Annotated in this window: 72 protein-coding genes and 1 pseudogene; 21 read left to right on the top strand and 52 right to left on the bottom strand. The window is 73.2% G+C overall.

Annotated features, from left to right (window positions below; all coding sequences use genetic code 11):
* Positions 1–33: 33 nt before the first annotated feature.
* The 20 genes and pseudogenes from ACFV04_RS09445 to ACFV04_RS09350 all read right to left on the bottom strand — a co-directional run bounded on the left by ACFV04_RS09445 (position 34) and on the right by ACFV04_RS09350 (position 24,527).
* On the bottom strand, positions 34–1,089 hold the full coding sequence (locus ACFV04_RS09445) for a 2-oxoacid:ferredoxin oxidoreductase subunit beta (protein ID WP_380344530.1): 1,056 nt from the start codon (positions 1,087–1,089) through the stop codon (positions 34–36).
* A complete protein-coding gene (locus ACFV04_RS09440; protein ID WP_360257010.1) occupies positions 1,086–3,083 on the bottom strand; it encodes a 2-oxoacid:acceptor oxidoreductase subunit alpha in 1,998 nt (665 codons plus the stop codon). The genes ACFV04_RS09445 and ACFV04_RS09440 overlap by 4 nt, the downstream gene beginning before the upstream one ends.
* 313 nt (positions 3,084–3,396) lie before the next feature.
* On the bottom strand, positions 3,397–4,059 hold the full coding sequence (locus tag ACFV04_RS09435) for a response regulator transcription factor (protein ID WP_360257012.1): 663 nt from the start codon (positions 4,057–4,059) through the stop codon (positions 3,397–3,399).
* A gap of 235 nt (positions 4,060–4,294) precedes the next feature.
* Positions 4,295–5,305: a polyprenyl synthetase family protein gene (locus tag ACFV04_RS09430; RefSeq protein WP_380344533.1), complete on the bottom strand. Its 1,011-nt coding sequence runs from the start codon at positions 5,303–5,305 to the stop codon at positions 4,295–4,297.
* Between the two features lie 311 nt (positions 5,306–5,616).
* Positions 5,617–7,254, bottom strand: a complete 1,638-nt coding sequence (gene nuoN, locus ACFV04_RS09425; RefSeq protein WP_380527897.1) for an NADH-quinone oxidoreductase subunit NuoN — start codon at positions 7,252–7,254, stop codon at positions 5,617–5,619.
* The gene (locus ACFV04_RS09420; RefSeq protein WP_380344539.1) at positions 7,251–8,903 is read right to left on the bottom strand and encodes an NADH-quinone oxidoreductase subunit M; all 1,653 of its coding nucleotides are present in this window, start codon (positions 8,901–8,903) and stop codon (positions 7,251–7,253) included. Before ACFV04_RS09420 ends, nuoN begins: the two co-directional genes overlap by 4 nt.
* A 34-nt stretch (positions 8,904–8,937) precedes the next feature.
* Positions 8,938–10,833: an NADH-quinone oxidoreductase subunit L gene (gene nuoL, locus ACFV04_RS09415; RefSeq protein ID WP_380344542.1), complete on the bottom strand. Its 1,896-nt coding sequence runs from the start codon at positions 10,831–10,833 to the stop codon at positions 8,938–8,940.
* A 14-nt stretch (positions 10,834–10,847) separates the two neighbouring features.
* Complete coding sequence (nuoK, locus tag ACFV04_RS09410) at positions 10,848–11,147, bottom strand: NADH-quinone oxidoreductase subunit NuoK (protein WP_030235394.1); 300 nt, start codon at positions 11,145–11,147, stop codon at positions 10,848–10,850.
* Positions 11,144–12,082 carry an NADH-quinone oxidoreductase subunit J gene (locus ACFV04_RS09405; protein WP_380527906.1) on the bottom strand — a complete coding sequence of 313 codons (939 nt, stop codon included), beginning with the start codon at positions 12,080–12,082 and terminating at the stop codon, positions 11,144–11,146. The genes nuoK and ACFV04_RS09405 overlap by 4 nt, the downstream gene beginning before the upstream one ends.
* Entirely contained in the window at positions 12,082–12,711 is a 630-nt protein-coding gene (gene nuoI / locus ACFV04_RS09400) for an NADH-quinone oxidoreductase subunit NuoI (protein WP_380344547.1), read from the bottom strand. The genes ACFV04_RS09405 and nuoI overlap by 1 nt, the downstream gene beginning before the upstream one ends.
* Before the next feature lie 6 nt (positions 12,712–12,717).
* The gene (nuoH, locus tag ACFV04_RS09395) at positions 12,718–14,049 is read right to left on the bottom strand and encodes an NADH-quinone oxidoreductase subunit NuoH (RefSeq protein WP_380344549.1); all 1,332 of its coding nucleotides are present in this window, start codon (positions 14,047–14,049) and stop codon (positions 12,718–12,720) included.
* The gene (locus ACFV04_RS09390) at positions 14,046–16,559 is read right to left on the bottom strand and encodes an NADH-quinone oxidoreductase subunit G (protein ID WP_380527892.1); all 2,514 of its coding nucleotides are present in this window, start codon (positions 16,557–16,559) and stop codon (positions 14,046–14,048) included. Before ACFV04_RS09390 ends, nuoH begins: the two co-directional genes overlap by 4 nt.
* 2 nt (positions 16,560–16,561) lie before the next feature.
* Entirely contained in the window at positions 16,562–17,923 is a 1,362-nt protein-coding gene (nuoF, locus tag ACFV04_RS09385; protein WP_380344554.1) for an NADH-quinone oxidoreductase subunit NuoF, read from the bottom strand.
* Positions 17,923–18,783, bottom strand: coding sequence for an NADH-quinone oxidoreductase subunit NuoE (gene nuoE, locus ACFV04_RS09380; protein ID WP_380527889.1), 861 nt, complete (start codon positions 18,781–18,783; stop codon positions 17,923–17,925). The genes nuoF and nuoE overlap by 1 nt, the downstream gene beginning before the upstream one ends.
* Entirely contained in the window at positions 18,780–20,132 is a 1,353-nt protein-coding gene (locus tag ACFV04_RS09375) for an NADH-quinone oxidoreductase subunit D (RefSeq protein WP_380344559.1), read from the bottom strand. Before ACFV04_RS09375 ends, nuoE begins: the two co-directional genes overlap by 4 nt.
* Positions 20,132–20,938: pseudogene (locus ACFV04_RS09370) on the bottom strand (NADH-quinone oxidoreductase subunit C); the annotation flags it as partial. The pseudogene ACFV04_RS09370 and the gene ACFV04_RS09375, both read right to left, overlap by 1 nt.
* Entirely contained in the window at positions 20,842–21,396 is a 555-nt protein-coding gene (locus ACFV04_RS09365) for an NADH-quinone oxidoreductase subunit B family protein (protein ID WP_360257040.1), read from the bottom strand. The pseudogene ACFV04_RS09370 and the gene ACFV04_RS09365, both read right to left, overlap by 97 nt.
* Before the next feature lie 123 nt (positions 21,397–21,519).
* The gene (locus tag ACFV04_RS09360; protein ID WP_030060100.1) at positions 21,520–21,879 is read right to left on the bottom strand and encodes an NADH-quinone oxidoreductase subunit A; all 360 of its coding nucleotides are present in this window, start codon (positions 21,877–21,879) and stop codon (positions 21,520–21,522) included.
* 726 nt (positions 21,880–22,605) lie between these two features.
* The gene (locus tag ACFV04_RS09355; RefSeq protein ID WP_380527885.1) at positions 22,606–23,301 is read right to left on the bottom strand and encodes a response regulator; all 696 of its coding nucleotides are present in this window, start codon (positions 23,299–23,301) and stop codon (positions 22,606–22,608) included.
* Entirely contained in the window at positions 23,298–24,527 is a 1,230-nt protein-coding gene (locus tag ACFV04_RS09350; protein WP_380527882.1) for a sensor histidine kinase, read from the bottom strand. The genes ACFV04_RS09355 and ACFV04_RS09350 overlap by 4 nt, the downstream gene beginning before the upstream one ends.
* Positions 24,528–24,717: 190 nt before the next feature.
* Here ACFV04_RS09350 and ACFV04_RS09345 point away from each other — a divergent pair, with 190 nt between their 5' ends.
* Positions 24,718–25,308, top strand: coding sequence for a hypothetical protein (locus tag ACFV04_RS09345; protein ID WP_380344567.1), 591 nt, complete (start codon positions 24,718–24,720; stop codon positions 25,306–25,308).
* Positions 25,309–25,321: 13 nt separating this feature from the next.
* Here the strand turns inward: ACFV04_RS09345 and ACFV04_RS09340 are convergent, their stop codons facing one another.
* Positions 25,322–26,317 (bottom strand): DMT family transporter, encoded by a 996-nt coding sequence (locus ACFV04_RS09340; protein ID WP_380527878.1) that lies wholly within the window; start codon positions 26,315–26,317, stop codon positions 25,322–25,324.
* A gap of 174 nt (positions 26,318–26,491) precedes the next feature.
* On the bottom strand, positions 26,492–27,175 hold the full coding sequence (locus tag ACFV04_RS09335) for a CatB-related O-acetyltransferase (RefSeq protein WP_380527875.1): 684 nt from the start codon (positions 27,173–27,175) through the stop codon (positions 26,492–26,494).
* Positions 27,176–27,269: 94 nt separating this feature from the next.
* On the opposite strand from ACFV04_RS09335, the gene ACFV04_RS09330 reads away from it, so the two are divergent.
* The 3 genes from ACFV04_RS09330 to ACFV04_RS09320 all read left to right on the top strand — a co-directional run bounded on the left by ACFV04_RS09330 (position 27,270) and on the right by ACFV04_RS09320 (position 29,518).
* Positions 27,270–27,917: a TetR/AcrR family transcriptional regulator gene (locus ACFV04_RS09330; protein WP_380344576.1), complete on the top strand. Its 648-nt coding sequence runs from the start codon at positions 27,270–27,272 to the stop codon at positions 27,915–27,917.
* A 305-nt stretch (positions 27,918–28,222) separates the two neighbouring features.
* Positions 28,223–28,936, top strand: coding sequence for a peptidylprolyl isomerase (locus ACFV04_RS09325; protein WP_380527872.1), 714 nt, complete (start codon positions 28,223–28,225; stop codon positions 28,934–28,936).
* Positions 28,937–29,092: 156 nt separating this feature from the next.
* Positions 29,093–29,518 (top strand): MazG-like family protein, encoded by a 426-nt coding sequence (locus ACFV04_RS09320; RefSeq protein ID WP_380527869.1) that lies wholly within the window; start codon positions 29,093–29,095, stop codon positions 29,516–29,518.
* A 21-nt stretch (positions 29,519–29,539) separates the two neighbouring features.
* On the opposite strand, the gene ACFV04_RS09315 is transcribed toward ACFV04_RS09320, so the two are convergent.
* The 7 genes from ACFV04_RS09315 to ACFV04_RS09285 all read right to left on the bottom strand — a co-directional run bounded on the left by ACFV04_RS09315 (position 29,540) and on the right by ACFV04_RS09285 (position 38,121).
* On the bottom strand, positions 29,540–30,850 hold the full coding sequence (locus tag ACFV04_RS09315; RefSeq protein ID WP_360257061.1) for a geranylgeranyl reductase family protein: 1,311 nt from the start codon (positions 30,848–30,850) through the stop codon (positions 29,540–29,542).
* A 226-nt stretch (positions 30,851–31,076) separates the two neighbouring features.
* Positions 31,077–31,772: a demethylmenaquinone methyltransferase gene (locus ACFV04_RS09310; protein WP_360257063.1), complete on the bottom strand. Its 696-nt coding sequence runs from the start codon at positions 31,770–31,772 to the stop codon at positions 31,077–31,079.
* A gap of 217 nt (positions 31,773–31,989) precedes the next feature.
* Positions 31,990–32,577, bottom strand: coding sequence for a hypothetical protein (locus tag ACFV04_RS09305; RefSeq protein ID WP_380344587.1), 588 nt, complete (start codon positions 32,575–32,577; stop codon positions 31,990–31,992).
* 389 nt (positions 32,578–32,966) lie between these two features.
* Positions 32,967–33,728, bottom strand: a complete 762-nt coding sequence (locus ACFV04_RS09300; protein WP_380344590.1) for a hypothetical protein — start codon at positions 33,726–33,728, stop codon at positions 32,967–32,969.
* A 170-nt stretch (positions 33,729–33,898) separates the two neighbouring features.
* Positions 33,899–35,119 (bottom strand): cyclic dehypoxanthinyl futalosine synthase, encoded by a 1,221-nt coding sequence (gene mqnC, locus ACFV04_RS09295; protein ID WP_360257069.1) that lies wholly within the window; start codon positions 35,117–35,119, stop codon positions 33,899–33,901.
* A 73-nt stretch (positions 35,120–35,192) separates the two neighbouring features.
* A complete protein-coding gene (locus ACFV04_RS09290; protein WP_380527865.1) occupies positions 35,193–36,881 on the bottom strand; it encodes a serine/threonine-protein kinase in 1,689 nt (562 codons plus the stop codon).
* Positions 36,882–37,179: 298 nt separating this feature from the next.
* The gene (locus ACFV04_RS09285) at positions 37,180–38,121 is read right to left on the bottom strand and encodes a menaquinone biosynthetic enzyme MqnA/MqnD family protein (protein WP_380344597.1); all 942 of its coding nucleotides are present in this window, start codon (positions 38,119–38,121) and stop codon (positions 37,180–37,182) included.
* A gap of 374 nt (positions 38,122–38,495) precedes the next feature.
* Between ACFV04_RS09285 and ACFV04_RS09280 the strand changes: the two genes are divergently transcribed.
* Positions 38,496–38,699 (top strand): cold-shock protein, encoded by a 204-nt coding sequence (locus tag ACFV04_RS09280; protein ID WP_189920031.1) that lies wholly within the window; start codon positions 38,496–38,498, stop codon positions 38,697–38,699.
* Between the two features lie 218 nt (positions 38,700–38,917).
* On the opposite strand, the gene ACFV04_RS09275 is transcribed toward ACFV04_RS09280, so the two are convergent.
* Positions 38,918–40,258 carry a dicarboxylate/amino acid:cation symporter gene (locus tag ACFV04_RS09275; RefSeq protein ID WP_380527861.1) on the bottom strand — a complete coding sequence of 447 codons (1,341 nt, stop codon included), beginning with the start codon at positions 40,256–40,258 and terminating at the stop codon, positions 38,918–38,920.
* Between the two features lie 477 nt (positions 40,259–40,735).
* On the opposite strand from ACFV04_RS09275, the gene ACFV04_RS09270 reads away from it, so the two are divergent.
* Positions 40,736–41,947, top strand: coding sequence for an MFS transporter (locus tag ACFV04_RS09270; RefSeq protein ID WP_380527858.1), 1,212 nt, complete (start codon positions 40,736–40,738; stop codon positions 41,945–41,947).
* Positions 41,948–42,251: 304 nt separating this feature from the next.
* Here ACFV04_RS09270 and ACFV04_RS09265 read toward each other — a convergent pair whose 3' ends face one another.
* The 4 genes from ACFV04_RS09265 to ACFV04_RS09250 form a co-directional block, all read right to left on the bottom strand.
* Positions 42,252–43,427 (bottom strand): substrate-binding domain-containing protein, encoded by a 1,176-nt coding sequence (locus tag ACFV04_RS09265; RefSeq protein ID WP_380527855.1) that lies wholly within the window; start codon positions 43,425–43,427, stop codon positions 42,252–42,254.
* Between the two features lie 41 nt (positions 43,428–43,468).
* The gene (locus ACFV04_RS09260; RefSeq protein WP_360257080.1) at positions 43,469–43,813 is read right to left on the bottom strand and encodes a DUF4229 domain-containing protein; all 345 of its coding nucleotides are present in this window, start codon (positions 43,811–43,813) and stop codon (positions 43,469–43,471) included.
* Between the two features lie 149 nt (positions 43,814–43,962).
* Positions 43,963–44,487 (bottom strand): GNAT family N-acetyltransferase, encoded by a 525-nt coding sequence (locus ACFV04_RS09255; protein WP_380344606.1) that lies wholly within the window; start codon positions 44,485–44,487, stop codon positions 43,963–43,965.
* Positions 44,488–44,497: 10 nt separating this feature from the next.
* Positions 44,498–45,919: an MFS transporter gene (locus tag ACFV04_RS09250; protein WP_380527852.1), complete on the bottom strand. Its 1,422-nt coding sequence runs from the start codon at positions 45,917–45,919 to the stop codon at positions 44,498–44,500.
* Between the two features lie 119 nt (positions 45,920–46,038).
* Here ACFV04_RS09250 and ACFV04_RS09245 point away from each other — a divergent pair, with 119 nt between their 5' ends.
* The gene (locus tag ACFV04_RS09245; RefSeq protein ID WP_380344612.1) at positions 46,039–47,010 is read left to right on the top strand and encodes a GlxA family transcriptional regulator; all 972 of its coding nucleotides are present in this window, start codon (positions 46,039–46,041) and stop codon (positions 47,008–47,010) included.
* A 470-nt stretch (positions 47,011–47,480) separates the two neighbouring features.
* Here the strand turns inward: ACFV04_RS09245 and ACFV04_RS09240 are convergent, their stop codons facing one another.
* Complete coding sequence (locus tag ACFV04_RS09240; protein ID WP_360257091.1) at positions 47,481–47,957, bottom strand: ATP-binding protein; 477 nt, start codon at positions 47,955–47,957, stop codon at positions 47,481–47,483.
* Between the two features lie 600 nt (positions 47,958–48,557).
* Here ACFV04_RS09240 and ACFV04_RS09235 point away from each other — a divergent pair.
* Both ACFV04_RS09235 and ACFV04_RS09230 read left to right on the top strand, forming a co-directional pair.
* Entirely contained in the window at positions 48,558–49,133 is a 576-nt protein-coding gene (locus ACFV04_RS09235) for a sigma-70 family RNA polymerase sigma factor (RefSeq protein ID WP_380344615.1), read from the top strand.
* The gene (locus ACFV04_RS09230) at positions 49,130–50,359 is read left to right on the top strand and encodes a zf-HC2 domain-containing protein (protein ID WP_380527849.1); all 1,230 of its coding nucleotides are present in this window, start codon (positions 49,130–49,132) and stop codon (positions 50,357–50,359) included. The genes ACFV04_RS09235 and ACFV04_RS09230 overlap by 4 nt, the downstream gene beginning before the upstream one ends.
* A gap of 84 nt (positions 50,360–50,443) precedes the next feature.
* Here the strand turns inward: ACFV04_RS09230 and purU are convergent, their stop codons facing one another.
* Positions 50,444–51,310 carry a formyltetrahydrofolate deformylase gene (purU, locus tag ACFV04_RS09225; protein ID WP_380344621.1) on the bottom strand — a complete coding sequence of 289 codons (867 nt, stop codon included), beginning with the start codon at positions 51,308–51,310 and terminating at the stop codon, positions 50,444–50,446.
* Between the two features lie 127 nt (positions 51,311–51,437).
* Positions 51,438–51,953: a hypothetical protein gene (locus ACFV04_RS09220; RefSeq protein WP_380344624.1), complete on the bottom strand. Its 516-nt coding sequence runs from the start codon at positions 51,951–51,953 to the stop codon at positions 51,438–51,440.
* 174 nt (positions 51,954–52,127) lie between these two features.
* Between ACFV04_RS09220 and ACFV04_RS09215 the strand changes: the two genes are divergently transcribed.
* Positions 52,128–53,429: an ABC transporter substrate-binding protein gene (locus ACFV04_RS09215; RefSeq protein WP_380344627.1), complete on the top strand. Its 1,302-nt coding sequence runs from the start codon at positions 52,128–52,130 to the stop codon at positions 53,427–53,429.
* Positions 53,430–53,478: 49 nt separating this feature from the next.
* On the opposite strand, the gene ACFV04_RS09210 is transcribed toward ACFV04_RS09215, so the two are convergent.
* Both ACFV04_RS09210 and ACFV04_RS09205 read right to left on the bottom strand, forming a co-directional pair.
* On the bottom strand, positions 53,479–54,684 hold the full coding sequence (locus tag ACFV04_RS09210; RefSeq protein WP_380344630.1) for a hypothetical protein: 1,206 nt from the start codon (positions 54,682–54,684) through the stop codon (positions 53,479–53,481).
* Positions 54,685–54,861: 177 nt separating this feature from the next.
* Positions 54,862–56,238: a transcriptional regulator gene (locus tag ACFV04_RS09205; RefSeq protein WP_380344633.1), complete on the bottom strand. Its 1,377-nt coding sequence runs from the start codon at positions 56,236–56,238 to the stop codon at positions 54,862–54,864.
* 306 nt (positions 56,239–56,544) lie between these two features.
* Between ACFV04_RS09205 and ACFV04_RS09200 the strand changes: the two genes are divergently transcribed.
* Positions 56,545–57,258 carry a bifunctional DNA primase/polymerase gene (locus ACFV04_RS09200; RefSeq protein WP_380344636.1) on the top strand — a complete coding sequence of 238 codons (714 nt, stop codon included), beginning with the start codon at positions 56,545–56,547 and terminating at the stop codon, positions 57,256–57,258.
* Positions 57,259–57,749: 491 nt separating this feature from the next.
* Here ACFV04_RS09200 and ACFV04_RS09195 read toward each other — a convergent pair whose 3' ends face one another.
* Positions 57,750–58,442, bottom strand: coding sequence for a metal-dependent transcriptional regulator (locus ACFV04_RS09195; RefSeq protein ID WP_360257111.1), 693 nt, complete (start codon positions 58,440–58,442; stop codon positions 57,750–57,752).
* A gap of 221 nt (positions 58,443–58,663) precedes the next feature.
* Between ACFV04_RS09195 and ACFV04_RS09190 the strand changes: the two genes are divergently transcribed.
* From ACFV04_RS09190 to ACFV04_RS09180, 3 genes are all read left to right on the top strand, one after another.
* Positions 58,664–59,428 (top strand): sugar isomerase domain-containing protein, encoded by a 765-nt coding sequence (locus ACFV04_RS09190; protein WP_380344640.1) that lies wholly within the window; start codon positions 58,664–58,666, stop codon positions 59,426–59,428.
* A 267-nt stretch (positions 59,429–59,695) separates the two neighbouring features.
* Positions 59,696–60,685: a DUF4231 domain-containing protein gene (locus ACFV04_RS09185; RefSeq protein WP_380344643.1), complete on the top strand. Its 990-nt coding sequence runs from the start codon at positions 59,696–59,698 to the stop codon at positions 60,683–60,685.
* Positions 60,686–60,708: 23 nt separating this feature from the next.
* Positions 60,709–61,563 (top strand): alpha/beta fold hydrolase, encoded by an 855-nt coding sequence (locus ACFV04_RS09180; protein WP_380344681.1) that lies wholly within the window; start codon positions 60,709–60,711, stop codon positions 61,561–61,563.
* 4 nt (positions 61,564–61,567) lie between these two features.
* On the opposite strand, the gene ACFV04_RS09175 is transcribed toward ACFV04_RS09180, so the two are convergent.
* From ACFV04_RS09175 to ACFV04_RS09165, 3 genes are all read right to left on the bottom strand, one after another.
* Positions 61,568–62,560: a 2-hydroxyacid dehydrogenase gene (locus ACFV04_RS09175; protein WP_380527846.1), complete on the bottom strand. Its 993-nt coding sequence runs from the start codon at positions 62,558–62,560 to the stop codon at positions 61,568–61,570.
* 118 nt (positions 62,561–62,678) lie between these two features.
* Complete coding sequence (gene fxsT, locus ACFV04_RS09170) at positions 62,679–66,686, bottom strand: FxSxx-COOH system tetratricopeptide repeat protein (RefSeq protein ID WP_380344647.1); 4,008 nt, start codon at positions 66,684–66,686, stop codon at positions 62,679–62,681.
* Positions 66,683–68,209: a TIR-like protein FxsC gene (locus ACFV04_RS09165; protein WP_380344650.1), complete on the bottom strand. Its 1,527-nt coding sequence runs from the start codon at positions 68,207–68,209 to the stop codon at positions 66,683–66,685. Before ACFV04_RS09165 ends, fxsT (ACFV04_RS09170) begins: the two co-directional genes overlap by 4 nt.
* A gap of 198 nt (positions 68,210–68,407) precedes the next feature.
* Here ACFV04_RS09165 and ACFV04_RS09160 point away from each other — a divergent pair, with 198 nt between their 5' ends.
* The 4 genes from ACFV04_RS09160 to ACFV04_RS09145 all read left to right on the top strand — a co-directional run bounded on the left by ACFV04_RS09160 (position 68,408) and on the right by ACFV04_RS09145 (position 70,455).
* Complete coding sequence (locus ACFV04_RS09160) at positions 68,408–68,602, top strand: DUF397 domain-containing protein (RefSeq protein ID WP_380344653.1); 195 nt, start codon at positions 68,408–68,410, stop codon at positions 68,600–68,602.
* A 233-nt stretch (positions 68,603–68,835) separates the two neighbouring features.
* On the top strand, positions 68,836–69,498 hold the full coding sequence (locus tag ACFV04_RS09155; protein WP_380344656.1) for a DUF4097 family beta strand repeat-containing protein: 663 nt from the start codon (positions 68,836–68,838) through the stop codon (positions 69,496–69,498).
* A gap of 82 nt (positions 69,499–69,580) precedes the next feature.
* A complete protein-coding gene (locus tag ACFV04_RS09150; protein WP_380344659.1) occupies positions 69,581–69,751 on the top strand; it encodes a hypothetical protein in 171 nt (56 codons plus the stop codon).
* Between the two features lie 143 nt (positions 69,752–69,894).
* Positions 69,895–70,455 carry a GNAT family N-acetyltransferase gene (locus ACFV04_RS09145; RefSeq protein ID WP_380344662.1) on the top strand — a complete coding sequence of 187 codons (561 nt, stop codon included), beginning with the start codon at positions 69,895–69,897 and terminating at the stop codon, positions 70,453–70,455.
* Between the two features lie 153 nt (positions 70,456–70,608).
* Here ACFV04_RS09145 and ACFV04_RS09140 read toward each other — a convergent pair whose 3' ends face one another.
* The 7 genes from ACFV04_RS09140 to pdxH form a co-directional block, all read right to left on the bottom strand.
* On the bottom strand, positions 70,609–71,397 hold the full coding sequence (locus ACFV04_RS09140; protein ID WP_380344665.1) for an aminoglycoside N(3)-acetyltransferase: 789 nt from the start codon (positions 71,395–71,397) through the stop codon (positions 70,609–70,611).
* An 18-nt stretch (positions 71,398–71,415) separates the two neighbouring features.
* Entirely contained in the window at positions 71,416–73,884 is a 2,469-nt protein-coding gene (locus tag ACFV04_RS09135) for an FxsB family cyclophane-forming radical SAM/SPASM peptide maturase (RefSeq protein ID WP_380527902.1), read from the bottom strand.
* Between the two features lie 55 nt (positions 73,885–73,939).
* A complete protein-coding gene (gene fxsA / locus ACFV04_RS09130) occupies positions 73,940–74,125 on the bottom strand; it encodes an FxSxx-COOH cyclophane-containing RiPP peptide (RefSeq protein ID WP_380344668.1) in 186 nt (61 codons plus the stop codon).
* A 486-nt stretch (positions 74,126–74,611) separates the two neighbouring features.
* Complete coding sequence (gene fxsT / locus ACFV04_RS09125; RefSeq protein ID WP_380527841.1) at positions 74,612–78,544, bottom strand: FxSxx-COOH system tetratricopeptide repeat protein; 3,933 nt, start codon at positions 78,542–78,544, stop codon at positions 74,612–74,614.
* A complete protein-coding gene (locus ACFV04_RS09120) occupies positions 78,541–79,875 on the bottom strand; it encodes a TIR-like protein FxsC (protein WP_380527838.1) in 1,335 nt (444 codons plus the stop codon). The genes fxsT (ACFV04_RS09125) and ACFV04_RS09120 overlap by 4 nt, the downstream gene beginning before the upstream one ends.
* 116 nt (positions 79,876–79,991) lie before the next feature.
* Entirely contained in the window at positions 79,992–80,195 is a 204-nt protein-coding gene (locus ACFV04_RS09115; protein ID WP_380344676.1) for a hypothetical protein, read from the bottom strand.
* A 99-nt stretch (positions 80,196–80,294) separates the two neighbouring features.
* The gene (pdxH, locus tag ACFV04_RS09110) at positions 80,295–80,927 is read right to left on the bottom strand and encodes a pyridoxamine 5'-phosphate oxidase (protein ID WP_380344687.1); all 633 of its coding nucleotides are present in this window, start codon (positions 80,925–80,927) and stop codon (positions 80,295–80,297) included.
* Between the two features lie 418 nt (positions 80,928–81,345).
* On the opposite strand from pdxH, the gene ACFV04_RS09105 reads away from it, so the two are divergent.
* Together ACFV04_RS09105 and serC are read left to right on the top strand one after the other, a co-directional pair.
* Complete coding sequence (locus ACFV04_RS09105) at positions 81,346–82,446, top strand: citrate synthase 2 (RefSeq protein WP_360257136.1); 1,101 nt, start codon at positions 81,346–81,348, stop codon at positions 82,444–82,446.
* 150 nt (positions 82,447–82,596) lie between these two features.
* Positions 82,597–83,715, top strand: coding sequence for a phosphoserine transaminase (gene serC, locus ACFV04_RS09100; RefSeq protein ID WP_380527836.1), 1,119 nt, complete (start codon positions 82,597–82,599; stop codon positions 83,713–83,715).
* Positions 83,716–84,052: 337 nt separating this feature from the next.
* On the opposite strand, the gene thpR is transcribed toward serC, so the two are convergent.
* Positions 84,053–84,643 (bottom strand): RNA 2',3'-cyclic phosphodiesterase, encoded by a 591-nt coding sequence (gene thpR / locus ACFV04_RS09095; RefSeq protein ID WP_380527834.1) that lies wholly within the window; start codon positions 84,641–84,643, stop codon positions 84,053–84,055.
* A 183-nt stretch (positions 84,644–84,826) separates the two neighbouring features.
* Between thpR and ACFV04_RS09090 the strand changes: the two genes are divergently transcribed.
* Positions 84,827–85,363 carry a GNAT family N-acetyltransferase gene (locus ACFV04_RS09090; RefSeq protein ID WP_360257143.1) on the top strand — a complete coding sequence of 179 codons (537 nt, stop codon included), beginning with the start codon at positions 84,827–84,829 and terminating at the stop codon, positions 85,361–85,363.
* 44 nt (positions 85,364–85,407) lie between these two features.
* Here ACFV04_RS09090 and ACFV04_RS09085 read toward each other — a convergent pair whose 3' ends face one another.
* Positions 85,408–86,928, bottom strand: coding sequence for an MFS transporter (locus ACFV04_RS09085; protein ID WP_380347273.1), 1,521 nt, complete (start codon positions 86,926–86,928; stop codon positions 85,408–85,410).
* Between the last annotated feature and the right edge of the window lie 89 nt (positions 86,929–87,017).

Here is an 87,017-nt window from a genome sequence, read left to right as displayed (position 1 = left end):
GGACGAGGGGCGCCGACGCGCGTCGGGGGGCGGTCAGTCCACCGTCCAGGTGTCGTTGCCGGCCAGCAGCGCGGCCAGGTCGCCCGGGCCGCGCTCGGCGGTGGCGGCGGCCAGCTGTCCTGCCATCAGCTCGTCGTAGACGGGCCGCCGGACGCTGCGCAGCACACCGATCGGCGTGTGGTGCAGGGTGTCCGCGTCGGCGATCCGGGAGAGCGCGAAGGCGGTGGCCGGGCCGGCCGCGTGCGCGTCGTGGACCAGGACGTCCGCCTCGTTCTCCGGCGTGACGGGCGCGGTGGACAACTCTCCGTCCGGGCCCCGGAAGACGCCGTTGGCGGCCTCCGCGCCGAAGCGGATCGGCTGCCCGTGCTCCAGCCGGATCAGCGCCTCGTCCCGGGTGCCGGGCTCCTTCAGCACCTCGAAGGCGCCGTCGTTGAAGATGTTGCAGTTCTGGTAGATCTCCACCAGCGCCGTGCCCTCGTGCTCGGCGGCCGCGCGCAGTACCGACTGCAGGTGCTGGCGGTCGGAGTCGATGGTGCGGGCGACGAAGGTGGCCTCGGCGCCGAGTGCCAGCGACAGCGGGTTGAACGGCGCGTCGAGCGAGCCCATCGGCGTGGACTTGGTGATCTTGCCGACCTCGCTGGTGGGCGAGTACTGGCCCTTGGTGAGGCCGTAGATCCGGTTGTTGAACAGGAGGATCTTCAGATTGACGTTCCGCCGTAGGGCGTGGATCAGGTGATTGCCGCCGATCGACAGCGCGTCGCCGTCACCCGTCACCACCCACACGCTGAGGTCCTGCCGCGAGCCGGCCAGACCGGTCGCGATCGCCGGCGCCCGCCCGTGGATCGAGTGCACTCCATAGGTATTCATGTAGTACGGGAAACGCGAGGAGCAGCCGATGCCCGAGACGAAGACGGTGTTCTCCCGTCTGATGCCGAGCTCCGGCATGAAGGACTGCACCGCCGCCAGGATCGCGTAGTCCCCGCAGCCGGGGCACCAGCGCACCTCCTGGTCGGTCTTGAAGTCCCTTGTGCCCTGTGGCTCTTCGGCCTTGGGCACCAACCGCAGGGACGGGAAGCGGTGCTCGCTCATCGGTGGTCCTCCTCGTCCAGGGTGCCGATCGCGGCCCACAGCACGTCCGCCAACTGGGCCGCCTTGAAAGGCAGTCCGCGCACCTGGTTGTAGGACTCGGCGTCCACCAGGTACTTCGCCCGCAGCAGCAGGGCGAGCTGCCCGAGGTTCATCTCGGGCACGATGACCTTCTCGTAACTCCTCAGCACCGCGCCCAGGTTGGCCGGGAAGGGGTTGAGGTTGCGCAGGTGCGCCTGGGCGACCTCGCCGCCGTCCGCGCGCACCCGGCGCACCGCCGCGGTGATCGGACCGTAGGTCGAGCCCCAGCCGAGGACCAGCACCCGGGCGTCACCGGTCGGGTCGTCCACCTCGACCGGCTTGACGGTGATGCCGTCGACCTTGGCCTGCCGGGTGCGCACCATGAAGTCGTGGTTGGCCGGGTCGTAGGAGATGTTCCCGGTGCCGTCCTGCTTCTCGATGCCGCCGATCCGGTGCTCCAGGCCGGGTGTGCCGGGCACCGCCCAGGGCCGGGCGAGGGTGTGCGGGTCCCGCAGGTACGGCCAGAAGGCGCCGTCCTCGCGGTTCGGGCCGGTCGCGAACCGCGGGTCGATCTCCGGCAGTTCGTCGACGTCGGGGATCCGCCAGGGCTCCGAGCCGTTGGCCAGGTAGCCGTCCGAGAGCAGGAACACCGGGGTGCGGTAGGTGACCGCGATCCGGGCCGCCTCCAGGGCCGCGTCGAAGCACTCCGCGGGCGTGGCCGGGGCGACGATCGGCACCGGCGCCTCGCCGTTGCGGCCGAACATGGCCTGCAGCAGGTCCGCCTGCTCGGTCTTGGTCGGCAGGCCGGTGGAGGGGCCGCCGCGCTGGATGTCGACCACCAGCAGCGGCAGTTCGAGCGAGACCGCCAGGCCGATCGTCTCGCTCTTGAGCGCCACCCCGGGCCCGGAGGTGGTGGTCACGCCGAGCGCCCCGCCGAAGGCGGCGCCGAGCGCGGCGCCGATGCCGGCGATCTCGTCCTCCGCCTGGAAGGTGCGGACCCCGAAGTTCTTGTGCTTGCTCAGCTCGTGCAGGATGTCCGAGGCCGGGGTGATCGGGTACGAGCCCAGGTACAGCGGCAGGCCCGAGCGCTGCCCGGCGGCGATCAGCCCGTAGGAGAGGGCGAGGTTTCCGGAGATGTTGCGGTAGCGCCCGGCCGGGAGCTTGGCCGGCGGCACCTCGTAGGAGACCGCGAAGGTCTCGGTGGTCTCGCCGAAGTTCCAGCCCGCCCGGAAGGCGTGCACGTTCGCCTCGGCGATCTGCGGCTTCTTCGCGAACTTGCTGCGCAGGAACGACTCCGTGCCGTGCGTGGGCCGGTGGTACATCCAGGACAGCAGGCCCAGGGCGAACATGTTCTTCGCCCGCTCCGCGTCCTTGCGGGCCAGGCCGCTGTCCTTGAGCGCTTCCAGGGTCAGCGTGGTCAGCGGCACCTTGTGCAGGTGGAAGCCGTCCAGTGACCCGTCGGTCAGCGGGTCGGCCGCGTAACCGACCTTCGCCAGCGCGCGCTTGGTGAACTCGTCGGTGTTGACGATGATCTCCGCGCCGCGCGGCAGGTCCGGCAGGTTCGCCTTCAGCGCGGCCGGGTTCATCGCGACCAGCACGTTCGGGGCGTCGCCCGGGGTCAGGATGTCGTGGTCGGCGAAGTGCAGCTGGAAGGACGAGACGCCGGGCAGGGTGCCGGCGGGGGCGCGGATCTCGGCCGGGAAGTTCGGCAGCGTGGACAGGTCGTTGCCGAAGGACGCCGTCTCCGAGGTGAACCGGTCGCCGGTGAGCTGCATGCCGTCACCGGAGTCTCCGGCGAAACGGATGATCACCCGGTCGAGTCTGCGGATCGGCTTGGTGCGCCCGGGTGCCGGGCCGCCCGGGGAGGGTGGGCCGGCGGGCACGCCCGAACCGGGGCGCACGTCGCCGCTGCCGGCACGGGTCTCGTCGCCGTCCGAGCCGTCCACTGCCTCTGACTGATCGACCTGACTGGTCACTGCCGCGGACCTCCTAGGGCACACCACCGCGGGCGCGGCCCCGTGCCCCGTCCGCCTGGTGCACCTCCCGCATCCTATGCGGGTGGAGTCGGCCTGGGACGGAACTCCCGCGTGCGGCGGGAAATCACCGGCCCGCGCCCGTACCGCACACATGGACAACGTCCGGCCGCCGTAGATCATTCCGGATCCGGCGGCCGTTCCCGGCCCCGCGGCCGCGCCCGGGCCCTGCGGCCGCGCCCGTCCCCGGTGCGGCCGGCGCGTCGGCCGGGAGGCGGGCCGCGGGCCGTTCCGCGGGTCGGGCCGGGGGTGTCGGCTAGGAGTTGAGGTACGTCAGGACGGCCAGCACCCGGCGGTGGTCCTCCGGGCTCTGGGCCAGGCCCAACTTGAGGAATATGTTGCTGACGTGCTTCTCCACGGCGCCGTCGGAGACCACCAGCTGCTTGGCCACCGCCGCGTTGGTGCGGCCCTCGGCCATCAGTCCGAGCACCTCGCGCTCGCGGGGCGTGAGGTTGGCCAGAACGTCGCCCTTGCGGCTGCGGCTGAGCAGCTGCTGCACCACCTCGGGGTCGAGCGCGGTGCCGCCGTCGGCGACCCGGACGACCGCGTCGGCGAACTCCCGCACCTCGGCGACCCGGTCCTTCAGGAGATAGCCGACGCCGCGGGTGGATCCGGCCAACAGTTCAGAGGCGTAACGTTCCTCCACGAACTGCGACAGCACGAGCACGTTCAGCTGCGGGTAGTGGCCGCGCAGCTCGACGCAGGCGCGCAGGCCCTCGTCGGTGTGGCTCGGGGGCATCCGCACGTCGGACACCACGACGTCGGGCAGCGCGTCGGCCGCCGCCAGGTCGTGGATGGTCTTCACCAGGGCCTCACCGTCCCCGACACCCGCGACGACCTCCAGGCCGCGATCGGTGAGCAGCCGGGTCAGTCCCTCCCGCAGCAGTACGGAGTCCTCGGCGATGACGACGCGACGCATGGCGACCTTCCCGGCTGGGGCGAGCTGACGGAAGCCAGTCTCCCCCATCCCGGGGGCCGGTCGTCCCCGATGCGCGAACCGGCCGCCCCCGGACGCGGGTTCCGGGGCGGTCCGGCGCGAACCGGACCCGGAACGCGACCGGCCCGGGCCCGGTCGTACCGAGAGCCCGGGCCGGTCGTACCGGAAACCGCGTCAGGGGGTGCGGACGGCCGGCGCGCCGCGAACGGCCGGCGCGTCACATCGTGCGGATGGCCACCGCGTCGCACAGGCCCTCCAGGGCCGCCTTCGCCGCACAGTCCGGCAGCGGCGCGAGCAGCGCCCGGGCCTCCTCGGCGCGGCGCAGCGTCTCCGCGCGGGCGCGCTCCAGCGCGGGGTGGGCCCGCATCAGGCGCAGCGCCTCGGCGTGCAGCTCGTCGTCCACGAGGTCCTGGGCGAGCAGTTCGCGCAGCCGGGCGTCGTCCGGGTCCGCCGGGTCGGCCGGCATCTGCTGCAGCAGCAGGGTCGGCAGGGTGGGCACGCCCTCGCGCAGGTCGGTGCCGGGGGTCTTGCCGGACTCGTGGCCGTCGCTGGCGATGTCGAGCACGTCGTCGGCCAGCTGGAAGGCGATGCCGATCCGCTCGCCGAACTCGCCGAGGGTGTCCACCAGGGCGGGCTCGGCACCGGCCATCAGTGCTCCTATCCGGCAGGAGACCGCGATCAGCGAGCCGGTCTTGCCCTCCAGCACGTCCAGGTAGTGCAGCAGGGGGTCCGTCTCCGGGCCGGGGCCGCGGGTCTCCAGGATCTGACCGGTGACCAGCCGCTCGAAGGCCTCGGCCTGCATCCGCACGGCCTCCGGGCCGAGGTCGGCCAGCACCTGGGAGGCGCGGGAGAACAGGAAGTCGCCGGTGAGGATGGCGACCGAGTTGTCCCAGCGGGAGTTGGCACTCGGGGCGCCGCGGCGCACCGGGGCCTCGTCCATGACGTCGTCGTGGTACAGCGTGGCCAGGTGGGTCAGCTCGACGACGACGGCGGCCGGCACCACGCCGGGCGCCCCCTGGTCGCCGAACTGGGCGGCGAGCAGCAGGAGCAGCGGGCGGAAGCGCTTGCCGCCGGCTTCGAGGAGGTGACTGGCCGTGACGGTGATGAAGGGGACGTCGCTCTTGACGGCCTCGCCGAGCGCCGCCTCCACCGCCTCCAGTCCGGCCTGGACGTCCCGGGTCAGGTCGCGGTCCTGCACGCTGAGCCCGAAGGGTTCCACGACGGTCACGAAGACCACTCCTCTGTCCCTGGTCGATCTAGCGGCCTGGTCCCTGAGTGCCGCCGCTGGCCATACAGGCAGGGTATCCGGTCGCGAGTGGATCACTGCACGGGCGTGCGGATCCTGTCATGATCGGGCCGGATGCCCTGGTCAGGGCGGCTGCGCGGGCCATGCGGCGGTGGGGGCGAATTCGGCTGGAAATAAAGGCGGGAGAGCCGCCGGAACGCTCCGGCCCCGGCTGTCGACAAACACCCGTCCGGGCCGCGCGGACGGGGCGCGGCCCGGACGGGTGTTCGTCGGTTTTCGGTGGACGCGCCGGGTCAGCGCACGAACAGCGAGGCCTTCGACGCGAGGTCGAGGAAGTACTGCGGCAGCAGGCCGAGACCCAGCGTGACCAGCACCCCCACCCCGATCGCGGTCGCCGTGAAGGCGCTCGGGACGGCCACGGTGGGGCCGCCCGGCTGCGGGTCCGAGAAGAACATCAGCACGATGACCCTGATGTAGAAGAACGCGGCCACCGCCGAGCTCAGCACACCGACGATCACCAACGGTGTCGCCCCGCCGCTCGCCGCAGCCTGGAAGACCGCGAACTTCCCGGTGAAGCCGGAGGTCAGCGGGATGCCGGCGAAGGCCAGCAGGAACAGCGCGAACACCGCCGCGACCAGCGGGGACCGCCGCCCGAGCCCGGCCCAGCTGGACAGGTGGGTCGCCTCCCCCTTGGAGTCGCGCACCAGGGTGACCACGGCGAACGCGCCGAGCGTCACGAAGGAGTACGCCAGCAGGTAGAACAACACGGAGGAGATGCCCTGCTTGTTGACGGCGATCACGCCGGTCAGGATGAACCCGGCGTGCGCGATCGAGGAGTACGCCAGCAGCCGCTTGACGTCCTGCTGGGTCACCGCCAGCAGCGCGCCCACCACCATGGTCAGGATCGCCACGCCCCACATCACGGGCCGCCAGTCCAGCCGCAGGCCGGGGAAGGCCACGTAGAACAGCCGCAGGAAGGCCCCGAAGGCCGCGACCTTGGTCGCCGCCGCCATGAAGCCGGTCACCGGGGTCGGCGCGCCCTGGTAGACGTCCGGGGTCCAGGAGTGGAAGGGCACCGCCGCGACCTTGAACAGCAGGCCCACCGCCAGCAGCGCCAGGCCGGTCAGCACCAGCACGTCGCTCCGGGTGCTGCTGAGCTGCGCGGGGGTGGTCATCGCCTTGCCGGAGATGACGTCCCCGATGTCGCCGAGCTTCACGCTGCCCGCGTAGCCGTACAGCAGCGCGGTGCCGAACAGGAAGAACGCCGAGGCGAAGGCGCCGAGCAGGAAGTACTTGACCGCCGCCTCCTGGGACAGCAGCCGGCGGCGGCGGGCCAGGGCGCACAGCAGGTACAGCGGCAGGGAGAAGACCTCCAGCGCCACGAACATGGTCAGCAGGTCGTTGGCGGCGGGGAACAGCAGCATCCCGCCGACCGCGAACATGGTGAGCGGGAAGACCTCGGTGGTGGCGAAGCCGGCCCGGACCGCGGCCCGCTCCTGTTCGCCGCCGGGCGTGGCGGCGGCCTGGGCGGCGAAGGCGTCGGCGGGCAGGCCGCCGGCCTTGGGCTCCAGCCGCCGTTCGGCGTAGGTGAGCACCGCGACCACCGAGGCCAGCAGGATCACGCCCTGCAGGAACAGCGCCGGGCCGTCCAGCGCGACCGACTCCATGGCCAGCAGGTCGATCCGGGTGAAGCCGTGGCTCTGCACGGCGAGCACCACCACGGCGACGAAGGCGCCGACCAGGCCGGCCAGCGCGATCGTCACCTGCGTCCAGTGCCGGTACCGGCGGGGCACGAAGGCCTCCACCAGGACCCCGGCCACGGCGGCGCCGAACACCACCAGCATCGGGGAGAGTTGGCCGTACTCGATGTGCGGCGCCGGGATGCTGGGGGTGTTGCCGCCGGCGGCGGCGAGCACTGCGGTGGGGCTCACTTCTGCTCACCTCCTGAGGTGGCGGCGACCGGGTGGGCCGGCGCCGGGTCGGTCTCGTGGACCTGCGAGAGCGTCGCGTTCACCGAGGGGTTGACCAGGTCGGTGAGCGGCTTGGGGTAGACGCCGAGCAGGACGGTCAGCGCCACCAGCGGGGCGACCACGGCGAGTTCGCGCGCCTTGAGGTCGGGCATCGCGCGCACGCCCTCCTTCACCGGGCCGGTCATGGTGCGCTGGTACAGCAGCAGGGCGTACAGCGCGGCCAGCACGATGCCGAAGGTCGCGACGATCCCGATCGCCGGGTAGCGGGTGAAGGTGCCCACCAGCACCAGGAACTCGCTGACGAACGGGGCGAGCCCGGGCAGCGACAGGGTGGCCAGGCTGCCGATCAGGAACGTCCCGGCGAGCACCGGGGCGACCTTCTGCACGCCGCCGTAGTCGGCGATCAGGCGCGAGCCGCGGCGGGAGATCAGGAAGCCGGCCACCAGCATCCAGGCGGCGGTGGAGAGGCCGTGGTTGACCATGTAGAGGGTGGCGCCGCTCTGGCCCTGGCTGGTCAGGGCGAAGATGCCCATGATGATGAAGCCGAAGTGCGAGATCGAGGCGTAGGCGACCAGCCGCTTGATGTCCTTCTGGCCGATCGCCAGCAGCGCGCCGTAGACGATCCCGATCAGCGAGAGGACCAGGATCGCCGGGGCGAAGGTCTTCGAGGCGTGCGGGAACAGCCCGAGGCAGAAGCGCAGCATCGCGAAGGTGCCGACCTTGTCCACCACCGCGGTGATCAGCACCGCGGTGCCGGCGGTGGCCTCGCCCATCGCGTTCGGCAGCCAGGTGTGCAGCGGCCACAGCGGGGCCTTCACCGCGAAGGCGAAGAAGAAGCCCAGGAAGAGCGCCTTCTCGGCGGTGCCGGACAGCTGCAGCTTCCCGTCGGCGACCGCCGAGGTGAGCGTCGGCAGGTCGAAGGTGCCGAAGCCCTGGTCCTGCGCGATCACGTACAGGCTGATCACGGCGGCCAGCATGACCAGGCCGCCGAGCAGGTTGTACAGCAGGAACTTGACGGCCGCGTAGGAGCGCTGGCGCGCCGACTCCGGGCCGCCGGCCCGGTCGCCGAAGCCGCCGATCAGGAAGTACATCGGGATCAGCATGGCTTCGAAGAACACGTAGAAGAGGAAGACGTCAGTGGCGTAGAAGGAGACGACCACCATCGCCTCCACCGCCAGGATCAGGGCGAAGAAGCCCTGGGTCCGCCGCCGATTCTCGAACGTGCCGTCGGGCCGGGCCGGGCTGGGCCCCTCCTTCCCGTCGGCGGGCGAGGAGGGAGGATCGGCGTCGTGCCAGGAGGCGAGCATCACCACCGGCACCAGGACCGCGGTGAGCAGGGCGAGGACGGCGCCGATGCCGTCCACGCCCAGCGAGAAGCTGATGCCGAAGGAGCGGATCCAGCTGTACGACTCGGTCAGCTGGTAGCGGGCGCCGCCGGGCTCGAAGCGGACCGCCACCAGGACGGCCAGCACCAGGGTGACGGCCGAGACGCCCAGGGCGACGGACTTGGTGGTCCTGCGCCGGGCCTCGTTCGACCCGGCGGGCAGGGCGGCGGTCAGCACCGCGCCGGCCGCCGGGACGGCGCAGGTGACGGACAGCAGGGCGCTCATGCGCTCACCCCCCACGTGGAATCTGCGCGAGTCATCAGACGGACCTCATCAGGAGAGTCGTGGCGACCAGCACCAGCGTGCCGCCGAACATGGAGAGCGCGTACGTGCGGACGAAGCCGTTCTGGATCCGCCGCAGCCGGCTGGACAGGCCCCCGATCGCGGCGGCCAGGCCGTTGACGAAGCCGTCCAGGCCGCGGCTGTCGAAGTAGACCAGCGTCGCGGTGAGCGCCGAGCCCGGCCGCACCAGCACCGCATGGTTGAACTCGTCCTGGAGCAGGTCGCGGCGGGCGGCCCGGGTGAGCGGGGAGCCGACCGGCGGCACCACCGGGACCGGCGAGCGCCCGTACACCACGTACGCGAAGGCGACGCCCGCGACCATGCAGACCGTCGTCAGCAGGGTGACGGTCAGCGGGGCGAGCGGCGAGTCGCCCTCCGAGTACCCGGTGACCGGCTCCAGCCACTTCAGGAAGGAGTCGTTGTAGGCGAACACCCCGCCCACGAAGACCGAGCCCAGGGCCAGCAGGACCATCGGGATCGTCATGCTCTTCGGCGACTCGTGCGGGTGCGGGGGGTTGCCGTCGGCGTCTGGCTGCCAGCGCTTCTCGCCGAAGAAGGTCAGCAGCATCACCCGGGTCATGTAGAACGCGGTGACGGCGGCGCCGACCAGCGTGCACAGGCCGAGGATCCAGCCCTCGGTGCCGCCCTTGGCGAAGGCCGCCTCGATGATCTTGTCCTTGGAGAAGAAGCCGGACAGGCCGGGGAAGCCGATGATCGCCAGGTAGCCGAGGCCGAAGGTGACGAAGGTGACCGGCAAGTACTTGCGCAGGCCGCCGTAGTGACGCATGTTCACCTCGTCGTTCATGCCGTGCATGACCGACCCGGCGCCGAGGAACAGCCCGGCCTTGAAGAAGCCGTGCGTCACCAGGTGCATGATCGCGAAGACGTAGCCGATCGGGCCGAGCCCGGCCGCCAGCACCATGTAGCCGATCTGCGACATGGTCGAACCGGCCAGCGCCTTCTTGATGTCGTCCTTGGCGCAACCGACGATCGCACCGAACAGCAGCGTGACCGCGCCGACCACCACCACGGCGGTCTGCGCGTCCGGCGCCAGGTCGAAGATCGCCGAGGAGCGGGTGATCAGGTAGACGCCGGCCGTCACCATGGTGGCCGCGTGGATCAGCGCCGACACCGGGGTCGGGCCCTCCATGGCGTCCCCGAGCCAGGACTGCAGCGGCACCTGCGCCGACTTGCCGCAGGCCGCCAACAGCAGCATCAGGCCGATCGCCGTCAGCTTGCCCTCGCTCGCCTCGTGCGCGCCGCCGAAGACCGGGCCGAAGGAGAAGGAGCCGAACTCGGCGAACATCAGCATGATCGCGATCGACAGGCCCATGTCGCCGACCCGGTTGACGATGAACGCCTTCTTCGCCGCCGTCGCCGCGCTCGGCTTGTGCTGCCAGAAACCGATCAGCAGGTACGAGGCCAGGCCGACGCCCTCCCAGCCGAAGTACAGCAGCAGGTAGTTGTCGGCGAGCACCAGCAGCAGCATGGCGGCCAGGAACAGGTTCAGGTACGCGAAGAAGCGGCGTCGGCGCTCGTCGTGCGCCATGTAGCCGACCGAGTAGACGTGGATCAGCGTGCCGACGCCGGTGATCAGCAGGACGAAGGTCATCGACAGCTGGTCGAGCCGGAAGGACATGTCGGCCTGGAAGCCGTCCACCGGGATCCAGGTGTAGAGGTACTCGATGACGGTCCGGTGCTCGGCGTCCCGGCCGAGCAGGTCGGACAGGAGCGCCAGGCCGAAGCCGAACGAGAGCGCCGCGAGCGCCGTGGCCACCCAGTGGCCGAACCGGTCCAGCGCGCGGCCGCCGAGCAGCAGCAGGACGGCGCCGGCCAGTGGAGCCGCCACCAGCAGCGGAATGAGAGAGTTCACCGAAGGCCCTCCGCCTACAGCTTCATCAGATTGCTGTCGTCGACCGAAGCGGAATGCCTGGTCCGGAAGATGGAGACGATGATGGCGAGGCCGACCACGACCTCGGCCGCCGCGACCACCATCGTGAAGAACGCGATGATCTGACCGTCCAGGGTCCCGTGCATCCGGGAGAAGGTCACCAGCGCCAGGTTCGAGGCGTTGAGCATCAGCTCCACGCACATGAACAGCACGATCGCGTTCCGCCGGATCAGCACCCCGGAGGCGCCGATGGTGAACAACAAGGCTGACAGGTACAGGTAGTTGACCGGATTCACTGCGCGCCCTCCTCGCCGGCCGGGCCGTCCCCGCCGGCCTCGCCGTGCTCGCCGTGCTCGCCGTGCTCGCCGTTCGCGGGCACCGGCACCGGCTCCAGCGACTTGCGCGGACCGGTCACCGCCGGCCGCTCGGAGGACGGACGGCCCAGCCAGTCCGCCGTGCTGTTCTCCAGCTCCGCCATCCGCCGCAGCATCGCCTGGCTGACGTCCCGGACCTGGCCGCGCTCGCGCAGCGTCGCCATCACCGAGTCCTCGGCGACCGTGCCGTCCGGCAGCAGGCCCGGCACGTCCACCGCGTTGTGCCGCGCGTACACGCCCGGCGCCGGCAGCGGCGGCAGCTGGATGTTGTCCCTGACCCGCTGCGCCGCCAACTCGCGCTGGGTCCTCGGCGCCTTCACGTGCTCGCGGTGCGTCAGCACCATCGCGCCGATCGCCGCGGTGATCAGCAGCGCGCCGGTGACCTCGAAGGCCCACACGTACCGGGTGAAGATCAGCCGGGCCAGGCCGGGCACGTTGCCCTCGGCGTTCGCCTCGCCCAGCCCGGTGAAGTGGTCCAGCTTCGCGTTGGCGATCCCTGCGATCAGCAGCACGCCGAAGCCCAGGCCGCACAGCACCGCGGCGAACCGCTGCCCCTTCAGCTGCTCCTTCAGCGAGTCCTCGCTGGTGACGCCGACCAGCATCACCACGAACAGGAACAGCATCATGATCGCGCCGGTGTAGACCACGATCTGCACCACGCCCAGGAACACCGCGCCCTCGGCCATGTAACAGACCGCCAGCGCCATCATGGTGGCCGCCAGGCAGAGCGCGCTGTGCACGGCCTTGCGCATCAGCAGCATCCCGAGGGCGCCGCCGACCGCAATCACCGCGAGCACCCAGAACTGGACGGCCTCGCCGGTGGAGGTCGTCCCGGTCGCGGCCGCGAGTTGCCCGATCACTGCTGCACCTCCTTCTCCCGGTCGGTGCGCTCCTGCTGGACCGTCCCGGGCGCCGCCGCGGTGACCTCGCCCCGGTAGTACGCACCCTCGTCGGTGCCCGGGAAGATCGCGTGCGGGGTGTCGACCATGCCCTCGGACAGGCCCACCAGCAACTGCTCCTTGGTGAAGATCAGGTCCCGCCGGGAGGAGTCGGCCAGCTCGTACTCGTTGGTCATGGTCAGCGCCCGGGTCGGGCAGGCCTCGATGCACAGCCCGCACAGGATGCAGCGGGCGTAGTTGATCTGGTAGACCGCGCCGTAGCGCTCGCCCGGCGAGTAGCGCTCCTCCTCCCGGTTGTCCTCGCCCTCCACGTAGATCGCGTCGGCCGGGCACGCCCACGCGCACAGCTCGCAGCCGATGCACTTCTCCAGGCCGTCCGGATGCCGGTTCAGCTGGTGGCGGCCGTGGAAGCGCGGAGCAGTGGGCTTCTTCTGCTCCGGGTACTGCTCGGTGAGCCGCTTCTTGAACATGGCCCTGAAGGTCACGCCGAAGCCGGCGGCCGGGCCGAGGATCGACGGCCGGTCGGCCCGCTCGGGCCCGTCCGTGCGGTCGGACCGGTCGGACTGATCAGACTGGTCAGACGCCATCTCGGTTCAGCTCCCTTCGGAATGGTCGGCCCCGTTGAGGGCGTCCTGGAGTTGCTTCGGGGCGCGGCTGCGCCGGCGCGGCACCGGCGGGAGCACCTGACCCGGCAACGGCGGCACCGGGTAGCCGCCCTCCATCGGATCGAATTCGCCCTTCGGGGGCGCCTGTTCCTCCTCAGGCTGCTTCCTCAGGAAGTCCCGCACCAGCGCCAGCAGCAGCACCGCCCCGACCGGGGCACCCACGTACAGCACCACCTCGCCGAAGCCGTAGCCCTCGTTGCGCAGCGCCCGCACGCTCGCGATCAGCACCAGCCAGACCAGCGAGACCGGGATCAGCACCTTCCAGCCCAGCTTCATGAACTGGTCGTAGCGCAACCGGGGCAGCGTGCCGCGCAGCCAGATGAAGAAGAACAACAGCAGCTGGATCTTCAGGATGATCCACAGCATCGGCCACCAGCCGTGGTTGGCGCCCTCCCAGAAGGTCGACACCGGCCACGGGGCCCGCCAGCCGCCCAGGAAGAGCGTCGAGGCCACCGCCGAGACCGTCACCATGTTCACGTACTCGGCCAGCATGAACATCGCGAACTTCAGCGAGGAGTACTCGGTGTTGAAGCCGCCGACCAGCTCGCCCTCGGCCTCCGGGAGGTCGAACGGCGCCCGGTTGGTCTCCCCCACCATCGCGATGACGTAGACGATGAACGACACCGGCAGCAGCGCCGCGAACCAGGTCGGCTGCTGGTGCGCCACGATCTCCGAGGTCGACATCGAACCCGAGTAGATGAACACCGCCGCGAAGGACAGACCCATCGCGATCTCGTAGCTGATCATCTGCGCGGACGAACGCAGCCCGCCCAGCAGCGGGTACGTCGAACCGGAGGACCAGCCCGCCAGCACGATGCCGTAGATGCCCACCGAGGCCGTCGCCAGGATGTACAGCAGCGCCACCGGGAAGTCGGTCAGCTGCAGCGGCGTCCGGGTGCCGAAGATCGACACCTCGTCGCCCGCCGGGCCGAACGGGATCACCGCGAAGGCCATGAACGCCGGGATGGCACAGACGATCGGGGCCAGGATGTAGACCACCTTGTCCGAGCCCGTGACCACCAGGTCTTCCTTCAGCGCCAGCTTCACGCCGTCCGCCAGCGACTGCAGCAGGCCCCACGGCCCGTGCCGGTTCGGCCCGATGCGCAACTGCATCCAGGCCACCACCTTGCGCTCCCAGACGATCGCGATCAGCACCGTCAGGACCAGGAAGGCGAAGCAGAACACCGCCTTCAGCAGGACCAGCCACCACGGGTCCTGGCCGAAGAACTGGAGCGTCTCGTACGGCTGCGGAGTCGTCATCGGTCCTCCCCTACGGCCGCGGCCGCCTCGGCCGGGGCCTGCGCCGCCGGCTCGGGCGCGGCCTCGGCCGCGGCGATCGTGACCAGGTGGCCGACCGTGGTGCCGAGCGCGCGGTGGGCGCCGCCCGGCGTGGAATTGAACGGGATCCAGACCGTGCGGTCCGGGATCGAGTCGGTGACCTCCAGCGGCAGGGTCAGCGAGCCCGCCGGGCCGGTCAGCCGCAGCGCGGCAGCCGCCTCGGCGCCGACCTCCTTCGCCGTCTCGGCGGAGATCCGGGCCACCGCCGGGTGCCGGGTGCCCGCCAGGTGCGGATCACCCTGCTGCAGCACGCCGCCGTCCAGCAGCATGCGCCAACCCGCCAGCACCGCCTGGCCGGTGGCCGGTCGCGGCAACAGACCCGGGTGCGCCGCCGGGTCCACCGGGCGGTCGCCCTCCCAGGGGGTGAAGCCGTCCAGCTCCAGCCGCGCCGCCCGGACGTCGGGCAGGCCCAGCCGGTGGCCCAGCGCGTCCGCCAGCATGCTCAGCACCCGCAGGTCGGACTGCAGGTGACGGCCCATCTGCTGGTCCGGCTTGAGCGCCGACTCGAACATCCGCACCCGGCCCTCCCAGTCCAGGAAGGTGCCGGCCTTCTCCGCCACCGCCGCCACCGGCAGCACCACGTCCGCGCGCGCCGTCACCGCCGAGGGCCGCAGCTCCAGCGACACCACGAAGGGGACCGCCGCCAGCGCCTCGTCGGCCAGCGCCGGGTCCGGCAGGTCGTCCGGATCCACGCCGCCGACCAGCAGCGCCTCCAGCTCGCCCCGCGCGGCCGCCGCCAGGATCCCGTCGGTGTCCCGGCCCGGCCCGGACGGCAGCTCCGCCACCCCCCACGCCGCAGCCGCCTCGGCCCGCGCCGCCGCGGCGGCCACCGGACGGCCACCGGGCAGCAGCCCCGGCAGCGCGCCGGCCTCCACGGCTCCGCGCTCACCCGCCCGGCGCGGCACCCACGCCAGCCGGGCGCCGGTCGCGTGCGCCAGCCGCAGCACCGCCGTCAGCGCGCCCGGCACCGCGGCCAACCGCTCGCCCGCCAGGATCACCGCACCCGGCGTGCGCAGCAGCTCGGCCGCCCGGCCCGCCTCGTCGTTCAGCGGCTCGTCCGCCGCCAGCGCCGCGAACCACTCCGGCTCGGTGCCCGGCGCGGCCGGCAGCAGCACACCGCGCAGCTTCGCCAGGCCCCGGGAACCGAACGCGGCCACCGAGTACACCTTCTGGCCGCGGCCGCGGACCGCCTTGCGCAGCCGCAGGAAGACGATCGGCGACTCCTCCTCCGGCTCGAAACCCGCCAGCAGCACCGCCGGCGCCTGCTCCAGCCGCTCGTACGTCACGCCCGAGCCGTCCACGTCCACGCCGCGCCCGGCGACCGCCGCGGCCAGGAAGTCGGCCTCCTCGCCGCTGTGCGGGCGGGCCCGGAAGTCCACGTCGTTGGTGCCCAGCACCACCCGCGCGAACTTGGCGTACGCGTACGCGTCCTCGACCGTCACCCGGCCACCGGTCAGCACGCCCGTCCGGGACCCGCGCAGACCCCCGGCGGCCCTCGCCAGCGCCTCCGGCCAGGAGGCCGGCACCAGCTCACCGTCCACCCGCACCAGTGGGGTGGTCAGCCGGTCCCGCTGCTGGGCGTAGCGGAAGGCGAAGCGGCCCTTGTCGCAGTTCCACTCCTCGTTCACCGCCGGGTCCTCGCCCGCCAGCCGGCGCAGCACCTTGCCGCGCCGGTGGTCGGTGCGCTGCGCGCAGCCCGCCGCGCAGTGCTCGCACACGCTCGGCGAGGAGACCAGGTCGAAGGGGCGCGAGCGGAACCGGTAGGCCGCCGAGGTCAGCGCGCCCACCGGGCAGATCTGGATGGTGTTCCCGGAGAAGTACGACTCGAAGTCGTCCCCCTCACCGGTGCCGACCTGCTGCAGCGCCCCGCGCTCCACCAGGTCGATGAACGGGTCCCCCGCGATCTGCTGCGAGAAGCGGGTGCACCGCGCGCACAGCACGCAGCGCTCGCGGTCCAGCAGCACCTGGCTGCTGATCGGCACCGGCTTCTCGTAGGTGCGCTTCATCCCCTCGAAGCGGGAGTCGGCGGCGCCGTTGGACATCGCCTGGTTCTGCAGCGGGCACTCGCCGCCCTTGTCGCAGACCGGGCAGTCCAGCGGGTGGTTGATCAGCAGCAGCTCCATCACGCCGCGCTGCGCCTTCTCGGCCACCGGCGAGCTGAGCTGGGTGCGCACCACCATGCCCTCGGCCACCGGGATCGTGCAGGACGCGACCGGCTTGCGCTGGCCCTCGACCTCGACGATGCACTGGCGGCAGGCGCCGGCCGGGTCGAGCAGCGGGTGGTCGCAGAAGCGCGGGATCTGGGTGCCGACGACCTCGGCCGCGCGGATCACCAACGTCCCCTTGGGGACCTGCACTTCGACGCCGTCGATGGTGAGCGTGACCAGTTCGACCGCGGGCTTCTCTCCCGTGGAGGCGGTTGGCTCTGTCATCGTCACGCGTGCACCTCCCTTTCGGTGGCGGACTGGTGGCCGGGGCGGGGGCCGTCGGCCCAGACGGTGGAGGCTGCCGGGTCGAACGGGCAGCGGCGCTCGGCCAGGTGCTGCTCGTACTCGGCCCGGAAGTGCTGGAGCGAGGAGACGATCGGGCTCGCCGCACCGTCACCCAGCGCGCAGAAGGACTTGCCGTTGATGTTGTCGGCGATGTCGAGGAGCTTCTCCAGGTCCCCCTCGACGCCCTCGCCGGCCTCGACCCGCTGGAGCAGCTGGACCAGCCAGTAGGTGCCCTCCCGGCAGGGGGTGCACTTGCCGCAGGACTCGTGGGCGTAGAACTCCGTCCACCGGGTCACCGCCCGCACCACGCAGGTGGTCTCGTCGAAGACCTGGAGCGCCTTGGTGCCGAGCATCGAGCCGGCCGCGCCGACACCCTCGTAGTCCAGCGGGACGTCGAGGTGCTCGTCGGTGAACATCGGCGTGGAGGAGCCGCCCGGGGTCCAGAACTTCAGCCGGTGCCCGGCACGGATGCCGCCGCTGAGGTCGAGCAGCTGGCGCAGGGTGACGCCCAGCGGGGCCTCGTACTGGCCGGGGTTGGTGACGTGGCCGGAGAGCGAGTACAGCGTGAAGCCGGGGGACTTCTCGGTACCCAGGCCCTTGAACCACTCCTTGCCGCGGGCCAGGATCGGCGGCACCGAGGCGATCGACTCGACGTTGTTGACCACCGTCGGGCAGGCGTACAGGCCGGCGATCGCCGGGAACGGGGGCCGCAGTCGGGGCTGGCCGCGGCGGCCCTCCAACGAGTCCAGCAGCGCCGTCTCCTCGCCGCAGATGTACGCGCCGGCGCCGGCGTGCACCGTGATGTCGAGGTCGACGCCGGAACCGAGGATGTTCCGGCCGAGCAGACCCGCCTCGTAGGCCTCCGCCACGGCCGCGTGCAGCCGGCGCAGCACCGGGACGACCTCGCCGCGCAGGTAGACGAAGGCGTGGTCGCAGCGGATCGCGTAGGAGGCGATGATCATCCCCTCGATGAGGGAGTGCGGATTGGCGAACAGCAGCGGGATGTCCTTGCAGGTGCCCGGCTCGGACTCGTCCGCGTTGACCACCAGGTAGTGCGGCTTGCCGTCGTTCTGCGGGATGAACTGCCACTTCATGCCGGTGGGGAAGCCGGCGCCGCCGCGGCCGCGCAGACCGGAGTCCTTGACCAGGGCGATCACGTCGTCCGGGGGCATGGCGAGAGCCGCCTTGAGGCCCTCGTAGCCGTGGTGGCGGCGGTAGGTGTCGAGCGTCCAGGGACGGCTGTCGTCCCAGGGGTCGGACAGGACGGGGGTGAGCAGCTTCTCGGCCGGCTCGGCGGAGGTCATCACGCCTCGCTCCCTTCCTGGCCGGTGCCCTCGGTGCGGGGCGCTTCGGTCTGCGGTGCTTCGGCGCGGGGCGCTTCGGTCTGCGGTGCTTCGGCGCGGGCCGCGTCGTTGCGGGGCGGCTCGGGGCGGGGCGGCTCGGGGCGGGGTGAGACCACCCGGGCTCCGGGGGTGCCGGGCAGGGCCTCGCCGCGGGCCAGCCGCAGTCCGGCCAGGGAGGGCGCGCCGCCGGCACCGGACTCGTCGTTGGCGCCCGGGCGCTCGTCCGGGAAGCCGGCCAGGATCCGGGCGGTCTCCTTGAAGCCGCACAGCCGGGCACCCCGGGTGGGCCGGACCTCGCGGCCCGCGCGCAGGTCGTCGACCAGCTGCCGGGCGCTCTCCGGGGTCTGGTTGTCGAAGAACTCCCAGTTGACCATCACCACGGGCGCGTAGTCGCAGGCCGCGTTGCACTCGATGTGCTCGATCGAGACCTCGCCGTCCTCGGTGGTCTCGTTGTTGCGCACCCCCAGGTGTTCCTGGAGCTCGGCGAAGATCTGGTCACCGCCGAGCACCGCGCACAGGGTGTTGGTGCAGACCCCGACGTGGTACTTCCCGGCCGGGCGGCGCCGGTACATGGTGTAGAAGGTCGCGACGGCCGTGACCTCCGCGGTGGTGAGGTCCAACTGCTCGGCGCAGAACCGGATCCCGGTCGGGCTGACGAAGCCCTCCTCGGCCTGCACCAGGTGCAGCAGCGGCAGCAGGGCCGAACGGGCCTGCGGGTAGCGGGCGATCAGCTCGGCGGCGTCGGCGGCCAGCCGGGCGCGCACCTCCTCGGGGTACGGTGCGGCCGGCAGCGCCGGCAGTCCGAGTTCGACGTTGCTCACCGGTCCACGCCTCCCATCACCGGGTCGATCCCGGCCACCGCGACGATCACGTCGGCCACCTGGCCGCCCTCGCACATCGCCGCCATCGTCTGCAGATTGGTGAACGACGGGTCCCGGAAGTGGACCCGGTACGGGCGCGTCCCGCCGTCGCTGACCACGTGCACGCCCAGCTCGCCCTTGGGCGACTCGACCGCCGCGTACGCCTGGCCGACCGGGACCCGGAAGCCCTCGGTGACCAGCTTGAAGTGGTGGATCAGGGCCTCCATCGAGGTGCCCATGATCTTGCGGATGTGGTCGAGGGAGTTGCCCATCCCGTCCGGGCCGACGGCCAGCTGGGCGGGCCAGGCGATCTTCTTGTCGGCCACCATGACCGGGCCCGGGCGCAGCCGGTCCAGGCACTGCTCCACGATCCGCAGCGACTGCTTCATCTCCTCCAGCCGGATCAGGAACCGGCCGTAGGAGTCGGCACTGTCGGCGATCGCGACCTCGAAGTCGTAGTCCTCGTAGCCGCAGTACGGGTCCGACTTGCGCAGGTCGTGCGGCAGGCCGGTGGCCCGCAGGATCGGGCCGGTGGCGCCGAGGGCCAGGCAGCCGGGCAGGTCCAGGAAGCCGACGTCGACCAGACGGGCCTTGAACACCGGGTTCCCGGTGGCGAGTTTGTCGTACTCGTGCATCCGGGAGCGGAAGACCTTGACCGCCTCGCGGATCTGGTCGACGGCGCCGGGCGGCAGGTCCTGGGCGAGGCCGCCCGGACGCACGTACGCATGGTTCATGCGCAGGCCGGTGACCAGCTCGAAGACGTCCAGGATCAGCTCGCGGTCCCGGAAGCCGTAGATCATCAGGGTGGTGGAGCCGATCTCCATGCCGCCGGTGGCCAGGCAGACCAGGTGCGAGGCGATCCGGTTGAGCTCCATCATCATCACGCGGATGACGCCGGCCCGCTCCGGGACGTCGTCGGTGATGCCGAGCAGCTTCTCGACCGCGAGGCAGTAGGCGGTCTCGTTGAACAGCGGGGTCAGGTAGTCCATGCGGGTCACGAAGGTGGTGCCCTGGACCCAGCTGCGGAACTCCATGTTCTTCTCGATGCCGGTGTGGAGGTAGCCGATGCCGCAGCGGGCCTCCTTCACCGTCTCGCCGTCGATCTCCAGGATCAACCGCAGCACGCCGTGCGTGGACGGGTGCTGGGGACCCATGTTGACGATGATGCGCTCGTCGTCGGCCCGGCCGACCGCCTCGACCACCTCGCCCCAGTCGCCACCGGTGACGGTGAAGACCCGGCCCTCGGTGGTCTCGCGGGCGTCCGCCTCCGCGGCTTCCCCGCGGGCCTCCTCGTGGTGCTGAGTGTTCATCAGCTGTACGACCTCCGCTGGTCGGGAGCCGGGATCTGGGCGCCCTTGTACTCGACGGGGATGCCGCCGAGCGGGTAGTCCTTGCGCTGCGGGTGGCCCAGCCAGTCGTCCGGCATCATGATCCGGGTGAGCGCCGGGTGACCGTCGAAGACCAGGCCGAAGAAGTCGTAGGCCTCGCGCTCGTGCCAGTCGTTGGTCGGGTAGACGCTCACCACGGACGGGACGCGCGGGTCCGCGTCGGGCGCGGTGACCTCCAGCCGGACCAGCCGGCCGTGGGTGATCGAGCGCAGGTGGTAGACCGCGTGCAACTCGCGGCCCTTGTCGTCCGGGTAGTGCACGCCGCTCACGCCCAGGCACAGCTCGAAGCGCAGCGCCGGGTCGTCGCGCAGGACGCGGACGGTCCTCAACAGGTGGGCGCGGTCGACGTGGAAGGTGAGCTCGCCGCGATCGACCACGGTCTTCTCGATCACCTCCGCCGGGTCCAGGCCCTGCTCCTCCAGGGCGCCCTCCAGCTCGTCGGCGACCTCGTCGAACCAACCGCCGTAGGGCCGTTCGCTCGGACCGGGCAGCACCACCGGCGCCGCCAGACCGCCGAAGCCGGAGGTGTCACCGCTGCCCTTCGCGCCGAACATGCCCTGGCGGCGGCCGACCACCTCGACCGGGATCTCGCGGACCGGCCGCTCGCGGCGGGTCTCGGGAACCTGCTCGTTCATCGCAGCTGCCCCCGCATCTCGCTGATCGGGGTGGCCTGCAGGGCGAGCGCCTCGCCGAGCTCCTCGGCCCGGCGCCGGTTCACGCCCAGCGGCTCGTGCTGGATCTTGTCGTGCAGCTTCAGGATCGCGTCCATCAGCATCTCCGGACGGGGCGGACAGCCGGGCAGGTAGATGTCCACCGGGACGATGTGGTCGACGCCCTGCACGATCGCGTAGTTGTTGAACATCCCGCCGGAGGAGGCGCAGACGCCCATCGAGATCACCCACTTGGGGTTGGGCATCTGGTCGTACACCTGGCGCAGTACCGGTGCCATCTTCTGGCTCACCCGGCCCGCCACGATCATCAGGTCGGCCTGCCGGGGGGAGCCCCGGAAGACCTCCATGCCGAACCGGGCCAGGTCGTAGCGACCGGCACCGGTGGTCATCATCTCGATCGCGCAGCAGGCCAGACCGAAGGTGGCCGGGAAGAGTGACGACTTGCGCACCCAGCCGGCGGCCGTCTCCACGGTCGTGAGCAGAAAGCCGCTCGGCAGCTTCTCCTCGATTCCCATCAGATCCCTCTCAATGCCCTCAAGTCCTCTGGTACGTCCGGCCCGTTCGGGCTTGTCCGCTCGTTCACAAGGGCGGCGGCCACCCCGCGCTCAGTCCCGCTCCGGGGGTCGGTCCCGCTGGGCTCAGTCCCACTCCAGGCCGCCGCGGCGCCAGACGTAGGCGTACGCGACGAAGACGGTGGCGATGAAGAGCAGCATCTCGACCAACCCGAAGATCCCCAGGGCGTCGAAGGTCACCGCCCAGGGGTAGAGGAAGACGATCTCGATGTCGAAGACGATGAAGAGCATCGCCGTCAGGTAGTACTTGATCGGGAACCGACCGCCGCCCACGGGCTGCGGGGTCGGCTCGATGCCGCACTCGTACGCCTCCAACTTGGCCCGGTTGTAGCGCTTGGGGCCGGTCAGCGAGGCCATCACGACGGAGCCGACCGCGAACGCCGCCGCGATGGCACCGAGTACGAGGATCGGCGCGTAGGCATTCATAGCCCCCGCTCCCTCCGTCCAGTCGTCCTTGACTGCAGATCGGAACCGGCAGGTCACGCTGAGGTGAACCCGCGTTCCGGTTCCCGGGATCCACCTCATGTGAGGCAGTTCACAAAGCCTGGAACGAGCGCATCCTATGCCCGTCGGCTTGTGATCTGCGACACGCAGTTCACCGCGATCTTTGTGATCTACGACACCATGTGAATGGTGGCGAATGTGAACATGCCCAGTTTTGTCGACGCAAAGGAGTCAAATGATCACAACCAGTCGCATTTACTTGTGAAGCAGCTGGTCAGGGGCGTATTCCTATATCAACTATGCGTCGGAGCAAGCAAATTTCGAGGCGCCATGTTGACGTGTTATAGCGGCTCACCCGGAGGGGTGGCGGGGGTCCGAACGCTCGCTTGACCCTTCGTTCACAAGCGCGCGGGGTGGGTGTCGGCTGGGGTTCCGCTCCGGCTTCCCGACCGCCCTCCGACTCCCCCGTCGGGCTCCGGGCGTGCCTGCCCGTGCGTGCGTGGCTGTGCGTGCGTGCACGGCTGCGCGTGCGTGCACGGCTGTGCGTGCGCGGCTGTGCACGGACTCCTGCGCTTGCCCGCGCGCATGCCGGGGGCGAGGGCGAGGGCTGGGGCGAGGGCTGCGCTCGTGCGGCCGCTGCCCCGGGAGCTGTTCCCCTTAGTCCCGGTCGTGGGTGCGCAGCCCGGCCGTGGGTGCGCAGGGGGTCGACTACCGGTTGCCGGCCGCCTGCTCCCACACCCAGGCCGCGATGCCCACCCGGTTACGGGCACCGAGCTTGCGCTGGATGCTGGCGAGGTGGTTCTTCACCGTTCCCGGTGAGATGAAGAGGCCCGCGCCGATCTCGGCGTTGGTCGCCCCGTCGGCCACCTGCTCGGCGATCTCCCGTTCCCGCGCGGTCAGTTCCTCCACTGGCCCCGCGGTCAGCGGCCCCGACGTCTGTGCACCGGAGAGCGGCCCCGGCTTCGGCTCCGCCCCCGGAAGGGCCATGTGCCGAAGGAGCCGCACCGTGACCTGCGGGCTGATCAACGCGTCTCCGGCCATCGCCGCCCGGACCGCCTCGATCAGCAGCACCGGCCCCGAGCGCTTGAGCAGGAACCCCGCCGCACCGTGCCGCAGCGCCGTGTGCACGTACTCGTCCAGGTCGAAGGTGGTCACCACGATCACCTTGCACTGGCCGGACAGTTGCCTGGTGACCTCCAGACCGTCGAGCCTCGGCATCCGGATGTCCGCCAGCACCACGTCCGGCCGCAGCCTCCTCGCTTCCTCCACCGCCGCGGCGCCGTCCGCCGCCTCGGCCACCACCGTCATGTCCGGTTGGACGTCCAGGATCATCCGGAACGCACTGCGGACGTCCGCCTGGTCGTCCGCGATCAGGATCCGGACCGGGCCCGTACCACCGCTCATCCCTGCACCTCCCCCGTGCCGACCCGTGTCGGCTCCTCCGATCGTTCCCGGCCGGATCGCGCCGACTCGGCCCCCGGTGGTTCGGAACCCTGCGTCCCGGATCCTTGCGTCCCGGATCGCTGTGGCCCGGATCGCTGTGGCCCGGATCCTTGCGTCCCGGATTCCTGCGGCCCACCGGCGGCCGCGGCCAGCGGCAGCATCGCCATCACCCGCCAGCCCTCTCGCTCGTACGGACCGGCTTCCAACGAGCCGCCGAGGGCCTCCACCCGGGCCGCGAGCCCCGTGAGCCCGCTCCCGCCGCCCCGCCGCGGCCGCCCGCCCGAGGCCGGCGCCCCGCCGTCGTCGGTCACGGTCAACTCCAACTGTCCGCCGATGCGGCGGGCCCGGACCTCGACCGTCCGCGCGGCCGGAGCGTGCCGGCGGACGTTCGTCAGGCACTCGACCGCGATCCGGTGGACGGTGCCCCCCACCTCCCGCGGCACCGGCCCGTCCGGCAGCTCCAACCGGACCGCAGCGCCACCGGCGGCGGTGAACTGCTCGGCGACCTGTGCGAGTTCGGCGAGACCCGGCTGCGGACTGCGGTTCGCGGCCTCCTCACTGCGCAGCAGCTGCACGGTCCGGTCCAGCGAGGCCAGGGCCCGCTGCCCGGCCTGCTCTATCCGCTCGAACAGCTCGGCCGCCCGTGTCGGGTCGATGGAGGCCAGGTACGCCCCGGCCTGGGCCTGGGCGACCATGCCACTGACGTCGTGTGCCACGAAGTCGTGCAGGTCGTGGGCCAGTTCGAGCCGCTGGGTCCGACGGGCCTCGGCCACCGCGCGGGCCCTGCCGTCGTCCAGGCCCCTCAGGTAGAGCCCGATCAGCACGGTCGGCAGGGACAGGATCGATCCGAACCCGAAGAGGGTGAGCACGTCGGCGGGCCCGTCGAACCGGGACGGCCAGAGCGCGACCGCTCCGCAGGCCGTCCAGGCCGCCGCAGCGCTCCGCGGACCGTCCTCCGCACGCAGGCTGAGGACCACCGCCAGCAGCAGCGCGGCCAGTTCGACCAGACCGACCAGCCCCGTCCAGCGGGCCGCCTCCGTCCAGTGGCCGGCGAACCGGACGGCGAGCGAGACCGCCACCGACACCGCGCCGAGCCCGGTCGTCACGGCAACCGTCCCGTGCCGCCGACGGGCCGTCCAGGCCGGCAGCAGCAGGGCCGGGACCACCAGCGCCAGGACCTGAGTCATCGTCACCACCTCTCGTCGACTGCCGTCACATTACGACGCGGGAAGGACGGCGCGCCTGTGCCGATCGGCATATTTCACAAGCCGGTTGAGCAGCGGGAACAGCCCGATCGGCACTGCCGCGAGCCCCTGGTGGGCGTCCAGTCTTGAGCCATCGCACCGGCCGATGGGGCCGGGCCGAGAGGAGTCCACCGTGTCGAAGCTCATGATCAACGCCCGCACCACCGCCCACCGGGACGCGTCCGGGGCGGCGGGCACGACCGCCCCGGACGTCCCGCCGGCGCCGCGCTGGGCCCGGCTGGCCGCCAAGGCCGCGGCCCTGAGTACCGTCCCCTCGGGGGTGTGGCGGATCGCCTTCGGCTTCGGCGTCCCGGTCGGCTTCACCGGCGCGACGGCCGCGGCGTACGGCGCGCACCAGCCGGGGTGGGGCACCGTCTACTGCGTGGTGCTGAGCGCCCTGACCGAGGCGCTGGCCTTCCTGACCCTCGGCCTGGTCCGACCCTGGGGGCTGGTGGCGCCCCGCTGGATCCCGCTGATCGGCGGCCGCCGGGTCCGGCCGCTCGCCGCGGTCGTCCCGGCGCTGCTGGGCTCGGTGATACTCACCGCCCTCGGCACGGGGGCGCTGTTCGGCGGCTGGGCGCGCAACCTGGCCGAACCGGATTCGCCGCGCGGCTTCGCCGCCCTGGTGATGACCGGCGCCTACCTGCCGCTGGTTGCCTGGGGCCCGCTGCTCGGGGCGGTCACCATCGACTACGCCCGCCGGACACTGTGGCGGCGCCGGTGACGACACCGACGGATCACGCCGAGGCCGGTTCCCTCCGCTGCTCGCCGGCGCCCTGGTCCGCATCCACCGCAGCGTCCACCTCGTCCCCGTGCCCGTCCCCGGCCGGACGGGACACGGGAGCGGTACGGCGGCCCCACTCGGTCGCGACCAGCACCAGGGCCGCACCGAGCAGGGCGAGCGGGCCCATCCGGTTCCCGGCCAGGGCGATCCCGAAGACGGCGGCCCACAACGGCTCGGTGCCGAGCAGCAGGCTCACCCGCGAGGGCGAGGTCGCCCGCACCGCCCACATCTGGACGAAGAAGGCGAAGAGCGTGCAGAACAAGGACAAGTGCAGCAACCAGGCCCACTGGCCGGGCCCGTACGAGCGGGCGACGGTCCACGGCGCCGGCCCCACGGAGAGCGCGACGACGGCGAACACGCCGGTGGCCACCGCGAGTTGCACCCAGGTCACGGCCAGCATGTCGGTGTCGCGAAGGGCCCGGGTGCGGGCCACGGCGAGGACGTACGCGGAGCGTACGAGGGCGGCACCCAGCACCAGCAGGTCGCCGAGCGAGGGGGCCCGCAGTCCGCCGTCGCCGGTGAGCAGGGCGACGCCGAGAACGGCCAGGCCGGCGGCTGCCAGGAAGGCCCGCGGTGGCGCGGTCCGGCCGAGGGCGCTCTCGCCGAGCGGGGTGAGCACCATCGCGAGGCTGATGATCAGCCCGGCGTTGGTCGCGGAGGTGTGCACGGCGCCGTAGGTCTCCAGCAGGAAGATCCCGCTGAGCACCAGCCCCAGTGCGGCGCCGCCCAGCCACTCGGTGGGGCTCAGCCTCCGCAGCGCCCGCCAGGCGACCGCCCCGAGCAGCGGCAGCACCAACCCGAAGCGCAGAACGAGCATCGCCACGACCGTCCCCGGCTCGGCCACCCGTTGGACGGCGAGGAAGCTCGACCCCCACACCACTGCCACAAGCAGCACCGGGAGATCACGAAGGACCGACGAGGTCGAGTCCTTGGACAGGAAGGCGGGCATGACGAGGATCCCTCCGGGCGAACGGAACCTGCGGGCGTGAGGACCGTACGGCGTCGGACGGACCCGGGAGCCGGGCGGGAGGCCGGGCAGTGGACGGGGAGCGGCGTGGAACGAGGGGGCGCCATCCTCGCGCACCGACCGCCGGTGATCAATGCCGTTCCAGCCACCGGATGGTCAGCGGTCGAGCAGGCCGTTCGCGGCGGCGATCGACTCGATGTCGGCCGGGGTTCCGGACATGATCACCCGGACGTGTTCGGTGACGAGCTCGATCGGCCAGTCCCACCAGGCGGCGCGGAGCAGGCGCCCGGTGTCGGCCTCGTCGAAGCGGCGCCGGATCGGGCGGGCGGGGTTCCCTCCGACGACGGTGTAGGGCTCGACGTCGGAGGTGACCACCGCACCGGCCGCGATGATCGCGCCGTGGCCGATCCGGACGCCGGGCAGGACGGTCGCCCCGAAACCGAACCAGACGTCGCTGCCGATCACGGTGTCTCCCCGGCTGGGCAGGCCGGTGACGATGTCGAGAGTCCGGTCGGTCCAGCTGCCGCCGAACATCGTGAAGGGGAAGGTGGAGACACCGATGGTCGGGTGGGCCGCACCGGCCATCAGGAAGCGGGTCCCGGTGGCGATCGCACAGTACTTGCCGATCACCAGCCGCTCGGGGCCGTACGCGTAGAGGACGTTGCGCTCCTCGAAGCGGGTGGCACCCTCGGGGTCGTCGAAGTAGGTGTACTCGCCGACCTCGATCCGTGGATCGGTGACGAGCGACCGCAGCAGCACGACCCGGTCGTGGCCGGCCAGCGGGTGGAGCACGGTGGGGTCGGGAACGGCGGTGGGATCGGGAACGGCGGTGGCGGTCACAGGACTCCTCTCGAAATGCGACTGAAGTCGCATTATGATGAGCATGGCACGACCGCCACCCCTGCAGCAAGCCTTAATGCGACTGGAGTCGACTTTGACCGGAGCCACCTACCCCGAGCAGCCGCCTCGCACCCCGACCCCGCGACCCGGGGGCCGCAGCGCACGGGTCCGGGCGGACGTCGTCGCCGCCACGCTGGCCGAGGTCACCGAGAACGGCTACGACGGCCTCACCGTCGAGGCGGTCGCCATCCGCTCCGGCGTCCACAAGGCGACGCTCTACCGGCGCTGGGGCGGTGTGGACGGACTCGTCGCCGACGCCCTGACCGCCTCCGCCGATCAGCCGTGGCCCCTACCCGACACCGGCGACCTCCGACAGGACCTCCGCCGGATCACCCAGGAAGTCTTCGGCGTCTTCACCGACCCGGAGCTGGGGCCCACCCCCACTGCACTGATCTCCGCCGCCCAGCGCTCCGACGCCGGCGCGGCCGCCCTGCGCGACTTCTTCGCGGCCCGCCACCGACAGGCCGCCGAGGTTGCCGAACGGGCCATCAACCGGGGCGAGTTGCCAGTCGGAACGGACGGCGCCGAGGTGGTCCGAGCCGCCACCGCCCCGCTCTACTACCGCCTGTTCGTCTCCGGGGAACCACTGGACGCCCGCAGCGCCGAGCGGGCCGCCGACGCCGCTGCCCTGGCCGCCCGCGCCGGACTCTTCGCCCCCACCGAGGAGGACCCCATCGAGTAGTCCCATCACACCGGCAACTCGAGCCCCACCGGCAAACCGGCAACTTCAGCCGCACAGGCAACACTCGTAACACCGGCAACATCCGCAACACGAACGCAGCACGACACTGCCGAGCACAGCACCGCCGAGCGCAGTACCGCCGAGCACGACAGGACCGACAGGCAGGCGGGAACACCCGGACCGCCGACCCCACCCGAATCCCCTCCCCCGGGGCACATCTGACCGACCATCACGCACCCGCGCCCCGCGGGCCACGGCCGTCCCGCCCCCTATCGCATCCCCATCCGGCCGTGGATGATTCCTCCATGACAATCCAGCCGTCCACCACCCCCCGGAAGGCCCGTCACGTGAAGCGCACGCACTGGGCGCTGGTCGCCGCCGCCACCGTCCTCCCGCTCGTGGCGAGCACCGGCACCGCCGTCGCGGACACCTCCGCCCCCGCGGCAGCCACCCCCACCGCAAGCTGCACCTACACACCGGCCGTGCCGGCGGACAACTTCAAGGGCATCCCTGTCTTCGACGCCAAGAAGGCGGCCAAGCCCTACCGCGCGACGCTGCGGACCAGCCAGGGCGCGATCACCTTCGAGGCACTGACCGACAAGGCTCCCTGCACCACCTTCTCGTTCCGCTTCCTCGCCGAGCACGACTACTTCGACCGCAGCCACTGCCACCGCCTCACCACCCAGCGGATCTACGTCCTGCAGTGCGGCGACCCGACCGGGACGGGCAGCGGCGGGCCCGGCTACTCCTTCCCGGACGAGAACCTGACCGGCGCCACCTACCCGGCCGGCACCGTGGCCATGGCCAACGCCGGTCCGAACACCAACGGCAGCCAGTTCTTCTTCGTCTGGAAGGACACCAAGCTCTCCCCCGCCTACACCCCGTTCGGCCGGATCACGGCGGGCCTGGACGTCCTGCAGAAGATCGCCGCCGCCGGCGAGGACGACCAGAACAACCCCGGTGACGGCTTCCCCAACCTGCCCGTGAACATCCGCAACGTGAAGATCAGCACCCGCTGACCGACCGGGCCGGGCAGCCACGGCGACCCGGCCCACCAGCCAACCAGCCAGGCACCGACCAGTCAGCCAGCGACCAGCCGGCCACCGACCGAGCCCGCCTGCCGTGCCGCTCCCGTACCGTGGCAACACCGACCACACCGCAGGGAGCAACGCCGCATGGACAGCCGGATCTGGGAGAGCGTCGACCACCTGGTCGCATGGCTGGACGCGGAGAGCACGCTGTCGCCCCGGGAGGAGCGGCTGCTGCGGATCCTCAAGCTCTCCGAGGAGGTCGGCGAGGTCGGCGCGGCCGTGGTCGGCGCCACCGGCCAGAATCCGCGCAAGGGGGTGACCCACAGCTGGGAGGACGTCCAGCACGAGCTCTGCGACGTCGTCTTCTCCGCCCTGGTGGCGCTGCGGACGCTCACCCCCGACGCGGCCCGGGTCTTCGCCGACCGCCTCGCCTACGTCGAACAGCGCTCCGCCGCCTCCCGGCGTCCGGTCGACGGACGCCGGGAGGCGGCGGAGGAGCAGGCCGGGCAACAGCCGGAGGGGCCTGCCGCAGAGACTGCTGCGGTGGAGTCGGAAGGGGCTCCGGACTAGGTCCTGTGCGGCCGGACAGACCTAGGCGTTCGGCGCGACCCGGGTGAGGCCGTTGATGACGCGGTCCATCGCGTCGCCGCCCTGCGGGTCGGTCAGGTTGGCGAGCAGCTTGAGGGTGAAGCGCATCAGCAGCGGCCGGGGCAGGCCGTGCTGGGCCGCCAGCTGCATCACCTTCGGGTTGCCGATGAGCTTCACGAAGGCCCGGCCCAGCGTGTAGTAGCCGCCGTACACGTCCTTGAGGATGCGCGGGTAGGCCTGGAGGGCGCGTTCCCGGCCCCCGTCGGTGACCCGGGCGAGGGCCTGCACGATGACGCCGGCGGCGATCTGGCCGGATTCCATCGCGTAGGCGATGCCCTCGCCGTTGAACGGGTTGACCATGCCGCCCGCGTCGCCGACGAGCAGCAGGCCGCGGGTGTAGTGCGGCTGCCGGTTGAAGGCCATCGGCAGCGCGGCGCCGCGGATCGGCTCGGTCATGTTGTCGGGGGTGTAGCCCCATTCCTCCGGCATGCCGGCGCACCAGGCCTTGAGCACGTCGCGCCAGTCCAGTTCGCCGAAGGCCGGCGAGGAGTTGAGGATGCCGAGGCCCACGTTGGAGGTGCCGTCGCCCATACCGAAGACCCACCCGTAGCCGGGCAGCAGCTTGCGCTGACCGCCGCGGGTGTCCCACAGCTCCAGCCAGGACTCCAGGTAGTCGTCGTCGTGGCGCGGGGAGTTGAAGTAGGTGCGGTAGGCGACGCCCATCGGGCGGTCCTCGCGCCGGTGCAGGCCCATGGCGAGGGAGAGCCGGGTCGAGTTGCCGTCGGCGGCGACGACCAGCGGGGCGCGGAAGGTGACCGGCCGCTTCTCCTCGCCGAGCTTGGCGGTGACGCCGACGATCCGGCCGGTGCGCTCGTCCAGGACCGGCCCGCTGACGTTGCAGCGCTCGTAGAGGCGGGCGCCGGCCTTCTCGGCCTGACGGGCCAGCAGCTCGTCGAAGTCGGCGCGCTTGCGGACCAGGCCGTAGTCGGGGAAGGAGGACAGCTCGGGCCAGTCCAGCTCCAGCCGGACGCCGCCGCCGATGATCCGCAGGCCCTTGTTGTGCAGCCAGCCGTTCTCGGTGGAGACGTCGATGCCCATGTCCACCAGCTGCTTGGTGGCGCGCGGGGTGAGGCCGTCGCCGCAGACCTTCTCCCGAGGGAAGGCGGTCTTCTCCAGCAGCAGCACGTCCAGCCCGGCCTGGGCCAGGTAGTACGCCGTGGTGGCACCGGCCGGGCCCGCGCCGACCACGATGACGTCGGCCGTGCTCTCCACCGGGCTGTCCGGCTTCGTCAGATCGGCTGCGGTCTCGGACACGTGGACACACTCCTGGAGCTGCGGCGGGGGGACGGCGGCTTTTGTCTTCGGCAGTCTAGTTCCGCTCACGCCGCCGGAAATGCCCGCGTCCCCGCCCGGTCACCCGCCCGGCACCGGCCTGCCGGTCCGCCCGGTCACCCGCCCGGCACCGGCCTGCCGGTCCGCCCGGTCACCCGCCGAGGCCGGTCCGCCCGGTCCGCCCGGTGACCTGCACCGCCCGCACCGCCTACGCGGTCTTGTACGCCCGGTGCAGCGCGACGATCCCGCCGGTGAGGTTCCGCCAGGCGACCTTCGACCAGCCGTTCTCCTGCAGCTTGGCGGCCAGCCCCGGCTGGTCCGGCCAGGCCCGGATGGACTCGGCGAGGTAGACGTACGCCTCCGGGTTGCTGCTGACGGCCGTGGCGACCGGCGGCAGCGCGCGCATCAGGTACTCGGTGTAGACCGTCCGGAACGGCGTCCAGGTCGGCGTGGAGAACTCGCAGATCACCAGCTTGCCGCCGGGCTTGGTGACCCGCAGCATCTCGCTCAGCGCCGCGTCGGTGTCCTGGACGTTGCGCAGCGCGAAGGAGATCGTCACCGAGTCGAAGGTGCCGTCCGCGAACGGCAGCCGGGTGGCGTCCCCCGCGGTGAGCGCCAGCTCGGGGTGACGGGCCTTGCCCTCGGCGAGCATGCCGACCGAGAAGTCGCACGGGACGACCTGGGCCCCGGCCTCGGCGAAGGGCAGCGAGGAGGTGCCGGTGCCGGCCCCGAGGTCGAGCACGAGGTCCCCCGGTCCGGCGGCCACGGCCTCGGCCACCGCCCGGCGCCAGGCGCGGGCCTGGCCGAGGGAGAGCACGTCGTTGGTGCGGTCGTAGTTCGCCGCGACGTCGTCGAACATGGCGGCGACTTCGTGCGGCTGCTTGTCCAGAGAGGCTCGGGTCACGCCCCCATTGTTCACCCTCGCCCGGACTCCCCGACCAACGGGGCGCACGATGCGCCGCACGCCGGGCCCCGCGACGGCCCCCGCGACGGCCCGCACCACGGGGCGCACCACCGGGCTCCGCACCGGACCGAACAGCGGCTCGACACCGGACGCACCCCGGCCTCGCCCCGGATGCGCCGACGGGTCGCCCCGGTCCCCGGGGACGGGAGTGGCCCCCTCAGTGCTGGCCGCGTCGCCCGCCCGCCCGGCGCTTGCGGCGGGAGCGTTTGCCGTGGGTGATCGCGGGCATCCCGTCGGCCAGCGCTTCCGTCGCCATCGCGAGGTTGGCGGCCAGCCGCCCCTGTCCGGCGCGGACCGCGACCGCCCTGCGGTGTCGCCAGATGCGCAGCACGCAGACCGCGAAGAGCACCACGGCGACCGGAACGCTGAACCGGGCCAGGCCCACGCCGACGGGCTGCGGGTAGGTGTCGCCGCAGATCCGCACCGCGCCCGCGTCGTCGGCGGCGTGTTCCAGGCAGATCGCGTCACCGAGCTTGGTGCCGTCCGCGACGGGCAGCGCGGCCGCGGTGTGCGGCTGGCCGCCGACCTGGTAGCTGACGGCGCTGTAGGTGCCGCCGCCGGTCGGGAGCTGGGTGACGGTGCCCTCGATTCTCACCGGGTGCGCCGCGATCCGGTCGGCCTGGTCGGCCTGACGCCAGCCGAGCAGGCACATGCCGACGGCCAGCACGGCGCTGAGCACGGCGGCGAGGTACCAACCACGGCCCAACCGCGGGACGCGCGGCGGGGGAACGGTCGCGGTTTGCATGGTTCCTGTCCTGGCTTGCCGTCGGGGCCGGGGACGGGCCCCGCCGCCCGCGGGCACGGGCGGTGGTGTGGTGAGGGTACGGATCGAGCTGTCCGGGATCGTATCCGCTGGCGGGCCCTCAGGTCACGGCGAAGGGACAATCATCCCCCGCCACCGGCAGCAGAGTTCGGGTGTACGCGAAGGAAGTCCCGTGCGCCGGAAGGGAATCCGGCTACTGACGAGTACGTCACACTGGCGGCGCCGGACGACCTCCGGTCCGCCACCGGTCCGCCACCGGACCCGGGCCGGGCCCGCGGGCTCCCCGCCGCCCTCCGGCAGCCCCCCACCAATCCCGCACCGGCCCGCCACGGGCTCCCTGCGGGACCCCCACGGAACCGTCACCGGCCCGCTCAGCGCCGCCGGTACATCAGCCTCCCGCCCAGCACCGTGGCCAGGCACCCGCCCGCCACCGGCTCGGCACGCCCCTCCCCCGCGGCCGGGAACACCGCGAAGTCCGCCCGCCCGCCGACCGCCACCCGCCCGTACACGGCCTCCGCGAAGGGCAGCACGGCCAGCGGGTCCAACGAACCCCCGCCCGCAGCACCAGAAGCACCCGCGCCGCCCGCAGCACCCGTGCCGCCCGCGCCGCCCGCAGCACCAGAAACACCTGCAGCACCCGTGCCGTCCGGAACGTCCGCGACGTCCGCACCGCCCGGCCGGACCGGCACCTCGACGACCCCCGACCGCCCCACCGCCGTCCGCACCGAGGGACGCGCGAACGGACCGGCCACCGCCGTCACCCCGAACCCGAGCATCCGCTGCAGCCCGCGCCGCGCACTCGCCCCGCACCGCGCCTCGTCCGTCGATCCGGCCAGTCCGTCGGCCACCGGCTCGACGCCGATCTCCTCCCGCGGGTCCGGGTGGTAGGCCCGCTCCAACAGCCAGTGCCCGTACGGGTTGCGCAGCCCGGGGGCGAGCACCGCCGAGCCCCAGTCCCGCACCCGCGCGTCCGGGTGCGCGGCCGCCAGTTCCCGGTACGGTCCGACCGCCTCGACGCGTTCGCCGCGCACCACCACCGCCCCGTCCGCGAAGGACGGGGCGGTCGGGTCGGCCGGGTCGGGCAGCACGAAGGCGGCCCGGTGCAGGGTCAGCACGGCGGGTGGTGTCCTCACTCGTCCGGGATCCTCGGCTGCCCGGGACCCTCACTCGTCCGGGATCCTCACGAGCCCGGGAATCCCCCGAACGACGCAGGGACCCTCACGAACGCAGGAGCCCCGCGCACACAGGAGCCCCGCGCACGCAGGGACCCTCACGAACGCGGGGCCCCCGCACGCAGGGAGCCTCAGTTGTCCAGGATCTTCAGCTCGGGGTGCGCCGTGCCGCCCTCGATCGCCGTGGAGGCGATGTGCGAGGCGACCCGCGGGTCGACCGGGTCGTTCGCCGGGTCGTCCAGCACCCGCAGGTGCTCGTACGTGGTCGAGCGCTGCGCCGGGACGCGGTCGGCGGCCCGGATCAGGTGGATCAGCTCGGTGAGGTTGGAGCGGTGCTTGGCGCCGGCCGCCGAGACGACGTTCTCCTCCAGCATGACCGAGCCGAGGTCGTCCGCGCCGTAGTGCAGCGACAGCTGGCCCGCCTCCTTGCCGGTGGTGAGCCAGGAGCCCTGGATGTGGGCGATGTTGTCGAGGAACAGGCGGGCGATGGCGATCATCCGCAGGTACTCGAAGACGGTGGCCTGGGTGGAGCCCTTGAGGTGGTTGTTCTGCGGCTGGTAGGTGTACGGGATGAAGGCCCGGAAGCCGCCGGTGCGGTCCTGCACGTCGCGGATCATGCGCAGGTGCTCGATCCGCTCGGCGTTGGTCTCGCCGGTGCCCATCAGCATGGTGGAGGTGGACTCCACCCCGAGGCCGTGCGCGGCCTCCATGATCTCCAGCCAGCGCTCGCCGGACTCCTTGAGCGGGGCGATCGCCTTGCGCGGGCGCTCCGGGAGCAGTTCGGCGCCGGCGCCGGCGAAGGAGTCCAGGCCCGCCTTGTGGATCCGGGTGATGGCCTCCTCGATGGAGACCCCCGAGATCCGGGACATGTGCTCGACCTCGGAGGCGCCCAGCGAGTGGATCACCAGCTGCGGGAAGTCGGCCTTGATCGCCGAGAACGCGCGCTCGTAGTACTCCACGCCGTAGTCCGGGTGGTGGCCGCCCTGGAACATGATCTGGGTGCCGCCCAGCTCGACCGTCTCGGCGCAGCGGCGCAGGATCTCGTCGAGTTCGCGGGACCAGCCCTTGTCACTCTTCGGCGGCACGTAGAAGGCGCAGAACTTGCACGCCGTCACGCAGACGTTGGTGTAGTTGATGTTCCGCTCGATGATGTACGTCGCGATGTGCTCGGTACCGGCGTAGCGGCGGCGGCGCACCGCGTCGGCGGCGGAGCCGAGCGCGTGCAGCGGCGCGGAGCGGTAGAGCTCCAGCGCCTCCTCCGGAGTGATCCGGCCGCCGGCGGCGGCCCGGTCGAGCACGGCCCGCAGGTCGGTGCTGGACGCATCGAGGGTGGTCGCTGCGAGCTCGGTCACCTGGCGGCCTTCTCTCTCTCAAGTGCTACTCGGGTACGGCCGAACCAGCCTACGCCAGGCCTTTCGGGCATCCTCAGCCCGCCGCCCCGTTCGTCCTGTGCAGGGTCCCGGCCGGGTTTCCGGCCGCCGGGTCGGCGGAGGTGAACCGGATCGTCCCGTCGGGCTGCAGGGTGAGCGTCTCGGCGTTGGCACCGCCGGTGCAGGCTCCGGGGAGCGAGGAGCGGACCAGCCGGGACCGGAACACCAGCTTGGTGTCGGAGACCGACGTGAGCGTCCAACTCCCCTCGCAGCTGATCGGGATCAGCCCGGAGACGGCGTTGCGGCTGCCGGTGGTCTCCTGGCCGATCGCCGCCGGGCGGACGGTGAGCGTGGTGGTGCCGCCGGGCAGGCCCTTGTCGGTGATCATGTCCCCGCTCCAGGTGCCCAGGAAGGCGGCCGGCACCGCGTTCGGCCCGCCGGTCGCGGGAGCCGACGGCGAGGCGGCGGCGGGAGCAGAGGGGGAGGACGGGGAAGAGGGAGCGGAGGGGGAGGAAGCGGATGCGGACGGGCCGTCCGTCCCGCCCGGCACGAAGGCCCCGGGTGAGGCGACGGCGTCGCCCGGGTCGACGGACGGGACCGGGACCGGCCCCGTGGTCGGCCCCGAGGCCACCGGATCGGGACCGGGCGCCCGCCACCAGGCGTACAACCCGTACCCCCCGCCCCCGAGCAGCGCGACCGTCAGCACCGCCGCGGCCGCGAGCCCCGCCCGCCGCCGCGGCCCGCCGGGCGCGGGCTGCCGCACCATCGACGGCGGGTAGTAGCCCCTGGGCACGAAGGTCGGCGTCGGCTCCGCCTGCGCTGCGTCCGTCTGCGCCCCCTCGGGCTCGTCCTCCAGGTCCAGCAGTTCCACCGCACCGCGTCCCACCCCCGCCGCCAGCGCCGGCGGCAGGAAGCCCCACAACCTGGCGCCGCCCGCGCCGTCCGGGTCCAGCCGGGCGGCCAGCTGCTGCGGGGTGGGCCGGGCGGCCGGGTCCTTGGCCAGGCAGTCCGTGACGATCGCCCGCAGCTCCTGCGGCAGTCCGGCCACATCGGGTTCCTCGTGCAGCACCCGGTAGAGCAGGACGGCCGCGCTGACGCCCTCTCCGAAGGGGTGCACGCCGGTGGCGGCGAAGGCCAGCACGGCGCCGAGCGAGAAGACGTCCCCGGCCGGTCCGACCGGCTGCCCGCTCGCCTGTTCGGGCGACATGAAGCCGGGTGAGCCGACCACGTGGCCCGATCGCGTGAAGCCGCCGGTCGCGTCGAGCGCCCTGGCGATGCCGAAGTCGATCAGCCGCGGCCCGTCCAGGGTCAGCAGCACGTTGGACGGTTTGACGTCCCGGTGCACCAGGTCGAGCCCGTGCACGTGGGCGAGCGCCCCGGCGAGCCCGACCCCGAGGGCGCGGACGGCCGGTTCGGGCAGCGGCCCGTACTCCCGGACGGCGGTGGTGAGCGCGGGCCCGGCGACGTAGCCGGTGGCGACCCAGGGCTGCTCGCCCTCGGTGTCGGCGTCCAGGACGGGCGCCGTCCAGGTGCCACCGACCCGGCGGGCGGCGGCCACCTCCTGCCGGAACCGGGCGCGGAACTCGGCGTCGTCGGCCAGTTCCGGGCGCACCACCTTCACGGCGACGGTGCGCCCGCCGGCCGTCCGGCCGAGGTAGACCCGGCCCATTCCGCCCGCGCCGAGCCGCCGCAGCAGCCGGTAGGCGCCCACCTGGCGCGGATCGCCCGCCCCCAGTGCTTGCATGGCCCGCACGCTCCCCTCGCCCTCGCACGCGCGGCCCCGGGCGGGTGCCCGGCCGCGTGCGCCGCTCCCGGGGCGTGCTCCCGGCGGGCCAACCGCCGCTGACACCCCGGGAGCAGACCGTACCGGGCCGGACCGACCCCCTTCAGCCCGCCGACGGGATCAGCGGAAAAGAGGTCGTCCCCGGCGCGGCCCCGCCCGGCCGCCCCCCGGCGCTGCCCCGCCCGGCCGCGCAGCCGGGTAGGCCGCCCCACCGGCCGTCACCCCGCAGCGACCGCGACGGCCCCGCCCGGCCGCGGGTTCACCCGCCGACCGGCAGCTCCACCGGCTGCAGCGGCAGTTCGGCCGGTTCCAGCAGCCGCACGGCCACGTCCGGCGCGAAGCCGCTGTCGTGCGCGACCCGCCGGGCGAACTCGGCGACGCCGGCCAACTGGCGGGCGCCGAGCGAGAAGTCGAGCGCTTCGCTGAAGTAGCGCTCCAGCACGTCCGCCCCGAAGACCTCCCAACGGGCGGCCTGTTCGGCGACCTTGGCGGCCTCGACCAGCGAGAGGTCGCGGGATTCCAGGAAGGCCCGGTGCACGGCCGCGGTCAGCTCCGGGCGCCGCTCGGCGAACTCGCGGCGCACCGCCCAGACCGCGAAGACGAACGGCAGGCCGGTCCATTCCTTCCACATCTCGCCGAGGTCGTGGACGGTCAGCCCGAGGTCGGCGGCCTGCCCGAGGTAGGCGCGCAGCGCAGGGTCGCCGATCAGGACGGCGGCGTCGGCCTCGGCGAGCATCGCGCTGAGGTCGGGCGGGCAGCTGAAGTAGTCGGGGCGCACGCCCTCGCGCTCTTCGAGGAGGAGCCGGGCGAGCCGGACCGAGGTGCGGCTGGTGGAGCCGAGGGCGACCCGGCGGCCGTCGAGGTCGGCGAGCGGCACCTTGCTCACGATCAGGCAGGACATCACCGGGCCGTCGCTGCCGACCGCGATGTCGGGCAGGACCAGCAGGTCGTCGGCGTTGCGCAGGTACTCCACGCAGGTGATCGGGCCGATGTCGAGGGCGCCGCCGACGAGCTGGTCGCTCAGCTTCTCCGGGGTGTCCTTGGTGAGATCCAGGTCGAGCAGATTGCCGGTCCTGGCGAGCCCCCAGTAGAGGGGAACGCAGTTCAGGAACTGAATATGGCCGACCCGGGGCCGGGCCGGCGTGTTCTCCTGGGGCTCCCGCGTTTGCGCGTCCGGTGTTTGTGCGTCCGGTGCTGCCACTGCGCCGCTCCCTTGCTGTTCGTGCGCCTCCCCGCAGCGTATGCCCGTGGTTCACCACGGCTCGCACCGGCCACCCGACACGCCCTCACGCGCCCCCAACACGCCTTTCCACGCCCGCTCTCGCCCTTACGACACGCGCCTTCCACGCCGTAAGTGACCTCTGGTCGTCACAGCGGCCGCATGCTAGCGTTGCCCTCAGTTGCAGTTTGATTCCCCTTGCAGTACTTGAAGCCTGCGGAGCATGTAACCGCAGGCTTTTTGTAGTTTTTCAGCAATATCGAAAAACTTCGGACTCGTCCGGAGGCAGGGCGATCAGCGCAGCGGACCGGGGGCCACACGGTGTGGTCCCCGACACGCATCGCAAGGAGAACGGCATGGCTCAGGGAACCGTCAAGTGGTTCAACGCTGAGAAGGGCTTCGGCTTCATCGCCCAGGAGGGCGGCGGCCCCGACGTCTTCGTTCACTACTCCGCCATCAACGCGAACGGCTTCCGTTCGCTGGAGGAGAACCAGACGGTCACCTTCGACGTCACCCAGGGCCCGAAGGGCCCGCAGGCGGAGAACGTCACCGCTGTCTGACCATCCTCTGATGATCTGATCGCTCGGGACCCCGACGGGTCCACCGGCGGCTCCCGACAGCCGTCACCATGAGCACAAGAGCAGTACCCAAGGGGGCCCGCCGTTCGGTGGGCCCCCTGCCTTTCGTCCGGGCCGACGCGCCGGCCCGGACGGGAACCGGACACGGCGAAGGGTCCTCCCCGGTGGCGGGGAGGACCCTTCGCTGTGTCCGACGAGGATCAGGCGGCGGCAGCGGCCTTCGCGGAGGCCTGCGCCGGGATGGCGACCGGCTCGTCCAGCAGGTCGCCCTGCGGGTTGTCGTAGGCCTCGCGGTCGAGGATGCCCTCCCGCGCCGCGACCAGGACCGGCACCAGCGCTTGACCGGCGACGTTGGTCGCGGTGCGCATCATGTCCAGGATCGGGTCGATGGCGAGCAGCAGGCCGACGCCCTCCAGCGGCAGGCCCAGGGTGGACAGGGTCAGCGTCAGCATGACGATCGCACCGGTGAGGCCTGCGGTGGCGGCCGAACCGACCACCGAGACGAAGGCGATCAGGACGTAGTCCTTGATGCCGAGCTCGATGTTGTAGACCTGCGCGACGAAGATCGCGGCGATCGCCGGGTAGATCGCGGCGCAGCCGTCCATCTTGGTGGTGGCGCCGAACGGGACGGAGAACGACGCGTACTCGCTCGGGACGCCGAGGCGCTCCGTGACGCGGCGGGTGACCGGCAGGGTGCCGACCGAGGAGCGCGAGACGAAGGCCAGCTGGATCGCGGGCCAGGCGCCCTTGAAGAAGTGCAGCGGGTTGAGGCCGGCGGCGAAGCGCAGCAGCAGCGAGTAGACGACGAACAGGACCAACGCGCAGCCGACGTAGATGTCCAGGGTCAGCGTGGCGAAGGGCTTGAGCAGGTCCCAGCCGTACTTGGCGACGGACTTGCCGATCAGGCCGAGGGTGCCGAGCGGGGAGAGCCGGATGACCCACCACAGTGCGGTCTGGGTCAGCTCCAGCACGGACTCGCTGAGCTTGAGGACCGGCTCGGCCTTGGCACCGAGCTTGATGATCGCCGCGCCGACCACGACCGCCATGAAGACGATCTGCAGCACGTTCACCTTGGCGAAGGCGTCGACGATGTTGGTCGGGAAGATCCCGGTCAGGAAGTCGATCCAGGTGCCCTTGGAGTCGAGCGCCTTGAGGCCCTCGGTCTTCAGGTCGGTGCCCTGGCCGGGGTTGGTCAGCAGGCCGAGGCCCAGACCGATGCCGACCGCGATCAGCGAGGTGATCATGAACCAGAGCAGCGTGCGGGTGGCCAGCCGGGCCGCGTTGGTGACGTTGCGCAGGTTGGCGACGCTGACCACGATCGCGGTGAACACCAGCGGCGGGACGGCCAGCTTCAGCAGCTGGACGAAGATCTTGCCGATGGTCTCCAGGGTGGTGGCCAGCCAGGAGATGTCGGCGGCCCGGGCCAGGTAGCCGAGGCCGACACCGAGCACGAGGCCGGCGACGATCTGCACCCAGAACGGCGTCTTGCGGATACGGGCGAGCACGGACGGCGACGAGGTCGCCTCGGGCGCTGTGGACATGGGGGAGCGACTCCGGGGGAGGGCGTTGCTGACGGTGAGGTGAGGTGCGGGGCGGAGCGGGCGGCACGGCGCGGGGCCGGACGGGAGGGGTCGGGCCCCCGGTCAGGGGCGTGCCGCCGCGGTACAGCTCAGGGCAGTACAGCTCAGGGCGCGACAACGGCGCGGGCTGTCCACAGCACCGGTCAGAGCGCACGGGCGGGCGGCGCCGGGCCGCGGGCCCGGGCCGTGCATCCGCAGTGCGTCTGAGGCTGTCATGGCCGATACGTTAGCAGTAAAGGTTTGAGATGTTCAAAGTAGTTGTTTGAGATGGCGCGAACCCGCACCCCGCCGGCACGCCGCCCCGCAGGCGAGTTCCGGACACGAACGAACCTGACGCCCCATCAGTCACGATCTCCAGGCAGATTGACCGCCGAGCAGTTATACGTATAACTTTGACGACGTCCCCGCCCCTGCCTGCCCAGACCGGAGAAGACGCCGATGGGCTACCTCGCCCTGCTCCGCGCCCCGCACGTCACCCGCCTGCTCCTCGGCACCCTGCTCGGCCGCCTGCCCGCCGGCATGACCGCCCTGGTGATCGCCCTCGCCCTGCGCGAGGCCGGCGCGCCGTACGGGCGGATCGGGCTGGCCACCGCCGCCTACGCGATCTCGGCGGCCGTCGGCGGACCGGTCCTCGGCCGGATCGTGGACCGCACCGGGCAGCCGCGCGTCCTGCTCGCCTCGGCCGCGGTGGCCGGCGGCGGGTACGCGCTGCTCGCCCTCGCACCCGGCTCCCCGCTCGCCGCCACCGTCGGCGCCGCGGTCGCCGGCCTCGCCATGCCGCCGCTGGAACCCTGCCTGCGCTCGCTCTGGCCGGAGGTCGTCGAGGAGGACCAGCTCGACACCGCCTACGCGTTCGACTCGGCCTCGCAGCAGATCCTCTACGTCGCCGGGCCGCTGGCCGTCGCCGGGATCGCCGGCCTGTTCAGCCCGGTGGTCGCGCTCTGGGCGGCCGCAGGCCTGGGCCTGGCCGGCGCACTGATCGTGGCCACCACCGCACCCGCCAGGGCCTGGCGCGCCCCGGTCCGGGAACACTCCGCCGGACTGCTCGGACCGCTGCGCTCCCCCGGCCTGGTGCTGCTGCTGGTCGGACTGGCCGGGGCCGGCTGGGCGGTCGGCGCGCAGAACGTGCTGTTCATCGCCTACGCCGAACACCACGCCGACGCGCTGCCGGGCGGCGCCGGCACCCTGCTGGCCCTGGCCGCGCTCGGCGGACTGCTCGGCGCGCTCGCCTACGGCGCGGTCAAGTGGCGGCAGACCACCGCCACCCGCACCTGGGTGATGGCGCTCGCGATGGCCGTCTCCTACCTGCCACTGGTCCTCCTGCCCGGGCCGTACCCGATGGCCGCGCTGGCCTTCCTGTCCGGAGTCATGCTGGCCCCGATGCTCGCGGCGGCGTTCGTCCTGGTCGCCGAGCTCGCCCCGACCGGCACGGTCACCGAGGCCTTCGCCTGGCTGGTGACGCTGTTCGCCACCGGCAACTCGCTCGGCTACGCGGTCTCCGGCAACCTCGCCGAAGGCTCGCTGCAGCCCGTCGCGCTGTGCGCCTCCGGCGGGATCGCGCTCGGCGCGCTGCTGCTGTTCGGTGCCCGGCGCTGGTTCCACCCGGCGCCCGTGGCGCTCGTCCCGGCGCGGCCCGTCCCGGTGGGCTGAGCCCGCCCCACGAACGACTGCGCCCACCGGCGGTCTGGCCGGTGGGCGCAGTCCCCTTTTGTCCACTGCCCGCGTTGTCCACTGCCCGCGAGCGATCGACCGCGTCGGCCCCGGCGGCCCAACGTCCCCGGACGGCCCCGGCGGCCCGACGTCCCCGGACGGCCACGGCAGCCCCGGCGCCCTCTGGCGATCACGGCGGACGACCCGTAACCCGCCCGGACCGACCCGCGCAACGGACTCCCGCGCCGGGAGCTCGACCGCCGGGCTCAACCGCCGGGAGCTCGACCGCCGGGCCCGGCCGCCCCTACTGCGCCGAGGCCGTGGAGGCCCGCAGGACCAGCGAGGTGGCGAGCGGCGCCACCGGCTCCACCCGCTCCCCGCGCAGCAGGCCCGCCAGCGCGGCCGCGCCCGCCCGGCCCAGTTCCTCGCCGGGCAGGTCGACGGTGGTCAGCGGCGGGGCGAGCAGCGCGGCCACCGCGACGTTGTCCATGCCGACCACGGACACGTCCTCCGGCACCCGCAGCCCCAGTTCGGCGGCGGCCTGGTAGACCCCGGAGGCGACCACGTCGTCGTCGCAGATCACCGCGCGCGGCCGGTCCGCCCGTGCCAGCAGGCGGTCCGCCACGGTCCGCGCGGCCCGGTGCCCCTCGTTCAGGCTCACTCCCAACTCCACTACGTCCAGGCCGAGTTCACGCACGACTCGCTCGAAGGCGGCCTGCCGCACCCGAAAGGTGTACGCGGCGTGGGTGGAGCGCAGCCGGCCGATCCGGCGGTGGCCGAGCGCGGCCAGGTGCTCGACGGCGGCGCGCATCCCGCCGGCCACGTCGAGTTCGACGGTCGGGCGGGTGCGGTCGGTGCCCGGGTCGGCGTCCAGGAAGACGGCGGGGATGTCGGTGGGCAGTTCGCCGAGCTGGCTGTCGTCCGGGGAGCAGATCAGCAGGCCGTCGAAGCGGCCGGCGGTGGCGGCCTCGGCGAGGGTGGCGCTGCCCCAGCCGGAACTGACCACGACCGCCAGGCCGTTGCGGCCGGCCTCCTGGTGGACCCCTTCCAGCACCCGGCCGAAGAACGGCCCCTGGAGGTTCGGCACGGCGAGCAGGATCATCCCGCTGCGGCCCAGCCGCAGTTGCCGGCCGGCCGCCTGCGGGCGGTAGCCGAGGCTGCGGGCCGCCTCCCGGACCCGCTGCCGGGTGGCCTCGGAGACCCGGCGGCCGGCCTCGGCGCCGGAGAAGACCAGCGACACGGTGGCCTGGGAGACCCCGGCGAGCCGGGCGACGTCGCGCCCGGTGGGCCGACGGACGGGGGCCGGCCAGGTCCCGAGCGCGCTTTCGGCGGACGACTGCCCGGACGGATGCCCGACGGACTGTTCGGACGACTGCCCGACGGACTGTTCGGACGACTGCCCGACGGGCTGCTCGGACGGCTGCTCGACGGGCTGCCCGGACGGGTGCCCGGGCGGCGCGGAGTCTGGGATCGCGGGCACGGCGGCTGCGGCGGGGCTCGGCGGTCGGGGTGGGGCCGGGGTCAGTTCTGCCCGGCGGCCGCCGCGCGGGCGGCGTCGTCCGCGGCGTCCTCCTCCGCGTTCTGCGCGGCGATCCGCTCGGCGGTGCGGTTGCGCATCCCGGTGACCTTGCCACTGATCTGGGCGGACATCTCGTCACGCTGCCTGCTCAGCAGCGCGTAGCTGAGCGGCGCGGAGGCGACCGCGGCCAGCAGGAACAGGAAGACGACACCGGTCTGGCCGCTGACCGGGATGATCTGGAAGTGCCCGAGCAGCAGGGCCACCAGCAGGCAGCCGAGGAAGATGCTGACCCGCATGGAGGTGTAGCGGAGCGTGGCGTGCGACTTGTCCGGGCCGTTGCTGCTCACTGGAACACATCCTTCTCGTTGCGCGGGGCGGGTCCGGGCGGGGGTCGGGTCCTCCAGTCAAGCATGCCTGACGGCCGGAGCGGCCGGGGCCCCTCCTGCGCGGCGGGGCCCGGCCGGGACGGGCTCCGGGGCGGGCTCCGGGGCGGGGGTCAGCGCAGGTCGAGCCACATGGTGATGTCGTCGCGGTCGTCCCCGGGGGCGACCCGGATCGCGGCCGGCACCCGGCCGACCTCCCGGTAGCCGCTGCGGGCGTAGAAGCGCTCCAGGCCCAGGCCGCCGCGCGCGGTGAGCCGCAGCGACTGCAGGCCCCACGCCCGCGCGATCCGCTCGGCCTCGGCGAGCAGTCCGGCGCCGTGGCCGCGGCCCTGGCAGTCGGGGTGCACCATGACCCGCTTGAGCATCCGCCAGTGCTCCATCGGGCCGAAGCGCATCGACTCGAAGAACAGCACGCCGACCAGCCGGCCGGTGTCGTCGTGCGCGACCAGCAGCCGGTCGGGGCCGTCCGGCCCGACCCCGGCGAACTGGCGGTCGGCGGTGTCCCACACCTCGTCCTCGGTGACCGGCGCCACGAAGCCGACCGCGCCGCCGGCGTTGGTGACGTCGGCCCACAGGCGGACGACCTCCGCCCGCAGGTCGGGGTCGAGCTTCGGGTCGAGGGTGAAGGTGAGCGCCATGGACCGGAGCCTAGACCTCCGCGGCGACCGCCCTTCCGGCGGCACCGGCGGCACCCGGGCGGTCGGTCCGTCCGGTGCGCAGCGCCAGGCAGAGCCCGACCGCGACGGCGCACAGTGCGCCGGCGCCGTACCAGGTCAGGTCGTAGTTCCCGAGCGCGTCGCGGGCCAGGCCGGCCAGCCCGGCGACGACGGCCGCGCCGATCTGGTGGCTGGCCAGGACCCAGCCGAAGACGATCGGGGCGTCCTCGCCGAAGTGCCGGCGGCACAGCGCGACGGTCGGCGGCACGGTGGCGACCCAGTCCAGGCCGTAGAAGACCACGAAGGCGAGGATCGGCGGCTTCAGCGAGCCGGCCATCAGCTGCGGCAGCAGGAGCAGGGACAGGCCGCGCAGCCCGTAGTAGACCGTCAGCAGCGCCCGGGAGTCGACCCGGTCGGTGAGCCAGCCGCTGAAGACGGTGCCGACCACGTCGAAGATGCCGATCAGGGCGAGCAGGCTCGCGGCGGTGGTGACCGGCATGCCGTGGTCGTGCGCGGCCGGGATGAAGTGGGTGCCGACCAGGCCGGCGGTGGTGGCGCCGCAGATCGCGAAGGAACCGGCCAGCAGCCAGAACGCCCGGATGCGGGCGGCGTCGCGCAGCACCCGCAGCGAGCGGGCCAGGGCGCGGCCGTCGGTGACGGGCGCGCCGGGCCCCTCCTGCCCGTCGGCGGGCAAGGAGGGCGGCGCCTCGGTCGCGCCGTACGGGAGCAGGCCGACGTCGGCGGGCCGTTCGCGCATCAGCAGCAGCACCGGGACGGCGACGGCGCTGGCGGCGAGCGAGACCACGACCACGGCCGACCGCCAGCCGTGCTGTTCGACCAGCCAGGCGCCGACCGGCAGGAAGACCAGGTTGCCCGCCGCGCCGGCGGCGGTGAGCACCCCGGTGACCAGGCCCTGGCGGGCCTGGAACCAGCGGCCGGTGATGGTGGTGGCGAAGGCGCCCGCCATCGAGCCGCTGCCGAGGCCGACCAGCACGCCCCAGCAGAGCACCAGTTGCCAGGGCTGGCGCATCAGCATGGTGAGCCCGGAGCCGACGGAGATGGTCAGCAGTGCGCAGACCACCACCAGGCGGACCCCGAACCGGTCCATCAGCGCGGCGGCGAAGGGGGCGGTGAGGCCGTAGAGGGTCAGGTTGACGGAGGTGGCGGCGGAGATGGTCCCGAGCGACCAGCCGAACTCGTTGTGCAGGGCGTCCATCATCAGGCTCGGCGTGGAGCGGAAGCCGGCCGAGCCGAGCAGGACGAGCAGGGCGACGCCCGCCACCACCCAGGCGTAGTGGACCCGGGGGCGCCCGGTGGGAGCGGGGTCGGGTCCGGGGGCCGGAGCGGGAGCGGAGTCGGTGGCGGGTCCGGGGCCGGGTTCGGGTGTGGGGGCGAGGGCGCTGCGTTCGGTCACGCGACGAGTGTTCCGGGCCGCCGGGGCCCGGACGAGTGGCCTGAATGACAGCTTTCGCAAGAATCGGGCCACGACCGGGCGTACGCTGGCCCGGACCCACCGACACCCGAGGGGACGGCATGGCACACCTGGTCGCGGTACTCGCCCTGGAGGGCGTGATCGCCTTCGAACTGGGCATCCCCGCCCGCATCTTCGGCGGCGCCAGGGACGCGGCCGGGCGGCCCCACTACGAGGTGGCCACCTGCACCCCGGACGGACGGCCGGTCGCCACCAGCGCCGACTTCAGGGTCACGGTCGACCACGGTCCCGAACTGCTGGAGCGGGCCGACACGGTGGTGATCCCGGCCTCCGCCGACGCCGGTCCGGCGGGCGTCGACGCCTGCTTCACCCCGGCGCTGGCCGAGGCCCTGGCCCGGATCCGGCCCGGCACCCGGCTGATGTCGATCTGCACCGGCTCCTTCGTCCTGGCCGCCGCCGGGCTGCTGGACGGCCGACCGGCCACCACCCACTGGCGGTACACCGAGCAGTTCGCCCGGATGTACCCCCGGGTGCGGCTCGACCCCGACGTGCTCTACACCGACGACGGCGACGTCCTCACCTCCGGCGGGGTCGCCGCCGGGGTGGACCTCTGCCTGCACGTGGTGCGCCGTGACCACGGCAGCGCGGTGGCCAACGCGGTGGCCCGCAGCTGCCTGGTGCCGCCGTGGCGCGAGGGCGGCCAGAAGCAGTACGTGGAGGCCCCGAGCCCGGTGGACGCCGGCGGCCACGGCACCGCCGCGGTGCGCGCCTGGGCCCTGGAGCACCTGGACCAGCCGCTCGAACTGCGCCGGCTCGCCGACCGGGCGGGGATGAGCGTACGGACCTTCACCCGGCGCTTCCGCGAGGAGACCGGCGCCAGCCCCGGCCAGTGGATCACCACGCAGCGCACCGAGCGGGCCCGCCAACTGCTGGAGCGGACCGACCTGACGATCGACCAGGTCGCCCGGGAGTCCGGCTTCGGCACCGCCGCCTCGCTGCGGCTGCAACTGCGCGGCCGGCTCGACGTGGCGCCCAGCGCCTACCGGCGCACCTTCCGCACCACCCCCCGCTAGCGTCCGCGGCAGTCCCACCGGACGCACCGGAGGTGCCGGATCCACCGAAGGCACCGGACCCACCGGAGGTGGTCCCGGGAACGATCCGGCAAAGGACCGCCGGGTGGCCGGATCCAGCCCCCCGAGCGGCGACGCATTGGATGGCGGCAGGCCGCGCGCACCCCGAGCACGGAACGGCACGCCGCCATCCAACCGCGACGCGCGGGCCCTGAACCCGCGCCGCGGCCTCCGCACTCGCCGAGGAGCGGCCCGCGACCGGCAGTCCGCGGCCCCCCTCGCTGACACGATCCCCCTGGACAGCGGCACCGCGGCGGTGGTCGGACGGCCCCTCGGCGTCCCCTCGCAACGGAGAGCCGCACCCAAGCGTGATCAGTCGGATACGTCACGTCAATGGGTAGTCCGAAATTCGGAATGGTTGCGTCACCTTTCGGCCGGTGATCGCCACGGGTCCGCGGCCGTCGCGACAGCCGCTATTGCGCCAAAGCCGCCCAGTCCACGTCCGCGAGCGGATCGGCCGGGCGGGCAGCGGCGCCGATCTCGCACCAGACCCGCTTGCCCGAGCCGTCCGGGTACCAGCCCCAGCGCTCGCAGAGCAGCTCGACCAGCTCCAGGCCACGGCCGTTGGTCGCGTCCTCGTCGGCCCCGGCGTGCCGCGGGGCGGGGGCGGCCCGGCTGGCGTCGGCGACCTCCACCCGCAGCGGGGCGGCCGGCCCGTCCGCCCCCTCCGCGTCCCCGGCCATCGGCAGGCAGAGCCGCAGCACGGCCGGACAGCCCGTGTGCACCACGGCGTTGGTCACCAGCTCCGAGACCACCAGCACGACGGTCTCGGCCATCGGCGCGTCCGGGTCCACCCCGTGGTTCAACAGCCGCGAGCGCACCCACCGACGGGCCCGGCCGACCTCGGCGGGGTCCGCCTGCACCGCAAGCTGTACCTGAAGAACCTGCACCGCTCCACCACCCGCACTCGCAGTTCGGCCTAGTCCCGATCGGGCCGGATCGACCGGCCGGCGGGTCCTCGCACTCCGCCCGGCGCCACCCGGGCCGCACCCGGGCGACCGCCCGGTCCGTCCGCCCGCGCCCGCTCGTCCGCGCCGGCTCGTCGCTCTCGCACCGGCCGCGACACGAGTACGCCTCAGGATGGGCGGGCGGACGGACCGCAGCAAGCGCTTCGGGCATATTCCGGCGATCGGGGGACAGGCAGTGCATACTGTCCCGCTCACTCTCGCGAGCCTCGTACCGGCGCTCGTCCGGCCCGGGCCGACCCGCCGGTCCGCAGTCGGGAACCTACCGCCGGACGCCCCCGGCGCCCCGCCCGCCACTCGCGAACCACCCGTGCGACATATGTCCAGCGGCGCTCGAACAGCGGCCCCGGCGGACGGTCCCACGAGCGGACCGTCCCACCACGGGACGATCCACGCCGCCGTGACGGACCGGAGGATGAGGATCCGCGAGACCGGGTTCCGTTCTTGCCGGATTCCCTCCGCCGCGGACCGGCCGCAAGATACCGTTGGGTAAGCCAGCGACCCCGGGCAGGAGGGTGGTTCCCGATGGCCACCCCGGAGCGGCCCCCGCGCTGGGACGAGCAGTTGCAACGCCGCCTCGCGCGCGGCGAGGAGACCGCGCTCGGCGAACTCTACGACCAGCTCGCGCCGATGGTGCACGGCCTGGCCGGGCGGATACTGGCCGACCAGGCGGCCGCCGCCCAACTCACCCGGGAGATCTTCGCCCACGTCTGGGAGCACCCCGAGGACTTCGACCCCGCCCAGGGCACCCTGCGCTCCTGGCTCGGCGCACTCACCCACCGCCGCGCCGTCGACCGGCTGCGGGCGCGGCGGGCCGCCGAACGCGTGCCGGGCTGCGACCCTCAGGGCGCGGAGGCGGAGATCCGCGCCGTGGCCACCGCCGCGCGCGTCCAGTACGTGGTCGACTCCCTGCCCCGACCCCTGCGGGAGACCATCGCGGTGACGTACTACGACGGCCGCACCTACCGGGAGACGGCCCGCCTGCTCGGCATCAGCGAGCAGGCCGCCAAGCAGCGGATGCGGCTCGGACTGGAGCTGCTGGCCACCGAACTGGCCGAGGAACGCGCCCGCCAGGACGACACCGGGGACGGGGAGACGTGAGCAGCACTGAGGAGCAGCACGACGCCCTGCGCTCGCTGCTCGGCGCCTGGGCCCTCGGCGCCTGCCCGACCCGCGACGCGGCCGACCTGGAACGGCACCTGCGCACCTGCCCGGAGTGCGCCGAGGAGGCGGCCCGGCTGCGCGACGCGGCCGGCTGGCTCTCGCTGGACGAACCGCTGGACCAGCCCGGCTCACTGCGCCAGCAGGTGATCGACTGGTGCCTGGCCCGCCGCCCGGCCGAACTGCCCGTCCCCGCCTGGGGCATGCCCTACACCGCGGAGACCGCCAAGCTGGACGCGCTGCTGCGCGACCTCGGCCCGGAGGAGTGGCAGGAAGTCGCCGAACTGCCGTGGCACGGCGGCACCGAGCGGCTGCGCCCGGCCGAGGTGCTCGGCCGGCTGACCGCCGTGGACGGCTTCCTGGCGCTCGCCCTCGGCCTGCCCGACCCGGTGCCGGCCGGCCCGGGCGCCACCGCCGCGGCCGCCGAACGGCGGGTGCCGCCGCAGGACCAGGCCGTTCCGGCCGCGCTGCCGCGCGTCCCGCCGCAGGGCGGCCCGTACGGCGCGATCGCCGCGCGCACCGCCCGGATGCTCGCGGAGCAGGGCGCGCTGGCACCGCAGTCGGTGCGCTCCCGGTGGCGGCGGCAGACCCACGACCTGGTGCGCAGCGCGGCGCTCGCGCCGCAGGGCAACACCCCGGTCGACTACGGCGGCACCGTGCTGCCGCTGCGCGACGCGTTCGTGGACCGCGCCCTGGAGTGCTACGTGCACGGCGAGGACGTGGCCCGCGCGGTCGCCTACCCGTACGACCCGCCGGCGCCGCAGCACCTGCGGCAGATGGTGGAGCTGGTGGTCCGGCTGCTCCCCCGGGCGCTGGCCGGCCTGCGCGCGGAGCGGCCCGAGCACGCCGGGGCGCCGGCGGCGCCGGACCACGGGGGCCGGACCGCCCGGCGGCTGCGGCTGGTGATCGACGGCCCGGCCGCCGGCGAGTGGCTGGTCCCGCTGGACGGCGACGACGGCCCGGACGGGGCGAACGGCCCGGACGGGCCGGACGCGGCGCCGCCGTCCGGCGGTGAGCCGGTGGCCTCGATGGTGCTGGACGGCCTGGAGCTCTGCCAACTGGCCGCCGCGCACCGCGACCCGGACCGGCTTCCGGTCGGCGAGCACGGGGACCGGGCCGCGGTCCGCGAGGTGCTGCACGCGCTCCCGCTGCTGTCCCGGCCGTAGCGGTCACGCGCGGCGCCGCCCCCGACGCTCGGGCGGTCAGGCGCTCAGGCGGTCAGGCGGTCAGGCGGTCAGGCGGTCAGGCGGTCAGGCGAAGACGACCGTGCGGGCGCCGTCGAGCAGCACCCGGTGCTCGCTGTGCCACTTCACCGCGCGGGCCAGCGCCTGGCACTCGACGTCCCGGCCGAGCGCGACCAGCTGGTCCGGGCTGACGTCGTGGGTGACCCGGGCGACCTCCTGCTCGATGATCGGGCCCTCGTCCAGGTCGGCGGTGACGTAGTGCGCGGTGGCGCCGATCAGCTTCACGCCGCGGGCGTGTGCCTGGTGGTACGGCTTGGCGCCCTTGAAGCTCGGCAGGAAGGAGTGGTGGATGTTGATCACGCGGCCGGACAGCTCGGTGCAGAGCTGGTCGGAGAGCACCTGCATGTAGCGGGCCAGCACGACCAGTTCGACCTCCTCCGCGGCGACCAGGTCCAGCAGCCGCTGCTCAGCCTCCGCCTTGGTGTCCTTGGTGACCGGGATGTGGTGGAAGGGGATCCCGTAGCTCTCGGTCAGGTCCTGGAGGTCGGTGTGGTTGGAGACCACGGCGGCGATCTCGACCTGCAGGGCGCCGATCCGGTTGCGGTAGAGCAGGTCGTTCAGGCAGTGCCCGAACTTGCTGACCATGAGGACGATCCGCATCCGCTCGTCGGTCGGGTGGATCTGCCAGTCCATCCCGAAGGAGGCGCCGATCGCGGCGAAGCTGGCCCGCAGCTTGTCGGCGGTGACCACCTCGGGGGCGGAGAAGTGCACCCGCATGAAGAAGAGCCCGGTGTCGCCGTCACCGAACTGCTGGCTGTCGATGATGTTGCAGCCGGTCATGAAGAGGTAGCTGGAGACAGCGTGGACGATGCCCTGCTTGTCGGGGCAGGACAGCGTGAGGACGTACTGGGCACCGGCCGGCTGCTGTTCCACTGGGCGTATCCCGTTCTGAGGTCGTGACGTGCGCGGACTGTCCAGCGTGTCACATCCTGGACAGCCGCCGCCCCGCTGCCCGTACTGCGGGACGGCACCGTCCGGCCGGCCCGGCCCGGCCCGGGGGTCAGACCTGGGTGAGGATGCGCAGCACGTCCAGCGACTTGGGCGCCGCGTCCGGGTCGTCCCCGTCGTTGGTGGCGAGCAGCACGTGCGCCTCGCGGGCGGCCCGGACGGTCTCCGGCCAGCCGGGGTGGCCGAGGTAGGCGGAGGCCGGGGCGTCCGCGCCGACCTCGTGCAGCATCTGCACGGCCCGCAGCACCGCGACGTCGACCAGCGCGGCCTCGGCGGAGTCGCGGACCATGGTGCCGACGTACTTCTCGGCGGACCAGCGGTCCAGCCAGGTGTCCTCGACCAGCCGGTAGACGGCGTCGGTGACGTCGCCGTAGCCGTCCCGGCCGGTCAGCCAGGCCTCCTGCTGGAAACCGGGGTCGGACAGCATGTGCAGCGCCGAGCGCAGTCGGGCTCGCCAGCGCCACCAGGGCAGGTCGTTGAGCGGCATGCCGCCCATGGTGCTGGAGCGGTGGCCCGGACGAGAAGTGTTTCGGGCGGACCGGTGCGAAGAATCTGTGCTGACGGACATGGTCAACGATCGTACGTTCCCCGTCCGTTCGTACTCCACTCCTGATCTACACGCGTACCCCTTCGGATTTCAGCCGCCGTTTGCCGACCGTTCGCACTTCGGCCCTCTCGGCTTGTGCCACCGGGGCTTGGCTGATTCCGGTGCGCCGGAGTGCGCCCCAGAGAGGGAAGACCGATGACCAGCCGAAGGGACTCGCTCCACTCCCGCCCCCCGATCGGACGGCGCCGCCGCCGACGCCCGATCGCCGCCGCCGCGACCGCCGCGGTGCTGTTCCCCACCCTCTTCTCGGCCTCCGCGTGCGGCGGACCGGCCGATGCTTCCACCAGCGGCGCCGACCTGACCGTGATGACCTGGGCCCCTTCCGGGACCGGCTCCGCCGACCGGCCGGGCATGACCGCGATCGCCTCCGCGATCGGCCAGGACGTCAACACCAAGGGCGGGCTGAACGGCCACCGGCTGCGGGTGATCACCTGCAACGAGCACAACACCGCCGACGGCGCCCGCGCCTGCGCCCAGCAGGCGGTGGACGCCAGGGCCGTCGCCGTGCTCGGCTCCTACAGCCAGTGGGGCGAGGCCTTCATGCCGGTGCTGGAGCGCGCGGGCATCCCGCTGATCGGCGGCTACGGGCTCTCCCAGCCCGAGTTCTCCAGCCCGCTGTCCTACCCGGTGGACGGCGGCCTGCCGGCCCTGGTCGCGGGCAGCGGCCGCCAGTTGGTCGACGCCGGCTGCAAGGCCGTGTCGCTGGTCCGCCCGGACACCCCGGCCGGCGACAGCCTGGTCGGCTACCTGGGCACCGCGCTGCGGCCGGCCGGGATCAAGCTGCTGGACGTCAAGGCTCCCGAGCAGTCCTCCGACTACACCACGGTGGCCCGCAAGGCGGTCGGCAGGGACGAGCCGGGCAACTGCGTCACCAGCGCCCTGGCCGCCGAGCCGACCGGCAATCTGCTGGACTCCTACCGGCGGCTCAACATGAGGAACACCAAGCTCGCCTCGGTGATCGGCAGCGTGCAGCAGTCGGTGGTCGACTCCACCGGCGGCGACTCCGGCCCGCTCAGCGGCGCCTACGTCGCGAGCTGGTACCCGCCGGAGTCGGCGAAGATCTGGGACGGGCTGCGCTCGGTGGTGCGCGCCGACACCACCGGCGGCAGCACCATCGACGTCTCCGACCCCGGGGTGCAGACCACCTGGGTCGCGTACGAGGTGTTCCGGGAGGTGTCGCAGAAGCTGTCGGAGGCCGGCAAGCCGGTCACCCCGAAGTCGGTCACCGGGCTGCTGGACTCCGGCGAGGGCATCGACGTCGGGCTGACCCCGCCGCTGAACTGGGGCACCACCAGCATGCTGCCCAGCACCGCGTCGCCCCGGCTGGTGAACACCTGGGTCACCTACCAGGTGGTGAAGAACGGCCGGATGACCCTGCAGCAGCCGGGCTTCGTGGACGTCCGCTGGGTGCTCACCGGGGGCCGCCCGCCGGCCTGACGCGCACGGGGCGGGCCGGGAACGGCCCGCCCCGGCCCGTCGGCCGGGTTCAGAGGTCGCCGTCGCTGCGGTTGGGCAGTCCGGTCTGGCCGGCGATCGCGTTCCAGAGCGTGGAGGCCTGCTTCTTCGCGTTGGTCGCGGTGCCGCTGGCCTGGACGGCGTTCTTGTAGTGCTGGTTGTCCTGCTTCTTCGCGTCGCAGGAGGTCTGCGCGTCCTGCGCCCACGCCGCGTACTCGTCGTCGGCCTGGGCCGAGGCGGTCCAGGCCGCGTTCAGCTGCTCGACCAGCTGCTGGCCGCCCGGCAGCTTGTCGGTCTTGAGCTGGCCGAGCTTGGTCTGCAGCTCGCGCCGCTTTCCGGCCGCGGCGGTCAGGGCCTGCTGGGACTCGGGCAGCTTGTCGCACTTCTGCACCGAGGCGACCGAGGAGACCACGGCGCTCCGGCTGTCGCTCGCGGTGCCCAGCAGGTCCGACAGCGGCTGCGCCTGCGCCTTGACGTCCGGGTCGACGGCGGCGCCGGAACCGCTCGCGCTCGCCGCGCCGGTGCCGGTGCCCGCGCCGGTGGTGGCCCCGGCCACCGGGGTGGTCTTCTTGCCGGTCCCGGTGTCGTCGCCGCCGCTCATCAGGACGGCGACCAGGATGCCGGCCGCCGCGCAGCCCGCCACCACCCCGCCGATGATCAGCTTGTTGGACGGACGGCCGCCCCGGGCCGACCCGCCTCCCTGGGTCGCGTCGAAGCCCGGCCCGCGGTCCGGGGCGTACCCCTGGCCGTGGTCCTGCGCCGGGTAGGCCGGCTGGTGCTGCGCCGCCGGCGGGTAGGCCTGGTAGCCGGGCGCGGGCTGCTGCTGCGGGAAGCCGGGCTGGGCCTGCGGCACCGCCGCCGGGTAGCCGCCCGCCTGCGGGTCGCCGGCCGGGTACGGCGGCAGGTACTGGGTCTCCGGGGCCTGGTCGGCCTGCGGCACGCCGTACCCGGGCTGCGGCGTGCCCCACGGGGCGCCCGGCCCGGGCGCGGGCTGCATGGGCGGGGCCTGGTTCGGCAGCGCGTACGCACCCTCGCCGAGGTACTCCGGCTGCCCGGACGGCTGTCCCACCGGCGGCACCGCGGAGTGGCCCTGCGGCAGGCCGGGGAACGACGGCTGTCCGGGCTGCTCCTGGAACTGCGGCTGGCCCGGCTGGCCCTGCGGCTGGCCGGGCTCGGGGCGGAACAGATCGTCCAGGTTGAAGTCACCCGAGTTGGGGTACGAGCGGCGCTGACTCAACGCGATTCCTCACCTGTGCAGGACCGCGCGCTGACGGCGGACCACATCTCGTCGGTTCTTGGGAGCATCACAGTTCCTTGGACGTCGCGCCCACGCTACCGGTTCACCTCACCGGGTGACCACGCGGGCGGGACATCCGTCACGCTCCCTGCACGGACGGTACGGGTCCGCCGTCGCTCAGGCCGCCTCCGCGTCCGCCCTGGCGTGGAACTCGCGGACCACCCGCTGCTCCCGGTAGGGCTCCAGCCGGCGCCGGAACTCGTCCAGGTACTCCACGCCCCGGTTGGAACGCAGTCCGCTCAGCAGCCGGACGGCCTGGGTGCCCGTCTCGCAGGCGCGTTCCAGGTCCCGCTGCTGCAACTGCGCGGTGGCCAGCAGCACCAGGTCCACCGCCCGGCGCCGGACCCGGGTCGGCGGGTGCAGGTCGAGCGCCCGGCGGGCGTAGTGCTCGGCCTGACCGGCCTGTTCCAGGTCACGGTGGCAGTGGGCCAGCTCGTCGGCGAGGTAGGCGTCGTCGAAGTGGACGATCCAGTCCGGGTCGTCCTCCGGGCGGCGCTTCTCCATCATCTCCAGCGCCCTGGCCGACACCGCCTCGCAGGAGCGGGCGTCCCCGAGCAGGGCGTGGCCGCGGGCCTCGGCGGCGTAGAACATCGCCATCGCCGTCGGGGTGGCCACCGACCGGGCGCCCTCCTGCGCGGCCCGGGCGAGCTGGGCGATCTCCCGCGGGTTGCCGAGCGTCGCCGCCAGGTGACTCATCGAGGCCGCCAGCACGTAGCCGCCGTAGCCGCGGTCGTCGGCCGCCTGGGCGAGCCGGAGCGCCTGGATGTAGTAGCGCTGGGCCAGCCCCGGCTGCCCGGTGTCCACCGCCATGTAGCCGGCGAGCTCCGTCAACCTGGCCACCGCGGCGAAGAGTTGACGACCGGTCTCCTCCCGGTAGGCGCCGCCGAGCAGGCCGGAGACCACCGAGTTGAGGTAGTGCACCACCACCGGCCGCACGTGCCCGCTGCCGAAGCGGTGGTCCAGGTCGACCAGCATCGCGGTGGTCGCCCTGATCGCGGCCACGTCGGTCGGGCCGACCCGGGGGCCGCCGGTGCGGGCCACCACCGGGTCCGGCGGGGTGATCAACCAGTCCCGGCTGGGCTCCACCAGCGCGGAGGCGGCGACCGTCGCCCCGGTCAGGAAGTCACGGCGCCCGACGTCGCTGCGCCAGAGCTCGCAGACCTGCTCCAGGGCGGCGCCGAGCGTCGGCGCGAACTGCAGCCCGATGCCCGAGCTGAGGTTCTTGCCGTCCGCCATGCCGATCTCCTCGACCGACACGCTGCGGCCGAGCTTGCGGCCCAGGGCCTCGGCGATCACCGCCGGCGCCTGGCCGCGCGGCTGCTGACCGCGCAGCCAGCGGGCGACGGAGGTCTTGTCGTAGCGCAGGTCCAGACCGTGCTCGGCGCCGCAGAGGTTGACCCTCCGGGCCAGGCCGGCGTTGGAGCAGCTGGCCTCCTGGATCAGTTGCTGCAGACGCTCGTTGGGCTGTCGTGCGACGAGTGGTCTCGCGGCCATTGGGCTTCGCCTCCCCACACCCTCCGGTCCCGGCCGGCGGGCGACGATTCTGCTGATCTGTTGCCGACTGTCCGACCGTCCAAGGAATCTGACACCAGGTTAGCGATCAGCAACGCCACCGGGATACCCACGGTGACGATCCGCACCCCCCTTGCGCCCTGGGAAATGCTCCTGTGCGCCCCCGCTGCGCCTGCCCTCGGCCGCCCCAACTCGGTCGAGTAACCGGAACGGGTGACATTGCCGGGATGCACCCAACCGGGCAGCGCCGGGCCGTAACCAGGCTCACACACGGTAGTTGAGCAGCCCGTGGAAGACATCCCCGACGCCTCCGGCCAGGACAAGAACGCCGACCCGCCCACGCTGCTCATCGAAGCCGTCGGCTACGCCGAGAACCGCCACTGGGAGGTCGCGCCGGGCGCCTGGCTGATCGACGGCGACGGGCCGGCCCGCTGCTCCTGCGGCGACCACCGCTGCACGCTGCCGGGCGCCCACCCGCTGGACGCGGACTGGGCCCGCAGGGCGAGCGCCGGGCCGGGCGCGGTGCGTCGTTGGTGGACCGAGCGCCCCCAGGCCTCGATCCTGCTGCCCACCGGCCGCTCCTTCGACGTCCTGGACGTCCCGGAGACGGCGGGCTGCCTGGCGCTGGCCCGGATGGAACGGATGGACCTCCAGCTCGGCCCGGTCGCGGTGCTGCCCGTCGCACCCGGCCGGATCGGCCGCCGGCTGCACTTCCTGGTGCTGCCCGGGGTCGCGGCCAAGCTCCCGGAGATGCTCCGCAAGCTCGGCTGGCCGCCCGGCCGGCTGGACCTGGTCGCCCGCGGCGAGGGGGACTGGACGGTCGCCCCGCCGTCCCGGATCGGCTCCACCGGCTACGCCCAGTGGGCCCGCTCCCCCTCCGCGCTCAACCGCTGGCTGCCCGACGCCGCCGAACTGATCAGCCCGCTCGCGTACGCCTGCGGCCGCGAGGCACCCGCCCACCACGCCGCCCGCGCCGCCGCCCAGCCGGCCGCGGTGGGCTGAGCACGGCCGGCCGCCGGTTCGCTCTCCCCCGAACGGCCGCCCTACGCCGATCGGGCGAGGGCGCGCACCGCGCGACACAACGCGCGCGAGTGACGGGCCCCGTCTCCCACCGGAGACGGGGCCCGTCATACGCATGTCCGGATAAGGCTTCCGTGTACCCGCTGGTCAAGCGGAGAAGCCCCTCGTACGAGTGACAGCGCTCAAGGATTGCCATGATCGGCCGAGGGGAGGAATTGCGGTGCGTGGGAACGCCGGAAGGGTCGCTCGGACGGGGAAGCCGGGCGAGGCGCTGGAGGGGAGCCGGGAGGGAGCCCGGGCGGGAGCAGGGAGGGAGCAGGGAGGGACGGAGGGGAGCAGGGAGGGAAGAGGGAGGGACGGGGAGGACGAGCAGGGCCCGCTGCAGGGAGAGCAGCGGGCCCTGGCCGTCTTCACGGCATCGCCGTACCGGGAGCCCTGGCGGGCGCCGGGGCCGACGGCCCCGGCGCCCGGCCTCAGGCCTGGGCGACGAAGACGTGCTGGGCGATGTCCTTGCCCAGCTCCGCCGCGTTGTCCCCGCTGCCGACCAGCACGCCGGCCACCCCGGCGCTCACCTTGACCGTGGAGCCCGGCCGGACGCCGGCCCGGCGCAGCGTGCTCATCAGCGCACTGTCGGTCTGGATCGGCTCGCCGATCCGGCGGACCACCACGTCGGCCCCGGAATCGCCCGGCTTGACGCTGTCCAGCGGGACGAGCCCCGCGTCGAAGCCCTCCCCCTCGGCCTTGGCGTCGCCCAGCTCGTCCAGGCCCGGGATCGGGTTGCCGTACGGGGACTGGGTCGGGTGGCCGAGCATGGCGAGCACCTTGCGCTCGACCGTCTCGCTCATCACGTGTTCCCAGCGGCAGGCCTCCTCGTGCACCTGCTCCCACTCCAGGCCGATCACGTCGACGAGCAGGCACTCCGCGATGCGGTGCTTGCGCATGACGCGCACCGCGAGGCGGCGGCCGTCCTCGGTGAGTTCGAGGTGGCGGTCCCCGGCGACCTGGAGCAGCCCGTCGCGCTCCATCCGGCCGACCGTCTGGCTGACCGTGGGGCCGCTCTGTTCCAGGCGCTCCGCGATCCGGGCGCGCATCGGGACGATGCCCTCCTCCTCCAGCTCCAGGATGGTGCGAAGGTACATCTCAGTGGTGTCGATCAGCCCAGACATCGCCGCTGGCTCCGTTCTTCGGTGTCCTCATCGCCAATTCTGACGTACCGGGGCGGCAACCGGGCCCGCGCGGGGGCTTCGGGTACGGGATTTCGTTCCTGTTGACAGCGGGACCGCCGGGGCGCGACCGTGCTCGCCGTAGCTTTCTCCACCGGCGGTCTGGACCACCCGGACCGTCCCACCCGGCCGGCTCCCCCACCGGCAGAGAGCGGAGGCCCCAGATGAACGACCTGGTCGGCAGGTACTTCGACGCCGCGATCGGTCACCTCCAGCGGGTCCGCGAGGAGGAGGCCGACACCATCGAGGCCGCCGCCGAGCTGCTGGCGGAGGCGATGGCGCAGGGCCGCCGGGTCTTCACCTTCGGTGCCGGACATTCCTCGCTGCCGGCCCAGGACGTGGTCTACCGGGCCGGCGGCCTGGTCCCGGTGAACCTGCTGAACGTGCCCGGGACGGCCGGGGTGACGGTGATGCCCGCGCCGCTGTCGAGCGCCCTGGAGCGGGTCCCCGGGCTGGCCACCGCGACCCTGGACCTGACCCCGGCGACCAGCGGGGACCTGCTGTTCGTGATCTCGCTGTCCGGCCGTCAGGTCATGCCCGTCGAGCTGGCCCGGTACGCCCGGGACCGCGGTCTGAAGGTGGTCGGGGTGACCTCGCTGGCCTACCCCGCGGAGGTGCCCTCGGCGCACCCGTCCGGCACGTACCTGAAGGACCACTGCGACGTGGTGCTGGACAGCAAGATCGCGGTCGGCGACGGCGAGCTGACCCACCCGGGCGCCGAGACCACCTTCGGCCCGGTCTCCACCATCGTGACCAGCGCGCTGATGCAGGCCGTGGTCGCCTCGGCGGTGGGCCGGCTGGCCGACCTGGCGGCCGCCGGCGAGGCCCCCGCCCCGCCGCTGTTCCGCTCCGGGAACGTCCCGGGCGGTACCGAGTGGAACGCCCGGCAGATGGCCGACAACGCCGACCGGGTCCACTACACGTACTGACCCCCGGCCGCGTCGCCCGGAGCCCCCGGCCCCGGACCCGGCCGCACCCGCCGGAGCCCGGCGCGCCCGCCGCCCTCCACGCCCCGCACGCTGGGTGGCTGCCCGACCACGGGGCGTACCGGACAATCCACCGGGCCTTCCCGGCCATTGCGGGCCGCCCCGGGCGACACCAGGCGTACCGGGAAGCCGCCCGGGGCAGGAGAGCGGTGCGACCGGAGCGACGGGTGGGGGCCGAACATGGCGTCTGGTGCGGGACGGACCGGGTGGGTGCGTGAGCGGGACCTGCTGCCCGGGTTCTTCTGGGCCGCCGACACGGCCTCGCTGCGCGGCCAGCGGCGCTCGGTGCTGCTCTCCGCCTGGGAGCTGGTCCTGCTGGTGGTCGCCGCCGCGACCGGCTCCGCCGACGGCGAGCCCTGGGCCTGGCCCGCCGCCGTCGCCTACCTCGGTGCGGTCGCGCTGGCGGTGGTGATCAGCCGGCAGAACCCGCAGGGCCTCTGGTACGAGGGGCGGGCGGCCGCCGAATCGGTGAAGACCCTGGTCTGGAAGTACGCCGTCCGGGCCGACGCCTACCAGCCGCCGCCGCGCACCCTGCCGGACGCCGAGGGCCTGTACCGCTTCCAGCTCGGCCGGGTGCTCGGCGCCTTCCGGAACAGCCCGGTCGCCGTGCCGGGCGGCGGGACGGAGATCACGGCGGCGATGCGGGACCTGCGCGAGCAGCCGCTCGCGGTGCGCCGCGAGGTGTACCTGGGCGAGCGGATCCAGGTGCAGCACGACTGGTACCGCGCCAAGGCCCGCTACTGCGCGCGGGCCGGCCACTGGGCCGGGGTGCTGGGCGTGCTGCTGCCCGCGCTCGGGCTGGTCCTCGCGCTGCTGCGGGCGCTCGGCGCGTTCACCTACGACGCGCTGGGCACCGTCTCCGCGGTGGCCGCCTCGGTCACCGCCTGGGCACAGCTGCGCCAGTACCGCCCGCTGGCCGCCGCGTACGCGCTGGCCGCCGAGGAACTGGCGCAGATCCAGCAGCAGCTCGCCGAGCTGGACCTGGACGCCCTGGACGCCGAGGAGGTCTGGGCCCGGCTGGCCCGGGACGCCGAGGATGCGATCTCCCGCGAGCACACCACCTGGCAGGCCCGCCGGGAGGTGCGCACCACCAGCGACCGGGAGCACGAGGACGACCAGGAGCACGAGGACGACGGGGAGCAGCGGAACGACCGGGTCCCGGGGGCCGGCCCGGAGCACCCAACCGACCGGGAGCACTGAGGAGGCCGCAGGTGTCGTTACGGATGGTCAAGACCGCGGACGACCGCGCCCTCGCGGTCGAGTCCCTCGGCGACCCGCGCGGCCGGCCGGTGTTCCTGCTGCACGGCATGCCCGGCAGCCGGGTCGGCCCGCACCCGCGCAGCACCGTGCTGTACCGGCTCGGCGTGCGGCTGATCTCGTACGACCGGCCCGGTTACGGCGACTCGACCCGGCTGTCCGGCCGCCGGGTGTGCGCGGCGGCGGCCGACGTGCGGGCCATCGCCGACGAGTTCGGGCTGGAGAGCTTCGCGGTGCTCGGCCGCTCCGGCGGCGGCCCGCACGCCCTGGCCTGCGCGGCGCTGCTGCCGGAGCGGGTCAGCCGGGTCGCGGTGCTGGTGGGTCTCGCACCGCGCAACGCGACCGGCCTCGACTGGTACGCCGGGATGACCCCGTCCAACGTCCACGCGTACCAGGAAGCCGAGCGCGGGCACGGGCGGATCGCCGACGCGATGGAGTTCCGCTCCCGGCAGATCAAGGACGACCCGGTCCGGCTGCTGAACGGGCTGCGCACCGAACTCTCCCCCGCCGACCGGGAGGTGGTGGCCGACAGCGGGCTGCGGCGGATGCTGCAGAGCAACTACCGGGAGGCGTTCCGGCACGGCGCGGACGGCTGGATCGACGACGTGCTGGCCTTCACCGCCGACTGGGGCTTCCAGGTCGGGTCCATCCGGGTGCCGACCTGGCTCTGGCACGGCGCCGACGACCAGTTCTCGCCGGTCGACCACTCCCGCTGGCTGGCCGACCACATCCCGGACGCCGAACTGTTCCTGGAGCCCGGCGCCGCGCACTTCGGGGCGTTCCGGGTGATGACCACCGCCCTGGCCTGGGCGGCGGGCTGACCCCTCAGGGCCGTACCGGGGTGACCGGCTCCCGCCCGTCGAGCACCGCCAGCACGTTGTCCACCGCCAGGCCGCCCATCGCCTGCCGGGTGGCGAGGGTGGCGCTGCCCAGGTGCGGGGCCAGCACCGCGCGCTCCTGGGCGAGCAGCGCGGAGGGGACGGCGGGCTCGTGCTCGAAGTTGTCGACGGCGGCGGCGAACAGCGCGCCGGACTCCAGCGCGGCGGCCAGCGCCTCCTCGTCCACGACCCCGGCGGTCATGCTGACCACCACCGCGCCGCGCGGCAGCAGCGCCAGCCGGCGGGCGTCCAGCAGGTGCCGGGTGGCGTCGCCGAGCGGGCAGGTGACGACCAGCACGGTGGAGGTCGCGAGCAGTTCCTCCAGCGGCTTCAGGTCGGCGCCCCCGGCCTGCTCGGGCGGCAGTTCGCGGCGGTTGTGGTAGCTGACCGGCATGTCGAAGGCGCGGGCCCGGCGGGCCACCGCCTGCCCGATCCGGCCCATGCCGAGCACGCCCAGCGGGGTGCCGGCCAGCTCCATGCCGAGCAGGAAGTCGGGCGCCCAGGTCCAGGGCGTGCCGGAGCGCAGCAGCCGCTCGCCCTCGCCGAGCCGGCGGGTGGCGGCCAGCAGCAGCGCCCAGGCCATGTCGGCGGTGGCGGCGGTGAGCACGCCCGGGGTGTGCGACACCAGCACGCCGCGCTCGGCGCAGGCCGCCAGGTCGACGTTGTGGTAGCCGACCGCGTGGTTGGCGACGATCCGCAGCCCGGGGCCGGCCGCGTCGAGGAACTCGCCGTCCACCCGGTCGTCCAGGGTGGTGAGCACGGCCCGCCGGCCCCGGACGGCGGCGAGCAGCTCGGCCCGGTCCATCGCCAGGTCGGAGTCGTGGCTGGTGACGGCGTGGTGGGCGGTGAGCCGTTCGATGACGCCGGGCGCGAGGCGCCGGGTGACCAGGACCGGGGGCGGGGTGTCCCGGCCGGTGGTCCGCCCGTCGTGCTCGCTCATGCGCCCGCCCCGCCCCGCTCGGCAGGGGCGCTCGCCCACGCACACCTCTTGACCACTCGCTCGCTGCGCTCGCTCATGGCTCCGCAGCGTACTCCGCCCGTCCCCGTCCCCTCCCCGGTCAGACCGGCTGCGGCTCCAGGTCGCGGTTGATCCGCTTCCAGCCCCGCGCCGACACCGTGTTGGGGTGTTCCTCACCGAACTGCCGGATCAGCTCGGCGATCGAGCGCGAGCGCAGTTCGGCGGCCTGGGTGTGCCGGCCGGCGCCGCGCAGGGTGACCGCCAGGTTGGCCTCGCAGGCCACCGCGTCCGGGTGCTGCGCCGAGTAGCGCTCGCACAGGCCCTGGTGGGCGGCCCGGCCGAGCTGTTCGGCGAGCGCCGGCTGTCCGTCGTCGCCGTAGGCGTTGGCCAGGTTGATCATCGCGTTGAGGGTGTACGGGTGCTCCGGTCCGACCGAGCGGGTGAGCCCTTCGACGGTCAGCCGGCCGCGTTCGATGGCGCCCTGGACGTCGCCGCTGCCGCGCAGGTAGATGCCGAGGTTGTTGGCGCAGGCCAGGGTGAAGGGGTGTTCGTCGCCGAAGAGCCGGCGGTGGCCCTCGAAGACGGTGGAGCAGAGGTCGCGGGCGGCCTCCTTGTCGCCGGAGGCGCTGTGGTCGGCGGCGAGGTTGAGCGCGCAGGCGAGCGCGTCGGGGGCGTCGGCGCCGTACCGCTCCAGGTAGCGCTCGTAGGTCTCCTTGGTGATCCGGCGGGCCTCGGCGAGCTGGCCGATCCGGCGCAGCGAGACGGCCAGTGACTTGGCGTTGCGCAGGTTCTCCGGCAGGTCCGGGTCGAGCACGTCGCCGAGGTCGGAGGTGACCTCCTGCAGCAGGTCCACCGAGCCGCGGTAGTCGCCGAGTTCGCGCAGGTCGCGGGCCAGGTTGGACTTGGTGGACAGGGTGTAGGGGTGCTTGGGGCCGAGGACGGCGGTGCGCCGGTCGAGGGTTTCCTGGTCGAGTTCGCGGGCGGCCTCGCTGTCGCCGACCAGCCGGTAGTCGATCGCCAGGTTGTTGGCCATGGAGAGGGTGCGCGGGTTGTCGTCGCCGAACAGCTCGCGGAACTGGTCGAGGATCTCGCGGTCGAGGTCGAGCGCGGCCTGGAAGCGGCCGAGCGCCCGGCGGTCGGCGCCGAGCGAGCCGGCCGTCATCAGGGTGTACGGGTGGTGCTCGCCGAGCAGGGCCCGCTGGCGTTCCAGGGTGGACTCGTCGAGGGCCAGGGCCTCGGCGTAGTTGCCCTGGGAGCGCAGGACGTTGGCGAGCTGGAAGCGCAGCAGCAGGGTCTGCCGGTCGTCCTCGCCGAGCTTGCTGGTCCACTCCGCGTCGAGGGCGTGGCCGAGGTCGCGGGCGCGGTCGAGTTCGCCGCGCTTCCACAGGTAGCGGACCCGGTCGATGAGCAGCTGCCGGGTGTCGGCCTCGTCGCAGTTGTGCGCCTTGGACGGCGACAGGTGCGGCCAGATCTCGTCGAACGCGGGCCAGTTGGCCGGGTCGTCGGTGTCGCCGAGGACGGGCCGGGCGCCGGTGAGGATGCGGTGCACCTCGTGGACGGCGATCTCCTGCTCGTCGGCGGTCATCTCGGCCCGGATCACCGCCTGGACCAGGCGGTGCACCTGGAAGCTGTTGCTGCCGGCGTCGACCTTGGCCAGCGCGTACCGGCCGATCGCCTGGATGACCTTGCCCAGCATGAACTTGTCGCTGAGGTCGGCGTCGTACCTCACCAGCGCCCGGATCATCTGGTCGCTGTAGAAGAGGTTCATCGAGATCGGCTCGGGTGCGAAGAACGCGCACAGCTGCAGCAGCCGCACCGCCGCCGGGGACTGCTGGCGCAGCCGGCCGATGGAGACGTTCCAGGTCGCGGCGACCGGGGTCGGGTAGTCGGCGGGGCGGCCGACGGCCAGGGCGCGGGCGGCCTCGGCGTGCAGCTGGGTGACGTAGGTGTCGACCGGGGTGCCGGTGGTGTCCAGCCAGGCGGCGGCGACCTCGACGGCCAGCGGCAGGTCGCCGACGGCTTCGGCGACCCGGTCGGCGTCGGGCCGGGAGAGGCTGCGGGCGCGCCGGCACAGGTGCTCGACGCTCTCGCCGCGGGTGAAGACGTCGACCTCCAGCGCCTCGGCGTGCCCGGTCCAGGCCTGGTTGCGGGAAGTGACCAGGATGTGGCCGGATCCGCCGGGGAAGAAGCGGCGGATCTCGGCGGGCTCGTCGGCGTTGTCGAAGATCAGCAGCCAGCGCGAGGTGGGCACGCCGCGGCGCAGCGCCTCCCGGGCGGCCTCGGCGGCCTCGGTCACCGAGTCGCCGACCCGCAGGCCCAGCCGGCGGGCGAGTTCGGCGAGTGCCGGGGCGACCAGCTCGGTCTGTTCGGCGTCGATCCACCAGACCAGGTCGTAGTCGGACATGAAGCGGTGGGCGTACTCCAGCGCGACCTGGGTCTTGCCGACGCCGCCGAGCCCGTACAGGGTCTGCGGGGTGGGCAGCACGGCCGCCATGCCGCCGCGCAGCTGGTTGCGCAGCTGCTCCAGGACGGCGGAGCGGCCGGTGAAGGACGGGTTGCGCGGCGGGACGTCCCAGACCGACGGCTTGCTGCCGGGGAAGCGCGGCCCGCCGTTGGGCGCGTCGTCGAGCGGGACGTCGCCGCGGCCGAGCGCGCGCAGCAGGCTCAGGACCGACTGGGTCTCGTCGCGGCCGACCAGGTCGACCGGGTTGCGGTTGCTGAACGGCGCGGTGAGCCGGACGTCGCCGACCCGGACGGGCAGCAGCTGGCGGCGGGTGCCGGAGGGGTCGGAGCTGACCACCGACTCCCACAGCGCCCGGGCCTGCGGGGAGCGCTGGTAGGCGGGCGAGAGCACGGCGACCGTCCGGAACGCGGAGTCGATGCCCCGCTCGGTCTCCTCGCGCGGGTCGGTGCCGGCGCTGAGGTCGCGGGGCAGCACCCGGAAGCCGGCCCGGGTGAGGACGGACTCGATCCAGTCCGCCCACATCCGGTCCTCGGGGACGTAGGAGAGGTAGAGGTCGGCGGGCACGGACGGGCGGCGGCGGGTGAACGCGTCCACGTAGCGCAGCCGGACCGTCTCGTCCATCGGTGGCAGCCCGGGGGCCCGGCCGTCGGTGAGCATGGAGGTCAGCCGCTCGCAGGCGGCCAGCATCGAGGTGGGGGTGCCGGTCTGGTCGCCGAAGGTCGCGAGGATCTCCTCGTAGGCGTAGAACGGCCGGTACGGGATCTCCACCGAACCCCAGTACTGGGCGAGTTCCTCGCCGTTGAGGCCGGCGGGCAGGCCGTCGAAGCGGACCCTGGCGAGGGCGCGGCCGGCGTCGGCCTTCTCCTTCTCGCCCTCGTCGATGCGCATCGGGACGGGCAGGATGCGGATGCCGCGCTCGCGGTAGCGGTCGTGGATGTGCTGGGCGATCCGGGAGGCGCCGTCGATGGACTGGTCGCTCAGGGTGAAGCAGACCACCAGGTCGTCGGGCATCTGGACGGTGCAGATCTCGGCGATGTCGGACAGGCCGGTGCGGGAGTCGATCAGCACGTAGTCGTAGCGCTTGGCCATGTCGGCCTTGAGGGCGTCGAAGAACTGCCCGCCGTCGAAGCGGTCGTAGAAGATGTCCCAGTCGAGGTGGGTGACGGCCTCGGAGTAGTCCCGGTTGAACTGGCCCGCGGAGAGGAAGTCCAGGCTGCCGGTGGACGGGAAGTGCGGCCAGGACAGCGACAGCGCGTGCGGGTGCACCCGGGCGAAGTCCAGGTGCCAGCCCTCGGCGTGCTCGACCGGGCGCAGCGCCTCCTCGCGGTACTCGGCGATCAGGTCCATCATCCCGGTGGTTCCGGCGAGGGAGGCCGGATCGAGGAAGGGGTGGAAGAACTTGGCCAGGCCCGGTGCCTCCAGGTCCCAGTCCACGGTGAGCACCCGGAAGCCGTTGGCCGCGAGGATCCAGGCGGTGTTGGCGAGGGCCATGGTGCGGCCGGTGCCGCCCTTGTACGAGTAGAAGGTGATGATCCGGCCGTTGCGGTCCTGTGCCGCGGTCTGCCGCTCGGCCTCGCGCTGGGCGGTCAGGTCGGCGGCGGTGAGGCCGCCGAGGCGGAGGTTCCTGGTGCGGTTCTCGGTCATCGGTTTCCTCGTCCTCCCAGGGGCGCCATCCCGTCATCGGGGTCATCGCCGTCGTCGCGGTACGGGTCGTGCTCGCGGTACGGGTCGTTGCGGTTGCCGGTGCGGTCGCCGTGGGGGCCCCGGCCGTCGCCGTTGCCCCGGGCGCCGGGGTCGGCGCCCCGGGCGGTGGCGCCGTTGCCGTGGGCGTCGTTGCCGTGGGGGCCGTTGCCCTGGTCCTGGTCGTCCTCGGACTCGAAGGGGTCCGGCCCGGATCCGTCCGGGCCCGGTCCGCCTCCGCCGCGCCGGAACGCCTCCCGCAGGCTGGGCCGGGGCGGCGGCGGTTCCTCCGGCTCGGCCCGGGTGCGCCCCTCGAAGGCGTACTTGGCCTTCATCGCGGCCCGGGGCAGTGCGTCGTCGAAGTCCTCCAGGGTGTGCAGCCCGGTCGGGCCGGTCGCACCGAGGAAGCTCGGGCGGCCGGCCCGCCGGGTGATGCGCAGCGCGTCGTCGCTCAATTGGCCGAGCTCGCCCGCGCTTTCCTCGCACTCCGGGTCGTCGGCGTTCCACGGCTCCAGGACGCTCACCCAGGTGGAGTCCGACCGGTCGAAGCGACGCACCAGTTCACGCCGGCGCGGGTCGCGCAGCGCCCACCGGTCGAGCAGCAGCAGGCCGGGGGCCTCCGCGTGGCCCTCGATGATCGACTCGGCCTCCTCGTCGAACTCGTGCACGGTCGGCTGGAACCCCAGCTGCCGGGCCAGCCGGACCGCGTGCTGCGCGATCGGCGAACCGACGGGCCGGTACGGGTGCCAGTCGGTGCGCCGCTCGCCGTAGTAGTCGGGGCTGCGGTCCTCGGGGAGCTCGCCCTGGTGGTAGGCGAGCACGGAGATCCGCAGCTGCTTGGTCGGCGCGGTGACGTTGAACGCGCTGGGGAGGCCGTTGAATTCGAGCCGGCGCCCGATGGGGATCACGGTCTCCTCCGCGACCTGCACGATCCGGGCCGCCAGGCGGTGCACGGCCAGCTCGTACGCGGAGCGGAAGTAGGTGAGCTTCATCAGCGCGTACAGGCCCTCGGTGGCGTAGTCGGGCCCGAAACTCGCGTGGTTGAACTGGAGTTCGCCGGCCACTTTGGGCAGCCGGTAGCGGCTCATCGGCGCCCACAGGACGGGGACGATGCCGCTGGTGCGCTCGGAGTCGAGGTTCGCCGGGTAGACCGGGCGCCGGGTGAAGGCGTGCCATTCCTGCCCGCACGGCACGCTGTTGAAGTACCGGGGCGAGTAGAGCGGGACGAAGACGCGGCAGGACGCCAGTTCGTCGGACAGCCGGTCGGCCCACAACTCGCCCTGGTGCATGGACTCGTCCATGAAGCCCACGGGCACCCCGTCCGGGACGGTGGTGAGTTGCAGCACCGCCTCGCACAGGTCCCGGTACAGCTGGCGGACCCAGTGGTTCGGGTCGCCGGCGCCCCGCGCACCGGCTTTCGGGGTGTGCGCGTAGGAGAGGAAGAAGTACGGCCGGGTGTCGTCGTCTTCCCAGCCCCGGTCAGTCACACGCGCCTCCCCCGGGCCCGTCGGCAACCTGCCTCCCGCAGCCCCCGTGCGGCGGGGCTTCAGTGTAGGAACGACTGACACCCCAATGGAATAGCACAACGACTCGCACGAATTGACATGACCGAAACGATGCCGCCGTCGGTGCTCTCGGGGCAGTACCCTCGTCCCGGTCGCCGCGAACCACCGGAAGGGACACCCGTGGAACACCTCGACTGGCAGAGGTCCAGCCTCAGCGACGACGGGGCCGACTTCATCGAGATCGCGTCCGACGGCGAGCTCGTCCGCATCCGCGAGTCGAACGACCCGGACCGCGTCGTCACCACCACCCGCGCCAAGTTCCTCGCCTGGGTCCGCGGGGCCAAGGCCGGCGAGTTCGACCACTTCGTCGCCTGACGACACCTCCATCGGTCCGGCAATTGCGTTCGCCGTTGACCCATTGCAACGATCAATCCTCATGACGTTGCATTAGATTCACATCCACTGCAACGATTTAACGGCAACTACCTGCAGTGATACAGTTTGTGCGCAACAGGAGCGTTGCCGCATCCTCGAACGCAACGTAGCTTTTCCATCGTCAGAAAGCAGCGGGCCGACGGAGCGCCCGCCGCGGAACGAAGGAGAGCACGATGCAGAAGTTCGCCACCGCCGCGCCGATCACCGCCGTCCTCGACATCCCCGCCGGGCGCGTCCGGCTGATCGCCGCCGACCGCACCGACACCGTCGTCGAGGTCCGCCCCGCCGACCCCGCCAAGAACCGCGACGTGCGCAGCGCCGAGCAGACCACCGTCACCCACGCCGACGGCGTCCTGCGGATCCAGGCCCCCGAGAGCGGCAAGGCCCTGCTCGGCGCCGGCTCCGTCGAGGTCACCGTCCGGCTGCCCGCCGGCTCCCGCGTCGAGGGCCGCGCCGCCGCCTGCGAACTGCGCGTCGTCGGCCGCCTCGGCGACCTCGCCTTCGACGGCGCCTACCGCCACACCAAGATCGACGAAGCCGCGAACGTGCACCTCACCGCCACCGACGGCGACATCGGGATCGGGCGCCTCACCGGCACCGCCGACCTCACCACCGCCCGCGGCGACATCCACGTCACCGAAGCCCACCACGGCACCCTCACCCTCACCACCCGGGCCGGGAACATCACCGTCGGCGCCGCCACCGGCATCTCGGCCACCCTCGACGCCGGCACCGCCCACGGCCGCACCCACAACACCCTGCGCAACGACGGCACCCCCACCCTCGACATCCGCGCCACCACCTCCCACGGCGACATCACCGCCCGCAGCCTCTGACCGACGCACCCGGACACCCGGGAGGACCCGTGGAACAGCAGATCGTGGAAAGGCCAGGAGCGACCTCGGCGGCGGCCCGGAGGTGACGGAGGGGATCCGCGCCGGCCTCGCCCCCGCGCTCGCCCGCCACCCGGACATCGAGGTCGGCCCGAGGGCGGCGAGCACCCACGCCGAGATCCTCCGCCGGGACGTCCGCGCCGTCATCGACGCCGTCCGCGGGCTCACCGCCCCGCCCGCCCGCGCGGCCGCCTGAACGGCACGCCCCCGGCACGCGCCCCGCTCCCGACGCGCCACCCCGTCCCCCGGACGACCGCCGCACGGGACGCGGCCGCACCGGACGGCCCACGGCCCGAATATCCGGTGGCACGCCCCGTGGCGGAGGAAGAGGATCACGGCATGCATGTCTTCCTTGAGACCGAACGGCTCGTGCTGCGCCCGTTCACCGAAGCCGACACCGACCGCCTCTTCGCCCTGGACGACGACCCCGAGGTCATGCGCTTCATCAACGGCGGTGCGCCGGCCAGCCTGGAGACGGTCCGGACGAGGGTCCTGCCACGCCTCCTCCACGACCACCCGTGCTTCGGCACCCGCGGCTACTGGGCCGCCGAGGAGAAGGCCACCGGGGCCTTCCTCGGCTGGTTCGAGTTCCGTCCCCTCGACGAGCACGGCCCCGCCGTCGTGGAGCTCGGGTACCGGCTGAATCAGGCCGCCTGGGGCAAGGGCTACGCCACCGAAGGATCACTGGCCCTGATCGACAAGGGCTTCACCGACCTCGGAGTGGACCGGGTCACCGCGAACACCATGACCGTGAACGCCCGTTCCCGGCGTGTGATGGAGAAGTCCGGCCTGTCGTTCCTGCGGAACTTCACCGGGGACTGGCCGGACGCGATCCCCGGTTCCGAGCACGGCGAGGTCGAGTACGAGCTCACCCGGGCCGTGTGGGAGCAGCGCCGGTAGGCACCGGCGAACGGCCGCGTGCGGCCGGCGTGCCGGTGCCGGCCGTTCCGTCAGCACCGCTGCAGCGGAGCCGGGCCCGCACCGCGGACCGGACCGGGACGGCCCGCTCCCGAGGCGACGACCGAGGACCCGGCGGGGCGAGCGGGCAGCGGGTCAGGCTCGGGCGTGGCGGAGGAAGCGGTCGGCGAGGTCGACGGCCTCCCGGACCGGGACCAGGAGGCAGTCGGCGGTGCCGATGCGGGCGGCGGTAATGCCGGTGGCGGCGGCGAGGACCTGCGCGCCCAGGTCGGCGAAGTGGAGGTCGTCGAGAAAGGGCGCCTTGAAGGTGAGCGAGCCCTCCGGGCCCCGGCACCAGAACTCCTGCATGGGGACGTCGGGCATCCGCAGGTCGGCGAGGTGGAAGGCGGTGAACTTCGCCATCGGGGCGCCGAGCATCAGGACCTTCGCATCGAGGTCGTACAGGCGGCCGAGAGGGGTGTCCGGGCCGAGGTGGGAACCGAGGGGGTGGTGGGCGGTGATCTCGCGCGCCAGACGGCCGAGGGCGGCCCAGGAGGTCTGCGGGTGGCTGCTGCGCAGGGCTCCGGGGCGGGTGCGGATCGCCTCGGAGAGGGCCCCCATCGTCGGGGAACAGGGCGTGGTGGCCGGGTCGTAGGGCGGGATCCCGTCGAGGTAGACGGCGACCTCCGCCGGGGACAGTCCTGCGGTGGCGGTCCGGTGGATTCGCGAGGTGGCCGAGTTCTCGGGGTTGGCGGTGTAGGCGACCAGTGTCCCGGCACTGCCCAGGGTGTCGAGCAGGGCGTCGACCACCCCGGTGGCTCCGCCGACCACCGGCCCCAGGGAGCGCAGGGACGCCTGCACCTGGAGCACCGCGCCCGGGCGGACGCCGAGTTCGACGAATCCCTCGGCCAGCTGCCCTGCGGTGAGGGCGGTCTCGGTGAGCATGACTGTGTTCTACCAGGCTCAGGCTTCGACGGGACGGGCGTGGCCGCGCCCCTCCCGGATCCGGTCGGCGGACTGCTCGGCGGCCGCCGGCAGCGGCACCGCGAGCCAGGGGGCGACGCTCTCGCCCATCCCCTCGGCGAACCGGACTCCGAGCCCCGTCAGCGCCCCCGACTCGACCAGCCGTTCCACCGCCTCTGCCGTGTACCGCCGCCAGAGCGCGAACTGTGCCCGCGCCCGGTCCGCGGCCTCGCCCGGAAGCCCGCCGTACGCGACCGTGCGCGTGCCCCAGTACTCCGTGACCGCCAGGTGCGCGTAGGTGCCCTGGAGCAGCCCCTCCAGGGGCCGCGGGTCCGGCCGCCAGGGTGCGAGGTACAGCCGGTCGTCGGCCCGGTCGTGGAGGTCGAACAGGTCCAGCACCGCCCCCAGCTTCACGTGCTGGAACTCGTGCGCCAGCAGCAGCGCCAGCGTCGGCGCGGTCGCCGGCCGGGCGATGCCGACGGCGCCGAAGGCCTGCCGGGCCGCCGAACTGACGTCCCGGCCCGCCGGCCCCGGCCGCAGCGGGGTCACCGTCGTCAGCCCGGCCGGGATGCCCTCCGCGTACCGGGGCAGGTCGCGCCCGAGCAGTTCCCAGGCCTCGCGCAACGCACCTGTCCACGCGAGGAGTTCGCCGTCCGGAAGTCGCTCGGCCACTGCGTGGTCGTGGCTGTCCCGCAGCGGGTCGAGGTCCTCCAGCGCGACCGTCCAGCCACCGACCAGCCGGACCCGCCGCAGCGGCTGGTCCAGGGCCGTGAACACCGACCCGTCCGCCGCCCGCACCGAGATGCCCTCGGGCGACCCCGTGACCACCGCTTCCCCGTCCGGCACCGCGAGGCGCCCCAGCGTCGGAAGGTGCAGCCACCCGCCCCGCACCGGCACCGCGACCGTGTCCCCCCGCCCGGCCCGCACCGCCGCCGCGGCCGCCAGCGCGGCGAGCTCCCCGAGCCCCACCGAGAGGTCTCCCGCGAGTCGCCGCGCGGCCCAGGCCCTGGCGTACGGATGGGCCAGGACGGCGTCCACCGCTGCGGGAGCCGAGGCGTCGAGCGCCGCCAGCAGCTCCCACGCCTCGGCCCGCCCCTGCCCGGAGGCGTCCCAGGCGGCGGCCAACATGGCTCGGGTGATGGAGAGTTGCGCATGGGCGAGGGCGGCCACCGTGGCGGAGCTCCCGTACCCCCGGGCCAGTTCGTCCAGTTGCGCAGCGGTGAGCGCGGTCGGCAGCAGCGACTCACCGCCCTGAGCCGGAACGGCCGGAACGGTCTGGTCGACCTGGCCGGCCTGGTCGGCCTGGTCGGCCTGGTCGGCCGACATCGTCGGGGCGGCGGGCACGGCAGCCGAACCGCGCTCGCCCGCAATGCCGTTGATGAGTGTCATGAGGTCACCGCAGTAGACGGAGGGATTGTCGAAGCCAGTGTCCGCCCGGTAGCGGTGCGCGTACAGCCCGCCACCGCAGGAGCGCACCACGGGGCAGGCCCGGCAGGTCGGGCTCAGCCCGGCCAGGCCGGACTGGCGGGCGGCAATGCCGGGGTGTCGGGCGAGGTCGTCGAGGCTGTGCGCGAAGACGTTCATCCCGGTGGCGGGCGCCCCGTCGTACGCGGTCTTCAGACTGTCGGCCTGCTCGAAGGTCCCGTCCGTCTCCAGGACCGCCAGGTCCGAGGGTTCCAGCCCGAGCGATTCGGTGAGGCTGGAGAACCCGCGCACGGTGCGGTGGACGGATTCGAAGGTACGGACGGCGAACGGCCGCCGGTCCGCTTCCCACAGCCTGTGGACGGTGAGCAGCCAGTCGGCGTAGGGAGTCCGATCGCCGCCCAGGAGCCGTTTCGGCGGCTCGTCCCAGGTGGCGTGCGGAAGGAGGAAGTCCACTGCCGGGGGGCGGAGTTCGGCCAGTGCCCGGTACACGGCCACCGGGTCGTTCTCGACGTCGATGGTGCACAGCAGCCCGGCGAACAGGCGGCGGTACTCGGGCTCGTTCAGCAGCGCGACCGCCCGCAGCACCTGGGGGTGGCTGCTGCGTCCGTCGGCGAAGCGCCGGTGGCGGTCGTTGGACACGCGGTCGCCGTCCAGCGAGATGCCGACCTTGACGTCCAGCTCCGCGAACAGCGTGAGGAAGGTGCGGCTCAGCAGCACGCCGTTGGTGTGGATGCGCAGGTCGAGGCCGCAGCCCGGTGGGAGGGCCGCTCGGAGTGCTTCGGCGGCGTGGCGCAACCGGTCCGGGCCGGCGAGCAGGGGTTCTCCCCCGTGCAGGACGACCCGGACGGCGGACAACCGGTGGGCGGCCGCGTGCTCGCCGATCCGCTCGGCGGCTCTGGTCAGGATCTCGTCCCCGATGACCTTGGGGCGGGTGCGCCAGCTGCTGTCCGCGTGTTCGTAGACGTAGCAGTGGTCGCAGGCGAGATCGCACCGGCTGTGCATCTTGACCACGAATTGCGTCAGTGGCACCGGAATTCGCGTCATCATGGGTGTGGCGGGTTCGACTGGGCCTGGGATCCGTTCGGTGTTCGGGGCCGGGTCAGATCGACGAGTTGAAGGCCGCGACCGGCACGACGCCGGATCCCGTGCCTGGGAGGGCTCGGCGCAGCCGGGCGGCGAGTTCTTCCGCGCCCAGGGCGGCGAGTTCGGCGAGGTACGGGCGTTCCGGCGCCTCCTGAGTGTCAGTGAGGTTGCCGGCGGGCCTGGTGCTGGTTACCGGAGTCATATTCGTTTCCTTAGACGCGGTTAGGACCTGCCGAGTGCGGGTAGGCCACCCGGTTGCGACCAATGTAGTGCCAGCGCGGTCTCCGCGCGGCACCTTGCCTCCTCAAGTTGGGCTGCCCACCCGGTCGACGCCGTACCACGGCGCGCAGAGCCCCAATAATTCACCCGTTCAGCGGTCGCGCACTTCGCCATGGCGCACGCCGAAGCGCGTTGGCAGGGGCAGGTGTTCGAGCCTTTTCGCGCCCGCTCCCGAACGCGGGCGAGGCGGTGCGGTACCCGGCGACTCCGAACGGCCCAGTGCGCTCAGCCGCGGCGCCCGACCCGCCCGGTTCCACGGACGGGACGATCCGACTCCTCGGCGAAAGGCGACAACGGGAACCGCAACGCCGTCCACCGGGCGGTCGACCGCCTCGGACACACCGGGCCGTGGCCGCCCGGCACGACGGGCGAACTCCGACCGGCGCACGGGCCGTTCACGGATCAGTGATCACACCGGCGGCGCCTCCACGAAGATGTCCACCCGCCCGGCAGCGCCGGACACACCGGCGTCACGGCCGGCCCGGCTCAGCGCCAGATTGCCGAACGCCCCCCGGGTGTCCGGGTGGTCCGGTCCCAGCGTCCGCGCCAGCACCGCCGCCGCCTGCTCGTCGAGCTCCCGGGCGCCGTCCGGATCACCCACCGCCAGCAGCGAGTTGGCGTGGTTCAGCAGCGCCGCCCCGACATACCGGTGCTGCTCTCCCAGGTGCGCCCGCAGCCCCTCCAGCACCCGCCCGGACAGTTCCACGGCCTCCTCCGTACGGCCGTCCCGCCGCAGCAGCACCGCGAGGTTCCCGGCGGCGAGCAGGGTGGTCGGGTACTCCTCGCCGAGGTGGCTGCGGTGGTACTCGACCACCGCCCGGGCCAGCTCGACCGCCCGCCCGGTCCGGCCCAGCGCGGCGAGGTCGGCGGCGAGGTTCCCGGCGGCGGCGGCGGTCTCCGGGTGGTCGGCCCCGTGCCGGGCCAGCAGCCTGCGGTACGCCTCCTCGTCGGCCGCCCGTGCCTCCTCGTACCGGCCGAGCCGCAGCAGGACGCCGCCGAGGTGGCGAAGGCCCCGGCAGGTGCTGTCGTGGTCCTCGCCGAGGCTCGCGCGGGAGCGCTCGACGACGTCCGCGAACACCGCCCGGGACTCCTCGTACCGGCCGGCCTCCCGCAGGGCGCGGGCCCGGTTGAGTTCGGAGCCGAGGGTGTTCAGGGCGTCGGCACCGAGCTCCGCCCGCTGGCGGGCCAGGGCGGTCGAGTGCCGTTCGACGGCGCTGCCGAGGTCGCCGGCCAGGAAGTCGGAGAGGGCCAGGTTGTTGAGGATCATCATGGTGCGGAGGTGGTTCGGTCCGAGGACGCGCTCGGCGGCTTCCAGCGTCTGCCGGTCGAGCGCCTGCGCCTCGGTGTAGCGGCCGAGTTGGCGCAGGTCGCCACCGAGTCCGCCGGCTGCGGCGATGGTGTTCTCGTGGTCGGGGCCGAGCAGTTCGGTCAGTCGTTCCCACGCCTCCCGGTCGATCCGGTGCGCCTCCTGCGCGGCGCCCTGCAGCCGCAGCACGTTGCCGAGCTCGACCCGCATCAGCAGCGCCGCCGTTTCCTCGTCGGGCCAGTGCGCGAGCGCCTGCTCGGCCAGCTCACGCGCGGCGTCCAGCAGCCCGCGGTGGCGCTGGTAGCGGACCGTGTCGGTGATCCAGCGCCGCACCTGCGGATCGGTGCTCTCCACCGCCCCGGACGGCTCCAGGTGCGGCAGCAGCGCCGCGAACCCGGGCCAGTCCGCCGGCTTCTCCGGGGCTCCGGTGCCGACCGCCGCCAACGCCCCGTGCACGGCGGCCCGGACGGCCGGCCGGTCGGCCGCGGCCACCTGGTCGCGCAGCAGCGCCTGGACGATCCGGTGCACCCCGAGCGTCCCGCCCCCCTCGGCGTCGTAGCGGACCAGGCCGTACTGGTTGACGGTGCGCAGGATCTCCCCGATCGCCATCCGCTCGTCCTCGCCCTGCGGCGGCCTGATCGCCCGAACGGCCGGTTCGCAGTAGAACAGGTCGACGGGGATGGCGTCCGGCCCCAGGAAGCCGCACAGTTCCAGCAGTCGCATCGCCGGGGCGTTGATCCGGCGCAGGTCGGCGCCGGCGATCCGGGCCGTGGCGGCAGTGGCGGCAGTGGCGGTGGAGAACTCGCCGGGAACCGGTCGGTCCAGCACCTCGGTGAGGGCCTCGCCCAGCATGCGCAGGTACGTGGCGGCCGGCATCGGTGTCTCCTGCAGCCACCGCGCGGCCTGGCCGACGGCGAGCGGGAGGTCGCCGAGCAGTTCGGCGATGCGGTCGGCGTCGGCCGGCCGCATCGCCGGGTTGAACTGCCGCATCAGCTGCACGCTCTCGGCCCGGTCGAAGACCGCGACCTCCGCGCGGCCGGGGTGCCGTGCCCAGCGCCGGTTGCGCGAGGTCACCAGCACGTGCCCGTCGGCCGTTCCCGCGGGCAGCCAGCGGGCCAGCCGGTCCGGGTCTTCGGCGTTGTCGTAGACCAGGAGCCAGGGCCGGCCCGGTTGGGCCCGGTCGAGGTGGCGCAGCAGGTCGGCGGCGGCCCGCTGGACGTCGTCGTCGACGGTCAGCCCGAGCTTGGTGGCGAGGTCGGCGAGCTGCTGCGGGACGCCGGCCGGTTCCTCGGCCCGGATCCAGCACACGACGTCGTACGCGGCCGCGAAGCGGTGGGCGTACTCGGCGGCGGTCTGCGACTTGCCCACTCCGCCCATGCCGTACAGCACCTGGACGGAGCGGGCCTGACCGGGAGCCGTGAAGCCGTCCCGCAGGCGATCGAGCAGTCGGCCGCGGCCGGTGAAGGCCGGGTCGCGCGGTGGCAGCGTGTGCACCGGCGGGCGGCCGTCGGGGTAGCGGGCGGGCGGCGGGGCGGGCTCCTCCTCCGCCCCGACCCAGCGCCCGGCGCCGGGTGGCGGACCGATCAGCTCGAACAGTCGGGACTCCGCCTGCTCGGCGGGGCAGCCCGCGAGTCGGACCGCCGTCCCGACCGCGACCGGTCCGCCGTCGAACGGTTCCCCGTGGTCCCCGTCGAGCGGCTCCGCCGTCACCGACACCGCCAGCAGCGCGCCGTCCTCCCCCGCACGGAGCCGGCGCCACAACTCGCCCGCCCGGGGCAGCGCCAGGTACTCGGGCGACAGCAGTGCCAGCACCCGTCCGTCGCCCTCGGCGGGCCCGTCGGCCTCCGGGAGTGCGCCGGCGTCGTCCAGCGGCGTGGCCGCGCTGTGCAGGGAGGCCAGGTAGCCGAATCCGGCCATGGCGGCGGCTGCCCACTCCGCCCAGGGCCGGTCCCCGGGGGCGTAACTCACCTGCACCCGGCGGGACCTGGCCCGCCCGGGCCGCAGATAGGCGGCGTAGAGCCGACGGCGGACCCGGTCCGGGACGGGCGCGAGCTCCCGCACGCGCCCTTCGGTGAGCCAGTCCGCGAGCCGTTCGAAGGCGCCGAGCAGGCTGCGGTCCTGCCCGGGCCGGTCGACGACCGTCGCCGGCACCTCCTCGTAGGCGTAGAAGGGCTTGTAGGGCACCTCCACGTCCCGCCAGTACGCGTCCCGGCGTGCCGACCCGAGCCAGCGGTCCAGGTACGGCGCGAAGGCCTCGTGGGCGAGGTCGCGACCGGCGGCGAGCCCGGCTCGCTCCGTCTCCTCGACCCGCATCGGCACCGGGAGCACCCGGATCTCCCGGATGTCGGCCTCGGCGATGGCGCGGGCCGCGTCGACGCCGCCGCGGATGCTCTGGGCACCGAGGGTGAAGCAGTCGACGACGCTGTCGGGCATCAGTACGGTGCAGATGCCCGAGGTGTCGCTCACCCCGGTTCGACTGTCGATCAGCACGTAGTCGTACGAGCCGATCCATTGTTCCCGCAGCGTCGTCAGGAACTCCGCTCCCCGGACGTCCGCCCGGGTGTAGAAGCTCCGCCAGTTGAAACTGGTGACGGCCGCCGAGTAGGCCCCGTTCTGCCGCCCCGCCGGCATCAGGTCGAGTCGGCCGTCGGACGGCAGGTCGAGGGCGAGGCCGCACAGGTAGCCGTCGAGTCGGCCGGGCACGGTGAGCCACTCCCTCGGCCCGGCGGCGGGGGCGTCACCGGAGCGGGGCAGCGCCTGGTCGACGTAGGCGCGCAGCAGGTCGATCAGGCCCGGGGTGTCCCGCAGTTCGGGGTCGATCAGCAGCGGGTGGTAGTACCGGTGCAGGCCCGGGGCTTCGAGGTCCCAGTCGACCACCAGGACGCGCAGTCCCTGGCTGGCCAGGATCCAGCCGAGGTTGGCCAGGGCCATGGTCCGGCCGGTGCCGCCCTTGAAGGAGTAGAACGTGACGACCGAGCCGGTCGCCGGCGGGGCGGCGGTTCCGGCGTCTGCCAGTACGGCCTGGTCGGCGGTCATCGCTGCGGGTCTCCTTCACGCGGGTGGTCGGAAGCGGTTCCGGGCGGCCGGCTCGGCCGGGGCGGCAGGTCCTCCGCTTCCGACGGCGGCCAGGCCGGGATGGTCAGTCCAGGTATGCCCGCCGCCTCCGTACCGAGCCCGAACGACGCGCGGGCGGCAACCGGATCGGTGACGTCCTCCTCGTCCAACAGGCGGTTCTGCGCCACGGTCACGGCTCTGAGGAGTTCACTCTCGAAGCGTTCCCGGGTGACGTGCACCCGAAAGAGCGGCTCGGGTCCCGAACGGTGCAACCAGTTGCGCGGGAACACCGCGCGCACCCCGCCCCACAGGTGCGCGCGGGCCGGCCCCTCGGGCGGGTCGTCGGTGCCGGCGGGCACCAGCACTCCGGTGACCGGGTGGTTCTGGCCGTCGTACTCGCGCAGTGCCTGCCGGTACGGCTCCCGCCCCGCCGTCCACGGGTCCACCAGCAGCAGGCTGACCTGGTTGTTCTCCCGGGCCTGGTCCAGGTCGGCGACGAGGCCGGGCCCGACCTCGTCCAGGGTCGTGATGTGGCCGGCCCCGGTGATCACCTGCTGGGCGCGCGCGACCAGCGAGGGCATCCTCGGCGGGTGGTAGGGCGCCCAGTCCCAGGGCTGCGGGCCGTACCAGCCGCCGCGGTACGGCCCCTGCGGCGCGGGGGCACCCGGCCGCGCCCGGTCTGCCGCCACGAACAGCCGGACCAGGCCGGTCCGGGTCGGCGCCGGGTCGGCGGCGGGCAGCGGGAAGCAGCCCTCCACCGCGCCGAGGTCCAGCGCTGTCAGCGCCGTGACCGGCCGCACCACGGCTTCGCGCACCCGCTCGGCGATGACCCGGACCACCCTCAGGTAGTCCGGCCCGTACGGCGCCGCGCGCAGCAGTGCGTGCAGCCCTCCGGCGGCGTAGTCCTCGCCCATGTCGTGCTGGACGTACTGGATCCGCCGCACTTCGGCGGGCAGCTCCTGCGACGGCGGCTCCCACAGCACCGGGATCAGCGCCGGAACCACCTCCCCGGTCAACTCCCGGTGCCGACCGACCCGTTCGTGGAAGGCCGTCCACTCCTTGCCGCAGTACGGGCTCTCGAAGTAGGCCGGGGAGTACAGCGCCACCATGCTGCGGCAGGAGGCGAGCATTCCGGAGAGCTGTCGCTCCCAGTCGTCGCCGACGCGCAGCCATTCGGTGTCGCGGTAGCCGAGTTCGGCGGCGCCGACCGTGGGCTCGATCCGGGCGAGTTCGTCCTTGAGGTCGTGGAAGAACTGATCGACGAAGGCACCGCCGGCGAGGTGGTCCCGCCGCGCGTAACTGAAGAAGAACAAGGGCTCCACGGCACCCCCCGGTCGGCCGACGTGGCTACCGTACCGGGGGTTGGGGAAAGCCGTGGCGGAGGCGGCGCATCCGGCCCGACGGCCGGTGACGGCAAGGGTCCGACCGGTCAGATGGCGGACTGGAACCGCATCACCGACGCGGTGCCGGGGCCTTCGCCGACGAGGCCGACCCGGCGCATCAGCCGTCCGACGGCCTCGGGCGTGCAGCGGGCCAGGAGCTCGTCGAGCGAGGGTCCGGAGCGGTCGGGATCCGGTTCGGCGGACGGGAGTTCGACAGCGGCATCGGATCCGGTGATCGCGGCCTCACGCATCTGAAGTCCGAGCCCCTTCGGAGACGGGTGGATCGGGCCCCACCTACCTACCCGCGTGCGCCGGAGTCATCCGGCGTACGGCGCGCCGACCCCCGGCGATCACGGGCAGAGCCGCTCCACCCGCCACCCCGTCGGGCTCGTCGGGTCGGCGAGGTAGCGGAGCCGGTCGTGCAGGCGGTTCTCGCGCCCCTGCCAGAACTCGACGGTCTCCGGGATCACCCGGTACCCGCCCCAGAACGGCGGGACGGGCACGCCCTCGCCCTCCGGGTAGCGGCGTTCCAGTTCGGCGTAGCGCCGTTCGAGGACCTCGCGCCCGTCGACGGGGCTGGACTGCTCGCTGGCCCAGGCGCCCAGTTGGGAGCCGTGCGGGCGGGTGCGGAAGTAGGCGGCGGTCTCGTCCCGGCCGACCTTCTCCACCCGGCCCTGGACGATGATCTGGCGGGCGAGCGCGATCCACGGGAAGAGCAGCGCGGCGTGCGGGTTGGCGGCGAGTTCGGAGCCTTTGCGGGAGCCGTAGTTGGTGAAGAACACGAAGCCGCGCGCGTCGTAGCCCTTGAGCAGGACGGTGCGCGAGTTGGGCCGGCCGTCGGCGTCGGCGGTGGAGAGCACCATCGCGTTGGGTTCGGTCACTCCGGCGTCGTCCGCGTCGTGGAACCAGTGGGTGAACTGGCCGATCGGGTCGGGCGCGAGCTGTTCCTCGACCAGGCCCTCGTGGACGTAGTGCTCGCGCATCACGGTGGGGTCCGGGCCGGGGCGGGCCGCGCCGGACGGGGTCCGGGTGGCGGGGCTCGGGGGCGTCGACTGGGCGCGTTCCGGGGTCTGCACGCCAACATCATCCCGTACGACAAGCGGCCGGCACCGCTACCTCCGGACAAACCGCGGTGGGAGATAAGGTGACTCGCCACCGCTTGGCCGACCGTCGTACGGGGAATTGTCCGGAACCGGGTGCCTGGTTCCGTGTTTTCTCCCGGGCACGACCGACCCTCGACGGAAAAGTCAAGCGGGCACGGGGCGAACATCACCACGGTGGTGTATGGCGCAATGCACCCCGTGCCTGTCACTCTGGCACCCAGTGCCAACCACGATTCGGTCACTGGCGCGCCGCCCCACCACGGCGGAGCGCCGATCACAGAACTGAAGGAGCCGTCGCATGTCCGATTTCGTACCCGGGCTTGAGGGAGTCGTCGCGTTCGAGAGCGAGATCGCCGAGCCCGACCGTGAAGGCGGCGCCCTGCGGTACCGCGGTGTCGACATCGACGACCTGGTCGGCAACGTCTCCTTCGGCCACGTCTGGGGCCTGCTGGTCGACGGCAAGTTCAACCCCGGGCTGCCGGCCGCCGAGCCGTTCCCGATCCCGGTGCACTCCGGTGACATCCGGGTCGACGTGCAGTCCGCCCTCGCCATGCTCGCCCCGGTCTGGGGCCTCAAGCCGCTGCTGGACATCTCCGCCGAGCAGGCGCGCGACGACCTCGCCCGCGCCGCCGTGATGGCCCTGTCCTACGTCGCCCAGTCCGCCCGCGGCCAGGGCCTGCCGATGGTCCCGCAGAGCGAGATCGACAAGGCCGAGACGGTCGTCGAGCGGTTCATGATCCGCTGGCGGGGCGAGCCGGACCCGAAGCACGTCAAGGCCGTCGACGCCTACTGGACCTCGGCCGCCGAGCACGGCATGAACGCCTCCACGTTCACCGCCCGGGTCATCGCGTCCACCGGCGCGGACGTGGCGGCCGCCCTGTCCGGTGCGGTCGGCGCGATGTCCGGCCCGCTGCACGGCGGCGCGCCCTCCCGCGTGCTCGGCATGATCGAGGAGATCGAGCGCACCGGCGACGCCACCGCGTGGGTCAAGAACGCCCTGGACAAGGGCGAGCGCCTGATGGGCTTCGGCCACCGCGTCTACCGCGCCGAGGACCCGCGCGCCCGCGTGCTGCGCCGCACGGCCAAGGAGCTCGGCGCGCCGCGCTTCGAGGTCGCCGAGGCGCTGGAGAAGGCCGCGCTGGAGGAGCTGCACAACCGCCGCCCCGACCGCGTGCTGGCCACCAACGTCGAGTTCTGGGCCGCGATCATGCTGGACTTCGCCGAGGTTCCGGCCCACATGTTCACGTCGATGTTCACCTGCGCCCGCACCGCCGGCTGGTCGGCGCACATCCTGGAGCAGAAGCGCACGGGCCGGCTCGTGCGCCCCTCCGCGCGCTACATCGGCCCCGGCCCGCGCCGCCCCGAGGCGATCGAGGGCTGGGACGCCATCGGTCACTGACCGCACCGGACGTACGTCCGAACAGTGCCTCTGAGCAGCGGGTCCGGTCTCGACCGGGCCCGCTGTCGGCGTCTCCGAGCAGCCAAGATCACAGTCTCAGCGGGCGGACGACCGTACCCCCGCCCGGTGCCCGGCCGGTAGGCTGCGCGCGTGGCTCAGATCCGGATCCCCGCTGACATCAAGCCCGCAGACGGCCGTTTCGGCTGCGGACCGTCCAAGGTGCGCCCCGAGGCCCTGAGTGCCCTCGCCGCCACCCAGACCTCCCTGCTCGGCACCTCCCACCGCCAGGCCCCGGTCAAGAACCTGGTCAAGCGCGTGCGCGAGGGCGTGAGCAGCCTCTTCTCGCTCCCCGAGGACTACCAGGTGGTGCTCGGCAACGGCGGCTCCACCGCCTTCTGGGACATCGCCGCCTTCGGCCTGGTCCGGGAGAAGTCCCAGCACCTGGACTTCGGCGAGTTCTCCTCGAAGTTCGGCTCCTCGGTCAAGGCCGCGCCGTGGCTCGGCGAGCCGAGCGTGATCAAGTCCGCCCCGGGCACCCACCCGCTGCCGGTCGCCGAGGCCGGCGTGGACGTCTACGGACTCACCCACAACGAGACCTCGACCGGCGTCGCGATGCCGATCAGGCGCCCGGTGGGCGCGGACGAGGGCTCGCTGGTCCTGGTGGACGCCACCTCGGGCGCCGGCGGCCTGCCGGTGGACATCACCGAGACGGACGTCTACTACTTCGCCCCGCAGAAGTCCTTCGCCTCCGAGGGCGGCCTGTGGCTGGCCACCTTCTCCCCGGCCGCCCTGGAGCGCGCCGCCGAGATCGCCTCCTCCGGCCGCTACGTTCCGCCGTTCTTCTCGCTGCCGACGGCCATCGACAACTCGTCGAAGGACCAGACGTACAACACCCCGTCGATCTCCACGCTCTTCCTGCTGGCCGACCAGCTGGAGTGGCTGAACGGCAACGGCGGGCTGGACTGGGCCGTCGCCCGGACGGCCGACTCCTCGTCCCGGCTGTACGGCTGGGCCGAGAAGTCCTCCTTCGCCACCCCGTTCGTGGCGAACCCGGCCGAGCGCTCCCAGGTGGTCGGCACCATCGACTTCGACGAGTCGGTGGACGCCGCCGCGGTCGCCAAGGCACTGCGTGCCAACGGCATCGTGGACACCGAGCCGTACCGCAAGCTGGGCCGCAACCAGCTGCGCATCGCGATGTTCCCGGCGATCGACCCGGCGGACGTCGAGGCGCTCACCCACTGCATCGACTACGTGGTCGAGCAGCTCTGAGCACCCGCTGAGGCATGCGTGAGGGCCACCACCCACCCGGGGTGGTGGCCCTCACGGCCGTTCGGGGCGGGGCCGGGCCCGGACCGGGCAGGGGCCGCCGTCGGCCACCGGCCCGTCGGCCGACCCCGGCATACGGCCCCGGCGGCCGACCCCGGCAACCGCGCCCGGCAGGCGTGCCCGCCGGGCGGCCTCAGCGACCGGCGAGTGAGCTGAACAGCACGACGATCAGCAGCAGCACCAGCGTGCCGGAGACGATGCGCATACGAGTCTTGGGATCCACGGTCAACGAGAGTACCTCCGCCGTCCGCGCCGCCGGACGGCGAGGGCGCCCGGGGGCTCAGTCCCGGTCGGCCAGCGCCCAGGATCCCAGTGACTCGTAGTGCGCGAAGCCGCCGTCCAGGTCGCTCTTCATCAGGTGCAGCTCGGCGGCCTCCCACTCCGGCCCCCGGTAGTCCGCCAGCGCCGCCGCCAGGCCTTCCAGCTCGGCCGCCGCGACCCGTTGGACGGCGCGCCGGTGGCCGCGGGTGGAGCCGGCCCGGGCGAGGGTGAGGTGCGGGTGGAAGGCGAAGGTGTCGGCCGGTTCCCCGACCACCTCGGCGGTGGCCTCGGCGACGGCCTCGGCCAGCCGGCGCAGCTCCCGGGTCCGCCCCTCGACGCCGGCCCACAGCACCCGGTCGCCGAACCGCCCGGCGCCCGCGATGCGCAGCCGGTGCGCCGGGTGCACCCCGGCGACGGCGGCCAGGGCCTCCTCCAGCTCGGGCAGCCGCTCGGCGGGGACCGCACCGAGGAAGGCCAGGGTGAGGTGCCAGCCGGCGACGGTGGTCCAGCGCAGCCGGTCCGCCCCGGGCAGCCCGCGCACCGGCGCGACCGCGTCGGACAGCCCCTGCAACGCCTCGGCCGGCGGGAGCACCGCCACGAAGAGCCTCATGGGCCCATCCTCCCGCGCGGAGCGCCCGGTGCGGACCCCGGCGGCCTCGAGGGGCTCCTACGGCTCCTGCGACCCCTGCCGCCGCTCCGCCCCCTACGGCCCCGGCGACCGCTCCGCCCCTGCGGGGGCGGTCCCCGGCAGCGCCGTCTTCCCACCCGCGCGGCATTGGGCTAGAACGGGTCCGTGATCGATTCCAGCAGCTTGAAGATCCGCACCGGAGGCCCCGAGGACGTCCCGGACATCCTCGCCCTGCTCGACGGCGCCGTGGCCTGGCTGGCCGGCCGGGACCGCACCGGCCAGTGGGGCGACCAGCCGTTCAGCACCACGCCCGAGCGGGTCGAGCACGTCGAGCGGTACGGCCGCGAGCCGTTCCTGATCCGCCTCGCCGTGGACGGCGGGGGCCGTACGGTCGGCTCCTGCGTGCTGTCCGAGGAGTGCGGCTCGTACGTCCCGGCCGTGGACGAGCGCGAGCTGTTCGTCCGCAACCTGGTCACGGACCGCACCCGCAAGGGCTCGGGCATCGGCGCCGCGCTGATCGCCGACGCGGTCGAGGAGGCCCGGCGGCGCGGCATCGGCCTGCTGCGGGTCGACTGCTACGGCGGCGCCGACCGCAAGCTCGTCGCCCAGTACCGGGCGCTCGGCTTCACCGAGACCGAGGGCTTCGAGGTCGAGCAGCCGGGCGGCGTCTGGCCCGGCCAGGTCCTCGCCATCCGGCTCTGACGTCGGGAACCCCCCGGGGCGGGCCCGGGGGGTTCGACGTCACGTCAGCAGGCTGCGGCCAGCTGGGACTTGCGCGTCGGCGCGGTGCGCGGCACGACGGCGACCACGCGGCCGCCGCGGCCCGGGTGCAGGTCGAAGCGCACCCGCAGGTCCGCGCTGCGGGCCAGCACCAGGCCGACCACGGCGGCGGCCAGCGCGGACACCAGTCCGCAGGCCAGCAGGCCGGTCCGGGGCCCGTACGAGGCGGTCACCCAGCCGACGACCGGGGCGCCGATCGGCGTGCCGCCGGTGAAGACCAGCACCAGCAGGCCCATCACCCGGCCGCGCATCGCGGGGTCGGTGGCCAGCTGCAGCATCGAGTTGACCGAGGTGTTGAAGCTCAGCCCGAAGACCCCGATCAGCGTCAGCAGCAGCGCGAAGGTCCAGTAGCCGGGTGCGAAGGCGGCGGTCACCTCCAGCGCGCCGAAGGCCAGCGCCGCGACGACGAGCCGGCGCAGCCTCGGCGCGCCCCGGCGGGCGGCGAGCAGCGCGCCGGCCAGCGAGCCGACCGCCATCGCGGTGTTCAGCAGGCCGTACTGGCCGGCACCGACCTTGAACGTGTCGTGGGCGAATCCGGCGAGCAGCGTCGGGAAGTTGAAGCCGAAGGTCCCGATGAAACCGGCCAGCACCATCGGCCAGAGCAGTTCGGGCCGCTCCTTCACGTACCGCAGGCCCTCGCGCAGCTGCCCCTTCTCGCGGGCGATCGGCTCGGTCGGGCGCAGTTCGCCCTCCCGCATCGCGAGCAGTCCGCCGATCACGGCCACGAAGGACAGCGCGTTGACCGCGAAGGCCCAGCCGCTGCCGACCGCGGCGATCAGCAGGCCCGCGACGGCGGGGCCGACCAGGCGGGCGGTCTGGAAGTTGGCGGCGTTCAGGCTGACCGCGTTGGCGAGGTCCTTGGGCCCGACCATCTCGGAGACGAAGGCCTGCCGGGTCGGGTTGTCCACCACGGTGACCAGGCCGAGCAGCAGGGCGAAGGCGTACACGTAGTAGGGCGTCACCACGCCGCCGACGGTCAGCACGGCGAGTCCCGCGGCCAGCAGGCCCATCGCGCCCTGGGTGTAGATCAGTAGCCGGCGCTTGGGCATCCGGTCGGCGAGCACGCCGCCGAAGAGGCCGAGCAGCAGCATCGGCAGGAACTGCATGGCGGTGGTGATGCCGACCGCGAGCGGGCTGCCGGTGAGGCTCAGCACCAGCCAGTCCTGGGCGATCCGCTGCATCCAGGTACCGGTGTTGGACACCACCTGGCCGGCGAAGTAGTAGCGGTAGTTGCGAACACGCAGGGAGGAGAACATCCCCCCGGGCCTGGTGAAGCGGGCGCCTGTCGGGGATGCGGCCGGGTGGGTCCGGCCCTGAGCGGCGGAGTCCGCCGCGGTGCGTTCGTCGGGGTCGTCGTCGCCGCTGCCGGGCAGCCCCGTGGGGGCGGGTGCCTGGGCGTCGGCGGCCCCGGCGCGGTCCGCGGCGGGGTCGTTGGTCGGGTCGTCGGTACGGATGGCGGCGGCGCTGGCTGCGGCCGGCGGTGTCACTGTGGTCTCCCCTCGCGGCGGGGGGGGCGCCCGGGAGGGGCGCGCGCAGCACCAGGAGCTGTTGAGGTAAAAATAAAATATAAGAAACA

Source organism: Kitasatospora sp. NPDC059599 (genome assembly GCF_042735125.1).
In the GTDB taxonomy this organism is placed as follows: domain Bacteria; phylum Actinomycetota; class Actinomycetes; order Streptomycetales; family Streptomycetaceae; genus Kitasatospora.
The sequence above is the reverse complement of the archived record's forward strand: the minus strand, read 5'-3'. Positions and strand labels throughout refer to the sequence as shown.

Coding starts and splice junctions, on each gene's coding strand:
- ACFV04_RS09145 (WP_380344662.1), top strand. CDS start 69,895: ATGCATGTCTTCCTTGAGACCGAACGGCTCGTGCTGCGCCCGTTCACC.
- ACFV04_RS09375 (WP_380344559.1), bottom strand. CDS start 20,132: ATGAACACTCAGCACCACGAGGAGGCCCGCGGGGAAGCCGCGGAGGCG.
- fxsT (WP_380527841.1), bottom strand. CDS start 78,544: ATGACCGCCGACCAGGCCGTACTGGCAGACGCCGGAACCGCCGCCCCG.
- ACFV04_RS09195 (WP_360257111.1), bottom strand. CDS start 58,442: ATGTCTGGGCTGATCGACACCACTGAGATGTACCTTCGCACCATCCTG.
- fxsA (WP_380344668.1), bottom strand. CDS start 74,125: ATGACTCCGGTAACCAGCACCAGGCCCGCCGGCAACCTCACTGACACT.
- ACFV04_RS09105 (WP_360257136.1), top strand. CDS start 81,346: ATGTCCGATTTCGTACCCGGGCTTGAGGGAGTCGTCGCGTTCGAGAGC.
- ACFV04_RS09220 (WP_380344624.1), bottom strand. CDS start 51,953: ATGTCCGTCAGCACAGATTCTTCGCACCGGTCCGCCCGAAACACTTCT.
- ACFV04_RS09205 (WP_380344633.1), bottom strand. CDS start 56,238: ATGGCCGCGAGACCACTCGTCGCACGACAGCCCAACGAGCGTCTGCAG.
- ACFV04_RS09360 (WP_030060100.1), bottom strand. CDS start 21,879: ATGAATGCCTACGCGCCGATCCTCGTACTCGGTGCCATCGCGGCGGCG.
- ACFV04_RS09255 (WP_380344606.1), bottom strand. CDS start 44,487: ATGGCGCTCACCTTCACCCTCGACCCGAAGCTCGACCCCGACCTGCGG.
- ACFV04_RS09190 (WP_380344640.1), top strand. CDS start 58,664: ATGAACGACCTGGTCGGCAGGTACTTCGACGCCGCGATCGGTCACCTC.
- ACFV04_RS09365 (WP_360257040.1), bottom strand. CDS start 21,396: ATGGGAATCGAGGAGAAGCTGCCGAGCGGCTTTCTGCTCACGACCGTG.
- ACFV04_RS09140 (WP_380344665.1), bottom strand. CDS start 71,397: ATGCTCACCGAGACCGCCCTCACCGCAGGGCAGCTGGCCGAGGGATTC.
- nuoH (WP_380344549.1), bottom strand. CDS start 14,049: ATGACGACTCCGCAGCCGTACGAGACGCTCCAGTTCTTCGGCCAGGAC.
- ACFV04_RS09135 (WP_380527902.1), bottom strand. CDS start 73,884: ATGACGCGAATTCCGGTGCCACTGACGCAATTCGTGGTCAAGATGCAC.
- ACFV04_RS09445 (WP_380344530.1), bottom strand. CDS start 1,089: ATGAGCGAGCACCGCTTCCCGTCCCTGCGGTTGGTGCCCAAGGCCGAA.
- ACFV04_RS09280 (WP_189920031.1), top strand. CDS start 38,496: ATGGCTCAGGGAACCGTCAAGTGGTTCAACGCTGAGAAGGGCTTCGGC.
- pdxH (WP_380344687.1), bottom strand. CDS start 80,927: ATGCGCGAGCACTACGTCCACGAGGGCCTGGTCGAGGAACAGCTCGCG.
- ACFV04_RS09390 (WP_380527892.1), bottom strand. CDS start 16,559: ATGACAGAGCCAACCGCCTCCACGGGAGAGAAGCCCGCGGTCGAACTG.
- ACFV04_RS09155 (WP_380344656.1), top strand. CDS start 68,836: ATGCAGAAGTTCGCCACCGCCGCGCCGATCACCGCCGTCCTCGACATC.
- fxsT (WP_380344647.1), bottom strand. CDS start 66,686: ATGACCGAGAACCGCACCAGGAACCTCCGCCTCGGCGGCCTCACCGCC.
- ACFV04_RS09115 (WP_380344676.1), bottom strand. CDS start 80,195: ATGCGTGAGGCCGCGATCACCGGATCCGATGCCGCTGTCGAACTCCCG.
- ACFV04_RS09245 (WP_380344612.1), top strand. CDS start 46,039: ATGGCACACCTGGTCGCGGTACTCGCCCTGGAGGGCGTGATCGCCTTC.
- ACFV04_RS09340 (WP_380527878.1), bottom strand. CDS start 26,317: ATGCCCGCCTTCCTGTCCAAGGACTCGACCTCGTCGGTCCTTCGTGAT.
- ACFV04_RS09355 (WP_380527885.1), bottom strand. CDS start 23,301: ATGAGCGGTGGTACGGGCCCGGTCCGGATCCTGATCGCGGACGACCAG.
- ACFV04_RS09215 (WP_380344627.1), top strand. CDS start 52,128: ATGACCAGCCGAAGGGACTCGCTCCACTCCCGCCCCCCGATCGGACGG.
- nuoI (WP_380344547.1), bottom strand. CDS start 12,711: ATGGCGTCTGACCAGTCTGATCAGTCCGACCGGTCCGACCGCACGGAC.
- ACFV04_RS09270 (WP_380527858.1), top strand. CDS start 40,736: ATGGGCTACCTCGCCCTGCTCCGCGCCCCGCACGTCACCCGCCTGCTC.
- thpR (WP_380527834.1), bottom strand. CDS start 84,643: ATGAGGCTCTTCGTGGCGGTGCTCCCGCCGGCCGAGGCGTTGCAGGGG.
- ACFV04_RS09305 (WP_380344587.1), bottom strand. CDS start 32,577: ATGCAAACCGCGACCGTTCCCCCGCCGCGCGTCCCGCGGTTGGGCCGT.
- ACFV04_RS09235 (WP_380344615.1), top strand. CDS start 48,558: ATGGCCACCCCGGAGCGGCCCCCGCGCTGGGACGAGCAGTTGCAACGC.
- ACFV04_RS09350 (WP_380527882.1), bottom strand. CDS start 24,527: ATGACTCAGGTCCTGGCGCTGGTGGTCCCGGCCCTGCTGCTGCCGGCC.
- ACFV04_RS09275 (WP_380527861.1), bottom strand. CDS start 40,258: ATGTCCACAGCGCCCGAGGCGACCTCGTCGCCGTCCGTGCTCGCCCGT.
- ACFV04_RS09325 (WP_380527872.1), top strand. CDS start 28,223: ATGACAATCCAGCCGTCCACCACCCCCCGGAAGGCCCGTCACGTGAAG.
- nuoF (WP_380344554.1), bottom strand. CDS start 17,923: ATGACCTCCGCCGAGCCGGCCGAGAAGCTGCTCACCCCCGTCCTGTCC.
- ACFV04_RS09320 (WP_380527869.1), top strand. CDS start 29,093: ATGGACAGCCGGATCTGGGAGAGCGTCGACCACCTGGTCGCATGGCTG.
- ACFV04_RS09420 (WP_380344539.1), bottom strand. CDS start 8,903: ATGAGCGCCCTGCTGTCCGTCACCTGCGCCGTCCCGGCGGCCGGCGCG.
- ACFV04_RS09435 (WP_360257012.1), bottom strand. CDS start 4,059: ATGCGTCGCGTCGTCATCGCCGAGGACTCCGTACTGCTGCGGGAGGGA.
- ACFV04_RS09180 (WP_380344681.1), top strand. CDS start 60,709: ATGGTCAAGACCGCGGACGACCGCGCCCTCGCGGTCGAGTCCCTCGGC.
- ACFV04_RS09175 (WP_380527846.1), bottom strand. CDS start 62,560: ATGAGCGAGCACGACGGGCGGACCACCGGCCGGGACACCCCGCCCCCG.
- ACFV04_RS09290 (WP_380527865.1), bottom strand. CDS start 36,881: ATGCAAGCACTGGGGGCGGGCGATCCGCGCCAGGTGGGCGCCTACCGG.